Origin of the sequence: Pseudomonas sp. 18173 (assembly GCF_050432945.1) — a bacterium.
In the GTDB taxonomy this organism is placed as follows: Bacteria; Pseudomonadota; Gammaproteobacteria; order Pseudomonadales; family Pseudomonadaceae; genus Aquipseudomonas.
On sequence record NZ_JBKFTN010000018.1, the window covers coordinates 49,485 to 142,880 of the forward strand.

85 protein-coding genes and 2 pseudogenes are annotated in these 93,396 nt (G+C 61.0%); 51 read left to right on the forward strand and 36 right to left on the reverse strand.

Translation table 11 applies throughout. The features are described from left to right. Positions 1 to 17: 17 nt before the first annotated feature. The gene (locus tag ACLD1X_RS20015) at positions 18 to 1,160 is read right to left on the reverse strand and encodes an AlgP family protein (protein WP_429370583.1); all 1,143 of its coding nucleotides are present in this window, start codon (positions 1,158 to 1,160) and stop codon (positions 18 to 20) included. 192 nt (positions 1,161 to 1,352) lie between these two features. Here ACLD1X_RS20015 and ACLD1X_RS20020 point away from each other — a divergent pair, with 192 nt between their 5' ends. After that, positions 1,353 to 2,018, forward strand: coding sequence for an FKBP-type peptidyl-prolyl cis-trans isomerase (locus ACLD1X_RS20020; protein WP_429370585.1), 666 nt, complete (start codon positions 1,353 to 1,355; stop codon positions 2,016 to 2,018). 59 nt (positions 2,019 to 2,077) lie between these two features. On the opposite strand, the gene rsd is transcribed toward ACLD1X_RS20020, so the two are convergent. The 7 genes from rsd to ACLD1X_RS20055 form a co-directional block, all read right to left on the reverse strand. Then, positions 2,078 to 2,536 (reverse strand): sigma D regulator, encoded by a 459-nt coding sequence (rsd, locus tag ACLD1X_RS20025; protein ID WP_429370587.1) that lies wholly within the window; start codon positions 2,534 to 2,536, stop codon positions 2,078 to 2,080. Between the two features lie 177 nt (positions 2,537 to 2,713). After that, a complete protein-coding gene (locus ACLD1X_RS20030) occupies positions 2,714 to 3,265 on the reverse strand; it encodes a disulfide bond formation protein B (RefSeq protein WP_429370589.1) in 552 nt (183 codons plus the stop codon). Between the two features lie 263 nt (positions 3,266 to 3,528). After that, positions 3,529 to 4,767, reverse strand: coding sequence for a heme biosynthesis protein HemY (locus ACLD1X_RS20035; RefSeq protein WP_429370591.1), 1,239 nt, complete (start codon positions 4,765 to 4,767; stop codon positions 3,529 to 3,531). After that, positions 4,764 to 5,924, reverse strand: coding sequence for a uroporphyrinogen-III C-methyltransferase (locus tag ACLD1X_RS20040; RefSeq protein ID WP_429370593.1), 1,161 nt, complete (start codon positions 5,922 to 5,924; stop codon positions 4,764 to 4,766). The genes ACLD1X_RS20035 and ACLD1X_RS20040 overlap by 4 nt, the downstream gene beginning before the upstream one ends. A gap of 16 nt (positions 5,925 to 5,940) precedes the next feature. Further along, positions 5,941 to 6,708: a uroporphyrinogen-III synthase gene (locus ACLD1X_RS20045; protein WP_429370595.1), complete on the reverse strand. Its 768-nt coding sequence runs from the start codon at positions 6,706 to 6,708 to the stop codon at positions 5,941 to 5,943. Further along, complete coding sequence (gene hemC / locus ACLD1X_RS20050; protein ID WP_429370597.1) at positions 6,705 to 7,646, reverse strand: hydroxymethylbilane synthase; 942 nt, start codon at positions 7,644 to 7,646, stop codon at positions 6,705 to 6,707. Before hemC ends, ACLD1X_RS20045 begins: the two co-directional genes overlap by 4 nt. 138 nt (positions 7,647 to 7,784) lie before the next feature. Next, the gene (locus ACLD1X_RS20055) at positions 7,785 to 8,531 is read right to left on the reverse strand and encodes a LytR/AlgR family response regulator transcription factor (RefSeq protein WP_008015500.1); all 747 of its coding nucleotides are present in this window, start codon (positions 8,529 to 8,531) and stop codon (positions 7,785 to 7,787) included. Positions 8,532 to 9,068: 537 nt separating this feature from the next. Between ACLD1X_RS20055 and argH the strand changes: the two genes are divergently transcribed. Next, entirely contained in the window at positions 9,069 to 10,463 is a 1,395-nt protein-coding gene (gene argH, locus ACLD1X_RS20060; RefSeq protein WP_007992239.1) for an argininosuccinate lyase, read from the forward strand. Between the two features lie 129 nt (positions 10,464 to 10,592). On the opposite strand, the gene ACLD1X_RS20065 is transcribed toward argH, so the two are convergent. Next, on the reverse strand, positions 10,593 to 11,252 hold the full coding sequence (locus ACLD1X_RS20065) for a glutathione S-transferase family protein (RefSeq protein WP_429370600.1): 660 nt from the start codon (positions 11,250 to 11,252) through the stop codon (positions 10,593 to 10,595). Between the two features lie 126 nt (positions 11,253 to 11,378). Here ACLD1X_RS20065 and ACLD1X_RS20070 point away from each other — a divergent pair, with 126 nt between their 5' ends. The 3 genes from ACLD1X_RS20070 (at position 11,379) to ACLD1X_RS20080 (ending at position 15,152) form a co-directional block, all read left to right on the forward strand. Further along, positions 11,379 to 11,663: a hypothetical protein gene (locus tag ACLD1X_RS20070; protein WP_429370602.1), complete on the forward strand. Its 285-nt coding sequence runs from the start codon at positions 11,379 to 11,381 to the stop codon at positions 11,661 to 11,663. A gap of 205 nt (positions 11,664 to 11,868) precedes the next feature. Beyond that, complete coding sequence (locus tag ACLD1X_RS20075) at positions 11,869 to 12,114, forward strand: TIGR02647 family protein (protein WP_007980796.1); 246 nt, start codon at positions 11,869 to 11,871, stop codon at positions 12,112 to 12,114. A gap of 194 nt (positions 12,115 to 12,308) precedes the next feature. Next, entirely contained in the window at positions 12,309 to 15,152 is a 2,844-nt protein-coding gene (locus tag ACLD1X_RS20080; RefSeq protein WP_429370604.1) for a class I adenylate cyclase, read from the forward strand. A 7-nt stretch (positions 15,153 to 15,159) separates the two neighbouring features. Here the strand turns inward: ACLD1X_RS20080 and rnk are convergent, their stop codons facing one another. From rnk to cyaY, 3 genes are all read right to left on the reverse strand, one after another. Next, the gene (gene rnk, locus ACLD1X_RS20085; RefSeq protein ID WP_008015509.1) at positions 15,160 to 15,570 is read right to left on the reverse strand and encodes a nucleoside diphosphate kinase regulator; all 411 of its coding nucleotides are present in this window, start codon (positions 15,568 to 15,570) and stop codon (positions 15,160 to 15,162) included. Between the two features lie 195 nt (positions 15,571 to 15,765). Next, positions 15,766 to 15,984 (reverse strand): DUF1289 domain-containing protein, encoded by a 219-nt coding sequence (locus ACLD1X_RS20090; protein ID WP_429370606.1) that lies wholly within the window; start codon positions 15,982 to 15,984, stop codon positions 15,766 to 15,768. 4 nt (positions 15,985 to 15,988) lie between these two features. Further along, the gene (gene cyaY / locus ACLD1X_RS20095) at positions 15,989 to 16,321 is read right to left on the reverse strand and encodes an iron donor protein CyaY (RefSeq protein WP_429370608.1); all 333 of its coding nucleotides are present in this window, start codon (positions 16,319 to 16,321) and stop codon (positions 15,989 to 15,991) included. Positions 16,322 to 16,627: 306 nt separating this feature from the next. Between cyaY and lptM the strand changes: the two genes are divergently transcribed. The 7 genes and pseudogenes from lptM to ACLD1X_RS20130 all read left to right on the forward strand — a co-directional run. Continuing rightward, positions 16,628 to 16,804 (forward strand): LPS translocon maturation chaperone LptM, encoded by a 177-nt coding sequence (gene lptM / locus ACLD1X_RS20100; protein WP_007980804.1) that lies wholly within the window; start codon positions 16,628 to 16,630, stop codon positions 16,802 to 16,804. A 9-nt stretch (positions 16,805 to 16,813) separates the two neighbouring features. After that, positions 16,814 to 18,061, forward strand: a complete 1,248-nt coding sequence (gene lysA, locus ACLD1X_RS20105) for a diaminopimelate decarboxylase (protein ID WP_008015512.1) — start codon at positions 16,814 to 16,816, stop codon at positions 18,059 to 18,061. Between the two features lie 4 nt (positions 18,062 to 18,065). After that, the gene (gene dapF, locus ACLD1X_RS20110) at positions 18,066 to 18,896 is read left to right on the forward strand and encodes a diaminopimelate epimerase (protein WP_429370611.1); all 831 of its coding nucleotides are present in this window, start codon (positions 18,066 to 18,068) and stop codon (positions 18,894 to 18,896) included. A 13-nt stretch (positions 18,897 to 18,909) separates the two neighbouring features. Continuing rightward, entirely contained in the window at positions 18,910 to 19,635 is a 726-nt protein-coding gene (locus ACLD1X_RS20115; protein WP_429370613.1) for a DUF484 family protein, read from the forward strand. A 2-nt stretch (positions 19,636 to 19,637) separates the two neighbouring features. Continuing rightward, on the forward strand, positions 19,638 to 20,537 hold the full coding sequence (gene xerC, locus ACLD1X_RS20120) for a tyrosine recombinase XerC (protein ID WP_429370615.1): 900 nt from the start codon (positions 19,638 to 19,640) through the stop codon (positions 20,535 to 20,537). Beyond that, positions 20,534 to 21,241: an HAD family hydrolase gene (locus ACLD1X_RS20125; protein WP_429370617.1), complete on the forward strand. Its 708-nt coding sequence runs from the start codon at positions 20,534 to 20,536 to the stop codon at positions 21,239 to 21,241. The genes xerC and ACLD1X_RS20125 overlap by 4 nt, the downstream gene beginning before the upstream one ends. A gap of 10 nt (positions 21,242 to 21,251) precedes the next feature. Beyond that, a pseudogene (locus tag ACLD1X_RS20130) lies at positions 21,252 to 21,338 on the forward strand (metal ABC transporter ATP-binding protein); the annotation flags it as partial. Between the two features lie 89 nt (positions 21,339 to 21,427). Here the strand turns inward: ACLD1X_RS20130 and sutA are convergent. From sutA to glnK, 4 genes are all read right to left on the reverse strand, one after another. Further along, positions 21,428 to 21,751 (reverse strand): transcriptional regulator SutA, encoded by a 324-nt coding sequence (gene sutA, locus ACLD1X_RS20135; protein ID WP_007980816.1) that lies wholly within the window; start codon positions 21,749 to 21,751, stop codon positions 21,428 to 21,430. 101 nt (positions 21,752 to 21,852) lie between these two features. After that, positions 21,853 to 22,278 carry a secondary thiamine-phosphate synthase enzyme YjbQ gene (locus ACLD1X_RS20140; RefSeq protein ID WP_429370620.1) on the reverse strand — a complete coding sequence of 142 codons (426 nt, stop codon included), beginning with the start codon at positions 22,276 to 22,278 and terminating at the stop codon, positions 21,853 to 21,855. Between the two features lie 213 nt (positions 22,279 to 22,491). Then, positions 22,492 to 23,829, reverse strand: a complete 1,338-nt coding sequence (locus ACLD1X_RS20145; RefSeq protein WP_111282964.1) for an ammonium transporter — start codon at positions 23,827 to 23,829, stop codon at positions 22,492 to 22,494. A 35-nt stretch (positions 23,830 to 23,864) separates the two neighbouring features. Beyond that, positions 23,865 to 24,203 carry a P-II family nitrogen regulator gene (gene glnK / locus ACLD1X_RS20150; protein WP_002555808.1) on the reverse strand — a complete coding sequence of 113 codons (339 nt, stop codon included), beginning with the start codon at positions 24,201 to 24,203 and terminating at the stop codon, positions 23,865 to 23,867. A gap of 420 nt (positions 24,204 to 24,623) precedes the next feature. On the opposite strand from glnK, the gene ACLD1X_RS20155 reads away from it, so the two are divergent. Then, entirely contained in the window at positions 24,624 to 24,884 is a 261-nt protein-coding gene (locus tag ACLD1X_RS20155; protein WP_046038993.1) for an accessory factor UbiK family protein, read from the forward strand. 336 nt (positions 24,885 to 25,220) lie between these two features. Then, complete coding sequence (locus ACLD1X_RS20160) at positions 25,221 to 26,714, forward strand: YifB family Mg chelatase-like AAA ATPase (RefSeq protein WP_429370625.1); 1,494 nt, start codon at positions 25,221 to 25,223, stop codon at positions 26,712 to 26,714. 6 nt (positions 26,715 to 26,720) lie between these two features. Here the strand turns inward: ACLD1X_RS20160 and ACLD1X_RS20165 are convergent, their stop codons facing one another. Next, positions 26,721 to 27,932 (reverse strand): aldose 1-epimerase family protein, encoded by a 1,212-nt coding sequence (locus ACLD1X_RS20165; RefSeq protein ID WP_429370627.1) that lies wholly within the window; start codon positions 27,930 to 27,932, stop codon positions 26,721 to 26,723. A 266-nt stretch (positions 27,933 to 28,198) separates the two neighbouring features. Here ACLD1X_RS20165 and ACLD1X_RS20170 point away from each other — a divergent pair, with 266 nt between their 5' ends. The 11 genes from ACLD1X_RS20170 to ACLD1X_RS20220 are packed head-to-tail and all read left to right on the forward strand — an operon-like array spanning position 28,199 to position 44,665. Continuing rightward, the gene (locus tag ACLD1X_RS20170; protein ID WP_429370629.1) at positions 28,199 to 29,572 is read left to right on the forward strand and encodes an SrfA family protein; all 1,374 of its coding nucleotides are present in this window, start codon (positions 28,199 to 28,201) and stop codon (positions 29,570 to 29,572) included. 17 nt (positions 29,573 to 29,589) lie between these two features. Then, the gene (locus ACLD1X_RS20175) at positions 29,590 to 32,655 is read left to right on the forward strand and encodes a virulence factor SrfB (protein WP_429370631.1); all 3,066 of its coding nucleotides are present in this window, start codon (positions 29,590 to 29,592) and stop codon (positions 32,653 to 32,655) included. Continuing rightward, positions 32,652 to 35,363 carry a putative virulence factor gene (locus ACLD1X_RS20180; protein ID WP_429370633.1) on the forward strand — a complete coding sequence of 904 codons (2,712 nt, stop codon included), beginning with the start codon at positions 32,652 to 32,654 and terminating at the stop codon, positions 35,361 to 35,363. Before ACLD1X_RS20175 ends, ACLD1X_RS20180 begins: the two co-directional genes overlap by 4 nt. Before the next feature lie 3 nt (positions 35,364 to 35,366). Further along, positions 35,367 to 36,410, forward strand: coding sequence for a hypothetical protein (locus ACLD1X_RS20185; protein ID WP_429370635.1), 1,044 nt, complete (start codon positions 35,367 to 35,369; stop codon positions 36,408 to 36,410). After that, positions 36,410 to 38,401 (forward strand): vWA domain-containing protein, encoded by a 1,992-nt coding sequence (locus tag ACLD1X_RS20190; protein WP_429370637.1) that lies wholly within the window; start codon positions 36,410 to 36,412, stop codon positions 38,399 to 38,401. The genes ACLD1X_RS20185 and ACLD1X_RS20190 overlap by 1 nt, the downstream gene beginning before the upstream one ends. A gap of 10 nt (positions 38,402 to 38,411) precedes the next feature. After that, complete coding sequence (locus ACLD1X_RS20195) at positions 38,412 to 39,113, forward strand: ABC transporter ATP-binding protein (RefSeq protein ID WP_429370639.1); 702 nt, start codon at positions 38,412 to 38,414, stop codon at positions 39,111 to 39,113. Continuing rightward, positions 39,097 to 40,320 (forward strand): ABC transporter permease, encoded by a 1,224-nt coding sequence (locus ACLD1X_RS20200; protein ID WP_429370641.1) that lies wholly within the window; start codon positions 39,097 to 39,099, stop codon positions 40,318 to 40,320. The genes ACLD1X_RS20195 and ACLD1X_RS20200 overlap by 17 nt, the downstream gene beginning before the upstream one ends. Further along, a complete protein-coding gene (locus ACLD1X_RS20205; protein WP_429370643.1) occupies positions 40,310 to 41,854 on the forward strand; it encodes an SUMF1/EgtB/PvdO family nonheme iron enzyme in 1,545 nt (514 codons plus the stop codon). The genes ACLD1X_RS20200 and ACLD1X_RS20205 overlap by 11 nt, the downstream gene beginning before the upstream one ends. Positions 41,855 to 41,888: 34 nt before the next feature. Next, positions 41,889 to 42,626: a hypothetical protein gene (locus ACLD1X_RS20210; RefSeq protein WP_429370645.1), complete on the forward strand. Its 738-nt coding sequence runs from the start codon at positions 41,889 to 41,891 to the stop codon at positions 42,624 to 42,626. Between the two features lie 4 nt (positions 42,627 to 42,630). Next, entirely contained in the window at positions 42,631 to 43,137 is a 507-nt protein-coding gene (locus tag ACLD1X_RS20215) for a hypothetical protein (RefSeq protein ID WP_429370647.1), read from the forward strand. A 55-nt stretch (positions 43,138 to 43,192) separates the two neighbouring features. After that, positions 43,193 to 44,665: a vWA domain-containing protein gene (locus ACLD1X_RS20220; RefSeq protein ID WP_429370649.1), complete on the forward strand. Its 1,473-nt coding sequence runs from the start codon at positions 43,193 to 43,195 to the stop codon at positions 44,663 to 44,665. A 32-nt stretch (positions 44,666 to 44,697) separates the two neighbouring features. Here the strand turns inward: ACLD1X_RS20220 and ACLD1X_RS20225 are convergent, their stop codons facing one another. Beyond that, a complete protein-coding gene (locus ACLD1X_RS20225; RefSeq protein WP_429370651.1) occupies positions 44,698 to 45,618 on the reverse strand; it encodes a LysR substrate-binding domain-containing protein in 921 nt (306 codons plus the stop codon). A 158-nt stretch (positions 45,619 to 45,776) separates the two neighbouring features. On the opposite strand from ACLD1X_RS20225, the gene ACLD1X_RS20230 reads away from it, so the two are divergent. Next, complete coding sequence (locus ACLD1X_RS20230) at positions 45,777 to 47,174, forward strand: NorM family multidrug efflux MATE transporter (protein ID WP_429370653.1); 1,398 nt, start codon at positions 45,777 to 45,779, stop codon at positions 47,172 to 47,174. A gap of 122 nt (positions 47,175 to 47,296) precedes the next feature. On the opposite strand, the gene ACLD1X_RS20235 is transcribed toward ACLD1X_RS20230, so the two are convergent. Then, positions 47,297 to 48,967, reverse strand: coding sequence for a putative bifunctional diguanylate cyclase/phosphodiesterase (locus ACLD1X_RS20235; protein ID WP_429370655.1), 1,671 nt, complete (start codon positions 48,965 to 48,967; stop codon positions 47,297 to 47,299). 264 nt (positions 48,968 to 49,231) lie between these two features. Between ACLD1X_RS20235 and rep the strand changes: the two genes are divergently transcribed. Next, positions 49,232 to 51,241 carry a DNA helicase Rep gene (gene rep / locus ACLD1X_RS20240; protein ID WP_085716217.1) on the forward strand — a complete coding sequence of 670 codons (2,010 nt, stop codon included), beginning with the start codon at positions 49,232 to 49,234 and terminating at the stop codon, positions 51,239 to 51,241. Between the two features lie 57 nt (positions 51,242 to 51,298). Then, entirely contained in the window at positions 51,299 to 51,871 is a 573-nt protein-coding gene (locus tag ACLD1X_RS20245; RefSeq protein WP_429370658.1) for a xanthine phosphoribosyltransferase, read from the forward strand. A gap of 130 nt (positions 51,872 to 52,001) precedes the next feature. Here ACLD1X_RS20245 and ACLD1X_RS20250 read toward each other — a convergent pair whose 3' ends face one another. The 5 genes from ACLD1X_RS20250 to dadA form a co-directional block, all read right to left on the reverse strand. Further along, on the reverse strand, positions 52,002 to 53,924 hold the full coding sequence (locus tag ACLD1X_RS20250) for an acetyl-CoA hydrolase/transferase C-terminal domain-containing protein (protein ID WP_429370660.1): 1,923 nt from the start codon (positions 53,922 to 53,924) through the stop codon (positions 52,002 to 52,004). A gap of 273 nt (positions 53,925 to 54,197) precedes the next feature. Next, a complete protein-coding gene (locus tag ACLD1X_RS20255) occupies positions 54,198 to 54,620 on the reverse strand; it encodes a c-type cytochrome (RefSeq protein ID WP_046038983.1) in 423 nt (140 codons plus the stop codon). 182 nt (positions 54,621 to 54,802) lie between these two features. Next, positions 54,803 to 55,351 (reverse strand): cupin domain-containing protein, encoded by a 549-nt coding sequence (locus tag ACLD1X_RS20260; protein ID WP_007975150.1) that lies wholly within the window; start codon positions 55,349 to 55,351, stop codon positions 54,803 to 54,805. Positions 55,352 to 55,479: 128 nt separating this feature from the next. Further along, a complete protein-coding gene (gene alr, locus ACLD1X_RS20265) occupies positions 55,480 to 56,553 on the reverse strand; it encodes an alanine racemase (RefSeq protein WP_429370662.1) in 1,074 nt (357 codons plus the stop codon). Between the two features lie 135 nt (positions 56,554 to 56,688). Continuing rightward, positions 56,689 to 57,993: a D-amino acid dehydrogenase gene (gene dadA, locus ACLD1X_RS20270; RefSeq protein ID WP_429370664.1), complete on the reverse strand. Its 1,305-nt coding sequence runs from the start codon at positions 57,991 to 57,993 to the stop codon at positions 56,689 to 56,691. Positions 57,994 to 58,150: 157 nt separating this feature from the next. Here dadA and ACLD1X_RS20275 point away from each other — a divergent pair, with 157 nt between their 5' ends. After that, positions 58,151 to 58,639, forward strand: a complete 489-nt coding sequence (locus ACLD1X_RS20275) for an Lrp/AsnC ligand binding domain-containing protein (RefSeq protein ID WP_007975155.1) — start codon at positions 58,151 to 58,153, stop codon at positions 58,637 to 58,639. Between the two features lie 118 nt (positions 58,640 to 58,757). Here the strand turns inward: ACLD1X_RS20275 and ACLD1X_RS20280 are convergent, their stop codons facing one another. Next, a complete protein-coding gene (locus tag ACLD1X_RS20280; RefSeq protein ID WP_429370667.1) occupies positions 58,758 to 59,111 on the reverse strand; it encodes a YkgJ family cysteine cluster protein in 354 nt (117 codons plus the stop codon). A 147-nt stretch (positions 59,112 to 59,258) separates the two neighbouring features. Between ACLD1X_RS20280 and ACLD1X_RS20285 the strand changes: the two genes are divergently transcribed. Next, complete coding sequence (locus tag ACLD1X_RS20285; protein WP_429370669.1) at positions 59,259 to 60,566, forward strand: FAD-dependent oxidoreductase; 1,308 nt, start codon at positions 59,259 to 59,261, stop codon at positions 60,564 to 60,566. A 142-nt stretch (positions 60,567 to 60,708) separates the two neighbouring features. Here the strand turns inward: ACLD1X_RS20285 and ACLD1X_RS20290 are convergent, their stop codons facing one another. Beyond that, entirely contained in the window at positions 60,709 to 60,954 is a 246-nt protein-coding gene (locus tag ACLD1X_RS20290; RefSeq protein WP_429370671.1) for a DUF1127 domain-containing protein, read from the reverse strand. Positions 60,955 to 61,133: 179 nt separating this feature from the next. On the opposite strand from ACLD1X_RS20290, the gene ACLD1X_RS20295 reads away from it, so the two are divergent. Beyond that, positions 61,134 to 62,567: a PLP-dependent aminotransferase family protein gene (locus tag ACLD1X_RS20295; RefSeq protein WP_429370673.1), complete on the forward strand. Its 1,434-nt coding sequence runs from the start codon at positions 61,134 to 61,136 to the stop codon at positions 62,565 to 62,567. Positions 62,568 to 62,627: 60 nt separating this feature from the next. Continuing rightward, positions 62,628 to 64,202 (forward strand): phospholipase D family protein, encoded by a 1,575-nt coding sequence (locus tag ACLD1X_RS20300; RefSeq protein ID WP_429370675.1) that lies wholly within the window; start codon positions 62,628 to 62,630, stop codon positions 64,200 to 64,202. On the opposite strand, the gene ACLD1X_RS20305 is transcribed toward ACLD1X_RS20300, so the two are convergent. Both ACLD1X_RS20305 and ACLD1X_RS20310 read right to left on the reverse strand, forming a co-directional pair. Then, the gene (locus ACLD1X_RS20305) at positions 64,199 to 65,344 is read right to left on the reverse strand and encodes an MFS transporter (protein WP_429370677.1); all 1,146 of its coding nucleotides are present in this window, start codon (positions 65,342 to 65,344) and stop codon (positions 64,199 to 64,201) included. The genes ACLD1X_RS20300 and ACLD1X_RS20305 overlap by 4 nt on opposite strands. 261 nt (positions 65,345 to 65,605) lie before the next feature. Then, positions 65,606 to 67,099, reverse strand: a complete 1,494-nt coding sequence (locus ACLD1X_RS20310) for an aldehyde dehydrogenase (RefSeq protein ID WP_429370679.1) — start codon at positions 67,097 to 67,099, stop codon at positions 65,606 to 65,608. Positions 67,100 to 67,333: 234 nt separating this feature from the next. Here ACLD1X_RS20310 and ACLD1X_RS20315 point away from each other — a divergent pair, with 234 nt between their 5' ends. Next, positions 67,334 to 67,696, forward strand: a complete 363-nt coding sequence (locus tag ACLD1X_RS20315) for a cupin domain-containing protein (protein ID WP_429370681.1) — start codon at positions 67,334 to 67,336, stop codon at positions 67,694 to 67,696. Between the two features lie 114 nt (positions 67,697 to 67,810). On the opposite strand, the gene rpmG is transcribed toward ACLD1X_RS20315, so the two are convergent. Together rpmG and rpmB are read right to left on the reverse strand one after the other, a co-directional pair. Next, positions 67,811 to 67,966 (reverse strand): 50S ribosomal protein L33, encoded by a 156-nt coding sequence (gene rpmG / locus ACLD1X_RS20320; RefSeq protein ID WP_003177274.1) that lies wholly within the window; start codon positions 67,964 to 67,966, stop codon positions 67,811 to 67,813. Positions 67,967 to 67,977: 11 nt separating this feature from the next. After that, complete coding sequence (gene rpmB / locus ACLD1X_RS20325; protein WP_003177273.1) at positions 67,978 to 68,211, reverse strand: 50S ribosomal protein L28; 234 nt, start codon at positions 68,209 to 68,211, stop codon at positions 67,978 to 67,980. Positions 68,212 to 68,655: 444 nt separating this feature from the next. On the opposite strand from rpmB, the gene ACLD1X_RS20330 reads away from it, so the two are divergent. Then, the gene (locus ACLD1X_RS20330) at positions 68,656 to 70,242 is read left to right on the forward strand and encodes an ABC transporter substrate-binding protein (RefSeq protein ID WP_429370684.1); all 1,587 of its coding nucleotides are present in this window, start codon (positions 68,656 to 68,658) and stop codon (positions 70,240 to 70,242) included. A gap of 124 nt (positions 70,243 to 70,366) precedes the next feature. On the opposite strand, the gene radC is transcribed toward ACLD1X_RS20330, so the two are convergent. Further along, positions 70,367 to 71,041, reverse strand: coding sequence for a RadC family protein (gene radC / locus ACLD1X_RS20335; RefSeq protein WP_429370686.1), 675 nt, complete (start codon positions 71,039 to 71,041; stop codon positions 70,367 to 70,369). 135 nt (positions 71,042 to 71,176) lie between these two features. Here radC and coaBC point away from each other — a divergent pair, with 135 nt between their 5' ends. The 4 genes and pseudogenes from coaBC (at position 71,177) to argB (ending at position 75,411) form a co-directional block, all read left to right on the forward strand. Continuing rightward, the gene (coaBC, locus tag ACLD1X_RS20340; RefSeq protein ID WP_102700099.1) at positions 71,177 to 72,385 is read left to right on the forward strand and encodes a bifunctional phosphopantothenoylcysteine decarboxylase/phosphopantothenate--cysteine ligase CoaBC; all 1,209 of its coding nucleotides are present in this window, start codon (positions 71,177 to 71,179) and stop codon (positions 72,383 to 72,385) included. A 5-nt stretch (positions 72,386 to 72,390) separates the two neighbouring features. Beyond that, positions 72,391 to 72,846, forward strand: a complete 456-nt coding sequence (gene dut, locus ACLD1X_RS20345) for a dUTP diphosphatase (RefSeq protein WP_007975171.1) — start codon at positions 72,391 to 72,393, stop codon at positions 72,844 to 72,846. A gap of 265 nt (positions 72,847 to 73,111) precedes the next feature. Then, positions 73,112 to 74,488: pseudogene (locus tag ACLD1X_RS20350) on the forward strand (phosphomannomutase/phosphoglucomutase); the annotation flags it as partial. Positions 74,489 to 74,505: 17 nt separating this feature from the next. Then, positions 74,506 to 75,411 (forward strand): acetylglutamate kinase, encoded by a 906-nt coding sequence (gene argB, locus ACLD1X_RS20355; RefSeq protein WP_007989569.1) that lies wholly within the window; start codon positions 74,506 to 74,508, stop codon positions 75,409 to 75,411. 182 nt (positions 75,412 to 75,593) lie between these two features. Here the strand turns inward: argB and pyrE are convergent, their stop codons facing one another. Beyond that, positions 75,594 to 76,238 carry an orotate phosphoribosyltransferase gene (gene pyrE, locus ACLD1X_RS20360; RefSeq protein WP_008078597.1) on the reverse strand — a complete coding sequence of 215 codons (645 nt, stop codon included), beginning with the start codon at positions 76,236 to 76,238 and terminating at the stop codon, positions 75,594 to 75,596. Between the two features lie 81 nt (positions 76,239 to 76,319). Here pyrE and ACLD1X_RS20365 point away from each other — a divergent pair, with 81 nt between their 5' ends. Continuing rightward, a complete protein-coding gene (locus tag ACLD1X_RS20365; protein WP_003176915.1) occupies positions 76,320 to 77,099 on the forward strand; it encodes an exodeoxyribonuclease III in 780 nt (259 codons plus the stop codon). A 104-nt stretch (positions 77,100 to 77,203) separates the two neighbouring features. On the opposite strand, the gene gltS is transcribed toward ACLD1X_RS20365, so the two are convergent. The 3 genes from gltS to rph all read right to left on the reverse strand — a co-directional run bounded on the left by gltS (position 77,204) and on the right by rph (position 79,910). Next, positions 77,204 to 78,409, reverse strand: a complete 1,206-nt coding sequence (gltS, locus tag ACLD1X_RS20370; protein ID WP_429370690.1) for a sodium/glutamate symporter — start codon at positions 78,407 to 78,409, stop codon at positions 77,204 to 77,206. Between the two features lie 381 nt (positions 78,410 to 78,790). Beyond that, complete coding sequence (locus ACLD1X_RS20375; protein ID WP_429370692.1) at positions 78,791 to 79,159, reverse strand: DUF4870 domain-containing protein; 369 nt, start codon at positions 79,157 to 79,159, stop codon at positions 78,791 to 78,793. Between the two features lie 28 nt (positions 79,160 to 79,187). Then, the gene (rph, locus tag ACLD1X_RS20380) at positions 79,188 to 79,910 is read right to left on the reverse strand and encodes a ribonuclease PH (protein WP_007989575.1); all 723 of its coding nucleotides are present in this window, start codon (positions 79,908 to 79,910) and stop codon (positions 79,188 to 79,190) included. A 268-nt stretch (positions 79,911 to 80,178) separates the two neighbouring features. Between rph and ACLD1X_RS20385 the strand changes: the two genes are divergently transcribed. The 6 genes from ACLD1X_RS20385 (at position 80,179) to ACLD1X_RS20410 (ending at position 85,485) form a co-directional block, all read left to right on the forward strand. Continuing rightward, the gene (locus ACLD1X_RS20385; RefSeq protein WP_429370694.1) at positions 80,179 to 81,042 is read left to right on the forward strand and encodes a YicC/YloC family endoribonuclease; all 864 of its coding nucleotides are present in this window, start codon (positions 80,179 to 80,181) and stop codon (positions 81,040 to 81,042) included. A 12-nt stretch (positions 81,043 to 81,054) separates the two neighbouring features. Then, positions 81,055 to 81,675, forward strand: a complete 621-nt coding sequence (gene gmk / locus ACLD1X_RS20390; protein WP_111283029.1) for a guanylate kinase — start codon at positions 81,055 to 81,057, stop codon at positions 81,673 to 81,675. 167 nt (positions 81,676 to 81,842) lie between these two features. Then, complete coding sequence (gene rpoZ / locus ACLD1X_RS20395) at positions 81,843 to 82,106, forward strand: DNA-directed RNA polymerase subunit omega (protein WP_007921129.1); 264 nt, start codon at positions 81,843 to 81,845, stop codon at positions 82,104 to 82,106. A 57-nt stretch (positions 82,107 to 82,163) separates the two neighbouring features. Further along, the gene (spoT, locus tag ACLD1X_RS20400) at positions 82,164 to 84,269 is read left to right on the forward strand and encodes a bifunctional GTP diphosphokinase/guanosine-3',5'-bis pyrophosphate 3'-pyrophosphohydrolase (protein ID WP_085723649.1); all 2,106 of its coding nucleotides are present in this window, start codon (positions 82,164 to 82,166) and stop codon (positions 84,267 to 84,269) included. 27 nt (positions 84,270 to 84,296) lie between these two features. Further along, the gene (locus tag ACLD1X_RS20405) at positions 84,297 to 84,677 is read left to right on the forward strand and encodes a RidA family protein (RefSeq protein ID WP_003229509.1); all 381 of its coding nucleotides are present in this window, start codon (positions 84,297 to 84,299) and stop codon (positions 84,675 to 84,677) included. Positions 84,678 to 84,744: 67 nt separating this feature from the next. After that, complete coding sequence (locus tag ACLD1X_RS20410) at positions 84,745 to 85,485, forward strand: hypothetical protein (RefSeq protein WP_429370698.1); 741 nt, start codon at positions 84,745 to 84,747, stop codon at positions 85,483 to 85,485. Between the two features lie 127 nt (positions 85,486 to 85,612). Here the strand turns inward: ACLD1X_RS20410 and ACLD1X_RS20415 are convergent, their stop codons facing one another. Beyond that, positions 85,613 to 86,470, reverse strand: coding sequence for an SDR family oxidoreductase (locus ACLD1X_RS20415; protein ID WP_429370700.1), 858 nt, complete (start codon positions 86,468 to 86,470; stop codon positions 85,613 to 85,615). Between the two features lie 188 nt (positions 86,471 to 86,658). Between ACLD1X_RS20415 and exbB the strand changes: the two genes are divergently transcribed. From exbB to ACLD1X_RS20445, 6 genes are all read left to right on the forward strand, one after another. After that, positions 86,659 to 87,630 (forward strand): tonB-system energizer ExbB, encoded by a 972-nt coding sequence (gene exbB / locus ACLD1X_RS20420; RefSeq protein ID WP_429370702.1) that lies wholly within the window; start codon positions 86,659 to 86,661, stop codon positions 87,628 to 87,630. A gap of 6 nt (positions 87,631 to 87,636) precedes the next feature. Beyond that, complete coding sequence (gene exbD / locus ACLD1X_RS20425; protein WP_008018275.1) at positions 87,637 to 88,065, forward strand: TonB system transport protein ExbD; 429 nt, start codon at positions 87,637 to 87,639, stop codon at positions 88,063 to 88,065. After that, the gene (locus ACLD1X_RS20430; RefSeq protein WP_429370705.1) at positions 88,062 to 88,811 is read left to right on the forward strand and encodes a TonB family protein; all 750 of its coding nucleotides are present in this window, start codon (positions 88,062 to 88,064) and stop codon (positions 88,809 to 88,811) included. The genes exbD and ACLD1X_RS20430 overlap by 4 nt, the downstream gene beginning before the upstream one ends. A gap of 293 nt (positions 88,812 to 89,104) precedes the next feature. Continuing rightward, a complete protein-coding gene (locus tag ACLD1X_RS20435) occupies positions 89,105 to 90,034 on the forward strand; it encodes a hydrogen peroxide-inducible genes activator (protein WP_111283035.1) in 930 nt (309 codons plus the stop codon). 9 nt (positions 90,035 to 90,043) lie between these two features. Next, positions 90,044 to 92,119, forward strand: a complete 2,076-nt coding sequence (recG, locus tag ACLD1X_RS20440; RefSeq protein WP_413703812.1) for an ATP-dependent DNA helicase RecG — start codon at positions 90,044 to 90,046, stop codon at positions 92,117 to 92,119. 78 nt (positions 92,120 to 92,197) lie between these two features. Further along, on the forward strand, positions 92,198 to 93,396 hold a 1,199-nt coding region (locus ACLD1X_RS20445; RefSeq protein WP_429370708.1), incomplete at its 3' end, for an aminoacyl-tRNA deacylase and HDOD domain-containing protein.

A 93,396-nucleotide genomic window follows, 5' to 3' on the forward strand; every position in this document is an offset into this window, starting at 1 on the left:
GTCGCGGTAACCGGCACTTAGGAAGCGCTGGTTGGGGTGGTTACAGCGCTCGACGTTGCGGCAGGCGTAGGTGCTGGCGCGACTGTCGAGGTCGTTGCTGCCGGAGCAGGTGCTGCTGGCGCAGTCGGAACGACCGGCTTGGCGACCGGTGCGATGGCTGGCTTGGCGGCAACCGGTTTTTTCACTGCAGGTTTGACCGCTGGTTTTGCAGCGGGTTTTGCAGCAGCCGGTTTGGCGGCAACTGGCTTCGCAGCGGCTGGCTTGGCGGCAGCGGCAGGTTTCGCTGCTGCCGGTTTTGCGGCTGGTTTTGCAGCCGGCTTGGCAGTCGCTTTTACAGCAGGTTTTGCCGCTGGCTTGGCTGCTGGTTTTGCGGCTGGTTTTGCAGCGACGGGTTTGGCAGCCGGCTTGGCGGCAGGTTTCGCCGCGGCGGTCCGAGTGGCTGGTTTAGCGGCCGGTTTTGCAGCTGGTTTTGCAGCTGGTTTAGCGGCGGCGGTTTTAGCCACGGCTGGTTTGGCAGCGGCGGCTTTTGCAGCGGCAGGTCGTGCAGCGGCTGGTTTGGCAGCCGTGGTTCTAGCTGCAGGTTTTGCGGCGCTGGCAGCAGCCGGTTTTCTCGCAGCCGGTTTTGCAGCCGGTTTGGCGGCGGCAGTTTTCGCTGCTGGTTTGGCAGTTGCCGGTTTGGCAGCAGCAGGCTTGGCCGGTGCTTTTGCAGCAGCCGGTTTGGCAGCGGCTTTCTTCGCAGGTGCCGCAGCAGGTTTGGCTGCGCGCAGGGACAACGCCTTGCCGACAGCCTCTTGTACACGACCGACGCCCTGGGCCAGTTTCAGGCTTTCCTGGGCATCGCGCTTGAGTTGCAGAATGTAGCCGCGGGTTTCCGATTGACGATTCTTGAGGGCATCGAGCAGCTCTTCAAGATCGGCCACTGCGTCCTTGGCCTTGGCTTGTGCCTTGGCTTTTCCGGCCGCCGCAGCGTCCTGCAATTTGGTGCGGGACTTGTGCAGTTTTTCTTGCGCTTTTCCGCGCTGCTTTTCCAGTTTGGCGAGCAGTTTTTCAGCATCAGCCAAGGCTTCGGAACAAGCGGTTTCCAGATGCTCGAGCAGGCTGCTCGAGAGTTGTTGGAGCAGGTGCAATGGAGTGTTTACTGGCTTCTTGGTGGCCGACATGGTTTACCTCCTGGCTGAAGTGAGTGCGGCTCATACTAGACCTCTGCTGCAACCGCCGCTAGGGCATGTTGACACTATCGAAAGCGTTGCGTTGCAAAGGACTGAAAAACTTCTGCGTCGAAGCAAAAGCAGTTCACCGTTGCGCGCATTCCCACTGGCATAATCGCCCGCAATTCAGGTCGGAGAGTGCCCATGTCGCGCTACCTTTTTTTATCGCTGTGCGTGTTTTTTTCGGTGGCCAACGCCGCCGCGACAACACAGGAAAATGAAGCCCACGATCTCGCTTACAGCCTGGGTGCGAGCCTTGGCGAACGCTTGCGCCAGGAGGCTCCCGACCTGCAACTCCAGGCACTGGTCGAAGGGTTGCAGCAGGCCTATCAGGGCAAGCCGCTGGCGTTGAAGGACGAGCAGATCCAGCAGATCCTGACCGAGCATGAAGCCCGGATTGCCATGCAGTCCGCCGAGCCGCAAAGCGAACTGGCACTGGAAAAAGAACAGCGCTTTCTCGCCACAGAGAAAGCCAGACCCGGTGTGCGCGAACTGGCTGACGGCGTGCTGCTGACCGAGTTGACACCGGGCACTGGTGCCAAGGCCGGACCGAACGGCAAGGTGCAAGTGCTGTACATCGGTCGCTTGCCCGACGGCACGGTGTTCGACCAGAACAGCCAGCCACAATGGTTCAGTCTCGACAGCGTGATCGCCGGATGGCGCAGCGCATTGCAAAACATGCCGGTCGGGGCGAAATGGCGACTGGTGATTCCATCGGCCCAGGCCTATGGCGCCGACGGTGCCGGTGATGTGATCGCCCCGTTCACGCCATTGGTGTTCGAAGTCGAAATGCGCGGCGCTGCCAGCTGACGACACAAACGAAAACGGCGTGCCTTGGCACGCCGTTTCGGGATCTTGCGGGAAGCACTTCAGGCCTGGACCGAATCGGCTTCCTTGTGGGCGGTGTGCAACACTTCGATCAGGCAGTCTTCCAGCTCGAAGCGTTCGTGCAACAGGCCACCCAACTCCTTGAACTTCTCCGCGACGCATTTGCCTTCGTCGCAAAGGTCATTGAACGCCAGCAGCTTTTCAGTGATGACGTCGATCCGCGGGTAGATCGTCTCGGCGAGCTCCAGCCCACGCTTGTCATTGAAGGCCTTGGCCTCCCCCGTCAGCTGTTCGTAGATCTCGAAATGCCCGGCGGACACATAATCCACCAGCACACCGCAGAACTCCTGCAAGGGCTTACGATCCTCACCAAGCGCCTCAGGCTTTGCGCCAAGCTTGTCGTAGGCATCGATCAGCTCTTTGCGCTCCTGCAACCAGCGGTCAATGAGCAGGTGCACTCCACCCCAGCGTTCCTGAGCATTCTGACAACTTTCGAGCATGGTGATCTCTCTTCCCTTGTGGGTCAGCTGCTCTATGCCCGCTCGCCTCTTGTAACGTCAGTGGGCGGTCAGGCAGAGCGTCATCGAGCAACAAAATTCCAATGACACGTGCGGGCCAGATTATGCCCGCGCGACACCAGCTTCAAGGTACGCATGCGATAAAGTTCATACAAGTGTTTAATCGCCCGCAAAGGCCCGGTGCGACGACTCGCCGCTGAGTGGTCGCTGATAGCTGATCCAGACCAGTCGCAACGACTGGTAACCGGTCAGAATCATCATCGCTACGAAGAACAGCAAGCTCCACTCTGCGGGACTCAGATCGAACAGCGTCCAGGAAATTTCCACGCAATCGGCAGCGCCCTTGAACATTTTTCGTACGACGGAGAGCCATGGAGAACTGGCCAACAGTTCAGCCAGATGGGCCGAGCATGCCGCTGCCTGTTCCGCCGGAGGGCTTTGCAACAGGACCTGTCGCCATGCCGTGACAGTGCCGGCCAAGCTGCATCCAAGACCGAGCAGCCAATACAGAACGCTTCCGATACGACCGGGGCCATGGACCGAAGCCATCAGGCAGATACCAGTAAAGAGTGCCAGACAAAACCGCTGCACAAGACACAAGCCGCAAGGCCGCAGGCCGACTGCATATTCCAGATAATAGGAAACGCCCATCGCCAGGGCACCCGCAACGAAAGCCATGAAAAACAAGGAGCGTGAGCAGGCCAAAGACATGGCTTTTCCGTAAAAGTAGTGACAGGCCGTTACGGTAGAGGAAAGCGCGAAGGCCTTTCAAGGCAAGTGCCCACGGAGACTTCAGCACGGGCGTAGGGAAATCCCGACGCGTTTGAGAGGATAAAATGCAGTCCTCTGTAGGACTTTGTCCGCGACGAAATCTGGCAACTGAATTCCGACCCATCATCGTACTGCGGCGAGGAAGATTTCTGCCTCGCCGCAGGTCATCGCACGCACGCCGATGCCTGGCGCCAGCGAATGGGTCAAGCGCGGGCTGGCACCGGCAGAGGGGCCGCGAGCAAGCGTTCATCCAACAGCCCGAGGCCTTCCTGGAACAACTGGTTGCTACGCTCGGTATCGCCCATTTGCGCCAGCAACCTCGCCAGCTCCGCACAGGCTTCCGGATTGCGTTGTACTCGCAGACTGCTTTCCAGATAGTCCCGGGCCTTGCCCCACAAACTGTTTTGCAGGCATAGACGACCCAGCGTCAACAGCAGGCCCGGATCGGCCGGATGGTCTTTGAGCCAGCCTTCGGCGGCCTGCAACTGGCGGGCCGGATCTTTGCCGCGAACCAGTCCGTAGAGTCGCGCCAGGTGACTGTCGTAGCTGCGCTTGAGAGCGGTGCGCAACACTTCTTCGGCTTCGACCTGAGCCCCCAACTGACGCAGTTGCTCGGCATAGGCGAGCACCAGTTGCGGCTCCTGACGCTGCGCCGAAGTCAGTTGTTGCCAGGCACGTTCGAGCGATGGCTGCCCCACCGTTCCGTCTTCTTCCCGCTGCGCCGCCAGAGACAGGTTCGCCCCCCAGGCACGACGCTCCAGTTCGGCGAGTTCGGCTGCCGGCAGGACTTTGTCCTTGCGCAGTTCGGGCAGCAGGCGAATCACTGCCGACCAGTCACCACGCTGCTGAAGCAAGCGCTGCAACTGACGCAGGGTCTGAGCGTTATGCGGGTGGCGTTCATGCATGGCTTGCAGGGTGACGAGGGCGCCTTCGGTATCACCGCGGTCAGTCTGCAACTGGGCATGGCTCAAAGCGATCGCCAATTCGGCCTGAGGCTGACGCTCCAGGGCACGCTCCAGCAAGTTGTCGCTTTCTTCGTAATTGCCTAGTTCGTTGGCGGCACGGGCCGCACCGAGGTAGTAGAGCAGCGGCTGGCGCTCGGCTTCGGCAGCCCGGTGCAAGTGACGTTGCGCGCTGGCCCAGCGACCCTCGGCCAGGTCGAGCTGACCGTGCTCGATCGCCACCTGCACCCGACGGCTGCGGTTGCGTCGCGACCACGGATTGACCACGCCACTGGAGGTCATCACCAGTTCGACCAGCGACTTGATGCCCCAGATCACCAGCCAGAGCACCGCCACCAGCGCCAACGTAGCCCACAGGCTCGACTCGAAGCGGAAGGTCTTGTAGGCAATCAGCACGTAGCCCGAATGCTCCGCAATCGCCAGCCCCAGCGCAGCGGCAGCGGCGATCACGAGGAACACGATCACATAGAGGCGCTTCATGGCGTGGCCTCCGGCGCGGTGTTCGCGGCAGGCCTGGCCAGTGGCTTGACCGAGTCTTCGGCGTTGACGTTGCGCCGTTCCAGATACCCCTGCACCGCGCTCAGAGTGCCGGTCATATCCGGCGTGACGACGGTGACCGGTTGCTTGCTCAACTCGGCCACCTGCTCAAGCATGACTTTGCTTTGTGCGTTGTCCGGGTTGAAGTTGCCTTTGAGAATGTCCCGCGCCTCGTCCAGCACCTGGGAGTAGACCGCCGCCTGACCATTGAGCGCGGCCCACTGTGCCTGCTCCAGCGCCAGGCTCAGGGCCAGGCGCACCTGACTCAGGCTCTGGCCGGCCAGCAATGGGCGAACGTTTTTATCGGCATTGAAATCGATGCGGATGTAGCGCGAGATCTGATCCCACCATTGCGCCCAGCGACTGGCACCGTCGCCATCGGCAGTCAGGCCCAGCAACGAATCGCCACGGTCCTTGTACTCCGGTGCCAGTTCGGTGAGGCTGGCCACTTGGTCGCGCAACGCGCCCAGGCGCAGGAACAGCCCGGTGCGATCCGGCTGCTCGGTACTGCGCAAGGCAATCAGGGTCTTGGCCACCTGCTCGCGAGCGGCAAAGGCGCCTGGGTCGTTCTGCTCGCGCAGTATCTCGTCGGCACCCTGGACCAATGCCTGGGCGCTGCCGATGTCCTGCAAGGCAGACAGTCGCAGGCTGGCCAGGCGCAGCAGATGCTCTGCCTCGGCCAGACGCCAGTCCTTGCGACTGGCGCCAAGTACGGTTTCCAGACGCTGGTTCAAACGCTGCTGATCACCTTGCAGCTGGATCACCAGGCGACTGCGTGCTTCCAGCTCATCGGCGGGAGGCAATTGCGCCAGGCGTGCGCTCAAGCGTTCTTCATTGAGCTTGAGGTTCTGCGCCTGGTCATTCAACGCCTGAACCTGGCTCAGTTGCTGCACATTATTGGCCTGCAGGTGACGCACCTGCCAGACACCCCAACCGCCCACCGCGACACCGGCTGCACCCAGCAGCAGCGCGACGACAGCCAGACCATTGCCTCGACGCTGCACGGCAGCAGGTGGCGGCGGCATTTCATCAACAGGAGCATCAACAGGTGTATCAAGCACCGGTCGCGAGTCATCTTTCGGCAAGGCTGTTTCGCTCACGTATCCATCCTTTGCATTAGAAAACGGGCACGGGATGCTCCCGTAACGCCGCCAGCAAGGCCGCGGCACTGGCACCGCGACAATCCACAACTGTTTTGGCCCCGGCGGCACGCGCCAGCTCGGCAACCCTGGGGCTTGGTACGAACAACGGCAACTGCGCCAATTGCGGCCAGGCATCGCCGGCCAATTGATGCAGGTGCTCAAAACCTTGTCCACTGCTGACCACCAGCCCGTTCAGGCGTTCCACCTGGATCCGTTGCGGCAGCACAGCAGGCGGGTAAAGCGGCAATTCCCGGCGGTACAACTCCAGATACTCGACACTAACACCAAGCTCACGCAAGCGTTCAGCCAGGGTCTCGCGCCCGCCCTCCCCGCGCAGGATCAATACTCGCGCATCGGGTTGTGCGATAGCCTCGCGCAGTCGGGAAAGTTCGAGCAAGGCTTCACTGTCATCGCCTTCCGCCGGGAAGCTCACGTCCAATCCGTGATCATCGAGGATCTGCGCAGTCGCCGCACCAACGGTGAACCACTTCACAGCGGGCGGCGTTGGCCACGACCGCTCAAGCAGTTCGACGCCGATCCGGGCGGCCGGCTTGCTGACCACGATGACGGCGCAGAACTGCTCCAGCGCCTGAATCACCTGGTGCATTGTGTCAGTGGTCGCAATCGGCACGATGTCTAAAAGCGGCAGGCTGCTGCTGAAAATCCCCTGCCCGGCCAAAAAGCTGCTCAGCGCCACCGACTCATCGGCGGGACGCGTCAGCAGCAAGCGCCAGCCAGTCACTCGTGACCAGCCTCGCCATAGACCGCTTTGAGAATCTCGTCGGCGCCCTGGCTCAAAAGGTCTTCGGCCACTTGCACACCGAGAGTCTCGGCATCGCCACGCGGTGCACGAGCCTGGGCACTGAGCAGCCGGCCACCACTCGGATCACCGACCAGCCCGCGCAACCAGACCTGCTCGCCTTCCAGCACGGCGTAGCAGGCAATCGGCACCTGGCAACCGCCATTGAGGTGCTTGTTGAGGGCACGTTCGGCGGTTACACGGGTGGCGGTGTCCTGGTGATGCAGGGGCGCCAGCAGCGCATGAATTTCACTGTCGGCACTGCGGCATTCGATCCCCACCGCACCCTGGCCACCGGCCGGAAGGCTGTCGTCGACACTGATGGCCGAGGTGATGCGATCTTCAAAGCCCAGACGGATCAAGCCGGCAGCGGCGAGGATGATGGCGTCGTATTCGCCGGCATCGAGCTTGGCCAGGCGGGTGTTGACGTTGCCACGCAGGAAGCGGATTTCCAGGTCCGGGCGACGGGTCAGCAATTGAGCCTGGCGGCGCAGGCTGGAGGTGCCGACGATGCTGCCCTCGGGCAACTCGTCCAGGCTGGTGTAGGTGTTGGAAACGAAGGCGTCGCGCGGGTCTTCCCGTTCGCAGATGCAGAACAGGCCGAGGCCTTCGGGGAAGTCCATCGGCACGTCCTTCATGGAGTGCACGGCGATGTCGGCTTCATTTTCCAGCAGCGCGGTTTCGAGCTCCTTGACGAACAGGCCCTTGCCGCCGATTTTCGACAACGGTGAGTCGAGCAGCTTGTCGCCACGACTGACCATCGGGACGAGGGTCACCAGCAAGCCCGGATGAGCCGCTTCAAGGCGGGCTTTGACGTATTCGGCCTGCCACAGGGCGAGTGCGCTTTTGCGGGTGGCGATGCGGATCTGGCGAGAGGACATGGATCAATCCGTACTGAATAGATACGGCAGATAATAACAGCTCAGCCAAATCCACTTTGACTTGTATCAGATACTACTCGGCCTCCCTGGCCCCGGATGTCCGGCAATCGGGTGTGATATTCACCTGCGGACAGCTGTTTAAAGCTGTTGCATCATCTTGCGCACGCCAGCCACATGGCGCCGGCTGACGATCAGCGCATCACCGTTGAGGCCTTTGAGGAACAGCTGAAAATGCCCCAGGGGTGTGCGTTGCAATCGCTCGATACGCTCGCGGGCGACCAGTGCATTGCGATGGATACGCACGAAACGGTCACCGAATTCGTCCTCGAGGGCCTTGAGCGGTTCATCGAGCAGCACCTCACCGCCTTCGTGGCGCAAGGTCACGTATTTGTGGTCGGCAATGAAGTACACCACCTGATCCAGTGGAATCAGCTCGATCCCTTTACGGGTTCGGGCGCTGATATGGCTGCGCGGGCCGTTGCCGCTTTCGGCAGCAGGGCGGGTCAGGGCGGCGAGCTGGGCACGGCTGGGGCGCTCGGCTCTCTTTAATGCGTCATGTAACTGTTCAGTTCTCACAGGTTTCACCAGATAGCCTACGGCGCTGGCCTGTAAGGCTTCCACGGCAAATTCATCGGGCCCGGCGCAGAACACCACGGCGGGCGGAGTTTCGCGTTCGCATAACCGCGCAGCCACTTGCAGGCCATCGAGACCGGGCATGCGGATATCAAGCAATACGATATCCGGCTTGTGGCTGTCGATCAGTGCCAACGCCTCTTCGCCATTCGTGGCACTAGGCTCCAGGACACTGTATCCCTCGAGTTCGCCAACCATTCGGCTCAGGCGCTCGCGGGCCAAGGGTTCGTCATCAACGATCAGGACATTCATATTGCGCTGGATTCCTGCGTGAGTCTCGCACAAGGATAGCGTAGACAGGTGAAGTGACGTCTGTCACCGCGATCCACGCTAAGACTAGCCCGAGCGGCAAAAAGTGCCGCTGGTCGGGCGGCTAAATTTTCATCTGCCAGGTGATTGGCGGCCCAGGCCCGCATTGGCGACACATCGCCACAGGGTTTGCTGATACGCAATATGAACACCCCACTCTTTTTTGGTCAGCGCCTGCACCGAGAAGTGCGCTGATCCTATTGTCCAACTGTAGACGGTTGCCGGGACGATATAGCTCAATTGGAAAATATCGTTGCGCTTACAGTGAAAACTGTAGGAGCGAGCTTGCTCGCGACGGGCGTTAACGAAAACACGGGGTTCCTGGATACACGCGTCGCTCTCAGGGTCATCGCGAGCCTGCTCGCTCCTGCAGGTCCGGTGAAAACCTGTCGACCAGTGTCAGCGACAGGATTGGCAACCCTGTTATTATCCGCGCCAGCGTTCCACGCCTTCTTTCTTCAAGCCGATACGAGCGAATTCATGAGCACTGACAAGACCAATCAGTCCTGGGGCGGCCGCTTCAGTGAACCCGTCGACGCCTTCGTCGCCCGCTTCACCGCCTCCGTCACCTTCGACCAGCGCCTGTATCGCCACGACATCATGGGCTCGATCGCCCACGCCACCATGCTGGCCAAGGTCGGCGTGCTGACCGATGCCGAGCGCGACAGCATCATCGATGGCCTGAAGACCATCCAGGGTGAAATCGAGGCCGGCCAGTTCGACTGGCGCATCGACCTCGAAGACGTTCACATGAACATCGAGGCGCGCCTGACCGACCGCATCGGCGTGACCGGTAAAAAACTGCACACCGGCCGCAGCCGTAACGATCAGGTCGCCACCGACATCCGTCTGTGGCTGCGTGACGAGATCGACCTGATCCTGGCCGAAATCACCCGCCTGCAAAAAGGCCTGCTGGAGCAGGCCGAGCGTGAAGCCGCCAGCATCATGCCGGGGTTCACCCACTTGCAGACTGCACAGCCGGTGACGTTCGGGCACCACATGCTGGCCTGGTTCGAAATGCTCAGCCGCGACTACGAGCGCCTGGTCGACTGCCGCAAGCGCACCAACCGCATGCCGCTGGGCAGCGCTGCGCTGGCCGGTACCACCTACCCGATCGACCGTGAATACACCGCACAATTGCTGGGTTTCGACGCGGTTGGCGGCAATTCGCTGGATAACGTCTCCGATCGCGATTTCGCCATCGAATTCTGCTCGGCCGCCAGCATTGCGATGATGCACCTGTCGCGCTTCTCCGAAGAGCTGGTGCTATGGACCAGCGCGCAGTTCCAGTTCATCGATCTGCCCGACCGTTTCTGCACCGGCAGCTCGATCATGCCGCAAAAGAAAAACCCGGACGTGCCGGAGCTTGTGCGCGGCAAGACCGGCCGCGTGTTTGGCGCACTGATGGGCCTGCTGACCCTGATGAAAGGCCAGCCCCTGGCCTACAACAAGGACAACCAGGAAGACAAGGAACCGCTGTTCGACGCCGCCGACACCCTGCGCGACTCGCTGCGGGCCTTCGCCGACATGGTTCCGGCGATCAAGCCCAAGCACGCGATGATGCGCGAAGCGGCCCTGCGCGGCTTCTCCACCGCCACCGACCTGGCCGACTACCTGGTGCGTCGCGGCCTGCCATTCCGTGATTGCCACGAAATCGTGGGTCATGCCGTGAAGTACGGCGTGGACAGCGGCAAGGACCTGGCGGAAATGAGCCTGGAAGAACTGCGCAAGTTCAGCGACCAGATCGATCAGGACGTGTTCGCAGTGCTGACCCTCGAAGGTTCGGTCAATGCCCGCAACCACATTGGCGGCACCGCGCCAGCGCAGGTGAAGGCTGCCGTTGTACGCGGCCAGGCGCTGCTCGCCAGCCGCTAAATCGCCAAAAGCTTCGCGAGCAAGCCCGCTCCCACATTGGATTCGTGTAGTACCGCAAACTTGCGATAGACATAAACCAGTTTGGGAGCGGGCTTGCTCGCGAATAGGCGCTGGAAAGCGCTACAAAACCTACCTCTTGGCCGCGATCATCGCCATGAACGCTGGCATCGCTGCCTCCTTGTCCGCCGCAATCCGCTGAACATTCGGATTGTCCCCCAGACGCTCCAGCAGCGCCTTGGCCGCCGGCAGCTCAGCCAACAGATCGATATCAAACAGCTTCTTCGCCACCCCACAGGCCAGTGGCACGCTGTACAGGAAATACAGATCCGCAATGCTCAAGCTGTCGCCAGCCACATAAGGGCTGAACTTGCCGTGCCGGCCGAGCGACGCAATCCCCAACAGTAGCTCGGCTTTGGTTTTTTCCTTGATCGCATCCGGCAGCGTCGTGCCGAAAAACGCCTCTGGATAACTGGCGCGAGCTGGCAGTTCGATGTACAGCTCGATTTCCCTGGCCAACGCCAGCACCTGTGCCCGCTCGAAGGGCTCGGCTGGCAACAGTGGCTTGCCTGCATGGTTTTGCTCGATGTATTCGAGGATCACGCTGGTTTCATTGATGAAACCCTGCTCGACACCCAGCACCGGTACCTTGCCGCGAGGGCTGATGGCCAACGCTTCAGGTGTCTGGCCGGCATAAAACGGCACTTCTTCGAATGGCAGCCCCTTCTCCAGTAACGCCAGCTTGACCATGTTGTAGTAGTTGCTGACGGAAAATCCATAAAGCTTGAGCATCACAAAGCCTCCAGGCCGTGCAAGGGGTTGGCAGTGCCTTGTTATAGAACGCCCGGGTCGTTCTTGCCAGCAGCATCACGGCCCTGAATGCGGGTAAACTGGCCACCTTTCCCTGAGGAGCCTGCCATGAGCGAGCAGAACGATATCGACAACGACGAAGAAGAGTTCGCCGAAAGTACCCTGATCCAGGCCATCGAAAACCAGATCGAAAGCGACAACCCGCCAGCGGCCAAGGCGACCTTCAACAAGCTGACGCTGGTGGGTTACGAGCGGGAAGAGATCCTCAACCTGATGGCCCACGTTCTGGCGGTAGAAATCGACGCGATCCTCGAAGAAGACCGCGCGTTCAACACCGAATGGTACGAAGCGGCCCTGCGCGCATTGCCCGAATTGCCGCCGGAAAAAAAATAAGCCACACCCTGTAGGAGCGAGCCCGCTCGCGAAAAACCCGAGAGCGCCACGGGGCATCTGGTTTTACGCGTCATCGTTGACGACCATCGCGAGCCAGCTCGCTCCTGCAAAGAAAAAAAACCCTGTCACGGACACTGGACATGCCGCACAAGCGGGTTCACCTTAGGGACGCTGTCGCCAAATTCCTAGAAAGTCTGGAGTCCTTATGTCGCTTACCCCTGAGTTGGTTGCCGAACTGGAAGTCCTCGCACTCTTCAACCTGGACAGTTCCCAGGAAGGGCTGAAAATTCATCAGACCGCTGCCCCGAAACACATCGCCGCCGCCAAACGCCTCTTTGAAAAAGAACTGACCGACCAGCCTGATGGCGGTTACCTGACCAGCCTGGGTCGCGACGCCGCGCAAAATGTGCAATCCGTGCTGACTATTCTTAACGCCGAAGTAACAGCCTGAATTCTGCCGCATCGCCCACGGAGACCCCGATCCCGGGATTTCCGCGGGCACGTCCCCCTGATTTTTGTCACCACCCGATAGAAATCTGACGCCAGAAAAACAAAATCAACTTAAAAGTCCTCGCCTCAAGGCGCTAAACTGCCCCTCACCCGAAGAGCCCCACGTCCGAGCCCTGCGAGCCGGTTTGAGCTGACATGACGCGCATCCATGAAATCCGCCCTGATCTGGACGAGGGAATCGACCGCAAGGTTCTCAGCCAGCTGCGCGCACGCTTTCTGAAACTCAACGAAGGACGCATGGCTCGCGCCATGGAAGGACTGTCGACTCGCCAGCAAGGGGTCCTGACCTTGCTGCCGCTGTTTTTCCACGTCAATCATCCGCTGCTGCCCGGCTACGTTTCCGGCAGTACGCCGGCCGGGCTGTCGAATTTCGAGCCGGATGCCAGTGTCCTCGCTGAAGCCCAGCGCCTGACCCGCTCGTTTTCCTACAAGCCGCGCCACGGCAGCAACCCGCCCCGGCCGATTCACGGACTGTTCCTGATGGGCAGCCTCGGCACCCTGGCGCAAGCCGACCAGAGCGACATGGATGTGTGGGTCTGCCATGGGCCGGACCTGACTGAAAGCGAACTCGCCGAACTGCGCAAAAAATGCCAGTTGCTGGAAGCCTGGGCCGCCAGCCAGGGCGCCGAGGCGCACTTTTTCCTGATCGACCCCAGCCGCTTCGTCCGTGGCGAGCGCGATACCCAGCTCAGTTCCGAGGACTGCGGCACCACCCAGCACTACCTGTTGCTGGACGAGTTTTACCGCACCGCGATCTGGCTGGGCGGGCGTACACCGATCTGGTGGCTGGTGCCGGTCTATGAGGAGTCGAGCTACGACCGCTACACCCATACCCTGATCTCCAAACGTTTTATCCGCGCCGATGAAACCCTCGACCTCGGCAACCTGGCCTTCATCCCGCCCGGCGAGTTCATCGGTGCCGGGCTCTGGCAGTTGTTCAAGGGCATCGAGTCGCCCTACAAGTCGGTGCTCAAGCTGTTGCTGACCGAGGTATATGCCAGCGAACACCCCAGGGTCCATTGCCTGAGCCTGCGCTTCAAGCAAGCGGTGTTCGCCAACCGCCTCGACCTCGACGAGCTGGATCCGTACGTCGTGGTGTACCGGCGCATCGAAGAATACCTGCTCGCCCGCAATGAACCGGAACGCCTGGAACTGGTGCGTCGCGCGCTGTACCTGAAGGTCAATCGCAAACTGACTGGCAGCAGCCGCACCCAGAGCTGGCAACGTTCATTGCTTGAGCGCCTGGCCCGCGAATGGCACTGGGACCAACGCCAACTGGCCCTGCTCGACAGCCGTAGCCAGTGGAAAGTCCGCCAGGTCAGCGCCGAGCGACGGGCGCTGGTCAACGAGCTGAACTACAGCTATCGCTTCCTCACCGAGTTTGCCCGCCACGAACAGACGGTCAGTCGCATCAACAAGCGCGACCTGAGTGTCCTCGGCCGGCGCCTGTACGCTGCTTTCGAGCGCAAGGCCGGCAAAGTCGAATTCATCAACCCCGGCATTGCCCCGGACCTGGCCGAAGACACCCTGACGCTGGTGCACGCGCCGAACAGGAAAGAACCGGGGCAAGGCCAGTGGGGGTTGTACAACGGCAGCCTGACAGCGCTGGAATGGGAGCATTTCGCACCGATCAAACGCAGCCGGCACTTGCTGGAACTGCTGACCTGGTGCCACCGCAATGGCGTGATCGACAGCAGTACCCGCCTGGCCTTGCATCCCGGCACCAGCGACTTGAGCGAATTCGAACTGTTCAACCTGCTCGGCAGCCTGCAACAGACCATCGCCCTGCCCTTGCCAACCGTCGCCGAAGAACCTCTGTTGCGCGCCAGCGTGCCGAGCGAGGTGCTGATCCTGGTGAATGTCGGCGTCGATCCGCTCAAGCATCATCGCGACCTGAACATCCTGATGACCACCGAACGCACCGACTCATTGAGCTACGCCGGCGTCCGGGAAAACCTGGTGCTGACCCTGGACCAGGTCACGCTCAATAGCTGGAACGAAGTGTTGGTCGGTCGCTACGACGGCCCCCACGCCCTGCTCGACTGCATCCGCGACTACCTCAATAACCTGCCGGCCGGGCCGCAACAGCCGAAACTGCGGGTGCGGTGCTTCTGCCACAACCGTGCGCAGTTCATCGCCCAACGGGTGGAAGAAATCCTCGACACCGCGCAGACCCTGCTACTGAGCCGGCTCAATCATCGTTACCTGATCCAGGTCCAGCAGCACTATCACGTGCTGGAACTGGTGCCGGGCCAGGTCCAGCACATCGCGTTGACCACCCTGCCAGCGCTGATCGAATACCTGGGCGAGGAAATGGCGAGCTACAGCCCGCTTCACCTGGACCCGAAGGCACTGGAAGAGCACGACCTTGCGCTGTTCCTGCCCACGGGCCAGCCAGGTTGCGTTCAAGTGTTCTACCGGGTCAACGAAGATCAGGCCGATCTGTACGTGCTCGATGAGTTCAATGCCCTGTGGCAGCAACGCCTGCCCTGGCACGACGAGCAAAGCCTGCTGGTGCCGTTGCAGCGCTTCCTGCAATCGATCCAGTACCGCCGCGATGCCTTGCTGCCGATGGACGCAGCCCACCCGCTGAACCTCGACACCCTGTATTGCCAGTTGCTGCCGTCAGGCCCTGGCCGGGCACGCCGCATCGAAGCCCGGCCGGTACCACAGACACCGGTGAACAAACCGTTCTACGACGTGCAGGCGATCGTCGGCAAAGCCGCACCGGGTCAGGTGCAGGTGACGTTGTACTGCAATCAACGGGAGTTTTCCGAACTGGAGCATGGCGACCAGCTGTTCAGCGTGGTCGCCCGGGAAATCGTCGGGCAGCGCCGGGAAACCGAACGCTACCGCTGCTACATCACCGACCTTGATCTGTCAGGCCTGCTTGGCGAAGGGCAGAGCTCCACCCATCTGTACCTGCGTTACAAGGCTGACCTGGAGCGCGCATTGAACGAGGCGCTCGGGCAGGTCTGAGGCGGGGTCAAACGTTGTAGTCGCCACCGTTGGCTGGCTGCGATTCGACTTCCAGCAAGGTCAGCTTCAGGGTCTTGCCACCCGGAGCCGGCCAATCGATATGCTGGCCAACCTTCAGGCCGAGCAGCGCGCTGCCCACCGGCGCCAGGATCGAGATCTTGCCTTCGTCGGCATTCGCATCCTTGGGGTACACCAGGGTCAGGTGATAGTCCTTGCCACTGCCTTCTTCTCGGCAATGCACACGGGAATTCATGGTGACGACATCCGCCGGCACTTCATCGTGACCGACCAGGGTATCGGCGCGATCCAGCTCGGTCTGCAGCGCAATAACGCCCGGCAGCGTCTCGTCCAGGCTGTCGATCAGGCGCTCCAGACGCTGGACGTCCAGGCGGGTAAGGGTGATGGAAGGTGCGGTCATGGTCAGGGCAGACTCCTTTCTTCTGCACGAAAAAAGCAAAACCCCGCCAGAAATAGGCGGGGTTTTCACAAGCCTCGATGGGTTGAGGCGTTTCCGGACACTATCACAGCTCAAAAAATAAACAAGCCGAGGACAGCCACGGCGCCGACAGGAGGGAATTGTGAGGCGAGCAGGCTCGCTCCCACAGGATGGGCTTCAGGCGCAGGATTTGCGCTGTAGTGCCTGCTCGCAAATCACCCGCCGGCGCTCGTCATCGGCCGAGCGCCATTCGCGGATGTCTTCGACGTGGCGGAAGCAGCCCAGGCAGACTTTCTGCTCGTCCAGCCGACACACACCGCTGCACGGCGACGGCACCGCCGGGCTGACATTGCTGTAGAGCGGCTTGGGTGGGCGGGCAGGCGCAGGCTGGGTCACGATCTCACAGGCCTTCGAAGTCGAATTCGACACCGGCCTGTTGCTGGACGATGCGCTCGAGCATTTCACCCAGCTGCTCTTCGCTCTTGTCGCACATCCAGCGCTCGCTTTCTTCGTCGTAGTCGAAGTGGAACCCACCGGACACCGCCGCCAGCCAGAGCTGACGCAGTGGCTCCTGGCGGCTGAAGATCAACTGAGTGCCGTTTTCGAACTTGACGGTCAGCACACCGGCCGAGCTCTCCAGATCGATATCCAGGTCGCTCTCGTCAAAGATGTCCTCCAGGGTTTGCTGGGTGGCATCGACCAGGTCATGGAAACGCGCTTCGGACAAACTCATTACGGCAACCTCAAAAAGTGTCTGATCAGGCTCAAGCGCCGCAAGATACGACCGAGCTCCGTCGATTGCAAAGGATAACGACCGAGGGCCCCATTGTGGGAGCGAGCCTGCTCGCGAATGCGCACTGACATTCAACATTGATGTCGCCTGACACGACGCCTTCGCGAGCAGGCTCGCTCCCACAGGGATTGCATGATACCGACCGGCATCGCCCAAGCCCCGCCGGACGGGCGGTCCGTTGCATAGGCAAGCCGTCGGGTGGCCGGTATACTCCGGCGCAATTAATGCATTTTCAAGGATTTCGCCATGAAGCGCCTGATCTCTTCCCTTGCTGCGCTCCTCGCGGTTGCCTGCCTTGTGTCGGCCTGCGGTCAAAAAGGCCCGCTCTACCTGCCTGATGAAGACCAGGATCCTGTCGAACAGGCCAAGTCGTCGCAACAGCAGCCTGCCTCCAAAGCACACAAGCACGACGTCTACCAATAAGGGAACCTCATGGACGCTTTTAACTACCGTGACGGTGAACTGTTCGCGGAAGGTGTTGCCCTGTCTGCCATCGCCGAGCGCTTTGGTACGCCTACGTATGTTTACTCCCGTGCGCACATCGAAGCCCAATACCTGGCTTATGCCGATGCGCTGGTCGGCACGCCGCACCTGGTGTGCTACGCGGTCAAGGCCAACTCCAACCTGGGCGTACTGAATGTCCTGGCGCGTCTTGGCGCCGGTTTCGACATCGTCTCCCGTGGCGAGCTGGAACGCGTACTGGCCGCTGGCGGCAGCGCCGACAAGATCGTGTTCTCCGGCGTCGGCAAGACCCGTGACGACATGCGTCGTGCCCTGGAAGTCGGCGTGCACTGCTTCAACGTCGAATCCACCGACGAGCTGGAGCGCCTGCAAGTGGTCGCCGCCGAACTGGGCGTTCGCGCGCCGATTTCGCTGCGCGTGAACCCGGATGTCGATGCCGGCACCCACCCGTACATTTCCACCGGTCTCAAAGAGAACAAGTTCGGCATCGCCATCGCCGACGCCGAAGACGTGTACGTGCGTGCCGCACAGCTGCCGAACCTGGAAGTGGTCGGCGTCGATTGCCACATCGGCTCGCAACTGACCACCCTGCCACCGTTCATCGATGCCCTCGACCGCCTGCTGGGCCTGGTCGACCGCCTCGGCGATTGCGGCATCTACCTGCGCCACATCGATCTCGGTGGTGGCCTGGGTGTGCGTTATCGCGACGAAGAGCCGCCATTGGCCGCCGACTACATCAAGGCTGTGCGTGAGCGTCTCGACGGTCGTGACCTGGCGTTGGTGTTCGAGCCGGGCCGCTTCATCGTGGCCAACGCCGGCGTGCTGCTGACTCAGGTCGAGTACCTCAAGCACACCGAGCACAAAGACTTCGCCATCGTCGACGCAGCCATGAACGACCTGATCCGCCCGGCGCTGTACCAGGCCTGGATGGACGTCACCGCCGTGCGCCCACGCACGACCGCTGCCCGCGCCTACGACATCGTCGGCCCGATCTGCGAGACCGGCGACTTCCTGGCCAAGGATCGTCAGCTGGCCCTGGAAGAAGGCGACCTGCTGGCCGTGCATTCGGCCGGTGCCTACGGGTTTGTCATGAGTTCCAACTACAACACCCGCGGTCGTACCGCTGAAGTGCTGGTGGACGGTGATCAGGCATTCGAAGTGCGTCGCCGTGAGACGGTAGCCGAGTTGTTTGCTGGCGAAAGCCTGCTGCCGGAGTAAAACCATGCTGCTGCGTTTTACCAAGATGCACGGCCTGGGCAATGACTTCATGGTTCTCGACCTGGTCAGCCAGCACGCGCACATTCTGCCCAAGCATGCCAAGCAATGGGGCGACCGGCACACCGGCATCGGTTTCGACCAGTTGCTGATCGTCGAAGCACCGAGCAACCCGGATGTGGACTTCCGCTATCGGATCTTCAACTCCGACGGTTCCGAAGTGGAACAGTGCGGCAACGGTGCGCGCTGCTTCGCCCGTTTTGTGCTCGACAAGCGCCTGACTGCAAAACGCGTGATTCGCGTCGAGACCAAAAGCGGCATCATCGAGCTGGACGTGCGTAACGACGGCCAGATCAGCGTCAACATGGGCGCCCCACGCCTGGTGCCAGCGGATATTCCGTTCCAGGCGCCGGAGCAGGCCAAGAGTTATCAGGTCGACGTCGACGGCACCGTGGTCGATCTGGCTGCCGTGTCCATGGGCAACCCCCATGCAGTGGTACGGGTCAGCGACATCAACAACGCGCCGGTGCATGAACTGGGCCCGAAAATCGAACATCACTCGCGCTTTCCGGCACGGGTCAATGTCGGTTTTCTCCAGGTCATCGACCGGAGCCGCGCACAGTTGCGCGTCTGGGAACGCGGGGCCGGGGAAACCCAGGCTTGCGGAACCGGCGCCTGTGCGGCCGCAGTGGCTGCGATCAGCCAGGGGTGGATGGATTCGCCGCTATTGATCGACCTGCCCGGCGGGCGCCTGTCCATCGAATGGGCAGGCCCTGGCCAACCGGTGATGATGACCGGCCCGGCAGTGCGCGTATATGAAGGACAAGTGCGTCTTTGAGTGAGCGAAACCCATGACCGACAAGCCCCAGGTACCCGCACGACAAGCTGACGAATCACCGTCCGAAAGCCTGGAGGCGGCGGCTGTAGCCGCGTACCTGGAGGCTCATCCGGACTTCTTCGTCGAGCACGAAGAACTGCTCCCGTCCCTGCGCATCCCCCATCGGCGCGGCGATACCGTGTCGCTGGTGGAGCGCCAGATGACCATCCTGCGCGACCGCAACATCGAGCTGCGTCATCGCCTGTCGCACCTGATGGACGTGGCCCGCGACAACGACCGTCTCTTCGACAAGACCCGCCGCCTGATCCTGGCGCTGATGGATGCCGCCAGCCTGGAAGACGTGGTGATGTGCGTCGAAGACAGCCTGCGCCAGGAATTCCAGGTGCCCTTCGTCAGCCTCATCCTGCTGGGTGACAACGCCATGCCGGTCGGCCGCTGGGCCACTCACGCCGAAGCACAAGTGGCCATCGGCGGCTTGCTCTCGGAAGAAAAAAGCATCAGCGGCAGCCTGCGCGAACATGAGCTGGACTTCCTGTTCGGCGAAGAACAGCGCAAGCAGATCGGCTCCACCGCGGTCGTTGCCATCAGCCACCAGGGCATCCACGGCATTCTGGCCATCGCCAGCCGCGATCCGCAGCACTACAAAAGCTCGGTAGGCACCCTGTTCCTGAGCTACATCGCTGAAGTCATGGGTCGCGTGCTGCCACGGGTCAACAACTCCCTGCGCTCGGTACGCTGAACATGGAACGGCAACTGGACGCTTACTGCGAACACCTGCGCAGTGAGCGGCAGGTGTCGCCGCATACGCTGTCGGCCTATCGCCGAGACCTCGATAAAGTGCTGGGCTGGTGCATCAAGCAGAACATCGGCAGCTGGGCGGCGCTGGACATCCAGCGCCTGCGCAGCCTGATTGCCCGCCTGCACGCCCAGGGCCAGTCCTCCCGCAGCCTGGCGCGATTGCTGTCGGCCGTTCGCGGGCTTTATCACTACCTGAACCGCGAAGGCCTGTGCGACCACGACCCGGCCAACGGCCTGGCTCCGCCCAAAGGCGAACGCCGCCTGCCGAAAACCCTCGACACCGACCGCGCCCTGCAACTGCTGGAAGGCGGCGTTGAAGATGACTTCCTGGCCCGTCGGGACCAGGCGATCCTGGAGTTGTTCTACTCCTCCGGGCTGCGACTTTCGGAGCTGACAGGGCTCAACCTCGATCAGCTCGACCTGGCGGACGGCATGGTCCAGGTGCTCGGCAAAGGCAGCAAGACCCGCCTGCTGCCGGTAGGGACAAAGGCCCGCGAGGCGCTGGAACAGTGGCTGCCCCTGCGGGCCATGGCCAACCCGGCGGACGATGCGGTGTTTGTCAGCCAGCAAGGCCGGCGCCTCGGACCACGGGCGATCCAGGTGCGGGTCAAGGCGGCCGGCGAGCGCGAACTGGGGCAAAACCTGCACCCGCACATGCTGCGGCACTCCTTTGCCAGCCACCTGCTGGAGTCCTCCCAGGACCTGCGCGCGGTGCAGGAACTGCTCGGCCATTCAGACATCAAGACCACGCAGATCTACACCCACCTGGACTTCCAGCACCTGGCAGCGGTCTACGACAGCGCCCACCCACGGGCCAAACGCATGAAAGGCGACGATTCATGAGTATTCAGTTGATTACCTTCGACCTCGACGACACCCTGTGGGACACCGCCCCGGTCATCGTCAGCGCCGAAGCCGTTTTGCGTGAATGGCTGACCGAGCACGCGCCCAATCTGGGAGCAGTGCCGGTGGAGCATCTGTGGGCTATTCGCGAGCGAGTATTGAGCAACGAGCCAAGCCTCAAGCACCGCATCAGCGCGCTACGTCGGCGTGTGCTGTTCCATGCGCTGGAAGAGTCCGGTTACGGGCATGACGAGGCGTCGGACCTGGCGGACAAGAGTTTTGAAGTGTTTCTGCACGCCCGCCATCAGATCGATGTGTTTCCGGAGGTTGAACCGACCCTGGAAATCCTCGCCAACCATTACGCCCTAGGCGTGGTCACCAACGGCAACGCCGATGTGCGTCGGCTGGGGCTGGCGGACTACTTCAAGTTTGCGCTGTGCGCCGAGGACATCGGTATCGCCAAACCCGATGCGCGACTGTTTCATGAGGCGCTGCAACGCGGTGGTGCAACCGCTGAAACCGCAGTGCACATCGGCGATCATCCGGGTGATGACATTGCCGGGGCGCAACAGGCGGGAATGCGGGCGATCTGGTTCAACCCGGCGGGCAAGGCCTGGGAGGCTGAACATCTGCCAGATGCCGAGATTCGCAGTTTGACCGAGTTGCCGGCGTTGTTGGCGCGGTGGAACAAGGCTTCGGCCTGACACAAAACCTGTGGGAGCGGGCTTGCTCGCGAAGGCGTCGTGTCAGCCAGCATCAATGTCGACTGGTACACCGCATTCGCGAGCAAGCCCGCTCCCACACTGGACAGTATTCAACCCACAAGTTTTGTTTCAGGCATGAAAAAGCCCGCAGCGACGGCGGGCTTTTTCAGCAAGCGGGTAGCAGGCTCAGATAGGCCGGCTGCCGTACTTGTTGTCCGGCTTCTTGGGAGGATCGGCGACCACATTGGCCTCCACTTCCTGCACCTTGCCACCACGGGCCAGGAACTCTTCCATGGCCTTGGCCAGGGCGTCGCGTTCCTTGTTCTTGGCTTCGACACTCGGCAGCTCATCGACCGATACCGCTGCCTTGGCCTTGCCTTTGGCGGTTGGAACCGGGGCATCACCGCCGTCGTCTTCAGCGACGTCTTCTGCCGCTGCTTCCAGACCTTCTTCGGTTTCGTCGTCGTCGCCTACTTCGAGGTCGTCGTTTTCCAGATCATCGTCGCTCATGTTCTACCTCATGACTTGCGAAAAGCAGATTAGTTATAGCCCAGCTTTGCCCTCTGTCGAAGGCTGCCGGAAAAAAATCAACGGCCGCTGCTGACCAGCGGTTATGCCTCTTCACCGTGCACGGTGGCGAGGACTTTACGGACACCGCCATGATCACGGTGCTCGCCCAGGTAAATGCCTTGCCAGGTCCCCAACGCCAGCCGGCCTGCCGAAATCGGCAAACTGAGCTGACAGCCAAGTACGCTGGCCTTGAAGTGCGCCGGGAGGTCGTCCAGGCCTTCGTCGTTATGCTCATAGCCGTCTGTTCCTTGTGGGATCAGACGATTGAAAAACCGTTCGAAGTCGCGACGTACCGCCGGATCGGCGTTCTCGTTGATGGTCAACGACGCCGAGGTATGCTGCAGCCACAAATGCAACAGACCGACCCGACACGCCTTGAGTTCAGGCAGGCCGGCGAGTAACTCGTCCGTTACCAGATGAAAGCCCCGGGGCCTCGCCCGCAAGGTAATCAGAGTCTGTTGCCACATACAGTTCTCCGCACGTTCGGGGCGCATTCTAGCGCGCTCTGGGAAAAAACAAAGGCCCTAATATTCCTTCAATCCTGTAAGCCTTCGACTGCACAAACACACCCGACGCAAACATCGTAAAACCTGTAGGAAAAAACCTTTCAGCGCGCTCTTCAATGACAAATTTCAGACAAAAAAATGCCCGGCAAGCCGGGCAAGTTTTTACACGCGTACTTACAAGTTGTAGCCGCGTTCGTTGTGAAGCGCCAGATCGATGCCGACCGCTTCTTCTTCTTCGTTGATGCGCAGGCCCATGACCGCATCCAGCACCTTGAGGATGATGAATGTGGCGATCGCGGTGTAGATCACCGTGAAGCCCACGCCTTTGCATTGAATCCACACTTGTGCGGCGATGTCGGTCACGGTGCCGAAGCCACCCAGGGACGGTGCGGCGAACACGCCGGTCAGGATCGCGCCGAGGATACCGCCGATACCGTGCACGCCGAAGGCGTCCAGGGAGTCGTCATAGCCGAGCTTGCGCTTCAGGGTGGTGGCACAGAAGAAGCACACCACGCCTGCCGCCAGACCGATGACCAGCGCGCCCATCGGGCCAACGGTACCGGCAGCCGGGGTGATTGCCACCAGGCCGGCAACCACGCCCGAAGCGATACCCAGTGCGCTAGGTTTGCCGTGGGTGATCCATTCGGCAAACATCCAGCCCAGTGCAGCAGCGGCGGTAGCGATTTGCGTCACCAGCATCGCCATACCGGCGGTGCCATTGGCCGCAGCGGCGGAACCGGCGTTGAAACCGAACCAGCCGACCCACAGCATGGCCGCGCCCATCAGGGTGTAACCGAGGTTGTGCGGCGCCATCGGCGTGGTCGGGAAGCCTTTGCGCTTGCCCAGCACCAGGCACGCAACCAGACCGGCCACACCGGCGTTGATGTGCACCACGGTGCCGCCGGCGAAGTCCAGAACGCCCCAGTCCCACAACAGGCCGCCGTTACCGGACCAGACCATGTGCGCAATCGGCGCGTAAACCAGGGTGAACCACACGCCCATGAACACCAGCATTGCGGAGAACTTCATCCGCTCGGCGAAGGCGCCGACGATCAACGCCGGGGTGATGATCGCGAAAGTCATCTGGAAGGTGACGAACACTGCCTCAGGGAACAGCGCCGCAGGCCCGGTCAGGCTGGCTGGCGTGATGCCGGCGAGGAACGCCTTGCCCATGCCGCCGAAGAACGAGTTGAAGTTGACGACGCCCTGCTCCATGCCCGTGGTGTCGAACGCGATGCTGTAGCCATAAATGACCCACAGGACGCTGATCAGACCGGTAATGGCGAAGCACTGCATCATCACGGAAAGAATGTTTTTCGACCGAACCATGCCGCCGTAGAACAGCGCGAGGCCGGGAATTGTCATGAACAGCACCAAGGCTGTAGAGGTCAACATCCAGGCAGTGTCGCCGGAGTTGAGGACCGGGGCCGCCACTTCGTCTGCCGCCAAAGCAAGGCTGGGCATTACGATGGACAACAGGGCTCCTAGCCCTGCGAATTTACGCAGAGTCATATTGTTTTCTCCTGGGGCGTTGGGTTTGTGGCGGCTTAGATTGCGTCGGTATCGGTTTCGCCGGTACGGATGCGAATCGCCTGTTCCAGATTGACCACGAAGATCTTGCCGTCACCGATCTTGCCGGTGTTGGCAGCCTTGGTGATGGCCTCGATTACCCGGTCCAGATCCTTGTCGTCGATGGCGACGTCGATCTTCACCTTGGGCAGGAAATCGACCACGTATTCCGCGCCGCGATACAGCTCGGTGTGACCCTTCTGCCGACCAAAGCCTTTGACTTCAGTGACGGTAATGCCCTGCACGCCGATCTCGGACAGCGACTCGCGTACGTCGTCCAGCTTGAACGGCTTGATGATGGCAGTGACTAGCTTCATGAAAACTCTCTCCCGAATTGGTGGACTTGCCCCAGGAAAACAAACCCGTCTCAAGTCTAAGCGCAGTGCCTGGCTTTGTAACGCGTCGTCGGCCTTACCTGCCCGTCCGACGCCAGCAAACCGCTCCTGACGAAACACTCCCCCGCGCTTCGTTTGGCGCACTGCATTCGTCACAGCGACTGCATCAGTGCATGGGTCATGAGGGTCTAAGCAGAAAGCTTGCCATCTCTGGAAATTTCACTGTTTTCAAGCCTTTGCCCGCTGATGACAGCGACTTCGCAACAACAGCCGACGTGTTACGCACAACAACGGTGCGACGCCGCCCGTCCCCATGCGCGAAAAGCGTGCACCCCTCGCCCGCGGAAATGACTATAGACACTGCGTGATACACTGCCTGCCATTGTTATCAGGACATCCCACATGCTCGCGCCCAAAGACTTCCTCGACGCCCTGACCGGCACCGCCTCCCGCCTCTTCAGCGGCGACACGCCCCTGCCGAAAGCTGAAATCGAAAGCCAGTTCAAAATGTTGCTGCAAAGTGGCTTCAGCAAACTGGATTTGGTGAGTCGCGAAGAATTCGACAGTCAGATGGTCGTGCTGGCGCGCACCCGCGCCCGCCTCGAAAGCCTCGAAGCGAAAGTCGCCGAGCTGGAAGCGAAGCTGAACCCACCAACCGAATAACACCGCAAATGCTCACTGTGGAACCCAATCCACTGTAGGAGCGAGCTTGCTCGCGAAAGTCGTGAAGGTCGTGAAGGTCGTGAAGGTCGTGAAGGTCGTGAAGGTCGTGAAGGTCGTGAAGGTCGTGAACGATAACGCGTAAAGCCGGATGACCAGCGGCGCATTTGGGTTTTTCGCGAGCAAGCTCGCTCCTACAGGTGGCGTTTGCCTAGGTCACTCCGTCCCCGCAACATCCAGTGAAAGTTTGCCCCCTCACCCGCCTCACCAGAATTCCCTCCCCCCGACTACCCTTCAAAAGCCCGCAGGAAGCGGCTCCCGTCATCTCAAGGAACGACCATGTCCCTCTCCATCGTCCACAGCCGCGCCCAGATTGGCGTGGATGCGCCCGCTGTCACCGTTGAAGTCCATCTGGCCAATGGTTTGCCATCACTGACGATGGTCGGCCTGCCCGAAGCGGCGGTGAAGGAAAGCAAGGATCGGGTGCGCAGTGCGATCATCAATTCGGGGCTGCAATTTCCGGCGCGGCGGATCACGTTGAATCTGGCGCCGGCGGATTTGCCCAAGGATGGCGGGCGCTTCGATCTGGCGATTGCCCTGGGGATTCTCTCGGCCAGTGTGCAGGTGCCGACGTTGACGCTCGATGATGCGGAATGCCTTGGGGAGTTGGCGCTGTCAGGTGCCGTGCGGGCGGTTCGCGGGGTATTGCCGGCGGCGCTGGCGGCGCGCAAGGCCGGGCGCTGGTTGATGGTGCCGCGAGCTAACGCTGAAGAGGCGTGCCTGGCCTCGGGACTGAAAGTGATTGCCGTGGATCATCTGCTTGAGGCCGTTGCGCATTTCAACGGGCATACCCCGATTGAGCCTTATGTCTCCAATGGCCTGCTCTATGCCAGCAAACCTTATCCCGACCTGAATGAAGTGCAGGGGCAACTCGCGGCCAAACGTGCGCTGCTGATCGCTGCCGCAGGTGCTCACAACCTGTTGTTCAGTGGGCCGCCGGGAACGGGGAAAACCCTGTTGGCGAGCCGCCTGCCGGGATTGCTGCCGCCGCTGGCCGAAAATGAAGCACTGGAAGTGGCGGCGATTCAGTCGGTCGTCAGTTGTTCGCCGTTGAGCCATTGGCCGCAGCGGCCGTTTCGCCAGCCACATCACTCGGCATCCGGGCCCGCGCTGGTGGGAGGCGGTTCGAAACCGCAGCCCGGCGAAATCACCCTCGCCCACCACGGTGTACTGTTTCTGGACGAACTCCCGGAGTTTGATCGCAAGGTATTGGAGGTGCTACGGGAGCCGCTTGAGTCCGGTCACATCGTAATCTCCCGCGCCAAGGACCGTGTCCGCTTCCCGGCCCGTTTCCAATTAGTAGCCGCGATGAACCCGTGCCCCTGTGGATATCTTGGCGAACCCAGCGGCAAATGCAGTTGTACACCGGACATGGTCCAGCGTTACCGCAACAAACTGTCGGGGCCGTTGCTGGACCGAATCGACCTGCACCTGACCGTCGCTCGTGAAGCCACAGCGTTGAACCCTGCGCTGAAACCCGGTGATGACACCGCTACTGCCGCAGTGCTGGTTGCCGACGCCCGAGAGCGACAACAAAAACGCCAGGGCTGCGCGAACGCTTTCCTTGATCTGCCGGGCCTGCGCGAACACTGCAAGTTATCCACAACCGACGAAGCCTGGCTGGAAACGGCGTGTGAGCGATTGACCTTGTCGCTGCGAGCGGCCCATCGACTGCTCAAAGTCTCCCGCACCCTGGCGGACCTTGAGCAAGTTGATGGCATCACCCGCGACCATCTGGCTGAGGCGCTGCAGTATCGGCCGAGCACAAACTGACCAGAATTACTCCTTGGATAGATCAACTAACGGCGTTTGTCGTACCTCGGTTTCCCGAGCACCCTGAATCTCGCTCACCCGATGCAACGCCTTATCCACAGCCCCCTTATCCGCCAGCAAGCTGTACTTGATCTGAAACCGCTTCTGCTCTTTAACCCCAATAATCGGCACCAAACCAAGTGGCCGCTGATACCGGCGGTTGTAGGAAAAACTTGTTCCCGGTTCCAGCCCCGTGACATAGCCCTGGCCTCGGGTATCGGTGTTTTTCCACAGGGAGAACACGGGCAGTGTCTGAGTGTTGAAGCCGACCGAGACACCCAGGCTGCCGGCCTTGTTATGCAGAACGGTCAATGTATCGCCCTTGGCATCGGCATACGGCACCACGTTGTAAACCGTCTCGTCGTAGTCCTTGGTCGGTGCGCGGTAGGTTTGCCAGTCGGGCAGATCGCCCTTGGCCTTGTCGTTGAACGGCGACACCTGTTTCACCGGCGCGGCGAAACGGGCGCCCTGCTCCAGGAACGGGGTGCTGAAGTTACTGTGATACAGCGCCTGGTATTCCTTCGGATAGTCGCCGTTGTTGGTCAGGGTGTCGTTGAGGGCGAACACTACGCTGCCGGGTTCGGTGACCAGTTCGGTCGCAACGGAGAAGTCGACCTTCTTGAACGCCTGCTCTTTCAGTTCGCCGCGCAGGGTGATCGCGTAAGGCGGTTTTTCATCTATATGCAGGGTGACCTTGCTGGCCGGGATATTGGCGGCGCGGCCATGCAGAGTCAGCAGTTCACCGTTGTCGACGCCCGGGTGGCCGACCCATTCGTAGCCGCAGCGGGTGACCAACTCGTTGAAGCCTTCCAGCCAGCCCAGGCCGCCACGACCGTTGAGCTCAATGAAGGACGGATTGACCACGTCCTTGACCGGCGAATCCCAGCCCATGCGCACATTTCCGACCGACGCCTGCAGCACGTTCATCCCGCGAGTCGGCACCACCGAGAGTTTCATCGTGCCGTTATCGATGTCGACGATGCTGACGCCCTCCTGCCGACCGCCGTGCAAGGTGCGCAGGGTGACGCTGAAGGGTTGGTCGGTTTTCACACCGAGTTGCTGGCTGGTGACCTGCCAGTTTTGCGCGGCTTTGTCGCTGTCGAGCAGGACGTAATCCCAAGCCATGGCGTGGGAGGCGGACAGCGCGCCAAGGACAACGAGGAGTTTGAGCGAGGTCATGGGAAAAGCCTTTCTTGGAGTTGTGCATTTTTTATAGCGCTGGTGAAACGATTCAGCAAGTTTAAAAAGCTTACACGCGAGCCTTCCCAAGCCAATTAAAATTGACCTTATGCAACCTCCGCATGCTTACGTTAGTCTCATAAGGTTTGAACCTCCGGCAGTTTGGCGGTGATATCATGATGATATTAAGGTCGCCCGCTAAAAGCAGGAGCAAATACAGACACATTTGTCTGTCATTTTTGCGCAACGGATCGTATGGAGTTTGAATGCGCGGGGCACTATTACGCAGCGGCAAGAGCGGGTCATTCACGGCCCTCGGCGAAACAGGTCAACCGGTCTACCGGGCAGCCCTGCAATTGCGCGAAGCCATTCGCCGCAAGAACCCCGATTTGGTCGATCATCTGGCCATCCCTCAAAGTGATGAACTCGGCAACCAGATCGATTGGTACAGCGCCCTCGACGGCGATGTGATTCCGTGGAGCAGCGCGACCGAAGAAGAACGCGCCCCTGCCCGCCGCCAGCTTGAAGCTCTGAAGACCGCGCTCGAAGAATTGAGCCAGCGTTTCCTGGGTACTGACTCCGCCGAACAGCAGCAAGGCGACAAAGCCGTGTTCGGCAAGCTACTCAAGCGCGTGATTCATTTCCCGGACGAAAACTTTGTCTACCTGGTGCAAGGCAAACCGGTGCTGACCTTCTGGGGTTTCGAGCATGCCGGAACCGGCAATGGCGATCCCCTGCACTGCCTTTATCAGGTCCCGCCCGCGTTCACGCCGCCACCCGTGGTCGAAGCGCCTGCTGTTGCGCCTGCCGTGCCGGTGGTTGCTCGTCCATGGTGGCGTCGCTGGTGGTGGCTGTTGCTGCTGCCGCTCCTGCTGCTGCTTTTGTGGCTGTTGCTCGGCCTGCGAGGGTGCGTCCCGATTCCGTTGGTGGCGGTGGATTTGCTACCTGAGGGCGTTGTGCCGGTAGAAAAACATCTGGAAGAGCCGCCACTGACCGGCAATGTCACGACGCTCAATGGCGTCCCGGTGACAGGCACCGTTGTAGGCTCCGGCACTGCAACCGGTACCGATACCGCCGTGACCGGCACCCATGACGTGGAGGCGCCGGCAGTCGAAGGCAACGAGGCTGATGCAGCACCCGCCGACTTGACCAAAGACCCAGCCAAAGACCCGGCAGCTGAAAACAAAACCACGCCACCCGAAAACAAAACCGCGCCGCCGGATGTCACATCGCCCGAAGCAGAAAAATCCACCGCCACAAAACCCGGCCCTCCCCTGAGCATCCCGCCAGATGCCGCCGACGGTGCCGCCAGGTTCCTCGACGGTCAGTACAGCGCAGGAGCTGGTATTCAGGATCGCCGAACCGGCAAACCGCTGCGCCTGGAATACCAGCTCAAGGACGGTAAGGGCCAAGTCACCGTACACCAGGCCGACGGTTCGAAATGTAGTGGGCCGGTGAGCGCTACTATGAGGGGTGGCAGCCTGGCCATCGACAGCCAGGGCCAGGCCGTATGCGGCGATGGCAGCACTTATGACATGCCCAAGGTCAACTGCCGCAAAGGGGCGACCACGGTCGCGGACTGCACCGGCGGTTACGGAAAAGAACAATTCCCCATGTCCATGCGGCAAGTGGCGGAATAAAAACGGAATAACCCGACATGTTGCCTGAAGTCACTCAATTCGAAGACACCGTCACGCTGGTCAGCGACACCGGCATCCAGTTCATGGATTTCGCCCTGCGCCTGGATCCTCGCAAGGAACCGGCGGGGGAGTTTGCACCGATGATCAGCGGGCTGATCTGCCGCCTGGCGTACAACGAAGAGAAAGACTTCTTTTTCTACGAGCCCGAACCGGAAAAGGTCGAAAAAGCCAAACCTGCGTTCAGCGTCGACATGAAAAGCAGCCTCGATTTGCTCGACGGCATCTGGCTGCCGACCCCGTTTTTCCGCTTCATGCCGCCGCATCGCTTCGACGAAGGTCCGAGCAACTGGTCGCGCATGCGCCTGGTGAAACTGGCGACTCCCGACATCGACGGCAACACCCACCGCCTGACGATGGCGTTCGACAGCCGTGTGATGCCCAAGCGTGACGGCACTGCCTATCTGGCGCCAAACGAAGAAGACATCAGCTCCGGCGTATCTTTCAAGCTCGCGACCAAGGCTAGCGAAACCCGCTGGTTCCTGGCGCAGCCGTGGGTCAACGAGTGGTTGCTGGAAGTGTTCAATGAGGGCAATGCGCACCGTTCGCGCGCAGAGCTGGACATCGATATCCGCGCCAACCATCACCTGGCGCACTACCTCAACTTGCTCAGCCTGTTGAGCAAACCGTCAGCCGCCCAACAGTCGAAGGCCCGGGCGAAAGTTGAAATCCCCGAGCTGAAAGTGGTCGCCAATGACACCAATGGCCTGGTCAAACCGATTCCGGTGGATCTGGTGCTGGACGTCGGCAACTCGCGCACCTGCGGCATCCTGATCGAAAACCACGGTCAGGCCGGCTCCGGGCTGAAGCAGAACTACGTGCTGGAACTGCGCGACCTGATCACCCCCGAACACACCTATAACCTGCCGTTTGAAAGCCGCGTGGAGTTCTCCCAGGCGTACTTCGGCAAGGACCACTGCTCGGTCAAGAGCGGTCGTCACGATGCGTTCCAGTGGGCGACGATTGCCCGTGTCGGCAATGAGGCCAGTCGTCTGGCCAGTCGTCGTCGCGGCACCGAAGGCTCCACTGGCCTGTCCAGCCCGAAACGTTATCTGTGGGACGAAAACGCCTATGGCCACGGCTGGCGTTTCAACTGCTCGTACATCAAGACCGACAACGAGCCGTACGCCACCGCCGCGCCGTTCTCGCACCTGATCAACGAAACCGGCGAGGCGCTATACAGTCTCGAAGAAGACGATCGTCTGCCGGTGTTCATGCCGCGTTATTCACGCAGCTCGCTAATGACCTTCATGCTCGCCGAAGTACTGGCCCAGGCGCTGTCGCAAATCAACAGCCCGGCCCAGCGCTCGCGCCAGGGTCACACCCGCGTGCCGCGCCAGCTCAACAGCATTACCCTGACCGTGCCGCCGGGCATGCCGCAGGCCGAACGCAGCATCCTCAACGAACGCATGCTGCAAGCCATCGGCCTGGTGTGGAAAAGCCTCGGCTGGCATGCCGGCGAGGAAGATCCACACCAGGATCAGGCCGTCAGCCCGCGCACACCGATCCCGAGCATCCGCGTGGAATGGGACGAAGCGTCCTGCGGCCAGTTGGTGTACCTGTACACCGAGGTCAACGAGAACTTCGCCGGGCACCCGGAAGAGTTTTTTGACACCATCGCCAGGCCGGACAAGGCCGACCGCCAACGCATCACCCTCGCGACCATCGACATCGGCGGTGGCACCACCGACCTGGTGATCACCGACTATCGCCTCGACCGCGCGGGCAATACCGGCAGCGGCAGCAACGTGCACATCGTGCCCGAACAGCGTTTTCGCGATGGCTTCAAGGTGGCCGGCGACGACATCCTGCTGGACGTGATTCAGGACTTCATCCTGCCGAGTTTCGAAAAAGCCTTGCAGAACGCTGGCGTGAAAGCCCCGAACTCACTGATGTCACGGTTGTGTGGCGATGAATCGGTCAGTGCCCAGGACATGATCCTGCGTCAGCAATTGAACCTGCAGGTGTTCGCCCCGCTGGGCCTGGCGCTACTCAAGGCGTACGAGCATTACGATCCGCAGGTCCCGCAGGAAGTCATCCCGCAAAGCTACCGCCAATTGCTCGGTGACAACGCAATCAGCCAGACCGTGCTCGACTACGTCAATGTCGCCGTGCGTCGCGATGTCGGCGCTCAGAGCGGTTTCGACCTGTATGCCGCGCCGATCAGCTTCGACCTGCAAAAGCTCCATGCCGCGTTCCTCAACGACCAGATCAACATCACCAAGATCCTTGGTGCGCTGTGTGAAGTGGTCGCGCATTACCCGTGTGATGTCTTGTTGCTGACCGGCCGCCCTTCGCGCCTGCCCGGCATCCAGGCGTTCATTCGCAAGGTGTTGCCGCTGCCACCAGGGCGCATTCTGGCGCTGCAAAACTACCGCACCGGCGGTTGGTATCCGTTTCACAGGAACGGCCGGATCGACGACCCGAAAAGCACCGCCTCGGTCGGCGCCATGCTCTGCCTGTTGTGCGCCAACCACAGCGTGCCGAACTTCTACTTCCGGGCATCGGCGCTCAAGCCGTATTCGACGGTCAAGCACATCGGTGTCATCGACCTGAACAACGTGATCAAGGATGCCGACGTGCTGTACCGCGACATCCAGTCCGAAGACTACAAAATAAAACTGCCGGAAATCGGTACGGGCGACGACGCCGACACGCCACAGCTGGAAATGCGCGGCGATCTGCGCCTCGGTTTCCGCCAGTTGGCCGCTGACCGCTGGGCCGCTTCGCCGTTGTATACCTTGCGGTTCACCAAGGCGGGTCGGGAGAAGTTTTCCCGGGCAATCGGTGAAAACGGCAGCGCGCCGCTGCTCAAGGTGCGGCTCGAGGTCAAACCGGCTGACAAATACACGCGCAAGCAGGATCTGGTCAGCGACCGCCTCTCGGTTCGCGACATCGAATCCAACAGTAACAACGTCAACTTCAACCCGCGCAGCGACCTCGAGCTGGAACTCAACACCATGCTCGACGCCGGCCTGAGCGAGACCAAGTACTGGCTCGACAGTGGAAGTGTGAAACGCAAATGAATGACCTGACCCCCGATCAAACTCAGCTTTCTGCCAGTTGGGCCGCTGTTTATGAAGGCGCCGGTCAGGCGCTGGACTGGATAGGCCAGACACGCGTCAATGCACCGCGCCTGGACAGCGAAGCCGACAACCTGAACATCCGCCTGCACCGCGCCCGCAACCTGGCCAAAAGCCTCGGTCGCGTGGCCTGCACGCCGATGACCATTGGCTTTTTCGGCTTGTCCCAGGCCGGCAAGTCCTACCTGATTTCGGCCCTCGCCGCCGGTCAGAACGGCAAGCTGGAAACCGAGTTCGGCGACCATCGCCTGGACTTCATCAAGCACATCAACCCGGTGGGTGGCGGCAAGGAAGCCACCGGCCTGGTAACGCGCTTCAGTCGTCGGGCGAAGGTAAGTCAGGACAATGATTTCCCGGTAGAACTCACGCTGTTCAAGGAAATCGAACTGGCGAAGATTCTCGCCAACGCCTGGTTCAAGGATTTCGACCTTGAGCGGATTTCCTACGAGATCGACGAAGAGCGCATCCAGCGCGTGCTCAAACCGTTCGAAGGCCGCGAAACCGGGCCGCTGCAAACGGGGGTCAACGCTGACGATCTGGTGTCGCTGTGGGATTACCTGCGCGACAACTTCCGCAACTCGGTGAAGAAGCTTGAGCACCTGTACTGGCCCAAAGCGTTGCAACTGGCGCCACGCCTGAGTTTCCAGGAACGGGCCGAGCTGTTTTCGATCCTCTGGGGTGAACAACGCGAGTTGACGCGCGTGTACCAGCAACTGGCCGGTGCACTGCACAAGCTGGGTCTGCCCGAGACCGTATTCGCACCGCTGAAGGCCTTGGTGAGTTTCGACAACGACACCTACAGCCAGCGCGACAGCATCATGAACGTCGACATCCTCGAACGCTTCGGCAGCCCGCTGGACTTGCCGATCGATGTTCGACCGCTGGTTGGCGATCGCCTGCAAAACAGTCAGGCAATTGCGGTCGCACAACTGGCGGCACTGACCGCCGAAATGACCTTCCGCCTGATCGAAGCGCCAGTGGATGACATCGTCAATCAGGTCGACCTGCTGGACTTCCCCGGTTATCGCGGGCGCCAGAAACTGCACGAGATCGCCGATTCCAACGACCCGCAATCGACCGCCAAGGACAACTCCGTTTCCCAGCTGATCCTGCGCGGCAAGGTCGCCTACCTGTTCGAACGCTACACCGACAATCAGGAAATGAACGCGCTGGTGGTCTGCACAGGCTCGACCAAGCAGAGCGACGTCAACGACGTGGGCCCGGTGCTGACCCGCTGGATCGAAAAGACCCAGGGCGCCGACTCGGCCGCTCGCAGCAAGCGCGATACCGGCCTGATCTGGGCACTGACCATGCTCGACCTGCGCATCACCAACTCCCTGAGCCTGACGCCTGATCAGTACGACGAGAGCTGGAACGGCATGGTCAAGCTGACCATGCTGGAGCGCTTCGGCAGCCTGAGCTGGATGAACGACTGGGCCGGCACACCGTTCCAGAACACCTATCTGGTGCGCAAACCGCGTATGGACGCGGCATTCATCGGGCAAGACGCGACCGGTGCGGAAACCGGCCTCAATGCCATCTATCAGGAACGTGTCAGCGCGCTGGGCACCAGCTTCGCCAGCAACGCCCTGGTGTGCAAACACATCAAGAACCCGGCCAACGCCTGGACAGAAATGCTGCGCAACGATGACGGTGGCATCAGCCACTTCAGCGGCAGTTTCAAAGGCGTGGCCAATATCGAATTCAAATTGCAGCGTATCCGCGAGCAATTGAGCGAATGCCTCGAGGGCCTGACCACTCATGGCCTGAGCACCTGGTACCACGCTGACGACGACGGCGCCGCAGCCGCCAAGAAAGCCAAGGCGCAAATGATTCTGACGGGCCTGGGCCGGCGCCCGGCGGTGCTTGGCGAATTGATCGATCAACTCGACATGCCGAGCGAAGAGGTGCGCGACCTGTACCTCAGCGGCGTGTACGAAACCGATGACGAGCCGGCCGTGAACGACGAACCGGTCACCCCGACACCGAGCCAGAGCCTGTACGGCAACGACGCCGGTTTCGATTTCGATTTCAGTGACGACCTGAGCCACGACGCGCCAGTCAGCAGCAACACCGGCACCCCGGCGCCCGAGCTGCAAAGCACCGAGCACCGTTTTGCCAAAGCGGCCTTCAAGGCCTGGATCGCGCACCTGCGTGAACTGACCACCCGGCAAAGCCTGCTCAACCTGCTGGGGCTGGAAAAGGCCTTGCTGGAAGCGGTGGTCGATGAACTGATCACCGCCGGCTATCGCCAGGACTTGCCGGGGCAACTGAGCCGCGCCGTCCTCAAGCGCGCACAAAGTGGCGCGCGGCGCGATCAACTGGTCGAACGCCAGGTACTGGAAGTGCAGCGTGTGCTGCGCGATTTCGTGTCCTGGTTCGGCTACCTCCAAAAGCCGGTGAGCGAGCGTCCGAACAGCCGCGCCGGTGCCAAGGCACCTTTGTTTTCGTTCTACACCGACATTGGCCCGGGACAAGTGCCGGTACTGCCGGCGCAACCGGCGAATCAGGCGCAACGGTATCTGGGCGACTGGCTCTCGGGCCTGGCCTACATCACGCAGGACAATGCCGGCCATGGTGCCGGACGTGAAATCACCCCTGAACAGAACGAACGGCTGGGCCAAGTGCTCGCAGCCTTCGCAGCGAGATAAGCAATGCCAATTCGTGTCGACCTGCTCGCGTTAGAGCCCAATGTGCCTGGCCAGGCCCGCCTCACTGTGAAGAAATGGCAGGGTGGCGAGGAACAACTGGAGTTTTCCATTCAACGCAACCAGGACGGTTTTTACCTTCAGGACCACAAGGCCTGGAGCAACAGTCCATTCTGGTTCAAGGTCTCGCGTTTCAACCTCACGGCCAACGGCGAAGCTTTGCAAACGCAGGTCGGACCGGACGTGGTTGACCCACTGCTGGAAGGCGGCGCCAACTCGCAATTCCAGATCGAACTGCGCGAACAAAGCCAAGGCCACGCCGACAAAGGCGTGGTTCGGCCAGGCGTTGGCGTGTTGCCGTCCACGGCCGGCGGCCAGACGCGTTCAACTTACGGTGGCGCCGAACTGACGACGCCGAATGCACCGGCACCGAAAGCACCGGAACCGGCACCGGAAATCCCGGAGTTGCCTGAGCTAACCCTTTCCACCGCCGAGCCAGAACTGGAATTGGAGTCGGTGCTCACCGAGCCCGCCTACACACCGCCTCCCGCACCGGTGAAGAAAAGCAACAAAGGCCTGATCGGCCTGTTGATTGTCGTGGTGTTGCTGCTGGCCGCGGGCGCCGGATTCTGGTTCTACAAACGCACCCCGCAGCCTGCCCCGGTAGCCGCAGCCCCTGCCACCGCACCGGCCGGCGCCGACGCTCAAGCCTGCACCCTCGACAGCATGAACAGCCTGCCCGAGTTGACCTTCGTCCAGACCTGCATCAAAGCGGCACCCGACAGTGCCAGGTTGCTGGAGATCATCAACCAGGCCAAGGCCGGCAAACACTGCGGCGTCGCCCAACGCCTGTACGCCAACCGTGCCCAGGCCGGTGACGCGCTGATCGCCAACGCCTATGCCCGCGAATACGACCCTAAATACCTGAAGGCCAGCGAGTGTTTCCCGGCCGCGGACAACGCCACCGCCGCCTACTGGTATGAAACCATCCTCACCCAGGATCCGAACAACGCCGAAGCCAAGCAGCGCTTCGAGGAGTTGCAGAAGTGATGCGTTCGCCCCTGAGTCGTTTCCTGCTGAGCGGTGCCGCATTACTGGCGCTGTGCATCAGCCCGCTGTCCCTGGCCGATGACAAACCGCTGATCCAGGCCGGTAAAAAGACCCTGTTCCAACGCGTGCTGACCACGCCGGGCTGCACAGTCAGCCCGACGGCGGGCGGTGCGGCAGGCGACGCACAACCGGTCTTCAGCCGCTTTTATGTGTACGAGCGCGCCCAAGCGAACAACGCCGAGTGGCTGAAAGTCGGCCCCGACAGCTACGGCAAAACCATTGGCTGGTTGCCTGCCAGCTGCACCACCGACTGGAAGATGCAACTGACGCTGGCCTTCACCAACCCGGCCAACCGCGACCGGCTGCTGTTCTTCAAGGACCGCGCCACCGTCGAAGGCATCCTTGATGCACCGGACCCGGTCAGCAAAGTTGCGCCGCTGCGGGCCACGCTGAAAAAGGGCCAGCAGGCACCGGGCGTACTGGCTCAAGAACCTGAATACTTCGTCGACCTGCAAAAGCAGTTCTACCTGCTGCCGGTGCTCAGTGGCGAAGAAGTCATGACCGAAAGCGGTTTCCGCACGCGCCTGCTCAACGTCGCCTCCGTCAGCAAGCCGGATGACAAGAACGCCAAGGGCGGTGCAGCAAACAGCGCGGCCGGTAGCAAGGAAGCCGAAGAGAAAAAGGCCAACCAGCTGAAGGAATTCAGCGCGGCCGTGGTATTTGTCATCGACTCGACGATCTCGATGGACCCCTACATCGACCGCACCCGCGAGGCGATCCGCAAGGTTTACCAGAAGATCGAAGCGCAGAATCTCGGCAAACAGGTCAAGTTCGGCCTGGTGGCTTTCCGCTCCAACACCCAGGCGGTGCCGGGGCTGGAATACACCACCAAGATGTACGCCGACCCGACGCAGGTGAAAGACAGCGCCGACTTTTTCGCCAGGATCAAAGACCTCAAGCAGGCCACCGTGTCGAGCAGCAGCTTCGATGAAGACTCGTTTGCCGGCGTCATGGAGAGCATCGACAAGGTCGACTGGAGCCAGTTCGGCGCGCGCTACGTGGTGCTGATCACCGATGCGGGCGCCATCGAAGGCGAAGACAAGCTGTCGAAGACCGGTTTGAACGCTGCACAGGTGCGTATCGAAGCCGCCAACCCGGGCGTGGCGATTTACACCCTGCACCTGAAAACCCCGGCCGGAGCCAAGGACCACGCCAAGGCCGAGGCGCAGTACCAGAACCTGTCGACCTACCCGGGCACCAACACTTCGCTGTACTACCCGGTGAACGCTGGCGATGTGCAGGAGTTCGGGCGCAAGGTCGACGCCCTGGCCGGGGCGATCACTGCACAGGTGAAAGCCGCCTACATGGGCGAAGACGCTATCGGCAGTGCGGCGAACGCCAAGCAGGACCCGGCCGAGAAAAAAATGCTCGAAGACGCGGCGCTGATCGGCCACGCCATGCAACTCGCCTATCTCGGCGAGAAGACCAACAGCAAGGCCCCGCCAGTGTTCAAGGCATGGATCACCGACCGCGACCTGATCAAGCAGAACATCCCGACGACCGACGTGCGGGTGCTGCTGACCAAGTCACAGCTCAGCGACTTGAGCGACGTGATGAAGAAGATTCTCGATGCCGCCAACGAAGGCCTGATTTCGCCGACGGAAATGTTCGATCGCCTGCGCTCGGTGGCGGCGACCATGGGCGCCGATCCCAATCAGCTCAAACAGAACAGCAATGCCAAGCTGGCGGACATGGGCGTCCTCGGTGAATACCTCGAAGACCTGCCTTATCAAAGCGAAGTGCTGAACCTGGATGAAGAGACCTGGAAGAGCTGGGATGGTCTGGCACAAGAGAAATTCATCCGCACGCTGAACACCAAACTGCGGCATTACCAGCGTTACAACGCCGATGTCGACCGTTGGGTAGCTTTAGCCAAAGACAGCGATGCGCGGGACAACGTCTACCCCGTGCCTCTGGAAATGATGCCTTAACGAGACGCCCATGCTCGATATCAAGAACCTGCTGGTGCGCCGTGGTGAAGGCGCACAGGCCCATCACGTGCGACTGCCGCACTTGCAGGTCGGCGCCGGGGAAATCCTCGCCATCACCGGTGAGAGCGGCAGCGGCAAAAGTACGTTGCTCGAAGCCATCGGCCTGCTGCTCGCGCCGGTGGAACTCGAGCGTTTCCGGCTGGGCCCGGCGCACGCTCAGGATATCGCCCAACTGCTGGCCACTGACGACCAGCCTGCTCTTGCAGCGGTGCGTTCACGGCACTTGGGATTCATTTTGCAGAGCGGCGGCTTGCTGCCGTTCCTGAGCGTGCGCGACAACATCAGCCTGCCGCGCCGTTTGCTCGGGATGCCCGCAAAAAGCGATCACATCGACCACGCCGTTGACGTGCTGCGCCTGCGAGGGTTGCTGGATAAACAGCCTCAGGCCTTGTCGATCGGCGAACGCCAGCGTGTTGCCTGCGTTCGGGCAATTGCCCATGAACCGCTGCTGCTGTTGGCCGACGAGCCGACCGCCGCGCTCGACCCTCACAGTGCCCGGCGTTTGTTCGAGTTGCTCCTGAGCCTGGTGTCGAGCATGGGCCTGAGTGCACTCGTTGTATCCCATGACTGGGCCTTGCTGAAAAATTTCGGCTTGCCGCGACTCGGCGCTATCAGCCATCAGGGAGAGACTCTGTTTGAACCGATGGACTGATCGCTTGCGCCTGCTGGGCTCACTGGCACTGCAAGACCTCTGGCACGACCGCAAGGTCTCGCTGTGTATCGCCGCCTCCCTGGTGGCGGTGATCGCGCCGTTGTTGCTGCTGTTCGGGCTCAAACACGGGGTGGTCAGCCAACTGCAGGACGAACTGCTGCGCGACCCGCGCAACCTTGAAGTGAAGATGCTCAGCAACGGCAACTACGACACGGCCTGGATCGAGCGCCTGCGCCTGCGCCCCGAGACCGGTTTTGCCCTCGGCCAGACCCGCTCGCTCAATACCCAGGCTGACCTGCTGATCGGCATGCAACGGTTTGTCGAAGGTGCGGAAATCATCGCCACCGAGCCCGGCGACCCACAACTGAACCTGGCGTCACTCAACCCCGTCGGCAATCAAGTGATCCTCAGCGCCAGCGCAGCGCAACGCTTGCAGGCCAAGGCCGGCGACAGCGTGCAGCTGCGGGCCTTGCGCCGCCTGGAAGGTGTCAATGAACGCGGCGAGATGGAGCTGACGGTACTGGCCGTGCTCGACGGTGCCCGTTTCGGTCGTGCTGCCGGGTTTGTCGCCCCGCCGCTGCTGCTGGACCTGGAACGCTTTCGCGACGGTTATCAGGTTAGCGAGTTCGGGGTTACCACCGGCAAGCCTCAGGGTAATCTACAACCGCTGTATGCCCGCGCCCGCGTGTATGCGCGCGACATCGATCAAGTCGCGCCGCTGGAGCACTGGCTCAACGAACAACACATCGAAACGTCGAGCCGACTGGCCGACATCGACAACGTCAAGGCCATCAACCACGTGCTGGGGTTGATCTTCGGTGTGATCGCCGTGGCGGCACTGATCGGCTGCGTGGCGTCGATGGTCGGCGCGTTCCTGGCCAACATCGACCGTAAACGCAAAAGCCTGGCGGTCCTGCGTCTGCTGGGTTTCAAACGCAGGTCCGTCGGCGGTTTCGTGGTCCTGCAAGCGCTGGTGCTGAGTCTGGCCGGCTACGTCGGCGGGCTGGGGTTTTATGTCGTGGGCAGTCATTTGTTCAACTACCTGCTCGGCAGCAGCCAGGCCACCGGTACCTTCGTTTGCCACATCACTGTCTGGCATGGCCTGGCCGCCCTGCTCCTGACCTTCCTGGTCGCTACATTGGTGGCTATGATCGGCGCCCTGCGAGCCATCAACATCCAACCTGCGGAGAGTCTGCGTGAGCTATAAACGTTTTGGCTTGCTGTTACCCCTGAGCCTCGGCTACCTGCTCGATGCCTCGGCGGCGGGCTGGGAAGAGAAGTATTACAACCCGATGCCGGAGGCTGGCGACGTCGTGCTGCCGATGCCCTGCGAAGGCTCGATGGTGTTTCGCAAGGTGTTCATTCCGGTCGCCGGTCCCCTGGATGACTACCCGATCAACATCGGTCAGGACGGCGCGGAATACGGCTATGTCGAGCAGACCCGCCCGACCTTTATCGCTGGCAGTTTTACCGGGGCCAAGAACGACAAGTCCCGCTATTACCTGATGGCCAAGTACGAGATGAGTCAGTTGCAATACGCCGCACTGACCGAAGCAGCCTGCCCCACCGCCGCTACCAGCATGCGCCTGCCGCAAACGGCAGTGAGCTGGGTACAAGCCATCGAGGCCGCCGACAAATACAACCTGTGGCTGCGCAAAAACGCCGCCGGCAAGCTGCCCAAGGAAGACGGCGCCCAGGGTTTCCTGCGCCTGCCGACCGAAGTCGAATGGGAGTTCGCCGCGCGCGGCGGGCTGGAAGTCGGTGCCGCTGAATTTCGCGACACGCACTACCCGATGCCAGAAGGCATCAACGCCTACGAGTGGTTCGCCGGGGCGCAATCGTCCAACGGCAAAGTGCAACTGACCGGTCTGCAAAAGCCCAACCCGCTGGGTCTGCATGACATGCTCGGTAACGTCGACGAAATGATCTTCGAGCCGTTTCGCCTGAACAAACTCGACCGCCAGCACGGTCAGGCCGGCGGCTACGTCGTCCGTGGCGGAAACTACCTGACCGCGCAGGCCGACCTGCGTACGGCATTGCGTAAGGAAGAGCCGTATTACAACGCCGAAGGCCAGGTGAAAAACAAGACCACCGGCCTGCGACTGGTGCTGGTCTCCCCGACCCTTACCTCTCGCGAACGGGTCGCCAGCATCGAAAGCAGCTGGAAGAAACTCGGCACAGGCAGCAAGGAAACCGAATCCGCCGACAAAGGCACCGTGCAATCGCTGAATAACCTCGCCTCGGGTGTCGAAGACAAAGCACTCAAGGAAAAGCTCCAGGCCCTGGAGAACCAGCTGCGCGCCAGCAACCAGCAGCAGGAAGAAACCCGCGACCAGGCGATCCGCGCCAGCCTCAACCTGGGTGCGTTCCTGTGCACCAAGATGCTCGACGACGGCCAGTACGTGGACTTCCTGCAAAAGAACTACAAGCTCAATTGCGAAGGCGCGGACAAAGACGCCAGTTGCGACATGCGTAAAGGCAAGCTCGAGGAGCAAAAGGATCGCCTGCACAAACTCAGCCGTTACTATGCCAGCAGCCTGGTGGAATCGGCTACCTTGTACGGCCAGCCACTGCTTGAAACGCAAGTCCCGGTGATGGAAGAAATCATCACCCGCAACAAACAGCTGCAAGACCTCAAACCTTACTTGCGCACCCACTGGGCCAATCAGAAGGCGTTCCTGCAAAAGCAGAAAATCGACACTGAAGCCTGGCTGACCAGCTGCAAAACCGTCACTCAATAACAATGCGTCAACACCGTTACCCAGGAGTTTCACCATGTCGCGCAGCCTTTGGACTCGCTTCAAGCTACAGATCGCTTTCGTAGTCGCCGGCAGCCTGCTAATGACCGGTTGCGCCAACACCGGCAGCTCCATGCTGGGCGAAGGCGAAGGCGGCGGTGCCGACCCGCGCCTGACCCAGGGCAATGACGCAGAGTTCTTCAGCAAGTCCGGATACCAGGCCTGCGCCGTCGGCGCCGGTGTCGGCATCCTCGCTTGCGCGCTGTCCAACAGCAACAACAAAACCGTGTGCGTCATCGCCGCCGGTATTACCGCGTGTGGCGTGGCCATGGGCGCGAACTATTACCTGGATCAACGTCGCGCCGAATACGCCGACACCAGCACCCGCCTGGCGAAGATGAACAGCGACGTCCAGCAAGACACGCAGAACGTGATCGCCCGGACTGCGACCGCTCAGCAAGTGATCAATGATGACCATGCGCAAATTGCCCAGATCAAAAAGGACATTGCCAACAAAAAAGTCGACAGGAACAGGGCTCAGGCGCAAATCGCCGGAATCGACTCGGACATCGCGCGCCTGCGCAAAGACCTTGCCAACATGCGTACCAAAGTCACCGAGTACAGCAAAGTGGCAGACGCCGAGCGTTCACAAGGCTCCAGCGCCGAGATCAGGCAAGTGGAGATGAACATTCAGAGAATGAACCAGAAAGTCGGCAGCCTGCAGAAGGAAGTCGACGCTCTGTACAGCCAACGCTCCGCAATCACCCTGGGTTAAGCCTATGACGCCAAGACAACTGATAGTCATCACTGCCGTCCTGGCCCTGAGCGGTTGCGCGAGCCAGCCCGGCGAATGCGATGCAACCAATCGCGACAGCAGCATGCTGACCAAGATGAACTGCGACTACTCCGGTGGTTACAGCGATCAGGTCAAGCAGAAGGAACTGGCCCTGAGCGAGTCCCGGCAGCAAAACGCAATGTTCCGTCAGGTGTACGAGAACATTCAGGCCCAGCAGCTCAGCACCAAGACCGATCTGGCCAGCCAGCAGAAAGCCCAGGCGGCGCTGAATCAGTCGCTGGCGCAACTGCTGACCTCGCTCAAGGCCCGCCGTGGCAATGAAGCCCAGGTGCAGAAGCAGATTGCCGACCTCGAGAAACAGCTCAAGGCTTCGCAAGCGGCGCCAACGGCCAAATCAACGCCAGCGACGCTGGCGGCCAAGCAGCAAGAGCTGAAAACGTTGCAGAAGAAGGTCAACCAGCTGCAATTCAGCCTCGGCTACGAAGAGTAATTTTTACCCTGCAAGCATCCCGATGGATGCCTGCGCTTTTTCAGGAATCGTCGTCATGCAGCGGGTCATCAGGGATGCGCAAGCCACATCGGAGGGGATGAGTGCGCTGCAAGCCAAAGTCGCCCTCATCCAGAAACACTTTCCGCCGACCGTCGCCAGTCTGTTTGCCATCCCGCGGATGGGCAGCGGCGACGTGCTGGAATGGTGGACCGAACTGGGTGGCCAACCCACACCCTATGCCGATCTCAACGAGGACGCGCGACGACGTTTGCTGGAAACCTATGAAGTGCGTCAGACGTCCCTCGGACAGCTGGCGGATGAACTGCAAAAACGCGGTCAACCGACGGAAGCGGATGACCTGCGCAGCCTGCTCGGCACGCCTGAGCTGGACAAACTCTACAGCCTCAACGGTGAGCCTTTGGTGGTGCGCTGGAACCTGCGTCCGCCCAAACCGATCGTGCCGCCGGTGGTGCCGGTCGCGCCCGTGCTGCCGCCGTCGCGTCGAGGCTGGTGGATCGCGGCGGCGTTGCTCGCGCTGCTGTTGTTGCTCCTGGCGCTCTGGCTCTGGTGGTTCCTGCACCGTGAGCCGGTTGTCGTGGCGCCACCTGTAGCGCCTGTGGCGCCAGTAGTGACGCCGGTTGAGAAACCGGTCGAGCCTGTCCCCGAGCCTGTCGTGGAGCCGGAACCGAAACCTGTTCCGGCACCAGAACCCACGCCAGAACCGGTACCGGAGCCCAAGCCGGTCCCGCCACCAAAACCGGCACCGGCACCTGAACCCAAGCCGACTCCGCCACCCAAACCGGTTCCACCACCAAAACCGGTAGTGGCTGCCCCGCCACCAGCCCCGACGCTGGACAACTTCGCATGCCGCAAAACAGCGCCGAAGTCAGAGGTTCCGCAGTTCGTGGTGGTGCTCGACACTTCGGGCTCCATGGATTTGAACATCAAGTCAGTGAAAGCCGACGAGGACTGGTTCTACGGTCCTGACATCAACAAGCTCCTGGACCCGAACCGCACCATGCGGCTTACCGCCAAACCCAGCCGCATGGACATCGCCAAGGACTCGCTGGCCGGCATGATCAACGGGCTTGACCCGAAGATCGACACACGCCTGATCACCTTCGCCGGCTGCGAAAGAACACCGGACCAGGGTCTGTTCAAGTTCGGCGACCGCCCGCGGCTGATCAACGGGATTCGAGGCCTGGTTCCCGACGACGGAACACCGCTGGCCGACAGCCTGGCCCACGCGGCGAGTACCGTCGACGGGCGCAATAACGATGCGGTTATCGTGATGTTCGTCGACGGAGAAGACGGTTGCGGGCAGGACGTTTGCGCGGTATCCCGTCGAATCGCCAGGGAACAACCGCGCCTGCGGGTCAACGTGGTGAAAATCGGTGCTGGCGGCCCGTCACGCTGTATCGCTGAAAACACCGGAGGTCGGGTTTACAACAGCACCAATGCGGCTGAGTTGGGCAACCTGTTGAAACAGGCGAGCAAGGAAGTATCCAGCAATGCCAAGTGCGATTAGCTTGGGGACTGATCCGGCTTGCCTGCGATGATTCATCTCAAGTGCTCGACCGCCGGTAACTCCATGGCCCGAACCTCACCCAGGAGGAAAACGCTGAGGCGGCGCAAACGCTCACCTCCGGGGCGGGTTTTCGGCCAGACCAGGTAATAATTCTCACCGCTGGCAACCGCTGTCGGCCACGGCAAACTCAGACGTCCCTGTGCAACATCCTCAGCCACCATCAACAAATCGCCCATGGACACGCCATAACCTCGGGCGGCGGCGATCATCCCCAGCTCCAGCGTGTCGAACACCTGGCCGCCCTTGAGCGAGACTTGATCGGTCAGGCCCATGCGCTCCAGCCAACTGCGCCAGTCGCGACGGTCGGGCGTTGGGTGTAGCAGTTCGGTGCTGGCCAGGCGTGCGACGCCCCAAGGCTGATCGTTCAGAAGATTCGGCGCGCCCACCGGAATCAGTTCCTCTGGAAATAACAAAGTAGCCTCCCAGTCCGGCGGGAAATGCCCGTTGCTGAGGATCACGGCGCAGTCGAACGGTTCCTGATTGAAGTCCACCGAGTCGATGTCCATCCAGGCGCTGGTCAGCTGCACTTCATTGCCCGGTTGCAGGTGCCGAAAACGGCTGAGCCGTGCCAGCAACCAGCGCATGGTCAAGGTCGACGGGGCTTTCATGCGCAGGATGTCGTCTTCGGCACGCAAGGTATTGCAGGCGCGCTCAAGGGCGGTGAAACCATCACGAATGCCCGGCAGGATCAACCGCGCCGACTCAGTGAGTTGCAAGTTGCGCCCGCTGCGGTGAAACAACCGACAGGCAAAATGCTCTTCGAGCGTACGAATATGTCGACTGACGGCGCTCTGAGTAATCGACAGCTCTTCAGCCGCACGGGTAAACGAGCTATGCCGCGCCGCCGCTTCGAATGCGCGCAGGGCATACAAGGGAGGAAGACGACGTGACATTGGGAAAGCTCCTACACCGGGATCCAGCCACCCTAGCAGAAACTCTCCAGCATGAGTTTTAATCATGCCATCCATCCTTTTTATCCCTTTGTGCAATCCCCGCAGAGCGCCGAGAATCGACGCTTTCCTGTTCTCTTTGATAAACGAGCGTGATGACCATGCAGCATCCAGCACGTACTGAACTCTGGGCCATCCTGCGGCTGGCGGGGCCGCTGATTGCCTCGCAGTTGGCGCACATGCTGATGGTCCTCACCGACACCCTGATGATGGCGCGCCTGAGTCCCGAGGCGCTGGCCGGTGGCGGGCTCGGCGCGGCGACCTATTCGTTCGTGTCGATTTTCTGCATCGGCGTGATCGCGGCAGTCGGCACACTGGTGGCGATCCGTCAGGGTGCTGGCGATATTGTCGGAGCCACCCGGCTGACCCAGGCCGGGTTGTGGCTGGCATGGCTGATGGCGCTGGTCGCCGGGTTGCTGCTGTGGAACCTCAAACCGGTGCTGCTGCTGTTCGGCCAGACCGAAAGCAACGTGCAGATGGCCGGGCAGTTCTTGATCTTCCTGCCATTCGCCCTGCCCGGCTACCTGAGCTTCATGGCCCTGCGCGGCTTCACCAGCGCCATTGGCCGCGCGACGCCCGTGATGGTCATCAGCCTGGGCGGGACCGTGGCCAACTTCCTGCTCAACTATGCACTGATTACCGGGATGTTCGGCCTGCCGAAACCTGGGCTGATGGGCATCGGGCTGGTCACGGCGATTGTCGCCAACCTCATGGCACTGGCACTGGCGTGGCACATTCGGCGGCATCCGGCTTATGAGGCGTATCCGCTGCGTCAGGGCCTGTCGCGCCTGAACCGGCAGTACCTGAAGGAACTGTGGCGCCTGGGCCTGCCGATTGGCGGCACCTACGCGGTAGAAGTCGGACTGTTTGCCTTCGCCGCGTTGTGCATGGGCACCATGGGCAGCACGCAACTGGGTGCACACCAGATCGCCCTGCAAATCGTTTCGGTGGCGTTCATGGTCCCGGCGGGTATTTCCTATGCCATCACCATGCGCATCGGCCAGCACTACGGCGCCGGGCAACTGCTGGATGCGCGGCTGGCCGGGCGGGTTGGCATTGCCTTCGGGGCGGCGGCGATGCTGTGTTTCGCCATGGTTTTCTGGCTGTTGCCGAACCAGCTGGTCGGCCTGTTCCTCGACCACCACGACCCGGCGTTTCGCGACGTCATCAACCTCGCCGTGAGCCTGCTGGCGGTGGCGGCCTGGTTCGAGCTGTTCGACGGCGTGCAAACCATTGCCATGGGCTGCATTCGCGGGCTCAAGGATGCCAAGACCACGTTCCTCGTCGGCCTGGGTTGCTATTGGTTGATTGGCGCTCCGGCCGCTTGGTGGATGGCGTTCCACCTGCAGTGGGGGCCAACGGGCGTCTGGTGGGGCCTGGCGCTGGGCCTGGCGTGCGCGGCGATAAGCCTGACGCTGGGGTTTGAGTGGAAGATGAAGCGGATGATCAAGCGCGAGCCGACGTCAGAGCAGCGCTTCGAGGTCCCTCAGCCTGACTGAGCCCCCTGTAGGAGCGAGCTTGCTCGCGATGGTCGTCAACGATAACGCTGGTTGGCAGATGCCCCGCGGCGTTCTCGGGTTTATCGCGAGCAAGCTCGCTCCTACAGGGTTGCGTGGCAACCTCAGCCCACGATTTCCAGCGACTGCTGACTGGAGCCAAACGTCAGATACTCCACCAGCTCGGCCAGCGGCAACGGTTTGCTGATCAGATACCCCTGCACCTGATCGCATTCAAACCCGCGCAACAGCTCCAGTTGCTCCGGCGTCTCCACACCTTCGGCGACCACCTCAAGGTTGAGGTTGTGCGCCAGGTTGATCATCGCGTGGACCAGTTTGCGGTTTTCCTCACGCTGCTCCATGCCACCGACAAAGCTCTTGTCGATCTTCAGCAAGGTGATCGGCAGGCTGTTGAGGTGCACGAAGGATGAAAACCCGGTACCGAAGTCGTCGAGGGAGAAGCGCACACCGAGGCGCCCCAGGGCGTCCATGGTCTGCTTGACCAGATCGCTGCGGCGCATCACGGCGGTTTCGGTCAGTTCGAATTCCAGCCACTGCGCCTCGACGCCGCGCTCGGCAATCAGGCGACTCAGGGTCGACAGCAACTGGCTGTCCTGGAACTGCCGGAACGACAGGTTGATCGCCATGTGCAACGGCGGCAAACCCAGCTCAAGCAGCGCCTGCATGTCGCGCAAGGCCCGGGAGATCACCCAGTAGCCCAGCGGCACGATCAGGCCGCTTTGCTCGGCCAGCGGCACGAACTCGCTCGGCGGCAACAACCCGCGTTCGGCATGGCGCCAGCGCACCAGGGCTTCGAGGCCGACGATTTGCCCGTCCTCGAGATTCAGGCGTGGCTGGTAGTGCAATTCCAGCTCATCGCGGCGCAACGCCCGGCGCAGCTCGGTTTCGAGGTCGGCAATGCTGCGGGCATTGCGGTTGATGCGCTCGTTGAAAATATGAAAGGTACAGCCCTGGGTGCTTTTGGCCTGCTGCATGGCGATATGTGCATGCCACATCAGCGGGTCCGCACCGGCCTGGGCCCGGGCGTGGGCAATGCCCAGGCTGGAACCGATCAACAGGCTTTCGCCGTCGACCCAATAAGGTTCGGCCAGCGCTTCGCTGATGCGTTCGGCCATCCACTCGGCGCGCTGGGGAGCGCGACGGGTGTCGATCAGCAGGGCGAATTCATCGCTGCCCAGGCGTGCCAGCTGATCGCCGGCCTCGAGCTGGCTCTTGAGCCGCGCCACCACCTGCAGGATCAGGCGGTCACCGGCCTGATGGCCGAGGGCGTCGTTGGCGTAACGGAAATTGTCGAGGTCGAGATGACCCAGGGCCAGGCCACGACCGTCGCTTTCGGCCAGCCGCGCTGTCAGCAGTGTCTGGAAGCCCTGGCGATTGGCGATGCCGGTCAGCGGATCTTGCTCGGCCAGGCGTTGCAGAGTGTTTTCCAGGACGCCACGTTCGCGCACATGGCGCAGGCAGCGGCGCAACATGCCAGGATCGAGCAGGTCGCGCACCAGCCAGTCACTCACACCGTCGGGCGGGACCAGCGGCTCATGGTCGAGCAGCAACACCGTCGGCAGGCTGCAACGGCCCGGCGCCGGTTGAAGTTGCGGGATGGTCAATAACACCGCGCTGCGGTTGTCATCGAACAGGCTGCTGACCGACTCCCAACTCGGCGCGCTGATGAGCACGGCCGAGCTCCCCATCGGAGCCAGACACTCGCGCAACAACGCTGCCCACGCTGGCTCTTCGGCCAGTAGCAGCAAACGCAAGGGTTCGACAGGCGTAGACAAGCTAGCTCCCTAGACTCTGCAAAGATGTAGGCGACGGGCATTATGCCGTTCCGTTAACTAATGACAATGACATCAGTTGTCAAAACGAGCCCTTTGTATCTGGAATTACGAACATTAGCCGCAAATTCGTAGCGCATCCTGCGTGAAAGTAACAAAACCGGCAATTACAGATAGCGTGCTACGTCACAAGTCGGACAGAGCAGCACAATTCGCTGAGCCTGTTAAAATGCCGGCCCATTTTGTGACTGACTCCTGAATTTACCTATGTCCCGACTCAATCCCCGGCAGCAAGAAGCCGTGAGCTACGTCGGCGGCCCTCTTTTGGTGCTCGCCGGCGCTGGCTCCGGCAAGACCAGCGTGATCACGCGCAAAATCGCGCACCTGATCCAGAACTGCGGCATCCGCGCCCAGTACATCGTCGCCATGACCTTTACCAACAAGGCCGCCCGCGAGATGAAGGAACGGGTCGGCACCCTGTTGCGCGCCGGTGAAGGTCGCGGGCTGACGGTCTGCACGTTCCACAACCTGGGCCTGAACATCATCCGCAAGGAGCACGTGCGGCTGGGCTACAAACCGGGCTTCTCGATCTTCGACGAGACCGACGTCAAGGCCCTGATGACCGACATCATGCAGAAGGAATACTCGGGCGACGACGGCGTCGACGAGATCAAGAACATGATCGGCGCCTGGAAAAACGACCTGATCCTGCCGGCCCAGGCCCTGGAAAACGCGCGCAACCCCAAGGAGCAGACCGCCGCCATCGTCTACACCCACTATCAGCGCACGCTCAAGGCGTTCAACGCGGTGGACTTCGACGACCTGATCCTGCTGCCGGTGAAGCTCTTCGAAGAGCACGCCGACATCCTGGAAAAATGGCAGAACAAGGTGCGCTACCTGCTGGTCGATGAATACCAGGACACCAACGCCAGCCAGTACCTGTTGGTGAAAATGCTTATCGGCAAACGCAACCAGTTCACCGTGGTAGGCGACGACGACCAGTCGATCTACGCCTGGCGTGGTGCCCGTCCGGAAAACCTGATGCTGCTCAAGGAAGACTACCCGTCTTTGAAAGTGGTGATGCTGGAGCAGAACTACCGCTCCACCAGCCGCATCCTGCGCTGCGCCAACGTGCTGATCTCGAACAACCCGCACGAATTCGAAAAGCAGCTGTGGAGTGAAATGGGCCACGGCGACGAAATCCGCGTGATCCGTTGCCGTAACGAAGACGCCGAAGCCGAGCGCGTGGCCATGGAAATCCTCAGCCTGCACCTGCGCACCGACCGTCCGTACAGCGATTTCGCGATCCTCTATCGCGGCAACTACCAGGCCAAGTTGATTGAACTGAAGCTGCAGCATCACCAGGTGCCGTATCGCCTGTCCGGCGGCAACAGCTTTTTCGGACGCCAGGAAGTGAAGGACCTGATGGCCTACTTCCGCCTGATCGTGAACCCGGACGACGACAACGCCTTCCTGCGAGTCATCAACGTGCCGCGCCGCGAGATCGGTTCGACCACGCTGGAGAAGCTGGGCAACTACGCCACCGAGCGCAAGATCTCGATGTACGCCGCCACCGACGAGATCGGCCTGGGCGAGCATCTGGACTCACGCTTCACCGATCGTCTGTCGCGCTTCAAGCGTTTCATGGACCGGGTGCGCGAGCAGTGCGCCGGCGAAGACCCGATCTCGGCCCTGCGCAGCATGGTCATGGACATCGACTACGAGAACTGGCTGCGCACCAACAGCTCCAGCGACAAGGCCGCCGACTACCGCATGGGTAACGTCTGGTTCCTGATCGAGGCGCTGAAGAACACCCTGGAAAAAGACGAAGACGGCGAAATGACCGTCGAGGACGCCATCGGCAAACTCGTCCTGCGCGACATGCTGGAACGTCAGCAGGAAGAGGAAGACGGCGCGGAGGGCGTGCAGATGATGACCTTGCATGCGTCAAAGGGCCTGGAATTCCCCTACGTGTTCATCATGGGCATGGAGGAGGAAATCCTCCCGCACCGCTCCAGCATCGAGGCCGACACCATCGAAGAGGAACGCCGCCTGGCCTACGTGGGCATTACCCGCGCGCGCCAGACCCTGGCCTTCACCTTCGCCGCCAAGCGCAAACAGTACGGCGAGATCATCGATTGCGCGCCGAGCCGCTTCCTCGATGAGCTGCCGCCGGACGACCTGGCATGGGAAGGCAACGACGATACACCGACCGAAGTCAAAGCCGTGCGCGGAAACAACGCATTGGCGGATATACGCGCGATGTTAAAGCGCTAGAATTGACCACTTTTACATAGACCTTCGGCGCAAAAGGCGCCAACAGAGGAACGCTTCATGGAAGCACTGCAGCAGAAAATTCGCGAACAAGGCATCGTGCTTTCCGATCAGGTCCTGAAGGTCGACGCCTTTCTGAACCACCAGATCGACCCGGCCCTGATGAAGCTGATCGGCGACGAATTCGCCACGCTGTTCAAGGATTCGGGCATCACCAAGATCGTCACCATCGAAGCCTCGGGCATCGCCCCGGCGATCATGACTGGCCTGAACCTCGGCGTGCCGGTGATTTTCGCCCGCAAGCACCAGTCCCTGACCCTGACCGAAAACCTGCTGTCGGCGACCGTGTACTCATTCACCAAGCAGACCGAAAGCACCGTGGCCATCTCTCCACGTCACCTGACCAGCAGCGACCGCGTGCTGATCATCGATGACTTCCTGGCCAACGGCAAGGCGTCCCAGGCACTGATTTCGATCATCAAACAGGCCGGCGCCACCGTGGCGGGCCTGGGCATCGTGATCGAGAAGTCGTTCCAGGGCGGCCGTGCGGAGCTGGATGCGCAGGGTTATCGCGTTGAGTCGCTGGCTCGCGTGAAGTCGCTGGCCGGTGGTGTTGTGACCTTTATCGACTGATCCGCCACACCGCATAAACCAGTGTGGGAGCGGGCTTGCTCGCGAAGGCGGTGTGTCAGTCGACATCAACTTTGACTGACACACCGCCTTCGCGAGCAAGCCCGCTCCCACATTTGTTTTGTGTTGGCTTTTATTGCGCGGTGGCCTTCAGGCCAGTGAGCAGCAACCGCTGAAACAGGTCTTCCTTCAGGCCTTCCGGGTTGGTGAGCTGCATACGCTCCAAATGCTCCGGGTACAGCGAAGCCTGCGGCGCATCCAGCGCTGCCTTGCCCAATTCCAGCACCTCACTGAGCTTGAACTTGCTCTTTAGCCAGTTCAGTGCCCGTAACAGATCGCGCTCGACCTCGGTGAAGTCGCAGCCCAGCGGATACTCCGGAAACAGCTGCGGATGCCGCGCCTGAATCTCCTGCAAGCGTTGCGGACTGTTATCGGCAAAGCGTGGATCGAGGCGAAAGTCCTTGGGCAATTTGCCGACTTTCTGCGCCTGCTCGATCAACCCCGGCTGAAAGCGCGAGTCGCTGATGTTGAGCAAGGCCTCGATCACTGCCGCATCGGTTTTGCCGCGAAGATCGGCGATGCCGTATTCGGTGATCACGATGTCGCGCAAATGCCGGGGAATGGTGCAGTGACCATACTCCCAGACGATATTCGAACTGACGTCGCCGCCAGACTCGCGCCAGCTGCGCAGCAGCAACACCGAGCGCGCGCCTTGCAGCGCATGGCCCTGTACGACGAAGTTGTATTGCCCGCCTACGCCGCTGAGCACACGCCCGTCTTCGAGCTGATCCGCCACCGCAGCACCGAGCAAGGTCACGGTGAACGCAGTGTTGATGAACCGCGCATCCATGCGCTGCAAGCGCTTGAGTTCTTCCTGGCCGTAGAGCTCGTTGATGTAGCTGATGCGGGTCATGTTGAATTCGACCCGCTTGCTTTGCGCTAATTCGCGCAAGCGTTCGTAGTAGGTACGCGGGCCGAGAAAGAAGCCGCCATGCACAGAAATGCCATCGGTTTGTGCGGCCTCATCCAGGGTGCCGGCATTCGCCTGCAGTTGGGTCGCCACGTCCGGGTAAACCTTGCGCCGCACGATCCCGGCATCCGCCAATACCAATAAGCCGTTAACGAACATTTCGCTGCAGCCATACAGGCCTTTGGCGAAGGGTTCGATGCCGCCTTCACGCTCGATCAGTTGCGCCCACTGACTGAGGTTTACCTCGGCCAGCAACGCCCTGTAACCGTCGTTGTCGGCTTGTCGCGCCAGCAGCGCCGCCGTCAGCGCATCGCCCATGGAACCGATGCCGATCTGCAAGGTGCCGCCATCGCGCACCAGGGTGCTGGCGTGCAGGCCAATGAAATGGTCCTGAAACCCCACCGGCATGTTCGGCGTGGAAAACAGCGTGGTGTTGTCCTTCTGATCGATCAGCAGGTCGAAGGCGTCGATATCGAGTTCCGCATCGCCGGGCATGTAAGGCAGGTCGTTGTGCACCTGGCCGACCATGAGGATGGTTTCACCGGCAGCACGGCGCCTGGCGATCATCGGCAACAGGTCGAGGGTGATGTCCGGGTTGCAACTCAGGCTCAAGCGATCGGGATGCTCGGCATGACTGGCCACCAACTGCGCCACAAGGTTCAACCCGGCAGCGTTGATGTCACGGGCCGCATGGCTGTAATTGCTGCTGACGTAGTCCTGTTGCGCAGTGGCACTGTTGAGCAGACTGCCAGGCTGCATGAAGAACTGCTGGATGTGAATGTTGCCCGGCAGGCCATCGCGACGCAGGTCGGCGAGAAATTCCAGCTCCGGATAATCGCCGAAAACCCGTTCGACAAAGGGTTCGAGGAAGCGCTTTTGCAAACCATCGCCCAAGGGCGGACGCCCCAGGCACAACGCGGTATAGATCGTCAGCTGGCGCTCGGGCAACTGTGCGATGCGTTGATACAGCGCGTTGACGAAGTGATTGGGTTTGCCCAACCCCAGAGGCAAGCCCATGTGGATATGCGCCGGCAACCGTGCCAAGACGTCATCGACTGCCTGTTCGATAGAGCACAGCTGAACCATCGGATCCTCCCTCACTTTCCATGACTTGGGCCTGGACCGAGCTTGCCGGGGATTTGCTGCAATGAACAGCCTGTTAATACCTATCGGCTGCCACAAAAACCTGTAGGAGCGAGCTCGCTCGCGATGGTCGTCAACGATAACGCTGGAAACCTGGCACCCCGCGGTGCCCTCAGGTTCTTCGCGAGCGAGCTCGCACCTACAGGGATCAGCGGCGTGAGATCGCGAGCACAAAAAAGCCGCTCGAAAGCGGCTTTTCAGCAGGAAGACTCAGGCTTATTTCAAGCCGGACATCTTCTGGATGGCGCCTTTGAGCTCGGCATCGGAGCAGTCGGCGCAGGTGCCTTTAGGCGGCATCGAGTTGATACCGGTAATGGCTTTGGCCAGGATGCCGTCGAGGCCGCCCTGGTGATCGGCGCGGTCTTTCCAGGCGGCGGCATCACCGATTTTCGGTGCGCCCAACAAGCCTGAACCGTGGCAAGCGTTGCAATGTTTTGCAATCACTTCATCCGGGGTTTTCGCACCACCGCCGCCGCCAGCGGCAGTCGCCACTTCCATGCCCTTGCACTCTTTACCCTGAACACAGACCTGACCGACCGGTTCAAGGCGTTTGGCGATATCGTCGTTGGTCGCAGCTTGAGCGCTGACACTGACAGCCCATAGGGCCAGTACGGTTGCTGGTGCAGCCAGCATTTTCATAATTAGGTTCACGCGTTCACCCTCAATGGTGGCTAGTCACGCCTACGGCCACGGTTCGCAGGCGGGCGCAAGTATAGCGGTAAGCCCGTCGCACTGAAACAACCCCAAAGTCACAAGGGTCTTAGGCTGCGGCGGAAAAACGGCCCGGGCGCCTCTACGATGCTGGCAGGACGCCTCTTTTCTTAGAAATTCGCCGGCGTGGCTGCGCTGATTAGTCGCGCAGGCGCATCGAACGGATTTCGGAAACGGTGTGGCTTGGTACTTTCAAAGTAGTAGCTATCGCCGGCTTCGAGCACAAAAGTTTCGAGACCGACCACCAGTTCCAGTTTTCCTTCGACCAGGATGCCGGTTTCCTCACCTTCATGGGTGAGCATCTCGTCACCGGTGTCGGCGCCAGGCGGGTAGATTTCATTGAGGAATGCGATAGCCCGGCTCGGATGCGCCCGGCCGACCAGTTTCATGGTCACGGCGCCATCGGAAATGTCGATCAGCTCATTGGCCTTGTAGACGATCTGAGTCGGTTTTTCCTGCAGGATTTCTTCGGAAAAGAACTCGACCATGGACATGGGAATCCCGCCCAGCACTTTACGCAGCGAACTGATCGAAGGGCTCACGCTGTTCTTTTCGATCATCGAAATCGTGCTGTTGGTGACCCCCGCCCGTTTGGCGAGCTCACGCTGGGAAAGGCCTTTGAGCCTACGGATGGATTGCAGTCGTTCACCGACGTCCAAAGCTTGCGCCTCCAGGATTCAGGAATGTTGGAATAGTGAGCGTTATCATGGCGACAGCGTTCAGTATTTACAACACCTTGACCTGAATCCTGCTCAGCGAGGCGACTTCCGGTCTGCAGCCTTGCGCACTAAGCCCCGGAATAGAGCAGTGGCACTCGGCGCAGGTTGCAGAAAATCTGGTAGGGAATCGTGCCGGCGGCCATGGCTACATCACTGGCGAGGATGTTTTTGCCCCACAACTCGACGGTCGAACCAAGACCGGCTTGCGGCACATCGGTCAGGTCGATGCAGAGCATGTCCATCGAAACCCGGCCGATCAACTGGCTGCGTTGCCCGGCAACCAGCACGGGGGTGCCGGTCGGTGCCAGACGCGGGTAGCCGTCGGCGTAACCCATGGCCACCACACCAATACGCATCGGTTTTGGCGTGATGAACCTGGCGCCGTAACCGACTGGCTCGCCGGCAGGCAGTTCGCGGACACTGATCACTTTCGACTCAAGGGTCATCACCGGCTGCAGGCGTGCGGCCACTTCATTGGCCTCTTCGAACGGCGTGGCGCCATAGAGCATGATGCCCGGACGTACCCAATCGCTCGGAATCTGCGGCCAACCGAGCACCGCCGGCGAGTTACGCAGGCTGACCTCGGCGGACAAGCCCTTGCGGGCCGCTTCGAATACCGCCACCTGTTCGGTGCTGGCCTGTTCGTGCAGTTCGTCGGCACGTGCAAAGTGGCTCATCAGCACCACTTTCGCGACCTTGCCGCTGGCCAGCAGCCGTTGATAGGCCGCTTGATAATCCGCCGGGTGCAGCCCCACGCGATGCATGCCCGAATCAAGCTTGAGCCACACGGTGATTGGCTTGCTCACCGCGGCTTTTTCGATGGCTTCGAGCTGCCACAACGAATGCACCACGCACCAGAAATCATGCTCGACGATCAGCGCCAGCTCGTCGGCTTCGAAAAAACCCTCCAGCAGCAGGATTGGCGCACGAATACCCGCCGCCCGCAGCTCCAATGCCTCTTCGATACAGGCCACGGCAAACCCGTCCGCCTCGGCCTCCAGCGCCTGGGCGCAACGTACCGCGCCATGGCCATAGGCATCGGCCTTGATCACTGCAAGGGCTTTGGCCCCCGTGAGTTCACGGGCGATCCGGTAGTTGTGACGCAGGGCTTGAAGGTCGATCAGGGCACGGGCAGGACGCATGGCGGCAGACTTCTGGTCGGTTTATCGGGAAGAAAAACCGGTGCTGGCTGACAGCGTTAACCGCCAACAGCACCGGGAGAGGGATTTTTTCTGGCAGGCTTCGGACAAAGCGGTTACAACCAACAGCTCATGCACTCACTGGTGAGCTGGCGCTGGACTGACATGCTTTGCAGACTCCTGGGTTTTGTTGCCATAACGGGAAATATCGAGGCCTTCGGCGCTGATCTGCGGCTTTTTCTTCGCCATCAGGTCCGCCAGCAAGCGACCGGAGCCACAGGCCATGGTCCAGCCCAGCGTGCCGTGACCGGTGTTCAGGAACAGGTTCTTGAACGGGGTGGCACCGACAATCGGGGTGCCATCCGGCGTAGTCGGACGCAGGCCGGTCCAGAAGCTGGCCTGGGCCAGATCGCCGCCCTGAGGATAAAGATCGTTGACGATCATCTCCAGGGTTTCGCGTCGACGCGGGTTCAGCGACAGGTCAAAACCGGCAATTTCAGCCATGCCGCCGACGCGGATACGGTTGTCGAAACGGGTGATCGCGACCTTGTAGGTCTCGTCGAGAATGGTCGAGGTCGGGGCCATCGCCGGGTTGGTAATCGGCACGGTCAGGGAGTAGCCCTTGAGCGGGTACACCGGTGCCTTGATCCCCAGCGGCTTGAGCAACTGCGGCGAATAGCTGCCGAGGGCCAGCACGTAGCGATCGGCGGTTTCCAGCTTGCCGTCGATCCACACGCCGTTGATGCGGTCACCGGCGAAGTCGAGGCGCTGAATGTCCTGGTCGAAACGAAATTGCACACCGAGGTTCGCGGCCATCTCGGCGAGCTTGGTGGTGAACATCTGGCAGTCGCCAGTCTGGTCGTTCGGCAGGCGCAGGGCACCGGCGAGGATGTCGGTGACGCTGGCCAGCGCCGGTTCAACGCGGGCAATGCCCTCGCGATCGAGCAGTTCGAACGGCACGCCGGACTCTTTCAGCACGGCGATGTCTTTCGCCGCGCCGTCGAGCTGGGCCTGGGTACGGAACAGTTGGGTGGTGCCGAGGCTGCGGCCTTCGTAGGCAATACCGGTTTCGGCGCGCAGTTCGTCGAGGCAGTCACGGCTGTACTCGGACAGACGGACCATGCGCTCCTTGTTCACCGCATAACGGCTGGCGGTGCAGTTGCGCAGCATCTGTGCCATCCACAGGTACTGGTCGATGTCGGCTGTGGCCTTGATTGCCAGGGGCGCATGGCGCTGCAACAGCCACTTGATGGCCTTGAGCGGCACACCCGGCGCGGCCCACGGCGAGGCATAACCCGGCGAAACCTGGCCTGCGTTGGCGAAGCTGGTCTCCATGGCAGCAGCCGGCTGCCGGTCCACCACCACCACTTCAAACCCGGCACGGGCCAGATAATAAGCACTGGTGGTACCGATGACGCCGCTACCCAAGACCATGACGCGCATTTTCATATCCCTCATCGCGGCTAACCGCTGACGTTTGTTGTTCAGAGCTTCAGATGCGCGCAGTGTAAAAAAGATTTGCCAGTGCTTTTCACTATATAAGCGCCTATATTTGGCGACAATTCTCGGCAAAAACCCTTTTCACGGAGGCGCATCCCCTATGCGTACCAACACTCAGACCAAACGTGAGCTGGACAAGATCGACCGCAACATCCTGCGGATCCTGCAAGCGGACGGGCGGATTTCCTTTACCGAGCTTGGGGAGAAGGTCGGGCTCTCGACCACGCCCTGTACTGAGCGGGTCCGGCGTCTGGAGCGCGAAGGGATCATCATGGGCTACAACGCCAGGCTCAATCCGCAACACCTGAAGGGTAGTTTGCTGGTGTTCGTCGAGATCAGCCTGGATTACAAATCCGGCGATACTTTCGAAGAGTTCCGACGTGCGGTGCTGAAATTGCCCCATGTGCTGGAGTGTCATCTGGTGTCAGGGGATTTCGACTACCTGGTGAAGGCGCGGATTTCCGAGATGGCCTCGTACCGCAAATTGCTGGGCGACATCCTGCTCAAGCTGCCCCATGTGCGCGAGTCCAAGAGTTACATCGTGATGGAAGAAGTGAAAGAAAGCCTGACGTTGCCGATTCCGGATTGAGATTTGCGGTGTCTATTCGGCCGCTTTCGCGAGCAAGCCTGCTCCCACACTGGATTTGTGATCGACGCAATTCCCCTGTGGGAGCGAGCCTGCTCGCGAAAGCGGCAACCCGGTCCAGCTAGACCAACACCTGCCGGTTCGATGCCATGTACTCGAACACCTGCTTCTCCACCTGCGGATGAATCAACTCCACCGGCCCGCGCCCGTTGGGACACGGCAAGGTCCTGGTGGTACCGAACAACCGGCAGATCAGCGGCCGCTCGTCATACACCGTGCAGCCATTGGGCCCAAGGTGCACACAGTTGAGTTCTTCCATGGCGGCATCCTGCTCGGCGCGGGTCTTGCGCGGCAGACGCGACATTTCTTCGGGCGAGGTGGTCACCGGCCCGCAGCAGTCATGGCAGCCGGGAACACACTCGAACGAGGGAATCTGCTGTCGCAATGTGCGAATTGTCTGGCTGTTGCAGCTCATTGCAGCGGTGACCAAAAGCGGAAGAGAGCGCGATTCTGACGCAAAAGCCCCGATCCAGACAGCACCAGCCGACCAATGTTGCCCGTCCGGGAGGGTCCGGCTTATGCTCCGTCAAATTTTCTAAACGCAAGAATCAGGACCACGCACATGACTGCCCGTGCTCAACAGCCTGCTCCGGACCACATCGCCTCCTACTACGCCGCCAGCAGTCTGCCGCAGCCCAAGCTTGCGGCGCTCAAAGGTGAAGTGCTGGCCGATGTCTGCGTGGTTGGCGGCGGTTTTTCCGGGTTGAACACGGCGCTTGAGCTGGCCGAGCGCGGCCTCAGTGTGGTGTTGCTCGAAGCCCGTCGAATCGGCTGGGGCGCCAGTGGACGCAATGGCGGGCAGCTGATTCGCGGCGTCGGTCACGGCCTCGATCAGTTCACCAACGTCATCGGTGTCGAAGGTGTCCGGCAAATGAAACTCATGGGCCTGGAAGCGGTGGAAATCGTCCGGCAACGGGTCGAGCGCTTCCAGATCCCCTGTGACCTGACCTGGGGTTACTGCGACCTCGCCAACAAACCCCGTGACCTGGAAGGTTTCGCCGAGGATGCCGAAGAACTGCGCAGCCTGGGTTATCGCTACGAGACCCGTTTGCTGCAAGCCCACGAGATGCACACCGTGGTCGGCTCCACGCGTTACGTCGGCGGCCTGATCGACATGGGTTCGGGGCACCTGCATCCACTGAACCTGGCCTTGGGCGAAGCTGCAGCGGCACAACGACTGGGGGTCCAACTGTACGAGCAGTCGGCCGTGACCCGCATCGACTATGGCCCCGAAGTCAAAGTCCATACCGCCGAGGGGTCGGTACGCGCCAAAACCCTGGTACTGGGCTGCAACGCCTACCTCAACAACCTCAACCCGGAACTCAGCGGCAAAGTCCTGCCCGCCGGCAGCTACATCATCGCCACCGAACCACTGAGCGAAGAACAGGCCCACGCCTTGTTGCCGCAGAACATGGCGGTCTGTGACCAGCGAGTGGCGCTGGACTACTACCGGCTCTCGGCGGACCGGCGCCTGCTGTTTGGCGGCGCCTGCCATTACTCGGGCCGCGACCCGAAGGACATCGCGGCGTATATGCGTCCGAAAATGCTGGATGTCTTCCCGCAATTGGGCGCCGTGAAGATCGATTACCAATGGGGCGGAATGATCGGCATCGGCGCCAATCGCCTGCCGCAGATCGGGCGGCTCAAGGACCAGCCGAACGTCTACTACGCCCAGGCCTACTCCGGTCATGGCGTGAATGCCACGCACCTGGCCGGCAAGCTGCTGGCCGAAGCCATCGGCGGCCAGCACAGCGGCGGCTTCGATCTGTTTGCCAAGGTGCCGCACATCACCTTCCCCGGCGGCAAGCATTTGCGTTCGCCGTTGCTGGCGCTGGGGATGTTGTGGCATCGGCTTAAAGAGTTGGTCTGAAGGATTGTCGGTGTCAGCTCTGACGCCTTCGCGGGCAAGCCCGCTCCCACAGGTTCGGTGGTGAACACAACTCTTGTGAACACCAGCAACTCCTGTGGGAGCGGGCTTGCCCGCGATGAGGCCCTAAGGAACAGCGCAAAATTCAGATCCGCCAGAAAGGCTTCAACCCCTCCTCCCGCGCCTGCTCCCGCGTCAGCCCGATGTCCTTGAGCTGGTCGGCTGTCAGCGACAGCAACGCCTTGCGCGTGTGCAGGCGACGCCAGAACCGGTCCCAGCGACTCAGGCCGGACGGCGCATGACGCATACCCGCCTCACGCGTGCCGTTGTTCTGCCCTGTCGCCAGTTCCTGACTGTGTAACGTCAGCCGCACATCGCTCAAACCGTTCATCTTGGATGCTCCTGTTTACTTGGGTAGCCAGAGGTTCCATGATGCGTGGGCGCGCAAAAGCATTACAGATTCAAAGCTGCTGTATTAAATCCATACAGATTTGCCGATTCCGCCACTGAATCCTGATTTTTTGCCTGATCTGTACCGGTTTACCGAACCACCCCAATCGAGGCTGCACCATGACCCTTTACGTCAACCTCGCCGAGTTGCTCGGCACGCGTATCGAACAGGGCTTCTATCGCCCCGGTGACCGGTTGCCCTCGGTACGGGCGCTGAGTGTCGAGCACGGCGTCAGCCTGAGCACGGTGCAGCAGGCCTATCGGGTACTGGAAGACAGCGGGCTGGCCACGCCCCGGCCCAAGTCCGGGTACTTCGTTCCCGCCAGTCGCGAGCTGCCGGATTTGCCGGCGGTCGGTCGCCCGGCCCAGCGCCCGGTGGACATCTCTCAATGGGATCAGGTACTGGAACTGATTCGCGCTGTGCCGCGCAAAGACGTGGTGCAATTGGGGCGCGGCATGCCGGACATCACCAGCCCGACCATGAAGCCGCTGCTGCGCGACCTGGCGCGGATCAGCCGGCGACAGGACATGCCCGGCCTGTATTACGACAACATCCACGGCAACCTCGAACTGCGCGAACAGATCGCTCGCCTGATGCTCGATTCCGGCTGCCAATTGGGCGCCAGTGATCTGGTGGTCACCACTGGATGCCATGAAGCGCTGTCCACCAGCGTTCGTGCGATTTGCGAGCCGGGGGACATTGTGGCGGTGGACTCGCCGAGCTTCCATGGCGCCATGCAGACCCTCAAGGGCCTGGGCATGAAAGCCCTGGAAATCCCCACCGACCCGCTGACCGGCATCAGTCTCGAAGCGCTGGAACTGGCCCTGGAGCAGTGGCCGATCAAGGTCATACAGTTGACCCCCAACTGCAACAACCCGCTGGGCTACATCATGCCCGAGTCACGCAAACGCGCGTTGTTGACGCTTGCGCAGCGGTTTGACGTAGCGATTATCGAGGACGATGTGTATGGCGAGCTGGCCTACACCTATCCGCGTCCACGCACGATCAAATCCTTCGACGAGGACGGTCGTGTCCTGCTGTGCAGTTCGTTTTCCAAGACTCTGGCGCCAGGCCTGCGCATCGGCTGGGTCGCGCCGGGGCGCTATCTGGAACGGGTGCTGCACATGAAATACATCAGCACCGGTTCCACCGCGCCACAACCGCAGATCGCCATTGCCGAGTTCCTAAAAGGTGGTCACTTCGAGCCGCATTTGCGGCGAATGCGCACGCAATACCAGCGCAATCGCGACATGATGATCGATTGGGTAACCCGCTACTTCCCGGCCGGCACCCGCGCCAGTCGTCCGCAAGGCAGCTTCATGTTGTGGGTGGAGCTGCCGGAAGGCTTCGACACCCTGAAACTGAATCGCGCGCTGCACGACCAGGGCGTACAGATTGCCGTGGGCAGCATTTTTTCCGCCTCGGGCAAGTACCGCAATTGCCTGCGCATGAACTACGCTGCCAAGCCAACACCGCAGATCGAGGACGCGGTGCGCAAGGTCGGCGCGACAGCAATCAAACTGCTGGCGGAAACCGATCAGCTCAGCGACTGACTTTTACTCGGGAATCAGCGTCCATATGCCTATCTGCGCAGCCAAACGGAACGATCCTACGTGAGAGTCAGACAGCCCCTGCTTGCTATTCTGCTGCTCGCCACGCTCCTGGGCGGTTGCTCCAGCTTCGACGTTCGACGCGAACCCAGCCAGGCGCTGCCGGCTTCAGACTCCGCATTCGGCCGCTCGGTCCAGGCGCAGGCCGCCCCTTACAAGGGACAATCGGGCTTTCGCCTGCTATCGGACAGTACCGAGGCCTTTACCGCCCGCGCCGAACTGATCCGCAACGCCCAAAGCAGTCTCGACTTGCAGTATTACATCGTGCACGACGGCATCAGCACGCGCATGTTGATCGAGGAGCTGCTCAAGGCCGCCGACCGGGGCGTGCGGGTCCGGGTACTGCTCGACGACACCGCCAGCGACGGCCTGGACCGGGTCATTGCCACCCTCGCCGCGCACCCGAAAATCCAGATCCGCGTATTCAATCCGCTGAATCTTGGCCGCAGCACCGGCGTGACGCGTAACGTGGGCCGACTGTTCAACCTGTCACAACAGCATCGACGCATGCACAACAAGTTGTGGCTGGCGGACAACAGCATGGCCATCGTCGGCGGGCGAAACCTGGGGGACGAGTATTACGATGCCGAGACCAAGATGAACTTCACTGACATCGACATGCTCAGCGTCGGCCCGGTTGCCGAGCAACTCGGGCACAGTTTCGACCAGTACTGGAACAGCGCCCTGAGCAAGCCGATCGACGAATTCCTGTCGAGCAAACCCACCGCCCAGGACCTGGAAAACACCCGCGCCCGACTGGAAGAGTCCCTGGCGCAGATGCGCAAACAGGACCACGCGCTTTACAAACACCTGATGACCTTCGCCACGCACCCGCGCCTGGACATCTGGCGCCGCGAGCTGATCTGGGCCTGGAACCAGGCTTTGTGGGATGCGCCGAGCAAGGTACTGGCCAAGGGCGAACCCGATCCGCAGTTGCTGCTGACCACGCATCTCGCCCCTGAACTCGATCATGTCAGCAAAGAGCTGATCATGATCTCGGCCTACTTTGTGCCCGGCCAGCCTGGCCTGGTGTACCTGACCGGGCGCGCCGACGCCGGCGTTTCGGTGAGATTGCTCACCAACTCACTGGAAGCCACGGACGTTCCCGCGGTACACGGTGGTTACGCGCCCTATCGCAGGGCGCTGCTGGAACATGGTGTGAAACTTTACGAATTGCGCCGCCAACCTGGCGAGGAAGGCGGCGGCGGAAGCGGACCGCGTCTGTTTTCCGCTAGCTCCTTTCGCGGCTCCGACTCCAGCCTGCACAGCAAGGCGATGATCTTCGACCAGCAGAAATCCTTTATCGGCTCGTTCAATTTCGATCCGCGTTCGGTGCTGTGGAACACCGAAGTCGGCGTGCTGGTGGACAGTCCGGAGTTGGCCGCACGGGTCCGCGAACTGGCGCTGCAGGGCATGGCGCCAGCCCTGAGTTACCAGGTGAAGCTGGAAAACGATCAGATCGTCTGGACCACCGAAGACGACGGAAAAGCGCACACCCTGACCAAGGAGCCAGGGAGTTGGTGGCGGCACTTCAATGCGTGGCTGAGCAACACGGTTGGCCTGGAGAAAATGCTCTAGGCCGGCTCGGCAAGCGCACCAAACGCCCCTTGCCGCGACACCACGATCAGCACACCCAAGGCCCCCACCGCCATCAGCAACGGCAGCGCATGGCCACTGATCCACTGGCTGCCAGCACCCGCCAGCAACGGCCCGATCAGACAACCAACCCCCCACAGCTGGGCAATATGCGCGTTGGCACGTACCAGTGCGTCGTCGCGATAACGCTCGCCGATCAGGATCAGCGACAAGGTGAACAACCCGCCGGCGCTGGCGCCGAACAGCACCCACAATGGCCAGATCAACAGTGTGTCGATCAGCATCGGAATCGCCAGGCTCGAGATCAGCAAAACCACCGCACAACCGGTGAACAACGCGCGTCGCGACAAGCGATCGGCCAACGCACCAATCGGCAATTGCAGCACCGCATCACCGACCACCACCGTACTGACCATCGCCAAAGCGATCTCCGTGGTGAAGCCCTGGCGCAGGCAATAGACCGGCAACAGCGTCAGAATCATTGCCTCGAACGCGGCGAACAATGACACCGCCCAGGCAATCGCCGGCAAGCCACGACAGAAAGCGAGCAAATCACTCAAGGTCACGCTGCTGGCCTCGCTGCTCGGTGCACCACTGCGCCCCAGCAACAGGAATGGAGCCGCCATCAACAAGCCGACACCCACCCAAAAGCCATAATCGTGTCCGGTACCGAGAAAACCCAGCAATACCGGCCCTGCCAGCTGACTCAGTGCGTAGCTGCTGCCGTACAACGCCACCAGCCGCCCGCGCCATTGCTCGACCACCAGTTGATTGATCCAGCTTTCACCGATGATGAATACAAGGGTCAGGATCACCCCGATCATCAGCCGCAGCACCAACCAGACCGGATAGCTCGGCAACAGTGCGAGCAAACCGATCGAAACCGCCCCGCCCCACAGGCACAGGCGCATCAGATTGGCCGTGCCGAACCGCGCCGCCAGATGACTGGATATTTTCGCCCCCAACAGGACGCCGATGGCCGGCATCGCCGCCATCACGCCAATGGCAAACGAGCCGTAGCCCCAGCTCTCCAGGCGAAACGACACCAGCGGCATGCTGACACCCAGGGCCAGGCCGACACTCAGGACAGATGCCAAAACGGCGAAATAAGTCGCCCAACGCATGTTCCACGCTCCTGTGGATATTTTTATCTACAACACAAAACATTGTGGGAGCGAGCCTTTGTGGCGAGGGGGCTTGCCCCCGTTGGGTCGCGGAGCGGCCCCAAAACCTGCGTCTGCGGTGTATCAAGTACACCGCATGCCATGGTCTTGCGCCTGCTTCGCAGCCGAACGGGGGCAAGCCCCCTCACCACAAAAGCCCGCTCCCACAAGGGATCTGTGTCGTTCGGGAGGCCTGCTCTACAACAGGCCTCCCTTAACGGCTTACAACTTGATCCAGGTCGCCTTCAGCTCGGTGTACTTGTCGAACGCGTGCAGGGACTTGTCGCGACCGTTGCCGGACTGCTTGAAGCCACCGAACGGCGCGGTCATGTCGCCGCCGTCGTACTGGTTGACCCACACGCTACCGGCACGCAGTGCGCGGGCGGTGAGGTGCGCCTTGGAAATGTCGCCAGTCCAGACCGCGGCGGCCAGGCCGTACGGCGTGTCGTTGGCGATCGCGATGGCTTCTTCGGCGCTGTCGAATTCGATGACCGACAGTACCGGGCCGAAGATTTCTTCCTGGGCGATTTTCATCGCGTTGCTCACACCGTCGAAAATCGTCGGTTCAACGTAAGTGCCGCCGGTTTCCTGGAGCGTACGCTTGCCACCGGCCACCAACCTGGCGCCGTCGGCATGACCGGACTCGATGTAGGACAGTACGGTGTTCATCTGCTGGGTATCGACCAGCGCGCCAACATTGGTCGCCGGGTCGAGCGGGTTGCCCGGCTTCCAGGTTTTCAGCGCCTCGATCACCAGTGGCAGGAATTTATCCTTGATCGAACGCTCCACCAGCAGGCGCGAACCGGCAGTGCAGACTTCGCCCTGGTTGAAGGCGATGGCACCAGCAGCGGCTTCGGCAGCATCCTGCAGGTTCGGCGCATCGGCGAACACGATGTTCGGGCTCTTGCCGCCGGCTTCGAGCCAGACGCGCTTCATGTTCGACTCGCCGGAGTAGATCAACAGTTGCTTGGCGATCTTGGTCGAGCCGGTGAATACCAGGGTATCGACGTCGTTGTGCAGGGCCAGGGCCTTGCCGACGGTGTGACCGTAACCCGGCAATACGTTCAGCACGCCTTTCGGGATGCCGGCTTGAACAGCCAGCTCGGCGATACGGATGGCGGTCAGCGGGGATTTCTCGGACGGCTTGAGGATCACCGAGTTACCGGTGGACAGCGCCGGGCCCAGTTTCCAGCAGGCCATCATCAGCGGGAAGTTCCACGGCACGATGGCGCCCACGACACCCACTGGCTCACGGGTCACCAGGCCCAGCTGATCGTGCGGGGTGGCCGCGACTTCGTCGTAGATCTTGTCGATGGCCTCGCCGCTCCAGCTCAGGGCTTGCGCCGCGCCAGGAACGTCGATGTACAGGGAATCGCTGATCGGCTTGCCCATGTCCAGGGTTTCAAGCAGGGCCAGTTCTTCGGCGTGCTGCTTGAGCAGGCCGGCGAAGCGAATCATGGTGGATTTGCGTTTGGTCGGTGCCAGGCGCGACCAGATACCGGAATTGAACGTGGTGCGGGCGTTTTCCACGGCGCGCTGGGCATCGGCGGCGTCACAGCTGGCAATCTTGCCCAGCAGACGGCCATCGACCGGACTGATGCACTCGAAGGTCTCGCCGGAAACGGCGTCGGTGTATTCGCCATTGATGTAGGCGCGGCCTTCGATTTTCAGGTCGCGGGCACGTTGTTCCCAGTCGGCACGGGTCAGGGTGGTCATGCGAGTGTCCTCCTCTTATTGATACGACACCCGCGTTCTTCGCGGGCGCTGTCAGGAATTCTGCCCGGCCAGCCTGCTTGTCGGCCCAAGGCAACCACCACCCTAAACCAGCGGCAGGTGAAGTTTCAATATATTTGACATAACGCCGGCAAACGGCCTTGCGATGTTCATTTTAATAAACATAGACTTTGCCCTTATCAACCACTCGCACCGCAATGACGGGGGAATACAACAATGAGCATCCAGAAGATCGTCGACTTCAGCCAGGCCACCACCGCCGCCGAGCGCTATCGCCCGGACCCGACCAAAGTACTCAAGGGTGATCCCGAGCAAGCGGTGTACAACCACTACAACAGCCCTTGCGGCCAATTGAACGCCGGCGTGTGGGAAGGGGCTGTCGGCCAGTGGACGGTGAACTTCACCGAACACGAATACTGCGAAATCGTGCAGGGTGTTTCCGTGATACGTGACCTCGACGGCAACGCCAAGACGCTGCGTGTGGGTGACCGCTTCGTGATCCCTGCACGCTTTCGCGGCACCTGGGAAGTGCTGGAGCCATGCCGCAAGATCTATGTGGCGTTTGAACAGAAGGCCTGACAATTCGTGTTGCCTGCTCGCGAAGGGGTCCTGACAGGCACTGCATAACCCGCAGGCAACAAAAAAGGCCCGTATCTCGCGATACGGGCCTTTTTCGTAAGAGGGAAAAATCAATTACTTGATTTTGCCTTCCTTGTAGATCACGTGCTTGCGAACAACCGGATCATATTTCTTGATCTCGATTTTGTCCGGAGTAGTACGCTTGTTCTTGTCGGTAGTGTAGAAGTGACCAGTACCGGCGCTCGAAATCAAACGAATCAATTCACGCATGATTAGCTCCCTTAAACCTTGCCATCGCGACGAAGTTCGGCCAGCACGACACTGATGCCACGCTTGTCGATGATGCGCATGCCTTTGGCAGATACGCGCAGACGCACAAAACGTTTCTCTTCTTCAACCCAGAAGCGGTGATGCTGCAGGTTCGGCAGGAAACGACGACGGGTTTTGTTGTTTGCGTGGGAAATGTTATTCCCAGTCACCGGACCCTTACCGGTAACTTGACATACTCTAGACATGCCTCAGCCCTCTAAAACCACATGCCCAACCCGGCATGGGTTGGCCGCTTAATCTCTAGTCATTGTGGCGCCAGGCGCCGCGATTCTTTAGAGGTCTTACCGGCTACACCTACAGTGAAGGAACCGGGCCCCTAGAAAAGAGCGCTGCTTTATACCAGAAAGACTGGAGAGCAACAACATTCGCTGTGCCTTGAACTGATAAAAACCCGTTTTTTCCTGCCTCAAGCGCTTTGGATAAAGGCTGTCGGCGCTTGCGACCGCTCGTCGCAGAAAATCTGTCAGACACCTCAATCGCGGGTTTTTCAAGCGGGCACAGCAATATCAGGCGCCTATAGTCACCTCAAAATGAAAAAGGGGATAGTCATTTGCAAAAGAGCCCACTAGGGTAAGCCTTTTCCAGACTGCACTTGCAGATGGGCCTTCGATCTGTAAAGGAAGCCGACCATGCGCCTCGCTGCCCTACCGCTGTTGCTCGCCCCGCTTCTGCTGAGCCCACAGGCCTTTGCCGCCGCCCTGAGCGTGTGTACCGAGGCCAGCCCCGAAGGGTTCGACGTGGTGCAGTACAACTCGTTGACCACCACCAATGCCTCGGCCGATGTATTGATGAATCGCCTGGTGGATTTCGACACGGCCAGCGGCAAGGTAGTCGCCAGCCTCGCCGACAGCTGGGAAGTGAGCCCCGACGGCCTGACCTACCTGTTCAAGTTGCACCCGCAGGTGAAATTTCATCGAACGGAGTACTTCACCCCGACACGCGACCTGAACGCCGAGGACGTGATTTTCAGCTTCGACCGCATGCTCGACCCGGCCAATGCTTGGCACAAGGTCGCCCAGAGTGGCTTCCCGCATGCGCAATCGATGCAGTTGCCTGCACTGATCAAGAAGATCGACGCCCTTGATCCGCAGACCGTGCGCTTCACCCTCGATCACGCCGACTCGACCTTCCTGGCGACCCTGAGCATGGGTTTCGCCTCGATCTATTCGGCCGAATACGCCGACAAACTGATGAAGGCCGGCACGCCCGAGAAGCTCAACAGCCAGCCAATCGGCACGGGGCCGTTCGTGTTCACCCGCTTCCAGAAGGACGCCTCGGTTCGCTACAAAGCCAACCCTGACTACTTCGGTGGCAAACCCTCGGTGGACCCGCTGATCTTCGCCATTACCCCGGACGCCAACGTGCGCCTGCAAAAACTGCGTAACAACGAATGCCAGATTGCCCTGTCGCCCAAGCCGCTGGACGTACAGGCCGCGCTGAAAGAGCCGACCCTGAAAGTAGAAAAGACCGACGCGTTCATGACCGCATTCGTCGGCATCAACAGCCAGCATCCACCGCTGGACAAACCCGAGGTGCGCCAGGCGATCAACCTGGCATTCGACAAGGCCAACTATCTCAAGGCCGTGTTCGAAGGCACTGCCGAAGCCGCCAACGGCCCCTACCCGCCAAACACCTGGAGCTACGCGAAAAGCCTGCCGGGGTATCCCCGCGATGTCGAAAAAGCCAAGGCACTGATGGCCAAGGCCGGGCTCAAGGACGGCTTCCAGACCACCATCTGGACCCGCCCTTCCGGTAGCCTGCTCAACCCCAACCCAAGCCTCGGCGCTCAACTGCTGCAGTCTGACCTCGCGGAAATCGGCATTCAGGCCGAAATCCGCGTGATCGAATGGGGCGAACTGATCCGCCGCGCCAAGGCCGGCGAACATGACCTGCTGTTCATGGGCTGGGCTGGCGATAACGGCGACCCGGACAATTTCCTCACGCCGCAGTTTTCCTGCGCCGCGGTCAAGTCCGGCACCAACTTCGCCCGCTACTGCAACCAGGACCTGGACAAGCTGATCAGCGCCGGCAAGACCACCGGCGAGCAAGGTGTGCGCAGCAAGCTCTACGAGCAGGCCCAGGCGCAGATCCAGCAGCAGGCCCTGTGGCTACCCCTGGCCCACCCGACGGCCTTTGCGCTGACCCGCAAGGATGTCGAGGGGTACTCGGTCAGCCCGTTCGGTCGGCAGGATTACTCCAGGGTGAACCTGAAGTAAACGGCTGGAACCCTGTAGGAGCGAGCTCTGCTCGCGATGGACGTCAACGATGACGAGGGCTGCCTGAATGAAAGCGGCGCCCCGGCCACCATCGCGAGCAGAGCTCGCTCCTACAGTGAATCATTCACATCCAGCCGTACTCAGCCATCGACAGCGGATCGCCATCACCGATGATGAAGTGATCCAGCACCCGCACGTCAATCAGCTCCAGCGCCTTTTGCAGGCGCTTGGTGAGCACTCGGTCGGCCTGGCTGGGGTCGGAGTTACCCGATGGGTGGTTGTGGCAGAGGATCAATGCCGCTGCATTGTTGGCCAAGGCGCGCTTGACCACCTCTCGCGGATGCACGCTGGTGTTGTCGATGGAGCCGCGAAACAGCGTCTCAAACCCCAGTACCTGGTGCCTGGAATCGAGAAACAGGCAACCAAACACCTCATGCGGCTCGTGGCGCAGCATCGACTTGAGGTACTCGCGAACCGCCTGTGGATTCTCCAGCGCCGACTTTTGGCGCGCACGCTCGGCCAGATGCCGCCGGCTCATTTCTTGAGCAGCCTGCAGTTGGGCGAATTTCGCCGGCCCAAGCCCCAATTGCTTGCTGAACGTTTCCTGATCGGCCTCAAGCAGAGAACGCAGGCTGCCAAACTGATGCAACAGGTGTCGCGCCAGATCCACTGCGCTTTTACCCACCACGCCTGTCCGTAAAAATATCGCCAGCAGTTCGGCATCCGAAAGGCTACCCGAGCCCTGCTCAAGCAACCTCTCCCGCGGCCGTTCCGTCGCCGGCCAATTGCGAATACTCATAGCACCTCCCTGTCTGTGGGCACCGCTGTTCCGTAGCGGTCGCTGTGATATCGTAGCCCATCTTTTTTGCGGGCGAATTCACCCTGGGGAGGGGGTTTCGCCACGTATGTCACCAACGAATTGAAAGGCAGGCCTATGCAGCGGCTGTATCGGAAACGCATTGTTCTGGGCGTCGGCGGCGGTATCGCTGCCTACAAGAGCGCCGACCTGGTTCGCCGCCTGATCGATCAGGGCGCCGAAGTGCGCGTGGTCATGACCCGAGGCGGTGCAGAGTTCATCACCCCGCTGACCATGCAGGCCCTGTCCGGGCACCCGGTCCACCTGGACCTGCTGGACCCGGCGGCCGAGGCGGCCATGGGGCATATCGAACTGGCCAAATGGGCCGACCTGGTGCTGATCGCCCCCGCCACGGCGGACCTGATCGCCCGTCTGGCCCAAGGCATTGCCGATGACCTGCTGACCACGCTGGTGCTGGCCACCGACGCAGTGGTCGCCGTTGCACCAGCCATGAACCAGGCGATGTGGCGCGATCCGGCGACCCAGGCCAACCTGCAAACCCTCGAAAGCCGCGACATCAAGGTCTTCGGCCCGGCCTCCGGCAGCCAGGCCTGTGGCGACGTCGGCCTGGGGCGCATGCTCGAAGCCCTTGAACTGGCCCAGTGCGCCGCCGACTGCTTCCAGCGTCAGGCACTGACCGGTAAACACGTGCTGATCACTGCCGGTCCGACTCAGGAAAACATCGACCCGGTGCGTTACATCACCAACCACAGCTCCGGAAAAATGGGCTTTGCCCTGGCCGAAGCCGCGGTAGAAGCCGGTGCCCGCGTGACCTTGATCACCGGCCCGGTGCACCTGCCGACCCCGGATCGCGTCACCCGCATCGACGTGGTCAGCGCCCGCGATATGCTGGCTGCCTGCGAAGCGGCGATTCCTTGCGACCTGTTCATCGCCTCGGCTGCAGTCGCGGATTACCGCCCGGAAGTCGTCGCCCCACAAAAACTCAAGAAAGATCCTACGAACGGCGACGGCTTGCTGCTGCAGATGGTGCGTAACCCGGACATTCTGGCCACCATCGCCACCCGCCCCGACCGCCCGTTCAGTGTCGGCTTCGCCGCCGAGACCGAGCACCTGCTCGATTACGCTGCGCGCAAGTTGAAAGACAAGAACCTCGATTTGATCGTCGCCAACGACGTCGCCAACCCGAGCATTGGCTTCAACAGCGAAGAAAACGCCTGCAGCGTCATCGACCGTGAGCTTCACGCCACACTCTTCGCCCAGACCAGCAAGAGCAAGATTGCTCGCCAGCTGATCACTTTTATCGCCGAACGTCTGAACCAGGTTTAATTTACATGCACGCTTTGCAAGCCAAGATCCTCGACCCCCGCATCGGTACCGAATTCCCGCTGCCGCAATACGCCACACCGGGCTCCGCCGGCCTCGACCTGCGCGCCATGCTGGAGCAGGACACCGTGATCAAGCCGGGTGAAACCGTGCTGATCCCTACCGGCCTGTCGGTCTACATCGGTGATCCGAACCTGGCGGCGCTGATTCTGCCGCGCTCGGGGATGGGCCATAAGCACGGCATCGTGCTGGGTAACCTGGTCGGTCTGATCGACTCGGATTACCAGGGCCCGCTGATGGTTTCGTGCTGGAACCGTGGCCAGACCGAATTCACCATGCCGGTCGGCGAGCGCCTGGCGCAACTGGTGCTGGTGCCGGTGGTGCAGGCTCACTTCGAGATGGTTGAAGAGTTTGTTGAAACCGAGCGCGGCACTGGCGGTTTCGGTCATACCGGTACCCGTTGATCCGGTCACGCTCTTCTGTGGCGGGGGATCGAGCTTCCCCGCCACAAAATTCAAATTGTCATCTGCAAGGTTTAGCACCGAAAATCAAGGCATTACCCGGCCAAACCCTTGCCATCCGGGGCGTCATGGCCCTTTCACACCACGAACTCTCTGTGGAAAACGCCGTCATACCCTTCAGTTTGAACCTGCCGCCGAATGACTCGGCGTCCTGTCCAGCCACTTTCGAGATGGAGCATTTCCACAGATGAACACCCCGGCCAAAATCGCACCCAAGTTCCCTGACAGCATCTTCCGCGCCTATGACATTCGCGGCACGGTTCCGGAATTCCTGAACGCCGAGACTGCTTACTGGATCGGCCGCGCCGTCGGTTCGCAAAGCCTGGCCCAGGGCGAACCGAACGTGTCGGTCGGCCGCGATGGCCGCTTGTCCGGCCCGGAGCTGGTCGCCCAACTGATCAAAGGCATCGCCGACAGCGGCTGCCACGTCAGCGATGTCGGCCTGGTCCCGACTCCGGCGCTCTACTACGCCGCCAACGTACTCGCCGGCAAATCCGGCGTGATGCTCACCGGCAGCCACAACCCGTCGAACTACAACGGCTTCAAGATCGTCATTGCCGGCGACACCCTGGCCAACGAACAGATCCAGGCCCTGCACGAGCGCCTCAAGACCAACAACCTGAGCAGCGGCCAGGGCAGCATCACCCAGGTCGAGATCCTCGACCGCTACACCACCGAAATCGTCCAGGACATCAAGTTGGCCCGTCGCCTGAAAGTGGTCGTTGACTGCGGCAACGGCGCGGCCGGCGTGATCGCCCCGCAACTGATCGAGGCGCTGAACTGCGAAGTCATCCCGCTGTTCTGCGAAGTGGATGGCAACTTCCCGAACCACCACCCGGACCCGGGCAAGCCTGAAAACCTCGTGGACCTGATCAACAAGGTCAAGGAAACCAAGGCAGACATCGGCCTGGCCTTCGACGGCGACGGCGACCGCGTCGGCGTGGTGACCAACACCGGCAGCATCGTCTACCCGGACCGCCTGCTGATGCTGTTCGCCCGCGACGTCGTGGCGCGCAACCCTGGCGCCGAGATTATCTTCGACGTCAAATGCACCCGCCGCCTGATCCCGCTGATCAAGGAATACGGCGGCCGCTCGCTGATGTGGAAGACCGGTCACTCGTTGATCAAAAAGAAAATGAAACAATCCGGCGCCCTGTTGGCCGGCGAAATGAGCGGGCACATCTTCTTCAAGGAGCGCTGGTTCGGTTTCGACGACGGCATTTACAGCGCCGCGCGGTTGCTGGAGATCCTCAGCAAGGAAAAATCCTCGGCGGAAGAGCTGTTCGCGACCTTCCCGAACGATATTTCTACGCCGGAAATCAATATCCATGTGACCGAAGAGAGCAAATTCAGCATCATTGATGCATTGCACGACGCACAGTGGGGCGCAGGCGCCAACCTGACCACCATTGACGGCGTGCGAGTCGACTACGCCAAAGGCTGGGGCCTGGTACGCGCATCCAACACCACACCGGTGCTGGTGCTGCGTTTCGAGGCCGATGACGAGGCTGAACTGCAACGCATCAAGGATGTGTTCCGCATCCAGCTCAAGCGCGTTGCACCTGATCTCCAACTACCGTTCTGATTCACCCGGAGCCCTGAATGACCCTCGAACGCGAAGCCGCCGCCAACACCGCCAAGGTCCTGTCCGAAGCGTTGCCTTACATCCGCCGTTATGTCGGCAAGACACTGGTGATCAAATACGGCGGCAACGCGATGGAAAGCGAGGAGCTGAAAACCGGCTTCGCCCGCGACATCGTGCTGATGAAGGCCGTCGGCATCAACCCGGTGGTGGTTCACGGCGGCGGCCCGCAAATCGGTGACCTGCTCAAGCGCCTGTCGATCGAGAGCCACTTTGTCGACGGCATGCGCGTCACCGACGCCGCGACCATGGACGTGGTGGAAATGGTCCTTGGCGGCCAGGTCAACAAGGACATCGTCAACCTGATCAACCGTCATGGCGGCAGCGCCATCGGCCTGACCGGCAAGGACGCCGAGCTGATTCGTGCGAAGAAGCTCACCGTCACCCGCCAGACCCCGGAGATGACCACTCCTGAAATCATCGACATCGGCCATGTGGGCGAAGTGGTCGGGATCAACACCGACCTGCTGAACCTGCTGGTCAAGGGCGACTTCATTCCGGTGATCGCGCCCATCGGCGTCGGCGCCAATGGCGAGTCGTACAACATCAATGCTGACCTGGTGGCCGGTAAAGTCGCCGAAGCGTTGAAAGCCGAGAAGCTGATGCTGCTGACCAACATCGCCGGCCTGATGGACAAGTCGGGCAAGGTCCTGACCGGCCTGAGCACTGCCCAGGTCGACGAACTGATCGCCGACGGCACTATCTACGGCGGCATGCTGCCGAAGATCCGTTGCGCGCTGGAAGCGGTCCAGGGCGGTGTAGGCAGCTCGCTGATCATCGACGGTCGCGTGCCGAACGCGATCCTGCTGGAAATCTTCACCGATACCGGTGTGGGCACCCTGATCAGCAATCGCAAGCGTCCCTAAGCGATAGCGCAAATAAAAAGACCCCGCTCGGCCTGGCTGAGCGGGGTCTTTTTTTTGCCAGAGATCCCTGTAGGAGCGAGCTTGCTCGCGATGGACGCCAGAACACCGCGGGACATCAGGCGCCCCGCGTTTTCGTTGACGCTTTTCGCGAGCAGGCTCGCTCCTACAGAAGGCGGTGTGCGTTAAACGCCGAACTGCGCGCGGTAAGCTTCCACGGCTGGCAAATGCTGCTTGAGCTGCGGATCGTCCGCCAGGAACTCCAGAACCTGGTTCAGCGAAACGATGCTGATCACCGGGATGCCGAAGTCACGCTCGACCTCCTGGATCGCCGACAACTCGCCGTTGCCGCGCTCCTGACGGTTCAGGGCGATCAGCACGCCGGCTGCCTTGGCGCCGTCCTGGGAAGCGATGATCTGCATCACTTCACGAATGGCGGTGCCGGCAGTGATCACGTCGTCGATGATCAGCACGTCACCGGTCAGCGGTGCGCCAACCAGGCTGCCGCCTTCGCCGTGGGCCTTGGCTTCCTTGCGGTTGAAGCACCATGGCAGGTCACGGTCGTGATGCTCGGCCAGGGCCACGGCGGTGGTCGCCGCCAGCGGGATGCCTTTGTAGGCCGGGCCAAACAGCACGTCGAAGGGAATGCCGCTCTCGGCAATGGCGGCGGCGTAGAAACGGCCCAGCTGCGCCAGGGCCGAACCCGAGTTGAACAGGCCGGCGTTGAAGAAGTAAGGACTGGTGCGCCCGGACTTCAGGGTGAACTCACCGAAGCGCAAAACGCCGCGATCGATGGCAAAACGGATGAAATCGCGCTGATACGCTTGCATGAAAAAACCCCAAATACCACGGATTTAGCTAATTAGCTTGACGCCGTGTATCATACACGCACGCGATTTTTGGGGCCATTTATGCGGATCATCAGTGTGAACGTCAATGGTATTCAGGCTGCAGTCGAGCGTGGTTTGCTCAGTTGGCTGCAAGCACAGAATGCCGACGTCATCTGCCTGCAGGACACCCGCGCCTCCGCCTTTGAACTGGACGATCCAGCCTTCCAACTGGATGGATACTTCCTTTATGCCTGCGATGCCGAAGTCCCCGCCCAAGGTGGTGTGGCTTTGTATTCGCGGCTGCAACCGAAGGCTGTCATCAGCGGTCTCGGTTTCGAGACGGCCGACCGCTACGGGCGCTACCTGCAAGCCGATTTCGACAAGGTCAGCATCGCGACCTTGCTGCTCCCTTCGGGGCAGAACGGCGATGAAGACTTGAACCAGAAGTTCAAGCTAATGGACGACTTCGCCCGTTATCTGGATAAACAGCGACGCAAACGCCGCGAGTACATTTATTGTGGCTCGCTGTACGTGGCGCAACAGAAGCTGGATATCAAGAACTGGCGCGACAGCCAGCAATCTCCGGGCTTCCTGGCACCTGAACGTGCCTGGATGGACGAGATTGTCGGCAACATGGGCTATGTCGACGCCCTGCGGGAAGTCAGCCGTGAAGGCGACCAGTACAGCTGGTGGCCGGACAACGAACAGGCGGAGATGCTCAACCTCGGTTGGCGCTTCGACTATCAACTGCTGACCCCGGGCCTGCGCCGTTTCGTACGCAGTGCACGCCTGCCACGCCAGCCGCGGTTCTCGCAACACGCGCCGCTGATCGTGGACTACGACTGGACGCTGACGATCTAAGTGATTGTTCACTGAGCAGTCTGATAGGCGATCGAAAAAATGCCCGTATCGAAAGATACGGGCATTTTTTGCGCTCTATCCAAAAGTTCCCAATGAATTGAACTTCAAGTTACGGCGAAAAACGGCAGTGCAAGGTACAACTTGATCACAATGACATTAACAATGTCGATAAAGAAAGCACCCACCATTGGCACAACCAAAAATGCTATCTGCGAAGGCCCGTAGCGCTGTGTCACCGCTTGCATGTTAGCGATGGCCGTTGGCGTGGCACCTAGCCCAAAACCGCAATGTCCTGCCGCCAGTACAGCCGCATCGTAGTTACTGCCCATCATCCTGAACGTCACAAAAATCGCAAACAGGGCCATGACCAACGTTTGCGCAGCCAGAATAATGAATACCGGCAACGCCAGCGCAGCCAGATCCCAGAGTTTGAGTGACATCAGGGCGATCGCCAGAAACAGCGACAAGCTGACATTCCCCAGCACGGAGACTTCACGCTCGAATACCTGATACACGCCCAGCACCGAAAGTCCGTTTCGTAAAACCACGCCCACGAACAACACGCAAACGAATGTCGGCAACTCGAATGCGGTGCCTTGCAGCCAACCATTCAGGAGTGAGCCCGCCAGCAGGCTGACAGCGATCAGAGCCAGTGTCTCGACAAGCGAAAATGATGTGATCGAGCGCTCTTTGTTCGGCTGTTCAAAGCCCCTGGGTAACCGTGGCTTTTCTTGCTCGCAGCCGGGGGTCTGGACACGGCTGATGAGCAGGCGGGCAACAGGACCACCAATCAAACCGCCCAGCACCAGGCCAAACGTCGCGGAGGCCATGGCCAGTTCAGAGGCAGACGCCAGACCGAACTTCTCGCTGAAAGTCGCCCCCCATGCAGCACCTGTACCGTGACCACCTGCCAACGTAATCGAGCCGGTCAGCAAGCCCATCAAAGGATCGAGCCCCAACGCCGTTGCGAGCCCGATACCCATGGCATTCTGGATTACCAGAAGCCCGACCACCGCCAGCAGAAAGATCCCCACGACGCGCCCACCCTTCTTCAGGCTGGCGAAGTCTGCACTCAAGCCGATGGTGGCAAAAAACGCCAACATCAAGGGCATTTGCAACGAGGTGTCAAAGCGAACTTCAATATCGACGGCTCTCAACGCAAGAAGACCCAAGGCAACTACCAGGCCGCCTGCTACAGGTTCAGGGATATTATAAGTACGTAAAAAACCGACACGTGTGACAAGCGCACGCCCCAGCAAAAGCACTAAAGAGGCGGCGACAAGGGTTCCGTAAAAATCAAGCTGAAGCATATTGTATATTCTTGTTTATATATTCATGGGCGAACTTTTTACCTGGACACGCCTCTTGAATAGATTGATTGATCTCAACACTTATTAATATTAGATTCAGAGGCCGTCAATGGTCCGAATATCTCGAAATATTTCTTGAAAATATTACTTGGGATAACCTTATCAACCACCAAGTCTCATTGCCAAGCCTACAAGCCGTACTGAGCCTTACAGTTTGTGACTAAACGTGTAGGAAAAATTATTTGCCCGAATGAACTTCATTTGAATGGCGAGCGAATAAATACACAACATTAGAGATTAATCTGATTGCAAAAAAACAAATGCCCCGACATGTCGGGGCATTTGTATTGAACGGCACATAAACAGCATCAGCGCCCTGGCTTACTTGATCAACCGCCAGGTGAACGGATACCGGTAAGGGAATCCTTCATTGGCTTTCACCCCGGCGATGATGGTCAATACCAACGCGCCTATGGCGATCAGGCCAAACAGGAAGAACCCGATAATCACCACCATCAGCAGGAAGCAGATAGCCGAGGCGATCGCGACGGTGATCTGAAAATTCAACGCTTCCTTGCCCTGGGCATCGATGAACGGGTCCATCTCGCGCTTCATCTGCCACAGAATCAGCGGGCCGATGATCGTGCCGAACGGAATCCAGATCCCCAGCAAGGCGGACAAGTGACAGAACATCGCCCACTGACGCACCTCTTGGCTCGGCGTGGGCAGCGGTAGTTGCTCGTCACTCATGGTGTCCTCCTTGCCTGGAGCGGTCCGGTCAGTCGGCCAGTGCGGCCTTTTGCAGTTCGAAAATCTCGTTCATGCCTTTCTTGGCCAGTTCCAGCATGGCGTTCAGCTCTTCAGGCTGGAACGGCGCGCCTTCGGCAGTGCCCTGGACTTCGATGAAACCGCCAGCGCTGGTCATCACCACGTTCAGGTCAGTCTCGGCGGCCGAGTCTTCCAGGTAGTCGAGGTCGAGCACCGGCTCGCCCTTGTACATGCCCACGGAAACAGCGGCGATCATCTGTTTTACCGGGTCGCCGCCCTTCAGGCCGCCACGCTTCTTGATGACTTTCAAGGCATCGATCAGCGCCACCATGGAGCCGGTGATCGATGCAGTGCGGGTGCCGCCATCGGCCTGGATCACATCGCAGTCAACGTACAGGGTGACGTCGCCCAGTTTGGACATGTCCAGTGCGGCCCGCAGGGAACGACCGATCAGGCGCTGGATTTCCAGGGTGCGGCCGCCCTGCTTGCCACGGCTGGCTTCACGCTGGTTACGCTCGCCGGTAGCACGCGGCAGCATGCCGTACTCGGCGGTCAACCAACCCTGGCCCTGGCCTTTGAGGAAACGCGGTACGCCCGGTTCAACGCTGACGGTGCAGATGACCTTGGTATCACCGAACTCGACCAGCACAGAACCCTCGGCGTGTTTGGTGTAGTTGCGGGTGATGCGGATCGAGCGGAGCTGATCGGCAGCGCGACCACTTGGACGTATCATAGGGAATACCTGTACTGGGGACGGAAAACTGCGGAGCATTATAGAGCCGACGGCCGCCACTGGGCACTTCTAAAAAAATCCGCCGACGACCGATCGCTCTGTACCGCGCGTCGGCAAAGGCCTGCCGCTCTTTGTCACACCCTGTGTTTGGGCGCATCCGCACCACTGCGCTACAATCCTGCGCCTTTGCTGCCAGTCGGCTTTAATTCATTGATATCGGATTCCAGGAACCTCGGTTCTGTGCCGATCTGCATTGCGAGGTACCGCCATGGTGCACAGCATGACCGCCTTCGCCCGCGTCGAAAAAGCCGGCGTCCAGGGCACCCTGAGCTGGGAACTGCGGTCGGTCAACAGCCGCTACCTGGAACCCCACCTGCGCCTGCCGGAGTCCTTTCGCGACCTCGAGGGCGCTATTCGTGAAGCCCTGCGCCAGGGCGTATCGCGGGGCAAGCTCGAATGCACCCTGCGCTTCACCGAAGAAAACACCGGCAAGGCACTGCAAGTCGATCAGGAGCGCGCCGCGCAACTTATCGCCGCCGCCGAGACCGTCGCCAGCCTGATCAACAACCCGGCAGCGCTGAACCCGCTGGAAGTCCTGGCCTGGCCCGGCGTACTGGTAGGCGACGCCACCGACCCGCAAGCCTTGAACGCCGAAGCGCTGGCACTGTTCAATCAGGGCCTCAAGGAACTGAAGGCCGGCCGCGAGCGCGAAGGCGCGGAGCTGGCGCGGCTGATCAGCGAGCGCCTGAGCTCCATCGAAGAAGACGTGGTGACCTTGCGCGAACTGGTCCCGCAAATGCTCGCCACCCAGCGCCAGAAAGTGCTCGACCGCTTCGCCGACATGAAGGCCGAGATGGACCCGCAGCGCCTGGAGCAGGAAATGGTCATGCTCGCGCAAAAAAGCGACGTCGCCGAAGAACTGGATCGCCTGAGCACTCACATCATCGAAGTTCGCCGGGTGCTCAAATCCGGCGGCGCTGCCGGCCGGCGCCTGGACTTCCTGATGCAGGAGCTCAACCGCGAAGCCAACACACTGGGCTCCAAAGCCTTCGACCCGCGCAGCACCCAGGCTGCGGTCAACCTCAAGGTGTTGATCGAGCAGATGCGCGAACAAGTGCAGAACATTGAGTAAGGCTACCCCGACATGACCCACAGCACCGGCACCCTGTACATCATTTCCGCCCCCTCGGGCGCGGGCAAGAGCAGCCTGGTCAAGGCCCTGACCGACGCCAATCCGGAGATTCGCGTATCGATCTCCCACACCACCCGCGCCATGCGCCCGGGTGAAGTGGACGGCGTGAACTATCACTTCGTGACCCGCGAAGAGTTCGTGAAGATGGGCGAGCACGGCGACTTCCTCGAGCGCGCCGAAGTCTTCGGCAACTTCTACGGCACCTCGCAAAGCCGCCTGCAGCAGACCCTGGACGAAGGTCACGACCTGATCCTTGAAATCGACTGGCAAGGCGCCGAGCAGGTGCGCAAGCTGATGCCCCAGGCACGCTCGATTTTCATTCTGCCGCCGTCGCTCCAGGCCCTGCACCAGCGCCTGACCAACCGCGGCCAGGACAGCGACGAGATCATCGACGGCCGGATGCGTGAAGCCGTCAGCGAGATGAGCCATTACGTCGACTACGACTACCTGATCATCAACGACGATTTCGCCCACGCGCTGGACGACCTGAAGGCGATTTTTCGCGCCAATCAGCTGCAGCAGAAACGCCAGCAGGTGCGTTTCGGTAAATTGCTGGCCGAATTGCTCGGTTAATCAGCTCTTCCCAAAACCGCTGCAAGGGCTTTACATTGGCACTTGCAGCGCGTTGAAGGGCTTGGTCAAAAAATCAGCGCTTCCCTAATCGCTGGTGATTTTTTAAACTGTTGAGTCCGCTCGCCCATCCGGGCAGCGCGCATATTGCATTTGCTACGAGGAAGACCATGGCCCGCGTAACCGTTGAAGACTGCCTAGAACACGTGGATAACCGCTTTGAGCTGGTCATGCTCTCTACCAAGCGTGCCCGTCAACTGGCCACCGGCGGCAAAGAGCCGAAAGTAGCATGGGAAAACGACAAGCCTACCGTCGTCGCCCTGCGCGAAATCGCTGAAGGCCTGATCGACTACGCAGCTATCGCCGAAGCCGAAATCGTTGAAGATGAACCGCTTTTTGCTGCATTCGAGGACGAGTCCAACGAGGCCGTCTAAGCCTATGCCTGGTCGACGTAGCACGGCGCGGGATCACAGCTTTTGGCAGGAGACATCATGCCGAGCATAGACGCCCTCGCCGATCGCTTATCGGCCTACCTCGGCAAGGACCAGGTCAATCTGGTCCGCCGAGCGTATTTCTACGCTGAACAAGCCCACGACGGCCAACGCCGCCGTAGCGGCGAAGCGTACGTCACGCACCCACTCGCGGTTGCGAACATTCTTGCCGACATGCACATGGACCATCAGAGCCTGATGGCGGCGATGTTGCATGACGTGATCGAAGACACCGGTATTGCCAAAGAGGCGCTACAAGCGCAATTCGGCGAAACCGTGGCCGAACTGGTCGACGGGGTCAGCAAGCTGACCCAGATGAACTTCGAGACCAAGGCCGAAGCCCAGGCCGAAAACTTCCAGAAAATGGCCATGGCCATGGCCCGCGACATTCGCGTGATCCTGGTCAAGCTGGCCGACCGCCTGCACAACATGCGCACCCTGGAAGTGCTGTCCGGCGAAAAGCGCCGGCGCATCGCCAAGGAAACGCTGGAAATCTATGCGCCCATCGCCAACCGGCTGGGCATGCACGCCATTCGCATAGAGTTCGAAGACCTCGGCTTCAAGGCCATGCACCCGATGCGTTCCGCGCGGATCTACCAGGCCGTCAAACGCGCCCGGGGCAACCGCAAGGAAATCGTCAACAAGATCGAAGAATCCCTGAGCCACTGCCTGGCCATCGATGGCATCCAGGGCGAGGTCAGCGGTCGCCAGAAACACCTCTACGGCATCTACAAGAAAATGCGCGGCAAGCGTCGGGCCTTCAACGAGATCATGGACGTCTATGCGTTCCGGATCATCGTCGACAAGGTCGATACCTGCTACCGCGTGCTGGGCGCTGTTCATAATTTGTACAAACCCTTGCCCGGTCGTTTCAAGGATTACATCGCAATCCCCAAGGCCAACGGCTATCAGTCGCTGCACACCACGTTGTTCGGCATGCACGGCGTGCCGATCGAGATCCAGATCCGCACCCGCGAAATGGAAGAGATGGCCAACAACGGCATCGCCGCCCATTGGCTGTACAAATCCAGCGGCGACGAGCAGCCAAAAGGCACTCACGCCCGTGCCCGCCAGTGGGTCAAGGGCGTGCTGGAGATGCAGCAACGCGCCGGCAACTCGCTGGAATTCATCGAAAGCGTGAAGATCGACCTGTTCCCGGACGAGGTCTATGTGTTCACGCCCAAAGGCCGGATCATGGAGCTGCCCAAGGGCTCCACGGCGGTCGACTTTGCCTACGCGGTGCATACCGACGTCGGCAACAGCTGCATTGCCTGCCGGATCAATCGCCGTCTCGCGCCGCTGTCCGAACCGCTGCAAAGCGGCTCCACGGTCGAGATCGTCAGTGCTCCCGGCGCGCGACCGAACCCGGCCTGGCTCAACTTCGTGGTCACCGGCAAGGCACGTACGCATATTCGCCATGCACTGAAACTGCAGCGCCGCTCCGAATCCATCAGCCTGGGCGAACGCCTGCTGAACAAGGTCCTCAACGGTTTCGACAGCGCGCTGGAGAAAATCCCGGCCGAGCGCGTCAAGGCGATGCTCGTCGAGTACCGTCTCGAACTGATCGAGGATTTGCTCGAGGACATCGGCCTGGGCAATCGCATGGCCTACGTGGTGGCACGGCGACTGCTGGGCGAAGGCGAACAGTTGCCAAGCCCGGAAGGACCGCTGGCGATTCGTGGCACCGAAGGCCTGGTGCTCAGCTACGCCAAGTGCTGCACGCCGATCCCGGGCGACCCGATTGTCGGGCACCTGTCCGCGGGCAAAGGCATGGTCGTGCACCTGGACAACTGCCGCAACATCAGCGAAATCCGCCACAACCCGGAAAAATGCATCCAGCTCTCGTGGGCCAAGGATGTCACCGGCGAATTCAACGTCGAGCTGCGCGTCGAACTGGAACACCAGCGCGGCCTGATCGCCCTGCTGGCCAGCAGCGTCAACGCCGCCGACGGCAACATCGAGAAAATCAGCATGGACGAACGCGATGGTCGCATCAGCGTGGTCCAGTTGGTGGTCAGCGTGCACGACCGCGTGCACCTGGCCCGCGTGATCAAGAAACTGCGCGCCCTGACCGGGGTGATCCGCATCACCCGCATGCGTGCGTAGCCATCCATTCATTACAAGGAGTCATTCATGACCAAGACTGTTATCACCAGCGACAAAGCCCCGGCCGCCATCGGTACTTACTCCCAGGCGATCAAGGCTGGCAACACCGTTTACATGTCGGGTCAGATTCCCCTGGACCCAAAAACCATGGAACTGGTCGAAGGCTTCGAAGCCCAGACCGTCCAGGTGTTCGAGAACCTCAAGGCCGTGGCTGAAGCCGCCGGCGGTTCGTTCAAGGACATCGTCAAGCTGAACATCTTCCTCACCGACCTGAGCCACTTCGCCAAGGTCAACGAGATCATGGGCAAGTACTTCGACCAGCCTTACCCTGCCCGCGCCGCCATCGGCGTAGCAGCCCTGCCAAAGGGTTCGCAGGTTGAAATGGATGCCATCCTGGTCATCGAGTAATCCGTGCGGCGCAGCCCCGGGCTGCGCCGACTGCTCTGCTGTAAAGAAAGCTTGAAAGGATTCCACCATGCGCAACGCGCTTGCTCTCTCGCTGCTCGCCCTGTTCCTGGGCGGATGTGCCAGCAACCCTGCCGACCGTGATATCAGCGGCACCTGGATCAACCAGGTGGCGATCGATGCTGCAGCCAAAGGCGTCCCCCTGCGTGAAGCGCTCCAGGCTTATGGCCCGAACCTGGAATGGGACGTCAACACCAAGGCCGGCCAGGCCCGCTACACCAACGGTTTTGAAAACGTCGAAGGCAAGTTGCTGGGTGAAAAATCCGGCGCCTGGAAAGTCGACTTTTATGGCAGTTCGGCCAGCGAGCTGAAGCGTGACGGCAAGCAACTGAGCCAGTCTGCCAGCGACAACGAGCCCGAGCAGGTTTTCGATCGCGCCCAGATTCCGGTACCGGACGGCGCTCCGATCGGTGCCAGCTTCGAGCGCGCACTGTATTCAGCCTACATGGGCGGCGCCTGGACAATCGTCAGCGGCCCCGGCGAAGGCAGCACGGTTCAATTCCAGGCCGATGGCCAGGTGAGCGGCCTGCCAGGCAGTGATCGCTACGCGTTGTGCCTGGCCGGCGATTGCGCCTCCATGAGCGGTGGCAATGACAACATGTGGCTGCAACTCAATGGCCAGGGCAACGCCTGGATCTTTGCGCGCAAGGGCAAAGAGCTGGAGATTTTCCAGACGGTGAACACGGCGCAGGCTGATGAAATGCCCTCGTTCACCCCGGGTGAGCGCAAGTGGTTGCTCGAGAAGCAATAAACAACGCTTAACCCATGTGGGAGCGAGCCTGCTCGCGAAGACGGCGTAACAACCGACAGAAATGTTGAATGTTACGACCCCTTCGCGAGCAGGCTCGCTCCCACAATTGTTTCAGGACGCCTGGAAGTCAGCAGCGTCCTTCAAGGATGGCGGCATAACCCTCGCGAAAGCTCGGATACTTCGGCGTCCAGCCCAAGGCTTTGGCCCGTGCATTAGTACAACGCTTGCTGCCGGTGCGACGTACGCTGGCGTCGTCGTCCCACTCGGTCACGCCCAGATACCCGCGCAACCAGTTCACGACGTCAGCCAGCGCCGCCGGCTCGTCATCGACGCCGATGTAGACATCATCCAGCGCCACACCACGCCGATCCGCCTCAAGCAGGCACGCCATCAACCCTGCGGCATCGTCCGCATGAATCCGGTTGGCGTACAACGGCGGCTCGACCGCCACGCGATAACCCCGGCGCACCTGCGTCAGCAGCCATTCACGACCTGGGCCGTAAATGCCGGTCAAGCGCACGATACTGGCTGGAATACCGCTTTTGAGGGCAAGTTGTTCGGCTTCGAGCATCACACGTCCGGAATAGCCCGCCGCCACGGCCGGCGAAGCCTCGTCGACCCATTCGCCATCCTGCTGCCCGTAAACACTGCTGCTGGAAACGAACAGCAGGCGATTGGGCACCTGTCCGTAGTCGTTCAGCCACTCCAGCACATGCTCCAGGCCCTGGACATAGGCCGCACGGTAACCGGCCTCATCGTGATCGGTGGCCGCCGCGCAATACACCAGGTAATCCACGGCGCCGACTGGCCAGGTGGCCGGGCAGTCCTTGTCGAACAAGTCACCGGCAACGCCAATGACGCCCTCGGGCAGACGTGAAACGTCGCGGCGCAGACCATGAACCTCCCACCCAGCCGCCAGCAGTTGTGTGGCCAGGCGGCTGCCGACATCACCGCAGCCGGCGATCAAAACAGTAGGCGCAGACATCAGAAAACTCCCATCGGAAAGCCACAGACTAGCGCCGGCATTAGACAGGCGGCTAGCAATGCAGGAAAAAAAGAGACTCTATTACTTTTGTTAACAAGAATTACTTGCAATAATGCGCCCCACTTTTGTTCTCGGCCTTTCGAGGCCTGGAAGAACATCACCCGTTTATTCTCTCAGGTCCGGCCAGCATGACACGCAATCAATTTCCCGCTTCGCCAACCAAACGACCTCGCGCCTGGAGCGCGGTGGCCGCCCTGCTCCTCAGCCTGATGCTGGCACCGGTTGCCGCTTTCGCTGATGCCCAGGCGCCGGCCACTCCAGCTGCCGCGGCCAATGCTCCTGCCGATCACGCTGCCCCGGCCGTTACTCCGGCCGCGACCGATCCTGCCCAGGCAGTACCGGCAGAAGCCTTGGGCGAAGACGCTCCCGAGGTCCTCGAAGCCAACAACACGCTGGGCATGGCCCATGACCTGTCGCCGTGGGGCATGTACAAGAATGCTGACATCATCGTGAAAATCGTGATGATCGGCCTGGCCATCGCCTCGATCATCACCTGGACCATCTGGATCGCCAAGGGTCTTGAGTTGATGGGCGCCAAGCGTCGTCTGCGCGGTGAAATCGCCCAACTGAAAAAATCCGCCTCCCTCAGGGAAGCCAGCGCCACTGCGGCAAAGGAAGGCACCCTGGCCAACCTGCTGGTCCATGACGCCCTCGAAGAGATGCGCCTGTCGGTCAACAGCCGTGAGAAAGAAGGCATCAAGGAACGCGTCAGCTTCCGTCTCGAGCGCCTGGTCGCGGCCTGCGGTCGCAACATGAGCAGCGGCACCGGCGTACTGGCGACCATCGGTTCCACTGCGCCGTTCGTCGGCCTGTTCGGTACCGTGTGGGGCATCATGAACAGCTTCATCGGCATCGCCAAAACCCAGACCACCAACCTCGCCGTCGTGGCTCCCGGCATCGCCGAAGCCCTGCTGGCAACTGCGCTGGGCCTGGTCGCGGCGATTCCTGCGGTGGTGATCTACAACGTGTTCGCCCGCTCCATCGCCGGTTACAAGGCGCAGGTGTCCGACGCTTCGGCGCAAGTCCTGCTGCTGGTCAGCCGTGACCTCGATCACCAGCCTGAGCGCAGCTCGCAACCGCACATGGTGAAAGTGGGGTAATCGGCCATGGGCCTGCATTTGAAAGAAGGGGCAGACGACGATCTGTCCGAAAACCACGAAATCAACGTCACGCCGTTCATCGACGTAATGCTGGTGCTGCTGATCATCTTCATGGTGGCGGCCCCGCTGGCCACCGTGGACATCAAGGTCGACCTGCCCGCCTCCACCGCCAAACCGGCGCCGCGGCCAGAGAAACCGGTGTTCCTCAGCGTCAAGGCTGACCAGCGCCTGTTCCTCGGTGAAGACGAAGTGAAGGCCGAGGCACTCGGCGCCACGCTCGACGCCAAAACCCAGGGCAAGAAAGACACGACGATCTTCTTCCAGGCCGACAAAGGCGTGGATTACGGCGACCTGATGAGCGTGATGGACAACCTGCGCTCGGCGGGTTACCTGAAGGTTGGCCTTGTCGGTCTCGAGTCGGCAGTCAAGAAATGATCACGACGCGCCATAAACTGACGCGTTACAGCGGTAGCCTGGCCGTGGTGCTGGGTGTTCACGCGCTGGCCATTGCGCTGGCGCTGAACTGGTCCGCTCGCCCGCCCATCGAATTGCCCCCTCAGGCAATGCTGGTCGAACTGGCACCGGTTCCTGCCCCGCCACCGCCTGCTCCGCCGAAGGTCGTCACACCTCCACAGCCACCGGCTCCGGTTGAAGAACTGCCGATCCCCAAGCTCGCTGAAGCGCCGAAAGCTGAAATTGCCGTGCCCAAGCCCGTCAAGCCAAAGCCGAAGCCACAGCCGCCCAAGCCGGTAGAGAAGAAACCCGAACCGCCGAAGGAAAAACCGGCCGAAGAAAAACCAGCGGAAACGCAACAGGCCCAGGCACCCACGGAAAAATCCGCCCAGCCTGCTCCGGGTCCGTCACCGGCTCAACAAGCGGCCAAGGCCAGTTGGCAAGGCACGCTGCTGGCGCACCTGCAGAAGTACAAGAAGTACCCTGCAAGTGCCCAGGCGCGGGGCAAGGAAGGGATGAACCGCCTGCGTTTCGTCGTGGATGCCGAAGGCAATGTGTTGTCGTTTGAGCTGGTAGGCGCCTCGGGCACTGCCGATCTGGACCGGGCTACCCTGGAAATGATCCGCCGCGCTCAACCGCTGCCCAAGCCACCGGCCGACATGCTGACCAATGGCTCCATCGAAATCGTTGCACCGTTTGTGTATTCGCTGGAAAAACGCCGGAGGTAAAGCACCGCCGCCCCCTGTAGGAGCGAGCTAGCTCGCGATGCTCGTCAACGATAACGCGACGAACCTGACACCCCACGGCGATCTCAGGTTTTTCGCGAGCAAGCTCGCTCCTACGTCTGATAACGTGCGTCTATCGATTGCAGCCGGTATGCTTGGCCCGCAACTTCNGCGACGAACCTGACACCCCACGGCGATCTCAGGTTTTTCGCGAGCAAGCTCGCTCCTACGTCTGATAACGTGCGTCTATCGATTGCAGCCGGTATGCTTGGCCCGCAACTTCATGGACGCTTGCTATGACCCTCACAGAATTACGCTACATCGTTACCCTCGCCCAAGAGCAGCATTTCGGCCACGCGGCCGAGCGTTGCCACGTCAGTCAGCCGACCCTTTCGGTGGGCGTGAAAAAGCTTGAAGACGAACTCGGTGTGCTGATTTTCGAGCGCAGCAAAAGCGCCGTGCGCCTGACTCCGGTCGGCGAAGGCATCGTAGCCCAGGCGCAAAAGGTGCTGGAACAGGCCCAGGGCATCCGCGAACTGGCCCAGGCCGGCAAGAACCAGCTGACCGCCCCGCTGAAAGTCGGCGCGATCTATACCGTCGGGCCATACCTGTTCCCGCACCTGATTCCGCAACTGCACCGGGTCGCCCCGCAGATGCCGTTGTACATCGAAGAAAACTTCACCCACGTGCTGCGCGACAAACTGCGCAACGGCGAGCTCGACGCGATCATCATCGCCCTGCCGTTCAGCGAAGCCGACGTGCTGACCCTGCAACTCTACGACGAGCCGTTCTACGTGCTGATGCCGGCCCAGCACCCGTGGACGCAAAAAGAATCCATCGACGCCAGCCTGCTCAACGACAAGAGCCTGCTGCTGCTCGGCGAAGGTCACTGCTTCCGCGACCAGGTGCTGGAAGCCTGCCCGACCCTGACCAAAGGCAACGACGGCGCCAAGCACACCACGGTGGAATCCAGCTCCCTGGAAACCATTCGCCACATGGTCGCGTCCGGCCTGGGCATCTCGATCCTGCCGTTGTCCGCGGTCGATAGCCATCACTACGCCCCCGGCGTGATCGAAGTGCGTCCGTTGTCGGCACCCGTACCGTTCCGCACCGTGGCCATTGCCTGGCGCGCCAGCTTCCCGCGCCCGAAAGCGATTGAAATCCTCGCCGACTCCATTCGCCTGTGCTCGGTGGCCAAGCCAGCAGCGCAAGCTGCTGTGGGCTAAGCGACGGTCATGAGCGAGTTGTCGCAAGTGTCGGTGACGGCACTCAAGGGTGTCGGTGAAGCCATGGCCGAGAAACTGGCCAAGGTCGGCCTGGAAAACCTCCAGGACGTACTGTTTCACCTGCCCCTGCGCTATCAGGATCGTACCCGTGTGGTCCCGATCGGCGCGTTGCGACCCGGTCAGGACGCCGTCATTGAAGGCACTGTCAGCGGCGCTGATGTGGTCATGGGGCGGCGGCGCAGCCTCGTGGTTCGGTTGCAGGATGGTACCGGGGGCTTGAGCCTGCGCTTCTACCATTTCAGCAACGCGCAGAAAGAAGGCCTCAAGCGCGGCACGCGGATTCGCTGCTACGGCGAGGCGCGACCCGGTGCTTCGGGGCTGGAGATCTACCACCCGGAGTACCGCGCCATCAACGGCGACGAGCCGCCGCCCGTGGATGAAACCCTGACCCCGGTGTACCCGCTCACCGAAGGCCTGACCCAACAGCGCTTGCGCCAGTTGTGCATGCAGACCCTCACCCTGCTCGGCCCCAGCAGCCTGCCCGACTGGCTGCCGAACGAACTGGCCCGGGACTACCAACTGGCGCCGCTGGCCGATGCAATTCGCTACCTGCACAACCCGCCCGCCGATGCCGACGTCGATGAACTGGCCCTCGGTCACCACTGGGCGCAACACCGCCTGGCCTTCGAAGAATTGCTGACTCATCAACTGTCGCAACAGCGCCTGCGCGAAAGCATGCGCGCCCTGCGTGCGCCAGCGATGCCCAAGGCAACGAAGCTGCCAGCCAAATACCTGGCCAACCTCGGCTTCAACCCGACCGGCGCCCAGCAACGGGTCGGCAACGAAATCGCTTACGACCTCAGCCAGCACGAACCGATGCTGCGGCTGATCCAGGGCGACGTCGGCGCCGGCAAAACCGTGGTCGCCGCCCTCGCCGCGCTGCAAGCGCTGGAGGCCGGTCATCAGGTGGCCCTGATGGCGCCCACCGAGATTCTCGCCGAACAGCACTTCATCACCTTCAAGCGCTGGCTCGAACCACTGGGTATCGAAGTCGCGTGGCTCGCTGGCAAGCTCAAAGGCAAGAACCGCACGGCCGCGCTGGAGCAAATCGCCAACGGCACGCCGATGGTGGTCGGCACTCACGCGCTGTTCCAGGATGAAGTGCAATTCCAGAACCTGGCGCTGGTGATCATCGACGAACAGCACCGCTTCGGCGTGCAGCAGCGTCTGGCCTTGCGGCAAAAGGGTGTCGGTGGACGCATGTGCCCGCACCAGTTGATCATGACCGCGACGCCGATTCCGCGCACGCTGGCCATGAGCGCCTACGCCGATCTCGACACCTCGATCCTCGACGAACTGCCCCCCGGCCGAACCCCAGTGAATACTGTGCTGATCACCGACACCCGACGGGTCGAAGTCATCGAGCGGGTGCGCAGCGCTTGCGCCGAAGGGCGTCAGGCCTATTGGGTTTGCACCCTGATCGAAGAGTCGGAAGAATTGACCTGCCAGGCCGCCGAAACCACCTTCGAGGACCTCACCGCCGCCCTCGGCGAGCTGAAGGTCGGGCTGATCCACGGCCGAATGAAGCCTGCGGAAAAAGCCGCGGTGATGGCCGAATTCAAGGCCGGCAACCTGCAACTGCTGGTCGCGACCACGGTGATCGAAGTGGGCGTGGACGTGCCCAACGCCAGCCTGATGATCATCGAGAACCCCGAGCGCCTGGGCCTGGCGCAACTGCACCAGTTGCGCGGCCGCGTTGGCCGGGGCAGCGCGGTCAGCCATTGCGTGCTGCTCTACCATCCGCCGCTGTCACAGATCGGTCGTCAGCGCCTGGGCATCATGCGCGAAACCAACGATGGTTTCGTCATCGCCGAAAAGGACCTGGAGTTGCGCGGCCCCGGTGAAATGCTCGGCACACGGCAAACAGGCCTGCTTCAATTCAAGGTCGCCGACCTGATGCGCGACGCCGATTTGCTGCCCGCCGTGCGGGATGCCGCCCAGGCTTTGCTCGAGCGTTGGCCGACCCACGTCAGCCCGCTGCTCGATCGATGGCTGCGTCATGGCCAACAATACGGCCAAGTGTGACAACCGTCACGGTTTCTGAGGCGTGGCCCCAAGCAAGCTGGTTATACTCCTGCAATTGTTTTAGTACGGATACAGACCATGACCGAAGTTGCCTTCGCACCCGACACCCCGCACGCTCCGTCGGTTATTCGGCTGATGCTGGGCAAGTTGGGCATTGCCTACGAAGAAGTGCTGGACCATCACGGCCTGAATGCCGCGCGCAAAGTTCAGGCCGTTCTGCTGGATGACAGCGTCGGCGCGTTGATGGTGCTGTTTGCGCAGAGCCAGTTGCTGGACCTCAATCGCCTCACTGAACTCACCGGTCGCCGCCTCACCGCCGTACCCACCGAGCGCCTGACAAAAATGCTCGGCAAGCACAACCTCAGCTTGCTGCCGGGCCTGCCGGCGCTGACCAGTTCACCGTGCCTGTACGACGAAAGCCTGCTGCGCGAGCCAATGTTGCTGATCAACTCCGGCGAGCCGGGCGTGCTGCTGGAAATCTCCAGCGAAGATTTCAAGACGACCATGCTGGCCAAGGCCAGTGCCGCCAACTTCGGCGAGAACCTGACCAGCATTCGTCCCAACCTCGACCGCCCCGATGACGACCGCGAGGAAATCACCCAGGCCGTCCAGGCGTTCACCGCGCGGCGCATCCAGCAACGCCTGGAAGAGACCATCGAGATTCCGCCGCTGGCCGAAACCGCACAAAAAATCATCAAGCTGCGCGTCGACCCCAACGCCACCATCGACGACATCACCGGCGTGGTCGAAACCGACCCGGCGCTGGCCGCACAAGTGGTGAGCTGGGCGGCATCGCCGTACTACGCCTCGCCGGGCAAGATCCGTTCGGTGGAAGACGCCATCGTGCGCGTACTGGGCTTCGACCTGGTGATCAACCTGGCGCTGGGCCTGGCCCTGGGTAAAACCCTTAGCCTGCCCAAGGACCACCCGCAACACTCCACGCCGTACTGGCAGCAATCGATCTACACCGCCGCCGTCATCGAAGGCCTGACCCGCGCCATGCCGCGCGCCCAGCGCCCGGAAGCCGGCCTGACCTACCTGGCCGGCCTGCTGCATAACTTCGGTTATCTGCTGCTGGCACACGTGTTCCCGCCGCACTTCTCGCTGATCTGCCGCCACCTGGAGGTCAATCCGCACCTGTGTCACAGCTTTGTGGAACAACACCTGCTGGGCATCAGCCGCGAACAGATCGGCTCCTGGCTGATGCGCTATTGGGACATGCCCGAAGAGCTGGCCACCGCCCTGCGCTTCCAGCACGACCCGGCCTACGACGGCGC

Coding starts and splice junctions, on each gene's coding strand:
- ACLD1X_RS20015 (WP_429370583.1), bottom strand. CDS start 1,160: ATGTCGGCCACCAAGAAGCCAGTAAACACTCCATTGCACCTGCTCCAA.
- ACLD1X_RS20020 (WP_429370585.1), top strand. CDS start 1,353: ATGTCGCGCTACCTTTTTTTATCGCTGTGCGTGTTTTTTTCGGTGGCC.
- rsd (WP_429370587.1), bottom strand. CDS start 2,536: ATGCTCGAAAGTTGTCAGAATGCTCAGGAACGCTGGGGTGGAGTGCAC.
- ACLD1X_RS20030 (WP_429370589.1), bottom strand. CDS start 3,265: ATGTCTTTGGCCTGCTCACGCTCCTTGTTTTTCATGGCTTTCGTTGCG.
- ACLD1X_RS20035 (WP_429370591.1), bottom strand. CDS start 4,767: ATGAAGCGCCTCTATGTGATCGTGTTCCTCGTGATCGCCGCTGCCGCT.
- hemC (WP_429370597.1), bottom strand. CDS start 7,646: ATGTCCTCTCGCCAGATCCGCATCGCCACCCGCAAAAGCGCACTCGCC.
- ACLD1X_RS20055 (WP_008015500.1), bottom strand. CDS start 8,531: ATGAATGTCCTGATCGTTGATGACGAACCCTTGGCCCGCGAGCGCCTG.
- argH (WP_007992239.1), top strand. CDS start 9,069: ATGAGCACTGACAAGACCAATCAGTCCTGGGGCGGCCGCTTCAGTGAA.
- ACLD1X_RS20065 (WP_429370600.1), bottom strand. CDS start 11,252: ATGCTCAAGCTTTATGGATTTTCCGTCAGCAACTACTACAACATGGTC.
- ACLD1X_RS20070 (WP_429370602.1), top strand. CDS start 11,379: ATGAGCGAGCAGAACGATATCGACAACGACGAAGAAGAGTTCGCCGAA.
- ACLD1X_RS20075 (WP_007980796.1), top strand. CDS start 11,869: ATGTCGCTTACCCCTGAGTTGGTTGCCGAACTGGAAGTCCTCGCACTC.
- ACLD1X_RS20080 (WP_429370604.1), top strand. CDS start 12,309: ATGACGCGCATCCATGAAATCCGCCCTGATCTGGACGAGGGAATCGAC.
- rnk (WP_008015509.1), bottom strand. CDS start 15,570: ATGACCGCACCTTCCATCACCCTTACCCGCCTGGACGTCCAGCGTCTG.
- cyaY (WP_429370608.1), bottom strand. CDS start 16,321: ATGAGTTTGTCCGAAGCGCGTTTCCATGACCTGGTCGATGCCACCCAG.
- lptM (WP_007980804.1), top strand. CDS start 16,628: ATGAAGCGCCTGATCTCTTCCCTTGCTGCGCTCCTCGCGGTTGCCTGC.
- lysA (WP_008015512.1), top strand. CDS start 16,814: ATGGACGCTTTTAACTACCGTGACGGTGAACTGTTCGCGGAAGGTGTT.
- dapF (WP_429370611.1), top strand. CDS start 18,066: ATGCTGCTGCGTTTTACCAAGATGCACGGCCTGGGCAATGACTTCATG.
- ACLD1X_RS20115 (WP_429370613.1), top strand. CDS start 18,910: ATGACCGACAAGCCCCAGGTACCCGCACGACAAGCTGACGAATCACCG.
- xerC (WP_429370615.1), top strand. CDS start 19,638: ATGGAACGGCAACTGGACGCTTACTGCGAACACCTGCGCAGTGAGCGG.
- ACLD1X_RS20125 (WP_429370617.1), top strand. CDS start 20,534: ATGAGTATTCAGTTGATTACCTTCGACCTCGACGACACCCTGTGGGAC.
- sutA (WP_007980816.1), bottom strand. CDS start 21,751: ATGAGCGACGATGATCTGGAAAACGACGACCTCGAAGTAGGCGACGAC.
- ACLD1X_RS20140 (WP_429370620.1), bottom strand. CDS start 22,278: ATGTGGCAACAGACTCTGATTACCTTGCGGGCGAGGCCCCGGGGCTTT.
- ACLD1X_RS20145 (WP_111282964.1), bottom strand. CDS start 23,829: ATGACTCTGCGTAAATTCGCAGGGCTAGGAGCCCTGTTGTCCATCGTA.
- glnK (WP_002555808.1), bottom strand. CDS start 24,203: ATGAAGCTAGTCACTGCCATCATCAAGCCGTTCAAGCTGGACGACGTA.
- ACLD1X_RS20155 (WP_046038993.1), top strand. CDS start 24,624: ATGCTCGCGCCCAAAGACTTCCTCGACGCCCTGACCGGCACCGCCTCC.
- ACLD1X_RS20160 (WP_429370625.1), top strand. CDS start 25,221: ATGTCCCTCTCCATCGTCCACAGCCGCGCCCAGATTGGCGTGGATGCG.
- ACLD1X_RS20165 (WP_429370627.1), bottom strand. CDS start 27,932: ATGACCTCGCTCAAACTCCTCGTTGTCCTTGGCGCGCTGTCCGCCTCC.
- ACLD1X_RS20170 (WP_429370629.1), top strand. CDS start 28,199: ATGCGCGGGGCACTATTACGCAGCGGCAAGAGCGGGTCATTCACGGCC.
- ACLD1X_RS20175 (WP_429370631.1), top strand. CDS start 29,590: ATGTTGCCTGAAGTCACTCAATTCGAAGACACCGTCACGCTGGTCAGC.
- ACLD1X_RS20180 (WP_429370633.1), top strand. CDS start 32,652: ATGAATGACCTGACCCCCGATCAAACTCAGCTTTCTGCCAGTTGGGCC.
- ACLD1X_RS20185 (WP_429370635.1), top strand. CDS start 35,367: ATGCCAATTCGTGTCGACCTGCTCGCGTTAGAGCCCAATGTGCCTGGC.
- ACLD1X_RS20190 (WP_429370637.1), top strand. CDS start 36,410: ATGCGTTCGCCCCTGAGTCGTTTCCTGCTGAGCGGTGCCGCATTACTG.
- ACLD1X_RS20195 (WP_429370639.1), top strand. CDS start 38,412: ATGCTCGATATCAAGAACCTGCTGGTGCGCCGTGGTGAAGGCGCACAG.
- ACLD1X_RS20210 (WP_429370645.1), top strand. CDS start 41,889: ATGTCGCGCAGCCTTTGGACTCGCTTCAAGCTACAGATCGCTTTCGTA.
- ACLD1X_RS20215 (WP_429370647.1), top strand. CDS start 42,631: ATGACGCCAAGACAACTGATAGTCATCACTGCCGTCCTGGCCCTGAGC.
- ACLD1X_RS20220 (WP_429370649.1), top strand. CDS start 43,193: ATGCAGCGGGTCATCAGGGATGCGCAAGCCACATCGGAGGGGATGAGT.
- ACLD1X_RS20225 (WP_429370651.1), bottom strand. CDS start 45,618: ATGTCACGTCGTCTTCCTCCCTTGTATGCCCTGCGCGCATTCGAAGCG.
- ACLD1X_RS20230 (WP_429370653.1), top strand. CDS start 45,777: ATGCAGCATCCAGCACGTACTGAACTCTGGGCCATCCTGCGGCTGGCG.
- rep (WP_085716217.1), top strand. CDS start 49,232: ATGTCCCGACTCAATCCCCGGCAGCAAGAAGCCGTGAGCTACGTCGGC.
- ACLD1X_RS20245 (WP_429370658.1), top strand. CDS start 51,299: ATGGAAGCACTGCAGCAGAAAATTCGCGAACAAGGCATCGTGCTTTCC.
- ACLD1X_RS20250 (WP_429370660.1), bottom strand. CDS start 53,924: ATGGTTCAGCTGTGCTCTATCGAACAGGCAGTCGATGACGTCTTGGCA.
- ACLD1X_RS20255 (WP_046038983.1), bottom strand. CDS start 54,620: ATGAAAATGCTGGCTGCACCAGCAACCGTACTGGCCCTATGGGCTGTC.
- alr (WP_429370662.1), bottom strand. CDS start 56,553: ATGCGTCCTGCCCGTGCCCTGATCGACCTTCAAGCCCTGCGTCACAAC.
- dadA (WP_429370664.1), bottom strand. CDS start 57,993: ATGCGCGTCATGGTCTTGGGTAGCGGCGTCATCGGTACCACCAGTGCT.
- ACLD1X_RS20275 (WP_007975155.1), top strand. CDS start 58,151: ATGCGTACCAACACTCAGACCAAACGTGAGCTGGACAAGATCGACCGC.
- ACLD1X_RS20280 (WP_429370667.1), bottom strand. CDS start 59,111: ATGAGCTGCAACAGCCAGACAATTCGCACATTGCGACAGCAGATTCCC.
- ACLD1X_RS20285 (WP_429370669.1), top strand. CDS start 59,259: ATGACTGCCCGTGCTCAACAGCCTGCTCCGGACCACATCGCCTCCTAC.
- ACLD1X_RS20290 (WP_429370671.1), bottom strand. CDS start 60,954: ATGAACGGTTTGAGCGATGTGCGGCTGACGTTACACAGTCAGGAACTG.
- ACLD1X_RS20295 (WP_429370673.1), top strand. CDS start 61,134: ATGACCCTTTACGTCAACCTCGCCGAGTTGCTCGGCACGCGTATCGAA.
- ACLD1X_RS20305 (WP_429370677.1), bottom strand. CDS start 65,344: ATGCGTTGGGCGACTTATTTCGCCGTTTTGGCATCTGTCCTGAGTGTC.
- ACLD1X_RS20310 (WP_429370679.1), bottom strand. CDS start 67,099: ATGACCACCCTGACCCGTGCCGACTGGGAACAACGTGCCCGCGACCTG.
- ACLD1X_RS20315 (WP_429370681.1), top strand. CDS start 67,334: ATGAGCATCCAGAAGATCGTCGACTTCAGCCAGGCCACCACCGCCGCC.
- rpmG (WP_003177274.1), bottom strand. CDS start 67,966: ATGCGTGAATTGATTCGTTTGATTTCGAGCGCCGGTACTGGTCACTTC.
- rpmB (WP_003177273.1), bottom strand. CDS start 68,211: ATGTCTAGAGTATGTCAAGTTACCGGTAAGGGTCCGGTGACTGGGAAT.
- ACLD1X_RS20330 (WP_429370684.1), top strand. CDS start 68,656: ATGCGCCTCGCTGCCCTACCGCTGTTGCTCGCCCCGCTTCTGCTGAGC.
- radC (WP_429370686.1), bottom strand. CDS start 71,041: ATGAGTATTCGCAATTGGCCGGCGACGGAACGGCCGCGGGAGAGGTTG.
- coaBC (WP_102700099.1), top strand. CDS start 71,177: ATGCAGCGGCTGTATCGGAAACGCATTGTTCTGGGCGTCGGCGGCGGT.
- dut (WP_007975171.1), top strand. CDS start 72,391: ATGCACGCTTTGCAAGCCAAGATCCTCGACCCCCGCATCGGTACCGAA.
- argB (WP_007989569.1), top strand. CDS start 74,506: ATGACCCTCGAACGCGAAGCCGCCGCCAACACCGCCAAGGTCCTGTCC.
- pyrE (WP_008078597.1), bottom strand. CDS start 76,238: ATGCAAGCGTATCAGCGCGATTTCATCCGTTTTGCCATCGATCGCGGC.
- ACLD1X_RS20365 (WP_003176915.1), top strand. CDS start 76,320: ATGCGGATCATCAGTGTGAACGTCAATGGTATTCAGGCTGCAGTCGAG.
- gltS (WP_429370690.1), bottom strand. CDS start 78,409: ATGCTTCAGCTTGATTTTTACGGAACCCTTGTCGCCGCCTCTTTAGTG.
- ACLD1X_RS20375 (WP_429370692.1), bottom strand. CDS start 79,159: ATGAGTGACGAGCAACTACCGCTGCCCACGCCGAGCCAAGAGGTGCGT.
- rph (WP_007989575.1), bottom strand. CDS start 79,910: ATGATACGTCCAAGTGGTCGCGCTGCCGATCAGCTCCGCTCGATCCGC.
- ACLD1X_RS20385 (WP_429370694.1), top strand. CDS start 80,179: ATGGTGCACAGCATGACCGCCTTCGCCCGCGTCGAAAAAGCCGGCGTC.
- gmk (WP_111283029.1), top strand. CDS start 81,055: ATGACCCACAGCACCGGCACCCTGTACATCATTTCCGCCCCCTCGGGC.
- rpoZ (WP_007921129.1), top strand. CDS start 81,843: ATGGCCCGCGTAACCGTTGAAGACTGCCTAGAACACGTGGATAACCGC.
- spoT (WP_085723649.1), top strand. CDS start 82,164: ATGCCGAGCATAGACGCCCTCGCCGATCGCTTATCGGCCTACCTCGGC.
- ACLD1X_RS20405 (WP_003229509.1), top strand. CDS start 84,297: ATGACCAAGACTGTTATCACCAGCGACAAAGCCCCGGCCGCCATCGGT.
- ACLD1X_RS20410 (WP_429370698.1), top strand. CDS start 84,745: ATGCGCAACGCGCTTGCTCTCTCGCTGCTCGCCCTGTTCCTGGGCGGA.
- ACLD1X_RS20415 (WP_429370700.1), bottom strand. CDS start 86,470: ATGTCTGCGCCTACTGTTTTGATCGCCGGCTGCGGTGATGTCGGCAGC.
- exbB (WP_429370702.1), top strand. CDS start 86,659: ATGACACGCAATCAATTTCCCGCTTCGCCAACCAAACGACCTCGCGCC.
- exbD (WP_008018275.1), top strand. CDS start 87,637: ATGGGCCTGCATTTGAAAGAAGGGGCAGACGACGATCTGTCCGAAAAC.
- ACLD1X_RS20430 (WP_429370705.1), top strand. CDS start 88,062: ATGATCACGACGCGCCATAAACTGACGCGTTACAGCGGTAGCCTGGCC.
- ACLD1X_RS20435 (WP_111283035.1), top strand. CDS start 89,105: ATGACCCTCACAGAATTACGCTACATCGTTACCCTCGCCCAAGAGCAG.
- recG (WP_413703812.1), top strand. CDS start 90,044: ATGAGCGAGTTGTCGCAAGTGTCGGTGACGGCACTCAAGGGTGTCGGT.